A 115343-nucleotide genomic window follows, 5' to 3' on the forward strand; every position below is an offset into this window, starting at 1 on the left:
TGGAAGTCGTTCACCCAAGAGAATGCCCAACCAAACAAGGTGCTGTCTGCCAGTGCCATCAAGCTTTGGTTGATGATGCCCGAGTTTGGCGAGTACATATTGAAGAAGATAAGCGATGCCGCTACCGTAGATGTGATGAACGGTAGAAAGTAAGCCGATGTCAGCCAATGACGGAAACGGTCACCCAGTGACACCAAGATGTACGCCACAGGTAAAGCAACTAAGTGCTGAGCCACACCTGATGTGATCGCTAGCCAAAGCGTGTTTTTCAGTGAACGCCACAACCACGGGTCTGTCAGTGCGATGTGGTAGTTTTCGAACCCCACATAGTCCATTGCGCCCAAACCCTCGACTGGGTTCCACTCATGAAAAGAAAGAAAAATAGAAAACAGTAACGGAAAAATTCCGAACACTGAAAAGATGATCAAAAACGGCAACAGGAACCCATACGGTGTAAGCGCTTTCAAATTTAGACGAGAAAAAATGCTCTTACTTTCTGGAGTTTCCATAACCTTGCTCGCTGCATGATTCATAGTAACGACCTCTTACCCAGAAGGGGGACATGCCCCCTTCCTGCCTTAAGTATTGGCAAAAATTACAGATTACGTGTACGACGCTTGATCATGCGCTCTGCTTCTTTAAGCGCAGTCTTGATGTCCTTGCCTTCATCCAGCACTTCCATCAGTGCATTCTCTAGGATGATAGAACGAGCAACGTGATCACCTTTCGCTGGTGCCACTGGTTTGATGTTTTGCGCCACTTCAGCAAACAATAGACGCGCTTGCTGACCACCTAGGAATTCGATTTTCTCTTCGAACATTGGGTCATCGTAGGTGGTTGTGTTGGCAGGGAATGCGGCAATGGTTTCGAAGTGTTTAAGCTGAATATCACGCTTGGTTGTCATGTATTCGATCAGCTTCCACGCTTCATCTTGGTGTTTAGATTGGGTTGGAATCGATAAGAATGAGCCGCCCCAGCTTCCGTATATACCATCAGGAAGGTTAGACACGCCCCAGCTGCCTGCTGTTTCTGGCGCAATCCAGTTGTTTAGGTGACCAAGTAGCCAAGCACCAGAAAGCTGAGTCGCAAATGTGCCGTTACGGAAACCTTCATACCATTCGTTTGACCACGCAAGAATTCGACCGTCCAAACCTTTGTCGCGGATCTCTTTCGCCACTTCAAAAGCATGAACAAAGCGCTCAGAGGTCACAACAGGATTGCCATCTTTATCGAAGTACAGACCTTCACCTTCAGGAACGGTGGTAAAAATGATTGCTTGTGCCACATCCGCAGCAGAAGCGATCAACTGAACATTTTGCTGTTTAAGCTTTTCACCGGCGGCGATATAAGAATCCCAATCTTTGATCGCTTGATTGACATCGATACCTGCTTTTTCGAAAACATCTGTACGGTAGTACATCACGCCAGGACCTAGATCAACGGGCATGCCGTAAACATCACCATCCGCGCCTTTTCCCTGCGTCCACGCATATGCAGCAAAGCTTTCTGCGTATTTATCTGCCCCATACTTTTCAGACAGATTGACCAAACCACCCGACGCTACAAATGGGCCTATTTTTTCCACATCAACAACAATCACATCACCCGCACCAGAGCCCGTCGCCAAGTTGGTTGTTAACTTGGTATGGTGGTCACCATGGTTGTTCATTAGGTAATCCACCTTGATGCCTGTTTCTTTCTCGAAGTCTGGTAGCAACACTTTCAAGCTACTATCAAAATCAGGAAAGCCATCAAAGCGAATTTTGGTATCATCAGCCGCATTCACCGTTGCAACAACACCCAAAGCAGTAGTCATGGCAAGCGTCAAAGTTTTCAGTTTCATGTTATTGTCCTTAATTATCGTTTTATAGAGTATGGAGTTCCTTGACAGAACTTCTTGGCACTAAATTAGGTGACAGTTTGAAGTTCACATCTCGTTGGTTTTTATTGAGAATTTGAATCACTAGCCGGACAGCTTCCGCACTCATTTGCTCAATAGGAAAGTTAATGGTGGTTAAGGCAGGTGTAAGGTAACGCGCGAACAGGATGTCGTCGAAACCCACTAGTGAGATGCTATCTGGCACTGATATACCATCAGCTTTTAAAACCTCATAAGCCCCAAATGCCATGTGATCATTGCAAGCAAATACGGCTGTAAAAACGCTTTCACGTTTCAGCAATTTATGCATTGCCCTGCTCCCTGACTCTTCAGTAAAGCCGGCCTCGGACACCAACGCTTCGTCATACAAGATTTCCGCCTCTTCAAGAGCCTTGCGATAACCTTGTAGACGCCCCCGAGCGTCAGATCTGTCCAGAGGTCCGGTAATGCACGCTATGTTACGATGCCCCATTCGCAACAAATATTCAGTTGCCATTCGGCCACCAAATTCGTTATCGATCTCGATGCAGTTGTGCGCTATTTCTGGGATATAACGGTTCACCAGAACCACCGGAGTTCCTCGTTCACCTAGGTCGATCAAATAGTCGTCAGAAAGGCTTTGTGTATGCAAAATCATGGCATCCACTTGACGACTTAATAAAAACTCAACCGATTCACGCTGGCTTTGCTCAGTATTTGAACCTGCGGTTACCACAACGTGGTAGCCCATGCGGCGCAAACGTTCTTCAATACTATGCAAAATTCCTGAATAAAATGGCCCACCCAATTCAGGAACGATGATGCCAATACTGCCCGTACGGCTCGAAGCTAAAGCTTGCGCAATGGAATTCGGGCGATAACCCAGCGCTTGAATCGCTTTTTCGACTTTAAGCTTTTTGTCATGGTTCACGCGGCACGTACCATTGATGACTCTAGAAACGGTCGCTTGAGAAACACCTGCATATTCAGATACATCTTTAATTGTTGTCACAAGACACCTCATCTCAAGCCTCACACTGCAAGTTTCAATTGTTTCGAAACCGCTTTCATGAGCCGGATTATTGAGGATTCATAACTAGTTTAGCGTGAGTAATATCACACTGAATTTGAGGGTAAATTGAGTAATTTGATAAAAAATGAAGCGACTTACAGTTTTGCTCATGCTCATGAAACTGTTTCATAGCGACAGTTCGAGCAAGTTTTTGAGGAAATAAAAAGCCTCTGCTAAGGAGGGCCAAAAGAGTCAGAATGTATAGAAACATCATTACTATTTAGCTTTCGGCACAAGATGAGTAGTGGTAAAAAAGGTACAAAATCCATCAGATTTTGTACCTTATTGAAGTTAAACTTTGCTAACGTAGTTGGCTGTCTTTACTCGCTCGACAATTAAAAAGAGTTAAAGCCTTTTCACGAGCATCTTCTTTTTCCTGACACTCAATACATAGCTCGACGCCCGGTATGATTTTTCTTCGAGCACTTGGAATACGCTCACCACATTCCAAGCAAAATTCCGTGTCATTATGTTCTTGGTTTAAATGTGCACGAGCACGTTTGATTGCATCAATAACAGTGGCATCGATTTGATCTTGAACGCCACCATCTTTTGTAAATCCATTCGCCATCATGGCCTCCACATATAATGAATGACTGGACGCACATTATGGATTACAACTGATTAGGTGATAATAACCAAAAAATTGAATCACTATTACAATAGAGTAAAAATAATCATAGTTAACCTATAGGCTTACGCTTAGTGCTCTTCTCTCCAAGTCGCTGTCTGTTTGAATACACATTCGAGCAAACATCCATTTCAAGTAAAATATAGCGCCCCATTTTTTCTTTTTACATCATATTGATAACTCACTCGCATTGCCTTTCGGCAAAACTCCCATTGTTACTTGAACACCATAAACTAGCCTCAGCAGAATATTTGGGGGTTACGATGAAAAAATGGACATCACTAATACTGGCATCGACGCTAGTCGGTTGTGTGACGGTAGAAACAACTGATTCACCAGAAATTGTTTCCAATCCCAAAGAAAAAGCCGAAGCACGCATCGCCTTAGGTATGGGTTACCTAGAACAAGGTAATATGGTGAAGGCGAGAGAAAACCTTGAAAAAGCCTTAAAACATTACCCTGATTACTATCGAGCTCAACTCTCTCTGGCGCATTACTACGAAAAAGTTGGCGAAGATGAATCAGCGAACTCGCTATACAAAAAATCCTTAAGACAGAATCCCAGTAACGGTAATGTGCTGAACAACTACGGTACGTTCTTGTGCAAACAAGGGGAGTACGAACAAGCGGACCGCTACTTTAATCGCGCTATCGAGCAGCCTTATTACTACCTCATTTCTGCTAGCTATGAAAATGCAGCATTCTGCGCACTCAAAGCAGGAGAAACTGAGAAAGCCAAAAACTACTTTACTCGTACTCTCGATCACGATCCAAACCGTGTTCGCTCTATTCTTTATCTAGCGAGGTTGGAAATCGATGCGGGCAGTTACAAAGAGGCGCGAATTCGCTTAATGCAGTTCCATCAACGTTATGGCGTACAAAAAGCTTCACTCGGATTACTCGTGGAGTTGGAGCAAAAAGCAGGAAACGAAGCTTTGGAGAAAAAATATCGTAAGCAGTTGGCTGCTTTAAGTTAATCATCAACTCTTCTGAAGGAAGTCTTTAAGCGGTAATGTGGAAGCGGATAAATCCTTTAACGCATATTAACAAAGGGAGGACACATGTTCCTCCCTTTTCAACATATTAAGCAAGCTATTTATCAAGCTGGTATTGGACTGCAGATCTCAACTAAAAAGCCATTAATGTCATGTACATAAGCCGTTGTTTGCCCCCATGGCATTTCTTGTACGGGTTGAACAAGTTGGGCGCCCGCAGCTAAAGCTCGTTCCAGAGCTTCTGAAACATTTTCTGTTTCGAATGCAATTTCAAAAGTAGGTGCTGAGGCACATGGAGGTACGGCTCCTTTCCCCAGACTTTTCATCAGCTCAAGTGAACAAAAAGATAATGTAACTTCGCCAGTATCCAGCTCACCATAGTCGCCTTCTTCAAGGACCATTGCTCTTTTCAGTTGGAAAGCTTGCTCATAAAACTCTATCGTTTTTAAAACACTGTCTACATAGAGTATGGTGTATTTAAGTTTCATCTTGTTTTCACCTCCTGTTTGCCTGAACATTCAGTGTACTCAACTGGTTAAATATTTATTGAATCTTCACGACAAATTTGACATCAAATGAGGCTATTTTTTTCGTTTCGTGTAATGCGTCTGGCGACGCTTACGAACGCGTTGGGCACGTTGAATTTTGCGGTATTCGAGAAACAAAATACGGATGAAGCCAATAAGCCCCAGAATAAACAGGCCGGCAAATAAGAAAAGAAAACTGTCACAAATCCAAGCAGGTTCGCAAGGCATATAGATCTCAAATTCCATATGCCCTCCTTTATCAATTCCCTAATAACAAAAGCTTAGCACTTAACCTTTAACCACTGTTTGCGCTGCTCGGCGGTTTTGAACGTCCATGCCATAAATCGACTGATTTTTTGACCTTGACTCATCTCAACAACAACGGCTTCCACCGCACCACACTTCTCTAAGTTCTTACGAAGCCAGCGAACATTCTCTTTCTTTGAGATCAACGTCGTGAACCACAATACTTGCTCAGCAAACTGTTCACTTTCAAACGCCATGTTCTTAATGAAAGCCGCCTCACCACCCGGGCACCATAACTCAGCATTTTGACCACCGAAATTAAGACTGGTCGATTTTTCTTTCGACTGAGCCTGTCCACGCTTTGATTTATTTGCTTTTAAGTTGTTATTTTTTCGCAGCGTACCTTGCTGGGCTTCTTCCATTGACTTATGGAATGGTGGATTACATGTTGTTACATCGAAGAATTCGTCGGGTTGGATGATCCCTTTGAAAAAATGACGACTGTCGTTTTGCAATCGACACTCAACCTTGCCATTAAGTCCTTTGTTACTTGCAGCAATCGCATTTGCAGCTTTGATCGATTTAGGGTCAACATCGCTACCAACGTATTGCCAGCCATATTCTGTTGTCGCCACGATAGGATAAATGCAATTGGCACCGACACCGACATCTAGCGCTCGTAGTCGGTTATGCTTAATCCCTTTGCACTCTTTACTCACAAGCTCTGCTAAACGATGAATGTAATCTGCGCGTCCGGGAATCGGCGGACATAAATACCCTTGAGGGATATCCCAAAACTCAATGTCATAGTGATGGGTTAACAACGCCTTGTTCAATAATTTCACCGCCAAAGGATCTGAAAAGTTAATACTCTTTTCCCCTTTGGGATTTCGGATCACATGCTTACTCAGTTCAGGCAGCGCTTTGATTAACTCATCAAAATCGTAACGGCCAACATGTGGGTTGCGCGCATGTAGCCCTGCTTTTCCCTTCACTTGGGTAAACTTCATTGTCGATTTTGATGCAAGAGAAGCCCCGCCCTTTTTTGACTTTGCAGGCTTGGTTTTGGCGTTGTTGTTAGTATTCTTCATTATTTGTCTTTCGTTTCCAGATAAATCATAAACAAACGAGCATCGAGCTCAAGTTGGTGATAATCCGGCTCCATATGACAACAGAGCTGATAAAAGGCTTTGTTGTGTTCTTTCTCTTTCAGGTGTGCTAACTCATGCACCACTAGCATTCGTAACAATGGCTCAGGCGCATTGCGAAACATATTAGCGATACGAATTTCATTTTTGGCTTTAATTTTATTCCCATGAACACGGGATGCATAGGTGTGAAGCCCTAACGCATTATTGATCAGATGAATTTTCCCGTCGTACACCACTTTGCTCAGCGGCGCCGTTTTCTTCATATAGCGATTTTTGATCTCAATAGCATATTCAAACAGCGCTTTTTCACTTTTGATGGTGTGATTTTGCGGGTAGCGGTTTTCAAACCAAGCTTCAAGACGGCCACTGTCTACCAATTGCTCGACTTGAGAAACAATGTGCTCAGGGTAACCTTGAATGTATCGAATTGCAGGATGCATAGCGTGCGGGTGTCAGTTGAAAGGGCGTCAGTTTACCTGAATCACGCTTGCCATTCACTGTCTTTTCGTTACACTCCCCGGCTAAAAGCTAGAGGATCAACCAATGAAAAGACTGGTACTGTACGTAAAAGATAAATGTCCACACTGTAAAGATGCGCAGCGCTACTTGGACTCTAAAGGTTATAAATACCGTCTAACAAATGCGAAAATGCAACGTGGCCGCAAAGAATTAGATGCGATTGGAGCTCGCTCACTACCTGTATTGAAGATTGGTGATCGTTACATGGTTGGCTGGAATCCAAATAACTTTGAGAAGATATACAACGGAAAATAGGTTCTACACATAGCGTTTTACAAATTCGATAAACGTCCGATCTGCGATCGACAGATAACCGTCTTTTCTCCATGCTAAAGCAAGGTCAAAAACCACAGGGGTAGTAAATGGCACCCCTACTACATCCGGTTCATTGTTCGCCACCAAATCCAGCAAAGCTGTAATCGCAAATTCATGCTTCACAATACTTAAAATCATCGGCAACAAATTACTTTCAAAAGAGAGCTGTAAGTCACTGTTGTTTTGAACGGCCATCTGCTCTAAAAAGTCTCGGTGGAAATAACCGGGCTTAAACATCACCAGCTCTTGACCAAAAAAAGCCTTAAAGTCGACTGTATCTTGCTGAGCAAGCTCGTGCTCTTTGCCCACGACTGCAACCATCTCGGCAGACAATAAGTGATCCGATTCCAGATCGTCTGTGACATCATCACCAACGATAACCGCAATATCCAGTTCTCCCTCAAACAACATTTTCTTTAATGAACGCGTTCCGGCATCAACCAAAGTGAGCTTTAAGTTGGGGTAGCGCGACTTAAATGCCATTAATATTTCTGGAAAAAAGTAAGACCCCATCATACTTGGAGCCCCGAGCCGAACTTCTCCTTTTTCTAACCCTTTAAGCTCGTCCATCGCCAGTTTTGCATCGTCAATTTGTTGGATGATCCGCTTGGCATGCTCGTATAACAGCTCACCTTCATTAGTTAACGTGACTTTTCTGTCTTCGCGTTTGAATAACTCAAAGCCTAATAGCTGTTCAAATTTTTTAATCGATATGCTCAGCGCTGGCTGGGCAATATGCAGTGCTTTTGCAGCGTGGGTAAAGTTACAGTGTTCAGCGACTGCGACAAAGTGGTTGAGGTGTTTCGAGTCCATCTAACTAGATCAAAAATATATCATAATCATATTTTTAATATATTTTATATATCTCATGCTTGCTGATAATTTGATCACGTTCCTCACTTAAGGTGCTCCTATGATCGAATCCGGCTCTAAAGCCTACAAGAAAATTACGCTCACTTTAGCGCTGGGCTCATTTTTGGTCTTTTGTAATCTCTATCTTTTACAGCCTATGTTACCGCTGCTAGCAAAGCACTTTGTCGTGTCTGAAACTCAGATTAACTGGGTATTTGCTGCTACGACATTGACACTGGCGGTATCCCTTGTCCCTTGGGCGGTTTGCTCGGAAATATATGGACGCCGAAACGTCATGTTGATAGGGCTATATGCCTTGCCAGCAATTGGCTTGTGTATGTCGTTAACTGATTCGTTAATTATGCTGGTTTTATTTCGCGCATTACTTGGCCTTGCCTTAGCGGCTTTTGCCTCAGTCGCGGTAGCATATATGGCAGAAGAATTATCTGAAAAAGCATTCTCCCTCGCCATTGGTGGTTATATAGCGGCAAACTCATTGGGTGGGATTAGTGGTCGAATTGCTGGTGGAACGTTGGCTGACTTATTAAGTTGGGAAGCTGCCGTATTGATTATGGCTACTCTCACGTTGCTTGGTGCCGTGTGTCTACAGCTATTGCTGCCGAAACAAAAAAACTTTAAACCACAAAAAGGCATGCTGCGGTTCCACAATCGTGCACTAGTCAAGCATCTGCAAAACCAAAAGCTATGGTTTGCTATGTTGGTTGGCGGCCTTAACTTCGCACTCTTTGTCAACTTGTATACTGTCATGGGTTTTCGCCTCGTAAGCGCCCCCCACTCCCTACCAATCGCGCTAGCTTCACTCATTTTCCTTTGTTATTTAGCCGGTACTATAAGCTCTAAGCTATCCGGCTCATGGTTACTACGCCACGGAGCTGTTTCAGGCATGTTGTTTGGTAGCATCATTAGCATGATGGGAATGTGGTTGGCTTACATTGATCAACTTCCTTTTATGTTAGCTGGGCTCTTATTAATCAGCTTTGGCGCTTTTTTTACCCATACTCTGGCTTACGGATGGGTTAGCCGAAAAGCAGTTCAAGGCAAAGCCACCGCGACCGCTCTTTATTTGGTGCATTACTACATTGGTGGAAGCTTAGGTGGATTTTTCTTAATCTATTTGTGGCAACATGGCGGATGGGCTGAAGTCATTGCTGGAGGCATGATGTTATATTTGCTGATGTTTGGGCTCATCCTCAAGCTAAAACGAACTCACCAGCTCGACCAAATAAAAACACAGCCTGAAGCAATGTAATTTGTTATTCTCTGCTCAGATAACTATTTGAACACAGAAGCACAATGTCAAACACTCGCTCAACACAACATACAGAAACCATCGCTCAACAGGTCAATCAATGGCTAAATGATGTCGTCATTGGACTAAACCTATGTCCTTTTGCGGCAAAGCCTCAACGCAACAAACAGATTAAAATCTTTATTAGCCATGCCACTTCTGAAGAAGATTTACTACAAGATATCCTAGAGCAATTCCAAGAATTAGAAACGACCCCCGTCAGTGAACTTGAAACCACTCTTGTTGCCGTGCCAGACATGCTGCAAGACTTTTGGGATTACAATCTATTTATTGATTGGATTGAGGCGCTGATCCGCCAAGAAGGTTGGGAAGGCACTTTCCAACTCGCAACATTTCACCCTGATTACTGCTTTGCTGATGCAGACCCTGACGATGATGAAAACCTAACGAATCGTGCACCCTATCCAGTGTTTCATTTGATCCGAGAAGAGAGCATGGAGAAGGTACTCAAACATTACCCAAATCCTGAAGCAATTCCAGACACCAACATTGCTCGCGTACAGTCTCTAACGGCTGAAGAACGTAAAAAACTGTTTCCTTATTTATTTGTTTAACACCCTAAGTTCTATAAAGGCTCTTAGGAGCCTTTTATTTTGTCACTACCGGCTCTATCTGAAAGCACTTATACACCACACAATTTCTTCCTCGTTGCTTAGCTTGGTACATGCATTCATCCGCAATTAAGATAAGTTGGTCGATCAAGCTTCTATTTTCATCTTCACTGGTATTCATTGCAAAATCAAAATCTGCCGCACCAATTGAGATAGTAACTGGCTTATCGTCTAGTACGATTTTGTTCACGCATTGACATAATTCTTGTGTAAAGTGGTGCCGCTGTTCAATCGTTCCTCCCGGAATCCAAATCAAAAACTCTTCACCACCAAAACGAGCGGCAACACCTTGCTCAGTTAGCTGTTCATTAAGCAACATCGCAACCTGCTGCAAGATCTCATCACCTTTCTGGTGACCATAAGTATCATTAACTTTCTTAAAGTGGTCGATATCTGCGACGGCTAAGGTCCCCTTCCCACCATACGTCCTCATATGCTCAATATCGCGCTTGAGTGTTCTAAATATACTACGGCGATTCGGTAGCATGGTCAGTGAATCAAAATTGGCCTGGAACTCTAGCTTCTCATTGAGTTTCTTTAGCTCTCGCTCTTGGTTGCGGCGAATCAACTCTACCTCAATCCAAGACGCCATCAATTTAAGGATATCGAGGTCAAATTGGTCAAATTTTCCCGAGTAAGGTTTAGCAGAAGAAAAGTTCAGCGTTCCAAAAACTTCGTCATCTACAAATATTGGAATGCCGATATAGGATTCAAGACCAAAGGTTTTATAAGCTGGATGGCGGGCATAGTTTTCACTTTCTCCCATGTGTTCTATCGCAACAGGACCGTATGAGCGGCAAGTGATTTCACAGTAAGTATCATTAAAGTCAAATGAGTCACCGGGATTTAAGTCCACTTCTTCTGGCGTGACACAATTTAAAATCGTGTAGGTGTTACCTTCGATTTTCGAGAGTATTGCAATATCTAAGTTATATCCCTCTAACCCCATCATGAGCAATTGAGTAACTTGGATATCAAATCCTTTTTGGTAATCGTTCGTAATTTGGTACAACCCACGAATGACCCGTTCACTGTTGTTTGTTTGCATATTGTTTCCAGTGATTCACATTGTGATTGAACTCAGGCATCTCAATTCATGCCATCCTGTTATTGCTGCACGATATCCCTATCGTTATCCAACATTTTTTCACTCTCACATAGCGACACTAACGATGCTTTGTTAGTATTGCGCGATACTAATTAAAGGCGGACTAAGCTCATGCATTTATCAAAACTGACTCAAGAAACATTCGACCACCTTTACCGCGACATTACTGAATTTCGTAGTACTTTCGATTTACCTGTCGCTTCTCCTGAAAGCTTAGACGAAAAAGCCGATACTCTGCATACTTCTTTGATTATTGAAGAATTGACAGAGCTTGCTGAAGCAGATTGTAAGACTGAACAAGCTGACGCTATTGTCGATAGCGTGTACGTATTGATGGGCCGTCTCGTGCATCTCGGACACAGTAAAGTAGAAGATAATCAATCAATTAGCTATCTCATCGATTTGCTACTTAACGTTGCCGTAAACCGTGGCATTGACTTCCTACCATGTTGGGATGAAGTCCATTCAAGCAACATGAGCAAAGTATGTCGCAATGAGAAAGAATATGCGGACACCGAAGTTCACTATGCAGAACAAGGTATTAAGCTAATGGCGGTACAAAAAGGCGATTACATTATCGCGAAGTGTGCAGAAGATTTTGTATCAGAAGCAAAAACCATTCGCCAAGGAAAGGTATTGAAGTCGGTTTACTATCGTCCTGCTGATTTAGCAAAACTCGCTCAATAAGCACCTCCCTCGATCCAAGGCCGTGAGTATTAGAATTGCTTATGGTCTTGGGTATAACTATGCAAATACTCTCCTTCCATATAAATCAGAATTCCGCTATCGTGCTAACACAGAATAACGTATTTTATTAAAAATACGGCCTAACAAAGGCCACTCAGAACTAAAATACATGTGGTGTTATTTGTAATGATTTTTTCAGTAAGCTTGTGTTAGTTACAGTAAGGTTCAAGAATCTAATATATGGATATTTTCATAGCTAGACAGCCAATTTTTGATAGAGACAGTAATGTTTACGGTTATGAATTATTGTTTCGAGACGGAAATTCAAACTCATTCCCCGACATTTCATCGCAAGTCGCAACCGAAAGTGTCGTCAAAGTAGTGTCTTCAGACTACCTCAACCTCATTGCGCAAGAAAAATATGCATTTATCAACTTCTGCAATGAATCTCTCTCTACCGCCAATATTGAATGCTTAAACTCAAATAATGTCATTGTAGAAATTGTCGAAACCGTAGAGCCTAATTCAGAAAATTTACAAACTGTTATTGATGTCAAAGAGAAAGGTTATCGAGTCGCATTGGATGACTTTAGCTTTCATAACAGCTGGCAAAAGTTCCTTCCGCATATCGCTATGTTAAAAGTGGATATTAGGCAGGCCACGACCAAACGAATCAACATAGCCCTATCAATCAAAGAGCGCTATCCAGATTTATTATTGGTCGCAGAAAAGGTGGAAACTAAAAAGGAATACCTACGACTTCATGAACTTGGGTTTGACTTATTTCAAGGATATTTCTTTGCAAAGCCTGAAGTTATTAAGTCAGAGAAAGTTTCAAATAAAATTGCCAACCTACTGAATATAGTTGCAATATTATCTGAAGAAAATTACAAAACAGATGAGATAGAAGAACTATTTAAAAATGATGCGGTTCTAATTATTAATCTGCTTTCTTTTGTTAATTCAAGCTACTTCAATAAGCGCGGTAACATTACTTCAGTTAAAGGGGCTATCTCGTTCCTCGGTAAAGATGAACTTCTAAAGTTCGTGAGCGTGGCTCTATCGCGTAGTAGTGCGTCTAAACCAACGGAGTTATCTAACTTAGCCCTGATCCGAGCTAAATTCTGTGAACACATGGCGCTCAAACAACCCAAAAATCAATTAGCTAGTGCGACGGCTTTTTTAGTCGGGTTATTTTCTCTAGCAGACTCCATCTTAGATACGCCAATTAACGTAGTTATTGATCGACTGGCATTACCGAGAATAATGAAAGATGCCATCGTGACCAAAACAAACAATTACGGGAAACTACTGGAGACGGTACAACAATTGGAGGAAGCAAACTGGACCATGGCTGAGATGAGCTTGCGTGAATTAGGACTCACCATTGGTGATGCGGCGACCTGTTATAAAGAGTCCATAAAGTGGGTCGACTCCATTAACTACTAAGCAATAATTATTCATTTTTGAATATATCAACAGGCGTATTAATGGCCAGATTAAGCCAATGCACAGCAGTGCTTGGCTTAATCAAAAAGAAGCACAGCAGCACCATCTACAAATACGCGCCTGACGGGCGTTTTAAACACTTCGGTTAGTGTCGCTTCATTTAACACATCTTCACATACACCAACTTCTTTCAACACTCCTTTGTCTAACAAGAGCGCTTTGTCCGCATACTTCAAAGTACGATTTAAATCGTGGTTTGACATCACCACACTTAATCCCATCTCCGCAATACGATGGATAAGCTTATACAATAAGACTTCTTGGCCTATATCTAATGGCGCTGCTGGCTCATCCAATACTAATAATTTGGCGTATGGATTGAGCGCTGGCCACACTTGCAAACAAATCGCGGCCAAGCGGACACGTTGCCATTCACCACCCGATAAATAATGAATAGAACGATGCAGTTTATCTTGTAGTTCCAATAACGAGGTTAACTCTAGAACGGCTTGCTTGACCTTTTGTTCTTCAATATCACAATGAGCTGGAATAGATAGCGATAGGTATTGCACAACATCGAGATTAAAAGCTGGCCTACCCGATTGACTAAGAAACGCACGAACTTGAGCCAGTTGCTCAACAGATGCTTGCCCCACTTCACAACCATCAATGCTCGCCGAACCTTTGTGGTCGAGTAAGCCACATAGCGCACTCAATAGTGTACTTTTCCCGCTGCCATTCGGACCGATCACATGTAGAACTTCTCCAGCTTGCACGTCAAAGGAGAGCGGCAGCAAACGAGATCCAACGGACAGGCTATTAACGCGTATCATGATTTTTAATTAACATCCAAATAAAAATAGGAGCACCAATTGAAGTCGTTACCACTCCCAGCGGCAATTCCGCAGAATTTAACGCTGTACGGGCAACAATATCGGCAAACACAACCAAGGTTGCCCCAGCTAACGCAGACATTGGCAAAAGGTATTTGTTTTCTGTCCCTAAAGCTAAACGCAATAAATGAGGAACAACTAAACCAACAAACCCAATAACTCCACCTATCGCGACCGAGCCACCGACTAGAACAGAAACGGCCAGAATCAACTTCCAACGAATGGCATCAATATTTATACCCAACTGTTGAGCGTGCAATTCACCCATCATCAACTTATCGAGTACTTGTCCTTGCAGGCAAAGCCAAATAAAGAATGGCAGGATGATGAGTGTCAACCAATGTTGGTACCAACTGGCTCCTCCAATTCCCCCCATCAGCCAATACATTAACTGCCTTAAACTGAGTTCATCACTGAAATAAAACGCCCAAGTGACGACTGCGCCAGTAAGAATGCCGAGCGCCACCCCAACTAATAGCAAGCGTGTGGTACTCAAACGCATCATTTTTGCCATTGAGACCAACAACAAAGTAAACAACAATGCGCCAAAGACCGACGCCAACATAAAACCGACCGGTGTCGCCAACGTTGGAATAAAGAAAAGTACCAACACCATAAAGACGCTAGCCCCTCCTGAAATGCCTAATACGCCCGGCTCCGCCAACACGTTTCCCAGTAATACCTGCAATACGGCGCCTGACAACGCCAATGACGCACCAATCGCAATCGCTGCAAGTAATCGTGGCAAGCGCAGTTGTCCAATTAGCTGTTGTTCAAGGTCAGTCATGGATGAAAACAGGGAAACAAATACGTCTCCAACCATCAAATAAATGAGGCAAAATAGAATGAGAGTTGCAGACATAAACATGGCAAAACGCATCCAACGTTGATGCTTTCTTGCCAAAAGTTGAGAAAATTCCATAGCCAGAGAATGGTAAAATTGAATAGTTCAAGCGTAACACAGACTTGAGAAATGAACGGATAAAATAATGGCTTAACCTAAATGAAATAATGCTCAGGTAGGTTAAGCCATAACATTGTATGAGATATCAATCGTAAACGACTTGATCGTCCTCGTAGCGAATCTTCACCGGACAAACCATTAACGCCGCGCGTTGGCCAATGGTCACACGGCGATTAGGAAACACAATAGCCTCGCCTTCATTTTTTGCCATCAGTGGTTTGTCACCATCATGGCCAAAGACTTCACCATGCTTAAATGCCGTAAAGTTTTCAACTTCATCATCAAAAAGGAAATCAAAATCGTCGTGAACACGAACAATGGTACGGCTCACACGGTAGGTCACGGGTTTACGTGGTAAATGTTCTGCTTTCGAATCAGAAATCAAATCTCGCATGGCCAAATCACATGCGACTAATTTCTCCAGTTCATTTTCTCCAATGCGAGCAACCCGCCCCAACTCAACCGTCAGTGCTTGTGCTGCAAAGTTCTCCGCACTATACCAGCTAAAGGTACTGGATGGTGCATTAGAAAATAGAACCGCTTCAATATGGCTACTTTCAATAAACTCCATCAGAGCTTTTGAACGAACAGGATGGCGAGACTTAGGGCTTACCACAAAGGAATAGTGCTTTGACAAACGAATCGCGCAATGAAGATCCAGATGCCAGCGTGTTGATTCTTCTGTTCCTTCATAAAACTGAGAGACCAAAGACTTTAGATTAACAGCGATCTCAAGCTCTTTTGAAGGCGATTGAGGTTTCTCATCAAACAGTCGATTCAGATTCTGCTCTATAAATCGAGTGTGAGCATTTGTCGCCTCTGGATGAGCGATGATAAACAAACAACGATGCTTAATAGATTGGAAACCCGTTTGGATATCTTCGATGATTTTATCAACCAGCTCCATAGGGGCGGTTTCATCACCGTGGATACCGCAGGAAAATATGATGTTTTTCGATTCAGAGGTTAGATTGGCTGGAATCACCTCCAACACACCTCTTTGATGCAGTTTGAAGGTGGTGCCCGCTGCGACAGTGAGCCCACCTGCTGGCATCTCTTGTTGAAGATCTAGGCTGTCTAACAGAAAAGATTGGCGAAAGAGGGACTTCGTCATGCGCTACTCCTTTATTGCACAGCAGGTATGTTAATGAATTGTACAGACAATTTTTGTTGCTACGATCTCACTTATTGATAGAAATCGTGTGCTTCATCGTAATTATAAAAAATGAATCAGTGAATCTCATTATGTAAACCGACTTCACTTAAGCTGAAGTACTGTCACAGACAAGCCGAGCAACAGCTCGGCTTTATTTGCAAGAATATCACAAATTTATCTGAATTATCATTGATCTAGTAATGCTTCAAACTCATCAATTTTTGCTTTAACGGTATCAATACTTTGCTGCCAAAACTCACTGCCGGAAAGATCCATTCCTAGGTGTTTTTTCACCACATCTTCAGCCATCATTGAGCCAGTATCACGCAATAAATCCACATAATCCGCGTAAAAACGTTCTGCTTTCTCTGCTCTTTGGCTATAAACGCCAATGCTAAATAGATACCCAAAGAGATAGGGATAGTTGTAAAAGCTCACTTCGGAAATACTGAAATGTAACTTACTCGCCCAGAAATAAGGGTCGGGCTGAGACATAGATTCGCCATACCACGCTTTCCACGTGTTGCTCATCAATTGACATAGTTGTGAGGCATCCAAATCCCCCTGCTCTCTTTGTTCATAAAAAGCCTTTTCAAACTCGAATCGAACCGGGATGTTCACCATCAACGCATAACAAGAAGACAGTTCTTCCCATAGCATCTCCAGTTTTTCCTCTTTACTCTTCGCTTGATTAAGCATGTGATCACGCACAACATTTTCAGCGAAAATAGAAGCAGTTTCTGCCAACGTCATCGGATAGCGTGTTTGGCATATTGGCATATCACGCATCACCCAGTTGTGGAACGCATGACCGAGTTCGTGTGCTAAAGTGAGCAAGTCGGAACGGCTACCACCCCATGTCATAAAGACTAATGGAGAACGAGTCGCGGCAAACTTGGTGCAATAGGCTCCCAAGCGTCGATTTGGTGTTGGAGCAGCATCAATCCAACCTTTTTCAATCATCACATCAACAAAATCCGCCATGTCTTGGCTTACTTCTGCAAAAGCGGCTTTGATAAGCGCAATTGCTTCATCAAAATCGTACACCTTCGCTTCTTTGCCTGCAGACGGCATACCCGCTAAGTGATTCCACGGTTTCATTTCATCTAGCCCGTGCACTTTTGCCATGAGTTGACCCGCTTTCTGCCCAACATGACGATTTTCTTTGGTCGTACGAATCATCGCATCAAGAGTCGTCGCTTCTATCCGGCTTTCGTGCAAACTTGGGTCTAAGAAGTGAACTTTTTTCTTTGAAGAACGTTTTTGGTATTCCGTTAAACGCCAACCCGCAAGAGCGTTCAGCACTGAAGCAAATGTCTGTTCATGTGTTGCCATGGCTTTTTGAATACCACGCCATGTTGGCTCTTGTTGAGAAAATTCAGTCCCATAAAGCACGCTCGCCGCTTGTGAAAAACCAACGCTCTCAACAGTGCCATCTTGCTGTTCTACGTTGACTTGCAATACACCAGTTAAGTTATCATACATCCGTCCCCACGCATCGCGCCCATCGACCTGCATTGCTGATAACAATTGTTCTTCAGCAACGGTCAGTTGTGTTTCCGCTTGTTGACGTAAACATTCGATCTGAAAAGCTTGTCCCGAAACATCACCACTATCATGGTTAAGTATTTCTTCGATCACATCATCTTCTGCATGTGATAGCACGTCTTCAAACGGTGTGAATGATTGATTCAGTTCCGAAGAGAGTTTTGCAACGCGTCCAATCAATGCTTTTGCATCTTGTGCTGTTGCATCAACGGAGGCATGACAGTTCGCAAATGTATTAATGGTTGAAAGCAACTTGCCAGCAGCTTCTCTGGTGAGGATCGCATTTTGAATAACACCAACAGCACGCCTATTGCTGACTTGTTGGTTGAGTAATTGAATGCACTGTTTGATCAACGCTATGTCTTGTTCGATTTTTTCATCACACAGATCGTTGTAAGCAACAGTTAAATTCCAACTTGGCGCAGTCATGATTCGTCCTTATTCGATTGGCCTACCAACGGTAATCACCCGCTGATATGGCTTGTCACATTGAATGACTTGAAAATGGGTAAGAGACTGATACCCAATTTGTAATGAAGAATACAGCTGAGGATTCTTCCAGTCGAGCTGTAAGATTGAAGCTAGAATCATTCGGATAGTACCACCATGGCACACCACCAATGTATCTTCCTCGAAAGTACCCACTCTTTCCATCCAAGCGGTACTCACTCTGGTATAAAAATGTTGTAATGATTCGGCGTTTGGTAAGGTATTCTCAGCTGGATTTTGCCAAAAGTCCTCCAGCTGCGACCACTCAGATTGCAGTTCATCAAACGGTTTGCCATCAAAAGCACCAAAATCCATCTCCTGAAAACAAGGGACAATTTCGAGCTCTGCATTAACAGCTTTACTATATAAAGTTGCTAATTCTGCACACCGGCTTAAAGGAGACGAGATCACTTTACTCACACGGATCTCATGCTCAAGCAAATCACACAATTTACGCTGCGTCTCGAAAACGACGGGAACATCACTTCGGCCATTTAACGCTGGTGGACTATCGACCTTGGCATGGCGTAGCAAATAGATGTTAACAATATCGCTCATAGCGATCCTTTTAATGCCAAGGGCAATCCGGCTGCAACGAAGGTGACATCATCAGCGATTTTTGCAATGGCTTGGTTCATCCAACCTGCATTATCGACAAATAAACGCGTTTCTTCTCCCATGGGGATCACACCGAGCCCAACTTCATTAGACACCAACACCACATCTGCATGACATGCATTCAAAGCATTGGTTAACGCTTTCACTGCTTGTTCAATATCTTGCTCATCTTGGCGATGGTAAATCACGTTATTGAGCCACAACGTTAAACAATCAACCAAAACTAGGTCATGTTCAGTAAATTGGGTAAGTAAAGGCGGTAGTGCAAGCGGACATTCATGTTCTTGCCATTGATCATCTCGAGAGAATTGATGATGAGCAATACGACGGCGCATTTCATCGTCCATCGGCTGCGCGGTTGCAACATAGTGCCGGGCTTTCGAGTTTTGAGTTGCGCTTTTCACCACCAAGGATTCAGCAAAACTGGATTTACCTGAGCGTGCACCTCCCAACACTAGACGGATAGACATCTTACTACCTCGCTACTAACGCCAATATCACGACATAACATAACAACTCCATGATTTGTTGAGCCGCGCCCAGACAATCACCCGTAAATCCACCAATGCGACGCAGTAGCCATACTTTAAGTAAGTAACGGAACACGACACCAGTCAATAACAAGGCGAATGCAATAGAAAGTGGCAGTAATAAACTAACGAGTACACCTGTTATAACCAAGACCGTCAGCTCAAGAGAGCTTTGTCGGCTTGCGAGTGGTTTGCTTTTACTGTTTTCACTGTCACTCACGTATGGCATATCAAAAATTAAAGTCGCTGCAACAGCTCTGCTTAAGGTGTAAGCCGCTATCCAGATAACAAATAAGTCTGTCATTTTGGCAAGCTCACTCAGCAAGATGAACTTGGTCAACAGCGCCATCACCAGCGCTGCAGCACCATAAGTACCAATACGACTGTCTTTCATAATGGTCAAACGGCGTTCTAGCGTCATCCCACCACCAATGCCGTCTGCCATATCTGTCAGTCCATCTTCATGAAAGGCACCGGTTAGTAGCAAGCTGATGATCATTGTTAGAACAATGGCCGCATTTTCAGGTAATATCAATGCCAGCCCGGCATAGCATAGCGCACATATCAAACCAAGTATGACACCAACCAACGCGAAGTATCGTCCTGCTTGGTTCATTCGTTCTTCGCTGTAAGGGGTACGCTTAGGGATCGGTAAACGTGAGAAAAACCCCAGAGCAAGGAAGAAAAGATCCAACTGATAACGCACTTTGCTTTGCATTAAACCGTAACTCCAGCATCATCGAAGCTTGCCATGGTCGAGTAAAACTCCGCTGCTGCCTGAACTAATGGCAATGCTAAAACGGCCCCTGTACCTTCCCCTAACCTCAATCCAAGCTTAAGCAAAGGCTCCGCTTTCATTTCTTTGAGCATGAGTTGATGCCCAGATTCATCCGACTGATGGGCAAATATCATGAACTCACGACATGTTGGTTCAATAAAACAGGCAGCATACGCGGCAGCTGTCACGATGAAACCATCGACAATAACCGGTATTTTCTTCTCGTAGGCCGCTAAGAATGCGCCCACCATTTGAACAATTTCATAACCACCCACCTGTTCAAGGACGTCTAATACATCTGCATCTTCACACCTCGCAACACCTTGACTCACCAAGACCCGTTTTTTTGCTAACTGCTCTTGATTAATGCCGGTACCACGACCTACGCATTTGTCCACATTATTACGTGAAAGCGCTGCCAAAATGGCTGCTGCGCTGCTGGTATTTCCGATCCCCATTTCACCAAACATGACAATATTGCAGCCATCTGCCGTGACTTTTTCTACGATTTCTCGCCCGTATGAAAGCCCTAACGTCAATTGTTCTCGGCTCATCGCCGCTTCTTTTGCAAAGTTGTTCGTGCGAGCTCCCAAACGTTGAACCACAAAATTAGGGTTATCGCTTTCCACTGGAATCAGGATGCCACAGTCCACTATTTTCAAATCAACCTTGTTGCTACGACAAAAACAGTTGATGGCAGCCCCTCCTGCCAAGAAGTTTTGCACCATTTGCTGAGTAACCGCACTTGGCGCGATACTCACTCCCTCGTCGGCGATACCATGATCACCAGCGAAAACAATAGCGGTTGGCTTTTGGATGTTAATTTTAGTGACAACGTCACTAAGCACATTACTTTGAATTAGAGCTAACTGATGAGCCAGCTCTTCCAACTGACCTAATGCGCCTAGTGGTTTGGTTTTTTGATTAATGCGAGCCCAAATGGCTTCAGAATATATTTGATTTAACATGATGTAAGTTACTTAGGACGAGCGACAGAAAATGTGTTACTTAGCGAGGCATATTCACCGCCACCAAGACGTGACAATGGATTCACTTTTAAAGCGTCGATTTTTAATCGTTCAGATTCATTATCAATCACCGATGGATCAATATATACCTGCTCGATTTGAGCGAACACTAGACTTTGCGGTGTTTCACCAATTTCTTTGACTTCATATAGCTTGCAGCCAAATGCGATCGGCGCTTCCTTTAAGCGAGGCAGTTCAAAGCCGTCAAAGTCGACTAAATCCAAATTGTTTAACTCAACCTCAGAGACGCCATGCTCAAGCGTTGCCGATGTATTCGTGACCACATCTGCAGAATCAACCGTAGCAATATGAACAACTAAACGACCTGTTTCCAGCACATTTCTGGTGGTGTCTTTTACCTCTCCCGTCGGCTTCTTGCCTACCGAAAACATCAGTAACGGTGGGGTACTGGCGATGGGTGTGAAGTATGAAAACGGAGCCAAGTTATAATTGGAACCCGCGGATTCCGTCATAACCCACGCGATTGGGCGAGGAATCACTGTTTGAGTCATTAAATGATAAATTTGAGTTGGGGCTAAAGTACTCAAGTCAATTTTCATATTGCATCCCTTTTTGCAACGAGGTCGTCCATTTGTGGCAGTCTATCTTGAAATCAATGATTTAACTAGATAGTACACTTCCGCATTCTCAAAAAGGGTCAATGGCCTGCGGGCTATTGTGTATTTTGACAATATTTCTATCTGAAACTAATCTTATTTATGGGTTAACTCTGGCATAGAGAATGCATTATTCAGGTTGTTACTCATCTATCGTTTGAGAAAAGCAAGGAGACCGTTATGTTTGCCAATCAAAAAACGAGAAAATCGAAAAATCCTGGTCAAAATAAAAAGAACTCGAAAAAAATTCCCCTATCCTTAACTTAAACCCAAAGCGCAAATCGGCCTCTCATGAGGCCATTGTTGTTTCATGGCATTTTGACTTACCTTACATTTTATCTCTCAGATTTACCGCAATAGCAGACATTGACTTCAATCAAGCGTATGTTGAGTCCATGTTGCTTATGTGGATTTAAAAGTGGGAGGCAATATGTCAATTCATGACGACAATGCGACCGTCATCGTTGCAGGTGGCTCAGGTCTAGTAGGAAATGAACTCATGAAGATATTGCTTGATGACGATCCCATTGGTCATATCTATGCACTTGTCCGCAAGCCATTGCCGTACTTCCATCCAAAACTTGAACAAATCCAGCACTCTGATTTGCAAATTGTCGACTGGTCAGAAGAGAAAAAGGTACCCAAATTTGGCTTCATTTGCTTGGGGACAACCATAAAGCAAGCAGGTTCGAAGGCCGAGTTGGAACGCATCGATTACGAACTGGTTTGTAGTGTCGCGCAGGAAATGAAAGTGCTCGGCGTTAGTCACCTTGCTGTGGTATCAAGCTATGGAGCTTCTCTTCGCTCATTTTCACACTATCTTCGTACTAAAGGAAAAATGGAAGAAGCGCTGCGACAAATGGAGTTTGAACACTTAGTGTTTGTTCGCCCGGGCCCATTAAAAGGGCTTAGAGATGAACCTCGTACTGATGAAGCCATTGTTCAAGGTATATTAAAAGTGTTTTCTCCAGTGATGATTGGTCCTCTTGCCAAGCTCATTCCGATATCAGCTACCGATGTTGCTCGCTCAATGTTATTTAGCCTATTTCGTCACAGCTCACGTAAAGTAGAAACGTTAAACAGCGTTGACATGAAAAACATGCTTAATTTATACCAATAATCAGAACATTAATTTATCAAAAAGCACAATTAACCATCTAAATAACTAAACGCTCTTATTCATTCCATTCTTTTATTTTCCCCTACTCTTAGTTGGGGTTATCTTGCGCACATTACCTCTTCCATATGCATTAAGTACATTAATGCAATATCACAAAATTATAAGGAAAATGATATGTCAGTTGCAGTTATCGCTTCCTTAGCTGGGTTTGTTGGCATCCTCTTTATTCTGTTTTGGCAACAAAATAAAGGCCACACACTTTCCCGCTTGGTTCTCACTGGTTTAATCTTCGGCAGTGCTTTTGGTCTCGTTTTACAGTTCATTTTTGGTGAAGGCAGCCCTGTAATTAAAGAAACTCTTGAGTGGGTTAATATTGCTGGTCGCGGTTACGTTGGCCTACTGAAAATGGTCATCATGCCACTTGTTTTGGTATCGATGATTGCTGCGGTCGTTAAACTAGAAAAAGGAGGCTCTCTCGGTAAAATTTCTGGCCTGACGATTTCTGTTCTCTTAGTGACTACCGCAATTTCTGCCCTTGTCGGTATTACTGTGAGTCAAGCATTTGGTTTAAGCGCTGAAGGCTTAACAGAGGGGGCTCGTGAAACTGCTCGTATCGCAGTTTTAGAGAGTCGTGCAAGCCATGTTAGCGATTTGAGTATTCCTCAAATGTTAATTAGCTTCATTCCAACTAACCCGTTTGCCGATCTAACTGGTGCACGTTCAACGTCTATCATTGCAGTGGTTATTTTTGGTGTGCTCACTGGCATTGCGGCACGTAAAGTCATGATCGAAAAAGAAGAGCTCGAAGCACCAATTCGTACGTTTGTTGAAGCGATTCAATCGATTGTGATGCGCCTTGTAAAAATGATCATGGCTCTCACTCCATACGGCATCGCGGCATTGATGGCGAAAGTGGTCGCGACATCAAGTGCGAGTGACATCCTTAACCTGCTTGGTTTTATTGTCGCTTCATATGTCGCTATTATCATCATGTTTGTAATTCATGGGGTATTGGTGTCATTTGTTGGCGTCAATCCAAAAGAGTACTTCCAAAAAATCTGGCCTGTGTTGACTTTCGCATTCACTTCTCGTAGTTCAGCAGCGACTATCCCTTTGAATGTTGAAGCGCAGATAACAAAGTTAAATGTGCCACCAGCGATCGCCAACTTGTCTGCTTCATTTGGTGCGACAATTGGTCAAAATGGTTGTGCTGGTATTTACCCTGCGATGCTTGCAGTCATGGTAGCTCCAACTGTAGGCATTAACCCAATGGACATTAACTTCATTTTGTCTTTGGTTGCGATTATTACCATCAGTTCGTTTGGTATTGCTGGTGTCGGTGGCGGCGCAACGTTTGCGGCTCTGATCGTACTACCTGCAATGGGATTACCCGTCACCATTGTTGCGCTGCTTATCTCTATCGAACCACTGATCGATATGGCTCGCACTGCATTGAATGTATCTGGTGCAATGACAGCAGGTACGGTAGCCAGCCGTCTGCTCAAGCAGAAAACAACCGATCCAGCACTAGAGGCAAAGCAGGCTTAAACGCCCTCTTTTCAAATGGCCGACATAAGTCGGCCATTTTTTTAATCATTCAACGACATATCAGCGCTTGTTCATTGCTATGTCGATGTTGCAATGGTCTAATACCTAGGTAAATTTTTGATACTCGGTAACCAAACAATGCAGCAAGATCGCCAGCCTACCTTCTTCTTTTTTGACTATGAGACATGGGGAACCAGCCCAGCGAAAGATCGTCCAAGTCAGTTTGCAGGCGTACGCACCGATATGGATTTTAATATCATTGGTGAACCCTTGGTTATTTATTGCCAGCTTCCTTCTGATTACCTCCCATCCCCTGAAGCGGCACTAATTACCGGTATCACACCTCAAACCGCGATGCAAAACGGGCTGCCAGAGCCTGAGTTTATTGCCAAGATCCACGCTGAACTTGCCACACCTAATACCATTAACCTCGGTTACAACAGTATTCGCTTTGATGATGAAGTAACACGTTATACCTGCTACCGCAATTTTCTTGATCCGTATGCATGGAGCTGGCAAAACGGAAACTCGCGTTGGGACTTATTAGACGTAATGCGCGCGTGTCATGCACTTCGTCCGGAAGGCGTCGAATGGCCTGAAAATGATGAAGGTTATACCAGTTTTAAGTTGGAACACTTATCTGTTGCCAATGGTATCGAACACGAGAATGCGCACGATGCCATGGCTGATGTCATCGCGACCATAGAAATGGCGAAGAAGCTGAAAGCAGCCCAGCCAAAGCTATTCGATTACTTCCTCAACATGCGCCATAAACGCAAGCTGAATGAGTTAGTGGATATCGTACACATGACACCACTGATGCATGTCTCCGGGATGCTTGGTCGTGAATGCAATTACACCAGTTGGGTGGTTCCCGTTGCTTGGCACCCAACTAACCAAAATGCCGTCATTGTGGTCGATTTGGCAAAAGATCCAACACCATTACTTGAGCTTGACTCTGAGCAGCTGCAACAACGCCTATACACGAAACATGTTGATTTAGCCGCAAATGAGCTACCCGTCCCCATTAAGCTCGTGCACCTGAATAAATGCCCAATCCTTGCACCTGCAAAAACACTTACTGCTGAAAATGCAGAAATCATTGGGATTGATCGTGAGAAGTGTCTGCAGAACCTCGCCTTACTTCGCCAGCACCCAGAGATCAGAGAAAAGCTGATCGGTTTGTATAACATCGAACGCGAATATGAAAAGAGTAACGACGTAGACACAATGCTCTACGATGGCTTTTTCTCTCCAGCCGATAAAGCCGCCATGGATATTATTCGCGAAACGGAAGTAAACAACCTAGCGGCATTAGACATCTCGTTTAATGATAAGCGTATTGAACCTCTATTATTCCGCTACCGCGCTCGACATTATCCATGGACGCTCAGTGAATCAGAACAACAGCGCTGGGCATCTCATAGCCGAGATTATTTCGAAAGTCGTATTGAAGATTACATGTTGAATCTGGAAAACTTAGTTCACGAATATGAAAGTGATCAAAAGAAGATCGCTATTTTAAAATCCGTTTATCAATACGTTGAGAAGCTTATTTCGTAATGTTCTGATACTTACTCTCAATCGTTTATACCTTGTTCAACAGAAGATATGGCTAAAACAATTTTACAGTATGCAGTGTCAATGGGTCTTATCCTACTCTGCTTACTGGCTGGAATTAACATTCAGCACTTACTCGATATTTCGATTCCCGGCAGTATTATTGGCATGCTGATCCTATTTGGGCTCATGGCTAGTGGTTTGGTTTCTGTTGACTGGGTCCGCCCTTCTGCCACCCTGTTCATCCGTTACATGATTTTGCTGTTTGTTCCTATCAGTGTTGGATTAATGGAACACTTTGACATGCTTATCGCCAATGCTTTGCCGATTTTAGCCAGTGCTGTCGGCGGCACCTTAATTGTTCTTGTTGTTTTAGGGTTGATGCTCGATAGATTACTGAAGAAGGGGAACAAATAATGTGGTTACCAGTCACGATCATTGTGTTCTTTTTTGCACGTTGGGTAAGTAGGAAATGTAACTCTCCGCTAATGAATCCATTGCTCATAAGTATTGCAATACTTATCCCCGTCTTGATGTACCTAAAAGTACCGTTTGAAAGCTACTACGCGGATAATGAGTGGATTAGCTTTCTACTCCAACCTGCTGTTGTTGCATTGGCTTACCCGCTGTACGAACAACTCCCACAGATTAAGTCTAATTGGCGAATCATCATGTTAGCGTGTGGCGTTGGCAGCATCATGTCAATGTTAACAGCCAGTATGATTGCCGTTTATATGCAGGCAGATATGTCACTGATCGCCAGCTTACTCGGAAAATCTGTCACGACTCCAATCGCGATGGAAGTCTCCAGCCACCTTGGCGGAGAGCCTGCCATAGCAGCCATTTTAGTGTTAATTGTCGGCCTGTTCGGAGCTATTCTTGCCTACCCAATATACAACATGCTAGGGATTACCCACCCTATCGCGAAAGGTTTAACCATGGGCACGGTTTCACACGCTCTTGGCACTGCAACATGTGCCGAAAAAGATGGCCAAGATGCTGCTTTTAGCTCACTCGCATTAGTTGTGTGTGGCGTCATCACTTCAATTCTGGCACCGACGTTCTTCACACTAGCACTGTGGATGGCAAGCTAAGTCATTCACCACCAAAATGGCTTAGCTCGTTTTTAGGTTCGATGCATATCACGATTGAATGGCATGTAATCGATAACATGTGTGACATCACTCTAACTATGAAATCATATATATCGTTACAGCAATTAATGTGACAAAAATCTCAGCAATGTTCTCTTGATGTCATAGAATGAGATCCAATGTAATCACAAGGACTCACTATGAATAGCCGCATCGAACAGGCATTAGCGGAAACACCAAAAGCGATTGCCAACTACCTTGGCCCGATTGTTTTAGCCGACGACTTTGACGCGACTTTGTCTACCGAACAGTTTTCTAAGTTACGTGAGCTTACTGGTTTAGACGACGCTGAAATGCGTGTTGCTCTTCTCCCCTTTGCTGCCGCCTACTCCTATGCGCCAATTTCTAATTTCTATGTTGGTGCAATCGTGCGTGGCCTCTCTGGTCGCCTTTATTTTGGTGCAAATGTTGAAATATCTGGCGCACAATTAGGCCAGACCGTTCATGCTGAACAATCTGCCATCAGCCATGCATGGATGAAAGGTGAAACTGGTATTTCAGACATCACCATCAACTTCAGCCCATGTGGTCATTGCCGTCAGTTTATGAACGAATTGACCACGGCAAAAGAGCTAGTCGTTCAATTACCACAGCGTGATGAAATGACATTACAAGAGTATTTACCTGAATCATTTGGTCCAGCCGACCTTGGTATTGAGTCGGGACTTATGTCTTCCGTTAATCATGGCAAAGAATCGGAAGAACAAGATGAGTTAGTGTCATTCGCCCTCGCGTCATTAAATAAGAGCCATGCTCCGTATACACATAACTTGAGTGGCGTCGCACTGAAATCACGTTACGGGAAAGTGTATTCCGGTGCTTACGCTGAGAATGCCGCCTTTAACCCAAGCTTACCTCCACTACAAGTCGCGATGATCCAATTGTTACTGGATGGCAAGCAGCTAACTGATATTGAATCAGCAGCGTTAGCAGAAATGGCAGACGGTAGCATCAGTCACCTAGCAGATACGCAAGCTACGCTGGAAGCGATTAATCCAGACATTCCCGTAAGCTATCTCGCTATATAAGTAAGAAGAAAGGCGCTGAATACAGCGCCTTTCTTTTATTTGAAGTGTTTCTATCACGCACGGATTAATCGTCGTAAAACGGCGTCGCATCCACTTCAAGATAGCTTGGAGAAATCGCACTCTCAATCTTCAGTTTTGAGTGTTTTAAGTCCACATACGCCACTTCGCAAAAACGCTGGTATTTTCGAGTGTAAAAACACTTTACTTCAGGCTTGAGCGGCTCAGACTCATTCGACGTCCATACAATACCCACTCGTCCATCGCTTAACTCAACGATAGAGCCAACCGGGTACATGCCTATGCAGTTTATAAATTTATACACAAGCTCTCGATCCAGATGGAAAGGCGTTAGGCTTAACAGGATTTTAAATGCAGCAGCAGAGCTCATTCCCAGTTTATAGCAACGATCAGCAGTCAACGCGTCATAGATATCAACAATACAGCTCATTCTGCCGTGCTGAGGGATTTGCTCCTCTTTTAAACCATTCGGATAGCCAGTCCCATCGAGTTTCTCGTGATGCATTAAACACACATCTCGACTCACATCGCTTAAACCTTGAATAGGAGAAATGAGATCTTTGGCAAACACTTGATGAAGTTTCATGTGCTCAAATTCATCTGGCGTGAGTTTTGCGGGCTTGTGTAGCACCTCGTCTTTCACTTTCACCTTGCCGACATCATGAATGATGCCCCCAATTGCCATTTGCTTCAGAGTTTCTTTGGGCATATCAAGGTGCTTACCGAAGGTCACCAATAAACATGCAACATTCACTGAGTGTTCGAGTAGGTAACTGTCTTTTTGTCTTAATGCAGAAACGCATTGCAGCGCATCTGAATCAACCAGCGCCGCTTCAATTAAATCGTCCGCCCAATCTTCTATTTCTGCAACTTCGACAATCTTGCCTTCAAAGGTATGATTCAGAAGTTTCTGAGCAAGATCCTTTGCTTCTTTAATTATTTTCTTGGCTTTTTTTTGCTGGCCAAAGCGGCTTCGTTTTACCCTTTTTGTCGGCGTATCTTCTGGTAAAGCGACTTCCGCTTCTGGTTCAACATCATTGATTGGCTTAAATGTTAAGCCTTTCGCAGACAATTGCTGATCAACCCACGCATATTTGATTCCGTTTTTCTTCAGTTGCTGGATTGCTTTGTCTGACGACACCCTACCAGCGTTGGCCAAGTTGACACGTTTACTATCTTCTAATGCAGTCACAAACATACCGACATTCAGGTCGGCAATTGCGATTTTTATTGATTGTTCTGGATCGTATTGCATGAATATAGCCGATTAATACTAAGGTTTAGTAAAGTGTAACAAATAATATCACTCTACTATTAATAGATTTACTAATTTAATCTGCTGCTTGATGCATAAGTCAACAATATCATCATTTGGTACCGCCACAATGTACAACAATTCACAAAAGTATCATTAAGTAATAACTAAATTAATTCATTTGTGATACAACAGTGGGTATTCGTGCACATTTTCAATAACCACAAAATATGCACGCCATTTAGGGTACGGTAAGAAAATGAAACACTTAACCTAATCTTAAATGCTTCAACAATACCTCTTGATCAAGTTCTCCATGCCAGTTTTCGTAATCTAACCCTTGTTCCAGTATATATTCTGTCACTAGGTTTCTAATCGCTTCTATTAGTGCGTCAGCATTCCATGGTTTTTCGAAATAGTGATTAATACCAGCACGGTTAATTGCATTAATCGTATCAGTGTGCGTCGCCTGCCCTGTGAGTAATATTTTCCTCGTTGCAGGAAAACGCACGTCTTGGCTAATTTCCGTCAGCAGTTCGACTCCAGTTTTACCCGGCATGACATGATCAGAAACAACCACTGCGATGTGCTCACCTTCTGCATCGAGATCATCCATAAGTTCCAGCACTTCATCAGCTGATTCACAATCTTCGATATTTAACCAACTAAGCAACGGCTCTAGATCTTGCAGCACTGCACTGAGCACTTCACGCTGGTCGTCGACACAAATTACATTAAGCTTCTCCATATCGTTCCTCTATTGGTAACTTAATTCTGAAAATAGTGTGTGTATCATCGCTCTTCACCACAATGCTTCCACCATACCCTGATACAATCCGCCTCACGATCGATAGACCCAAACCCAAGCCAAACGATAACCCTCCTTTTTTGGTTGTAAAGTTGGGCTGGAAGATCTTTCTTCGAGTGGCTTCGTCGATTTCGGGCCCATTATTTGCAATGGTAATCAACAATCTTGATTTGCTGACCCGAGTTCGAATATCTATTTCAGGATTGGGGGTTTCACACATCGCATCACACGCGTTTTTAATAATGTTGACCCATATTTGGACTAACTCAGTTTGGGAGCCAACAAATGCAGGAAGCTCTGCAGGACGAAAACGAACAGCGACTCGCCTGAGATCACTTTGAAGCAAAGCTAACGCCTTTTGTAGCGTGTCGTTAATGCTAAGCGATTCATCTTGATTTACGTCCGTTCGCCCCAGTTGTTTCACTGATTTTACGATGCCAACGGTGTGCTTTGATGCTAAACGCAAATCATGTAGATCACGTCCCATCTGCCAGTATCGAATGGTATCTTCCGGCTGATTCAACCAGCGAGAAGAGACCTCTCCTTCGGGCAAGGCTTTCGCTAATGATTTAGCAACAGAACGAGAAAAACCGTATTCCTTTTCTAACATTCGGGCTCTCTTTCTAGCTTCTGATGAAGACATTTTTTGGCCTTGCATCAAGCCCACATCAAAAAATTCACTCGCCTCGGGGTGCACTTCTTCAAGCAGTTGCATTATGACGCTTTCCAGTCGCTCAGCTTTACTGTTGACCACCCCTATGGCGTTATTCAATTCATGAGCAATTCCCGCTGCGAGCTGCCCCAATGTCGTCATCTGTTCAGCAATACTAAGTTTCTGAAGTGCTCGCTCTTTTGCTAAAGCTTCTTGAGTAGCGCGGCGCTGGCGACGAGAAAGTTCATTGACGATTACCGGAGTAAATTGTGCTGTTAAAGGACCAAAATTTTTCGGCTTGTAGGCTTGTGTATGTCGGTCAACCCACGCTAGTTCTAAGTCAGTTTTGGCGATCACAGTAGAAGACGCTGTCCATGTTCCGGAGAAAAAGCTATGAACGCCAATAAAAGCACCACTACTTGCTGAGAAGACTTTAGTTGGTGGTTCCGACAGCTCTTTAAAGTATCCTTCTAGTTCACCAGAAATCACATAAAACAACTTATCATTGTAACCGTCTTGCTCAATCAGCGTGGTGCCCGCTTGCACCGTGAGCTGGCGACTAGGATCGCTAAAATAACGCAGTTTTAGTGCTTGGAAATCTTCTGCATTCATCGTTTACCCGATATGTCCAACGGAGTGTAATACCCAAACCAATACGAAACTCAGTAACACACCGACCGCACCCAATACCACACCAACGCTAGCCATCTGATTACTCTGCACATGCCCCGTCGCATGGGCCAGTGCATTTGGTGGTGTACTGATAGGTAATGACATGCCGAGTGAGGCCGCAAAGGTCACCACTAGAATAAGCGTCACTTCGCCACCTAAAGGTGTTAATGACGTCATTGATGCACCTAATGCCGCCATGATCGGCATCAGTAAGTTTGCTGTCGCCGTATGGGACATGAAGTTAGCCATTAACAAACATAGGAAAGCTGCACCAAATAACACCAAGTAAGGAGAGAAATCACCAAATGGAATGCTGTGTACAACCAGTTTCGCTAGGCCTGTTTTGTCTAATGCTAGGCCTAAGGCAATACCACCAGAAACTAACCACAGGACATCCCAAGAGATTTTTTTGAGGTCTTCTTTATTGATGATCCCTGTAATAGAGAACACCGCAACAGGGATCAAAGCTACTGTATATGAATTCATACCGTGCGATGAGCCCATCAGCCACAGTAATATGGTTAAACCAAATGTGATATAGACCACTATCGCCTTTGGTGTTTTGAGAAACTTGCCTTTAATTGACAGCTCAATCCTTTGCTGCTCAGCTTTGTACAAGCTATTGATCAAAAACCACGCTAACGCCATCATCACAACGACAAAAGGCACACCAAATGCCATCCATTCACCAAAAGAGATATACGCATCACCCACTAAATACTTAAGAGCAATCGCATTTGGCGGTGTGCCAATTGGAGTTCCGATCCCCCCAATATTTGCCGCGACAGGAATACATAACGCAAACGCAATACGACCAGGGTCCTTTGGCCCAAACACAGCGATGACTGGAGTCAGAATTGACAACATCATTGCTGTGGTTGCGGTATTCGACATGAACATTGAGAAAATAGCGGTGATCAACATTAAGCCGAGCATGACAAATTTTGGGTCTTGACCAAACGGTTTGAGTAACACACGCGCTAAGTTGACATCTAAACGATACTTTGTGGCCGCCATCGCCAAAAAGAAGCCCCCTAAAAAAAGCATAATAATGGGGCTGGCAAAGGTTGCCATGATTTCGTTGTATTTCAACAGTTCACCAAAATGTGGCTGCCCTTCCTCAAGACGAAAAAGCACGATTCCCTTATTCGAGAGCATTAATAACTCAAGAACGATGATGACAACCGACGTGGCATAGATTGGGATCGGTTCAAACACCCAACATAAAGCTGCCAATAAGAATATGGCGATAACTCGTTGTTGAATAATGGTGATGCCCTCAAATGGAAATGCAGACAATGGCATCAACAGAACAATGAGAGGAATGATGATTGGGACAATATACTTACTAGACAAACGCATGATACGACAACTCTTCCTGAGACAGACATAAGACGATTGAACTGATTCGCAGTTCTGTCACCTACCCGGCATCTTCTCGCTACCTCAAAAGAGGGATATGGCGTTAGATCAATGAATTAGGTTTCACTATCAAATAGGTATAAAAAATGTGCTTTGCCTCTAAGTTTTCATGGCAATAAAAAATACATCCACCAATTGCGCAAACGTTTGCTTTTCAAAAAATTATCAGTATGATCCCGGCAACTCTCTTATTTCCATAACTTTTTTTGAGGTCTCCCATGTTTGGTTCTGCTACCCGTGAAAGTGCTACTCGCGTTTTGTTACTTGGCTCAGGTGAGCTGGGTAAAGAAGTAGCCATTGAATGTCAGCGTCTTGGCTTAGAAGTGATCGCATGTGACCGCTACGCTGATGCACCTGCAATGCAAGTCGCGCACCGCAGCCACGTGTTGGATATGCTCGACGGCGATGCACTGCAACGTATTATTGAGTTGGAAAAGCCCGATTATGTCGTTCCTGAAATTGAAGCGATCGCCACAGACAAGCTGGTAGAGCTAGAAAAAACTGGCCTAAACGTTGTCCCAACAGCAAAAGCCACTAAGCTGACAATGAACCGTGAAGGTATCCGCCGTTTAGCTGCCGAAGAACTCGAATTGACTACCTCTCCTTATCAATTTGCAGATAGCTATGAAGAATTTGTCGCCGCTGTTGCAGCCGTTGGTACACCATGTGTTTGTAAGCCCGTGATGAGCTCTTCTGGCAAAGGGCAAAGCGTTATTAAAACCCCAGAAGATATTGAAAAAGCATGGGAATACGCACAAGAAGGCGGCCGAACGGGTGCGGGTCGTGTGATCGTCGAAGGTTTTATCGACTTTGATTACGAAATTACGCTGCTCACTGTCCGTGCCGTTGATGGCGTTCATTTCTGTGCACCTATCGGCCATCGTCAAGAAGATGGGGATTATCGTGAATCTTGGCAGCCTCAAGCGATGTCTGATGTTGCATTGAAAGCCGCGGAATACACGGCAGAGAAAATCGTAAACGCATTAGGTGGCTACGGTATTTTTGGTGTAGAGCTGTTTGTCAAAGGCGATACCGTCATTTTTAATGAAGTATCACCTCGCCCACATGACACAGGCTTAGTCACTTTGATGTCACAAGACATGTCTGAATTCGCCCTTCACGTTCGCGCTTTCACGGGTATGCCGATTGCGGGTATCACTCAATTTGGCCCAGCGGCTTCCGCGGTGATCCTTGGTCAGGGTACCTCTTCCAACATTCGTTTCGAAGGCCTTGAGCAAGCTCTAACCTCACCAAACACTCAGCTCCGTTTATTTGGCAAACCAGATATTGATGGACGTCGACGCTTAGGGGTTGCAATCACTCGTAGAGATAGCATGGAGCAGGCTATTGAAGACGCTATTGATAGCGCAGGGAAAGTGAAAGTCCTCTACTAAAATCGCGACTAAATGAAAAACGCTTGCCAATGGCAAGCGTTTTATCTTTATTAAGCACTTTCGATTAAAAAGACTTCTTCCGCAAATCGGCTCAACCCTTTTTTAGCAATTTTAGGATGTGTTTCATCCGCATCATCACGAAACAGCTGTGTAATTTTATAACCACTAAACAAATTCTCTACCTCAGTTTTCGTGACTGAAAACGGAGGTCCCGCCATCTCCTCTTGCGGATAATCTAATGTTATCAGCAAAATCCGTCCACCTGGTTTAAGTAGCCTTTTCAGTCGCTCGACATACTCAAGGTGAATTTCTAGCGGTAAAGCAATTAAAGCAGCTCTATCATAGATGATATCAACCGGCTGCACTGGTGCAGTAAAATAATCACCGGTATAGATCGACAATTCATCAAACTGATACAGCTCATGTTGGTTCGCTACAGGTGTAACCGTCGGGGTATAAAAATGCTCGGCAAAAAACGCGCGCACTGCGATTTGGCTTAACTCTACACCTTGAACCTCATTATGCTTTGTCGCGAGCCACACGAGATCTTCTGATTTACCACATAAAGGAACAAAGACGGCGTCTTCTCGCTGTGGCTTAGTATGATGCCAATAGTTGATGAGCAGCGGATTCACATCGTCGAGGTGAAATCCAATTTGGTTGGCGGCCCACTTGTTATGCCAAAATTCGGGGTCTCTCATCGTTTTATTCTCGTATTTTTTGAATGACTTTACCCGGTCTAGCCTAAACCAATTCAACGCCGAGATGAAGCTGTCAAAATAATTCATCTTGGGTTCAGAATCGTTATTTATACTCTGTTACGACTTTACGATGAACCTTAAAAAAGAAAACCACTCTAATCCTATGTATTTGAGACGCGGTTCATAGTTTACGAATTGTTCTATTTTGAGGGATTGGAAGTCCATTTTTCAACCCCATAAAGAAAACAGAGACTCAGATTTGTTGGCAACGATTTCCTTTAAGTTTCCTTTTTTAAGCCACTACAAATCTAAGGAGAGTGAATGAGCTTATTCTTGCGTACTACGGCATTAATGCTTTTAGTATTGAGCCGAGCACCTGCATTCGCCGCTATTCCCATGGCGCCAAGTAGTGACGGCAACCGGGCAACCAATCAAAATGAAGTGTGTTCTAAGGCATTTAAACACAACCTCAGCGGCCTTTATGGCATTCAATCGATCAATTCAACGCCTCTACAGCCTTATTCGGACTTTGATGTTCTCTACAGCAAAGCGCATCAGGCTCAGTTTGAGTTAGAAACCATCTGTAAAAGTACGGCTCTATTGACCAACACCGATGCATACTTTGCGGGCGTAAAATCTTCTCATCGCGCTAAAGAAAAAATCGCCTTGGAGTTAGATAATAAACCAGAAAGAATTACTGACTTAGCGCGCGCAACGATTGTTGCTGATGATGTAGCAGGAGTAATGGAAGCGTACGAGGTTCTCAATCGAGAAACGACCATTGTGAAAGTCAAAAACCGTTTTAAGAAGCCTGCCGCATCTGGTTATCGCGATTTAAACGTATTAGTTCAGCTACCAAAAACTCAGCTGGTTGCAGAGGTTCAAATTCATTTGAAGGCCATTGCTGATGTAAAAAGTGGCCCTGAACATGAACTATATGAAAGGATCCAAAAGCTTGAACGCTCAGCTTCACTGCAAGAACGTGCGTTATCTGAGATTGAACTGGCACAGATTAAAAACATGCGCCGAGAGTCACGCGAACTGTATCAAAATGCATGGCAACCCTACATAACAACACATTTATCCGCCGCTTAGAAAACCAAACCATGATAATAAAACCAGCGTAAATCACGCTGGTTTTTTATTGCCCATGATCTTCATTCGCCCACTATAGTTAAGTTATCGTCGTAAAGTAGTGAGGCGAAAATGGTCAACAAACGCTTGTTAGTTGTTGTCACGTTAACATTTGGGTTTGCTCTAAGTAGCCATGCTCAAGTTGAATACGGTCCGTTACAAACTTATTCACAATCCCCTTTTCAAACCAATGCTTTATCCCCCCAGCTGCGCTCTGGGTTCTCATTACCTATTGATGCAAAAGAATTGTTTATTACCGGAACAATCGCCAGCATCTGGGCCGTCACAGAAACGTACGAGCTGGATTACTACCAAAACCAAATCGCACTGGGAGGGACATGGCAACTGAATGCGAAGTGGCAATTGGCACTTAATTATCGCTGGAACTACGCAGGTAATAACCATCTGGATGGATTAACCACCGCATTCCATGACGCCTTTGGCTTAGATCAAAATGGCCGCAAAGATGTGGACGAAAATCGCTTTGTGATCAGCATTCCTGAATACGACATTGACGAAGATAATTTTCGAGGTGAAACATTAAGTAATGCGCTCACGCTCTACGCTCAATACCAACTCATTGAAAAGGCTCATCATGGCGCATCACTTGGCTTATCTTGGTATTTCAACAATGCCGATCAAAGCATTCTGAGCACTAGCAAGTTTCAACAAGCCTTACAAATAAACTATGGCTATATAAGAAATCAACATCGCTTGGATGCCATTGTTAGTTTTACCTGCCGTCATTCTTCGGATGTTCTAGGCAGCTTTCCGACAAAAGAAACCACACTGTCAACAGGCTTAAGTTATCGATATCGATTTTGGCAAGATCACCAACTCATTGGTCAGTTGATGGTGTATGAAGGCATATCGGAAGGACGAGACGAGTTTTCAAAACCCGCGACGGAATTTACATTAGGTTACCGCTATCAGTTTGAGCACTCAGCAGTAGAACTCACAGCAACGGAAAACATGTTTAATGCAGACAACAGCACCGATATCGCGTTTTCTCTTGGATATCGGTACCGTTTCTAATGTCTACACCGCTAGCACACGAGCGACAGCAGCTTGGATCTGAGCATCACTTGCGTCACAAGGCAGGGTAAATGACACATATTGATCACCACGACCAAATGAGCGATCAACTTCTGCTAAGCAACGCATCTGGTGGCCATCCAAAATAAATGACAGTTCGATTTCTTTTTTATTGATGAAACCACTATTGCGGAATTCAATTTCTTGATAGCAGCCAGATTTAGATGAAAACGAGCCACCACGAAGGTATCCTTTTTCGACATCAGCTTTCACCATAGCAAACCCTGCCTGTTCAATTGCCGCTATGACTTTTGCAGCAACAGGAAGTGGTTTCACTTCAACAAAATCACGATCTTTAGGGTCGATGGCGAAATCAATATCTAAGGTTGTTTCCAACCAAACATGGCATTGGTTTTTAAGCGCATTTAACGCCGTAATCGGTGTTTCATCGTCTAACTTTAACTCAAAAGCAACTTGCTTATTCTCACCGGGTTGAATCACAAATGGTTGAGTTGCTTGTAATTGGCCGAGCAAAAAGTCTTGGTAGCTGCTGCCACTGTCAGATTCCACCTTCATTTCTGTACACAACTTAAGTTTGATCGCATCGACTTGCTGTTCAACGTCTCCACCTTGAATGTGCACATGGCCCTTCAATGTGTCGCCTTGATAAACGGACATGCTTTCCAAAATGGTATCAACCTTTGCTGCTCCTATCCCTAAAGACGCTTTCAATTTACCAAACATTGTGAATCCTTATACTTCCTTTTTAGTTCAATATCGATTTACACATCTATCATAGTGAATGCAAGAGATTTACTACCATCGCTTCATTTATGCCAATTTTCACTACTCAATTTGGCCCTGCCGCACAAAAGCTTTATTTAAACTTGCAAATTGTCTGCAACTTAACAAACATTTGTATAGTCAATTAAATCGAGAGACAGAATGAGTAACTCACCGCTTTATTTGCAAATTAAGCAGTATATTTCAAACAAAATTGAATCTGGTCAGTGGCCTATCGGTCATCGTATTACTACCGAATTAGAACTCACTAAGCAGTTTCAAGTAAGTCGCATGACGGTGAACAAAGCTATCCGAGATCTTGTTGCCGAAGGAAAATTGCAGCGCAGACCACGCGCTGGCACTTTTGTTTGTGCTCCAGACGATAAAGCCGAATCGCCTTTGCTTGATATACGTAATATTGCAGAAGAAGTAGCTCAACGAGGTAAGTCATATCACAGCCAAGTCGTTAAACATATGGCGATCAAAGCGAATGAAACAACAGCAATAAAGCTAGGTGTGATGTTAGGTAGCCAAGTGTTCTATAGTGAGATTATCCACTTCGAAGATAAGACCCCTATTCAGCTTGAACTACGTTGGGTAAACGCCGCTTACGCACCTGACTACATGAAGCAAGACTTTTCAACTACCACACCAAACCAATATCTTTCGCAAAATTGTCCGCTCAGCGCCATAGAACATACTGTGGAAGCAATTGTGGCTGATGAGCACGTCCGCACCTCACTTAAACTGTCAGCCAACGAACCATGTCTATTGCTTAACCGCCGTACATGGAGTGAAGATAAGCTTGTGAGCTCTGCATTGCTTTATCATCCCGGTACTCGATACAAATTAAGTTCTAAAGTCCTCCTACAGTAAAGCATATTCTTCTATTTATTGATCACATTTCCGCAACATTCACCTTGATCAATTAACGGCTCCATACCATTATTTGTATATACATTTAAGAGCCGAGACAATCATGAGTAAGCCCTACGATTTCGCATTAACCAACGCACGCCTAGTCACAATGGCAGACGGACAGCAAGGATATGCCGTGAGTGCGCCTCAAACCATTCTTGTCCGTGATGAAAAGATTGCTGATATCACAGTAGGTAATGTTGAAAATGCATTGGCTTCGTATGACTGTGAGCAACGCATTGTCACTCCCGGCTTCATTGACTGTCATACACACCTCATTTATGCAGGAAGCCGTGCAAATGAGTTTGAAATGCGCCTGCAAGGTATTCCTTATCAGGAAATCGCTCGTCAAGGAGGTGGAATTCTTTCTACCGTTAAAGCCACGCGATTAGCAACGCAGGATGAATTGGTTGAGCTTGCACTACCCAGATTAGATGGCCTTATCCGAAGTGGCGTCACCACCATTGAAGTCAAATCTGGGTATGGATTAAGTGTAAAAGATGAAATAAAGATGCTCAGAGCAGCAAAGGCATTGCAAGATCATCGTGCCATTCATATTTCAACCACGCTCTTAGCAGCACATGCCCTGCCACCAGAATATCAAGGCAAAGCCGATCGCTATATTGATCTGGTGTGTCATGAAATCATCCCGCAGGTTGCAGAAGAAAAGCTCGCCTGTAGCGTCGATGTATTTTGCGAATCGATTGGCTTCGATTTATCCCAAACCGAACGAGTTTTTCAAACAGCGATAGCCTATGGCTTAAATATCAAAGGTCATACTGAGCAGCTATCTAATCTCGGCGGCAGTGAACTCACCGCAAAATATGGCGGATTGTCGGTTGATCATATTGAATATTTAGATAACAAGGGTGTCCAAGCACTGAGCAATTCCAACACCGTTGCCACCCTGCTTCCCGGTGCGTTCTACTTCCTCAGAGAAACTCAACTACCTCCTATTGATGCGCTAAGGGAACATAACATTCCTATTGCACTGGCGACCGATCTCAATCCAGGCACCTCACCTTTTGCAGATTTGACTATGATGATGAATATGGGCTGCACATTATTTGGCCTTACCCCTGAAGAAACATTAAGGGGGGTAACATGCCACGCAGCGCAAGCCCTCGGTTTGGAGACATCCCGAGGAAGAATCCAACCCGGTTATGATGCAGACTTAGCCATTTGGAACGTTTCTCACCCAGCAGAACTTAGCTATCAGGTGGGTATCCCTCAGCTTTCTGCTCGGCTGGTGAAGGGAGAATTACGTCATGTCTAATTCCATCAATATCAATCAAGATTTTCATTGGCAAGGCCGTCACGACCCCGAAGATGGCAATGACGGAAAGCGCGTCCACCATGTAATTAAACAGCTTCGCTATCAAGAACTGCAACCTTACCGCAATGGCGTCAGTATACTTGGCTTTGCCTGTGACGCAGGTGTTGCCCGAAACAAAGGCCGTATTGGCGCAAAAAAAGCGCCAGATTTGATTCGGCGCGCATTGGCAAATATGGCATGGCACAACGATTCCACTCTAATTGATTTGGGTAACATCGTCTGTGAAGATGATTTACTTGAGAGTGGTCAATCAAGTTGTGCCGATGTGATTGCTCAGGCATTGCACTCAACCCCAGTGATTACATTGGGTGGTGGTCACGAAGTAGCTTGGGCCTCTTTTCAAGGGCTAGCCCGATATTTCAAATTCTTAAACCCTGCTAAGCCTCCAAAAATTGGCATCATTAATTTTGATGCCCACTTCGACTTACGTGCTTTTGAAAGCGCACACGCAGAAGTGAAACCCAGCTCGGGAACCCCTTTTAATCAGATTTACGATTTCTGCCAGAAGAATGAATGGCCGTTTCATTATGCCTGTCTCGGTGTAAGCCGAGCGAGCAATACTCAAGCGCTATTTAACCGAGCTGACGAGCTAAATGTTTGGTATGTGGAAGATAAAGATCTGGCGCATTTAAACCATATTTATCACCTCACGCAGCTACAACACTTTATCGACAACTGCGATTTTCTCTATCTCACCATAGATCTTGATGTCTTCCCTGCGGCCACTGCCCCCGGAGTCAGTGCTCCAGCAGCTCGTGGTGTAAGTATGGATACACTTGCCCCCTTTCTTGATCGCATTTTGCACTACAAAGACAAGCTGGTCATTGCTGATATTGCCGAATACAACCCAACTTATGATGTTGACAGCCAAACCGCACGACTCGCCGCTCGTTTGTGTTGGGACATCGCAAACGCCTTTGCAGAAAAGAAAACCTTATAACAATCCAATAAAACAGATACGTGAAACACAAGGAGTCTAAAATGACGGAACGCCAAGTAGAAGATAAACGTCTCGATACCGAACGCGTGATTCGTGCCCCTCATGGCAGTAAATTGAGAGCGAAATCTTGGCTAACAGAAGCACCTCTTCGCATGCTGATGAACAACCTCGATCCTGATGTTGCTGAACACCCACATTCACTTGTGGTGTATGGCGGCATTGGCCGTGCTGCCCGCAACTGGGAGTGCTATGACAAGATCGTCGAAGTGCTAGAAAGACTTGAAGACGACCAAACGCTACTTGTTCAGTCAGGAAAACCCGTTGGTGTATTCCCAACGCATGCAAACGCTCCTCGTGTTTTGATTGCAAACTCAAACCTTGTCCCTCATTGGGCGAATTGGGAGCACTTTAATGAGCTCGATAAGCAAGGCTTGATGATGTATGGCCAAATGACCGCTGGAAGCTGGATTTACATTGGCTCACAAGGCATCGTACAAGGCACCTATGAAACCTTTGTTGCCGTGGCTAAACAGCATTTCGACGGTGTTGCAAATGGCAAATGGATCCTGACTGGCGGACTTGGCGGTATGGGAGGAGCACAACCTCTTGCTGCAACCATGGCTGGCTTTTCAATGATCGCTGTTGAATGTGATGAAAGCCGTATCGATTACCGTCTACGTACAGGTTATGTAGATAAAAAAGCCACAACACTTGATGACGCACTTGCTATCATCAAAGCATCTGAGACACCTGTTTCGGTTGGATTGTTAGGTAATGCGGCTGATGTTTTCCCTGAGTTAGTAGAACGTAACATCATACCCGATGTCGTGACCGATCAAACCTCTGCGCATGATCCTTTAAACGGCTACCTACCCATTGGTTGGTCAATGGAACATGCTGCCCAAGTAAGATTGCAAGATGAAGCTAAGGTAATCAAAGCAGCAAAAGCCTCAATGGCGATCCAAGTACAAGCCATGCTTGACCTACAAGAACGCGGTGCAGCAACGCTAGACTACGGCAACAACATCCGACAAATGGCGCTAGAAGAAGGCGTGGAAAACGCATTTGATTTTCCAGGATTTGTACCAGCTTACATTCGACCTCTTTTTTGCGAGGGCATTGGGCCATTCCGCTGGGCAGCACTCTCTGGTGACCCTGAAGACATTTACAAAACCGACCAAAAAGTAAAAGAACTCATCCCTGACAACCCTCACCTACACAACTGGCTAGACATGGCTCGTGAACGTATCCAATTCCAAGGTCTGCCTGCACGTATTTGTTGGGTTGGCTTAAAAGATCGTGAACGTCTTGGTCAAGCATTTAATGAGATGGTCAAAAATGGTGAACTGAAAGCGCCCGTTGTGATCGGTCGTGATCACCTTGATTCAGGCTCCGTTGCTAGTCCTAACCGAGAAACTGAAGGCATGATGGATGGCTCTGATGCTGTATCTGATTGGCCATTATTAAATGCTTTGCTCAATACAGCTGGCGGTGCAACTTGGGTTTCTCTGCACCATGGCGGTGGTGTAGGTATGGGATTCTCACAACATTCAGGTATGGTGATTTGCTGTGATGGTAGCGATAATGCATCTCAACGTATTGCCCGTGTGCTACACAATGACCCAGCGACTGGTGTGATGCGCCACGCTGATGCAGGTTACGACATTGCTAAACAATGTGCTGCTGAACAACAACTTGATTTACCGATGCTCAATCAAGAACTGCAAAAGCTTAAGTGAAGGAGATGGCAATGTTGAACTTAACCTTAACCCCAGGCTCACTGGGTTTAAAGCACCTACGTCAAATTAGTCGTTCTCCTGTGAACTTGTCACTTGATGCTAGTGCTATTCCCGCCATCGAAGAGAGCACGCGTGTTGTTGAACAAGTCATCGCTGAAGAACGTACGGTTTACGGCATCAACACAGGCTTTGGCTTATTAGCGAATACTAAGATCGCACCAGAAGATTTAGAGGTTCTGCAAAAAAGCATCGTACTCTCGCACGCGGCGGGTATTGGTAAATTTATGTCAGATGAAACCGTTCGCTTAATGATGATTCTAAAAATCAACAGCTTAGCTCGCGGCTTTTCAGGCATTCGTCTACAAGTCATTCAAGCACTGATTGATCTCGTCAATTCACAGGTTTACCCATGCGTCCCTCAAAAAGGCTCCGTTGGCGCTTCAGGTGACTTAGCCCCTCTAGCCCATATGAGTACGGTTTTACTTGGTGAAGGTCAAGCTCGCCACAATGGTAAGGTAATTTCTGGTCTTGAAGCACTCAAAATTGCCGGTCTAGAACCGATCACACTCGCACCTAAAGAAGGCTTAGCGCTATTAAACGGGACTCAAGCCTCCACCGCCTTTGCTTTAGAGGGACTCTTCGCTGCAGAAGATCTGTTTGCTTCTGCAACCGTGTGTGGTGCGATGACGGTTGAAGCAGCGCTAGGCAGCAGGCGACCTTTTGACCCTCGCATTCATCGTGTACGAGGTCACCGTGGACAAATGGACTCTGCTGCGGCCTACCGTCATCTACTGGACAACACTAGTGAGATTGGAGAATCGCATACAAGCTGCGAGAAAGTACAAGACCCCTACTCGCTGCGCTGCCAACCTCAAGTAATGGGCGCTTGCTTACAGCAAATTCGCAATGCAGCGGACATTCTTGAAGTGGAAGCAAACTCTGTATCAGACAACCCTTTGGTTTTTGCAGATGATGGCGACATCATTTCTGGAGGTAATTTCCACGCTGAACCTGTCGCAATGGCCTCGGATAACTTGGCATTAGCAATTGCAGAAATTGGTAGCTTATCTGAGCGCCGCATGGCGTTACTTATTGATAGTGCTCTATCGAAACTCCCCCCATTCTTGGTTGATAACGGCGGCGTTAACTCGGGCTTTATGATTGCTCAGGTGACATCGGCAGCTCTTGCCAGTGAGAATAAAACACTTGCTCATCCAGCGTCTGTCGATAGCCTCCCGACTTCTGCCAACCAAGAAGATCATGTATCCATGGCAACCTTTGCGGGAAGAAGGTTACGTGATATGGGTGAAAATACACGTGGCATATTGGCCGTTGAATATTTAGCGGCGGCGCAAGGGTTAGACTTCCGAACACCAAATAAGTCCTCTACTCGTGTAGAAGAAGCGAAGCAAATCTTGCGTGAAAAAGTACCTTTTTATGATAAAGATCGCTACTTTGCTCCTGACATTGAGCAAGCCAATACACTGTTAAAATTAGCGGTGCACAACCACTTAATACCTACCAATATTTTGCCAAGCTTTTAGTTTAAAGGGTTCCCAACGGAACCCTTTTTCTTACCTATGTCAGAATTTTGCAATTGCTCCACTGGATGGACCATTAAACGATGGAACTCATATATAATTCATCGCAGTTTTGGCTATATAGCGTACATTATGTTTTTAACACCTTACTTTTCGAATCAAGAGCACCAATTTCAATTCACTCGCCAACAAGCAAGTCATTTTGCAAAAAAAGTAGCGGGTGACTTCAACCCTATCCACGACGAAGACAACAAACGCTTTTGTGTTCCTGGTGATTTATTGTTTGCAGTATTGCTAAGCAAAGAAGGCATCAGCCAAAAAATGCGCTTCGATTTTTCTGGCATGGTTGGCGATGGCATTGCATTGAACATCGAAAATAAGTGTGAAAAAGAAGCCGCTGTTGTTGATACCAATGGTAAAGAATACCTACACATGAAACGTGAGGGCGCAGTAAGCCACAACGCTGACTTTATCGAACATGTTGTTACAAAGTATGTGCAGTTTTCTGGCATGAACTTCCCACACATCATGGTTCCACTGATGGAAGAGCAGCAAATGATGATCAATTGTCAGCGTCCGTTAGTGATTTATGAAAGCATGGAAGTTGAATTTGAACGCCTAGATCTGACTCATCCAGAAGTCGAGTTCAGCGGTGCAACTTTTAACGTGGACGGAAAACGTGGTGTTGTTACCCTTAACTTTGAGTTTAAGGAAAACGGTGAAGTTGTTGGCAAAGGTATGAAGCGCATGGTTGCAAGTGGCCTGAAACCATATAACCAAGAGAATATCGATGATTTAGTAAACCGCTTTAATGAACGTAAAGACGGTTTCCTAGCGCAATTTGAAGCTGCTGCGTAAACACCATACTATTTGAGTCAAAGTACAAACTCTCTTTAATAAAGCCACCAATTTATTTGGTGGCTTTATCGTTTTTACTCTAAGCGATCTTTACCGGTCACACGCTGGCAAACTAAAAATCTAAACATAAGCAGCCATACTAGCCAAATAAAGTACTGCTATTTTGGGCCACGATCACCACCATATACGGCCAATCATCTACTTCTGAAAATTAACTATTAATAATTCTGGGCGCCACTACTTTCGATTACCATGAATAATACGGAATGAATAAACAATACAAGACTAACTAATTAATTTTAAACATAATAGTATCTTCTTAATCATATTAAATATCATGTATGAACAACCGACTATTATTTCTTATTAACAAACATTATTCCATTGCGTTCGCATTTGTTTGTTTCAATATGAATTAATATGTTCAATTTAATTATCGACTGTGTTTATTGTTTCTTTAGGGAAAAATGAAAGAAGTACTATATGAAAGCATTAAGATTAATTAACAATAATTATTGCTGAGCGTTCAAATTATTAAAAAACTGTAAACATTAAAAAACCCGCATAAGCGGGTTTTTATTCATGATTAATTTAATCGGCGTCGAGTTAAAAGCAATAAGCTCATTAAGTAGATTAGGCCAAGAGAACCACCGCCACCACTATCACCACCACTCTGTGAAGAAGAGTCTTCAGAACTCGTTGAAGAATTAAACGCTATATTTGTGAGAAAGACACCATCCTCACCTTGATCAATCGAGCCATCTTTTACGTATTCCAATTTCAATCGGTTGGAATCAGAATGGAAAGTAACAACAATCGGGGTTTCGTACTCACCACTTGTGGACTCCACTAAATTACCGTTGATATAGGCTTTGAAATAATCAACGTACTCAGTTGATACTTTCAGATCAAATGTCATCTCACCACTTGGAATTCCATCAATAAGAATCATAGATGTCTCGTTTGCACCAATATAACCAGAACGGATACCACTTGAGTACGGAAGCCATTCATGTTCGTTGCTGTAAACCCCGTCGTTTGGTACGTTTACTGCGTTGACTAGGGTTGATGAAGCTTGATTGGCCACTTCAAAAGCAAGTGTCAGGTATATGTCCTTATACCCATTTTGTTCATAAGAAACATATAAGCTTTCTTCATACGAACCATAGTTGCCCGGAGTAATCAGAACGGTCACATTACAAGTTTCGCCAGAGTTTAGTGTGCCTTTGACACTGCAAGTGTTGTTGGTTATTGAGCTAACTTGACTAACACTAAAATTGTATTCATTAAATGTAATCGGGTTATCAGAGTAGTTTGCTAACGTGTAAGTATGTGAGAATGCACTATGCGGTAGAATCCCGAGATCTTGGCTCGGTTTGTAACTTAAACTGGAAGTATTTCTCTCAATCCAATCAGTGTAGTAACTTAAATTTGTGTATACACCATACTTATTTGCTTCTCCGCAGCGTGCACTCCCCCAACTCACGATCCCCAGTTGAACCCCTGAACTTTTCACAACAATTGGACCACCACTGTCACCGCGGCAGGAATCATACCCTTCTTGAGGTAGTCCGGCACAAAAGCTAACGCTATCTTCACTGCTCGAAACACCATGAACCTCAAAGCATTTTTGTTGATCGACTAACTGAATATCCACTTGTTGTAATTGGTTTGGTCTTACATGAACCCCTTCCGGCTCTGTGGTTCCCCAACCTGCAACCGTCAACCATGTATCAGCTGGTGTATCATTTCGAGTGCTTGAAGTCGGTAAAGTTACTGGTGTTGCTTCATGAGACTCAAGCTCGCGGGAAAGCTCGACGATAGCAATATCATTATCTAACCAATATGATGAATAGCTCCCATGAACATAAATACTGTTTACACTAACGCGAGCCCCACCTGAATTTAGATCATCGGTATTTACCAACACTTCAATTTGCTGTGCATCAACGCCATCAACACAATGTGCCGCAGTCAAAATGTAGCGTTTACCAATAAAGCTACCGCCACAAAATTGCCCATCAAAGTTATTCTTGCCAGCTTCAACTAATGCCACCATATACGGCCAGTCATAGGATGAAGCCGGCGTTCCATCAATAATTCTTGGATCAACATCCGTCGCCAAAGCCAGACTCGGTACTGCTAAACAGCTCATAGCCATCAGCGTGGCTAGATTATTTCTCATGACAACCATTCCTTTGTTTGTAACATTCTGATTGGTAAATGTTATTCATCTAAATGGAGAGAAACAATCGAACGATAATAGTTTAGTGATATACAGATCAAGGCAAGGTTTTAAATGCGACGCAGTTCATATCGAGAGTGACATGTATTCCAAGTTAATTTGCAATAACGCCGTTAATATAAATAAAAACACCCGCATAAAGCGGGTGTTTTCCATTTTGTTTGTATTAGGCTTGACGACGTCGGAATAAAAGCCCTAGACCGAAAAGAGTCAATAAGCCAAACGAACCACCACCGCTATCAGATGGCGTTGCTTGGCTACTGTGTCGCATTGAGTGAATGGTAACTTTGTCGCTATTCATAGCATTTGAGCCATCTTTTACATAAAAGACTTCAAGCTTATTGCCGCTGACATTGCTTAAAGGCAATTCAAGTGTTTGTCTATCAACTCCCGTCATGCGCTTGATGAAACCACCATTTACAAAAATGAACGCATCATCATACCCAGGCTCACTTGAAACTGAAATGTCGACAGTTAAGCTACCTTGAGGAATTCCCGTAATAATTAGGGCTGATTCTTGGCGATCACCGATCGCCGCAGAACTCAACTCGCTCCCTTCTACTCGCCACTCAAAACCGTTACTAAAGACATTTGCCTTAGGTATGGAAACCGCATTCGCGAGTCCTGAAGAAGCGACTTGACGACCTTCAAAGTAAACTCTTGATTTGATTGGAGCCCAACCTTGGTCATTATTCATCACCAATTCAGCATGAGATTGTCCATAATCACTGATGGTGTAGTTAATTGTTACGGAGCAGCTAGAGCCTGATGCAATTGGTTGATCGCAGGTAGAAGAAACGATGCTTCCTCCTGTCACCGTTGGTGAGCTTAGGCTAATACTATTCCCTGTGTTATTTTCATAAACAAAACTATATTCATAACTACCCAGAGCCTGAACATCTGCCCAGTTAATTTGGTCATAGCTGAAACCACTGGTTTTTTCTGCAATCCAATCGGCAAAATGGCTCACGTTAGCATACACGCCATACTGACCTGCCACAGCACATCCATCACCCCAGCTAACGATACCTAACTGTTTGGTCACGCCACCATCATTCACAATGATCGGTCCACCACTGTCACCTTGACAAGAGTCTTTCCCGCCTTGTTCAAGGCCAGCACAAAATGCATTCACTTCAATCGAGGCATAATCATCACCCGCCCCTGTACATGCGTCTTGATTGATCAACTCAACATCAACTTGATGTAGTTTTGAAGGCCCATCGAAAGCCGGCGATGGGTCCATATCTCCCCACCCCATAACAGTGAGGGTTTGCCCTGGAGCAAGAGCGTCTCTCAACGTCGACTCCGCGAGAGTAACCGCAGTTCCACCTGCAACATCTCTTTCTAATTCGAGAATCGCAATATCATTTTGCAATGCGCTGCTTTCATCATAATCTTCATGCAAATAAATACGTTTAATTGCATATCGATCCGCATTTGTCGCAGACGCTAAATCTTGTTTACCGATGATCACTTCAATGTCTTGTGCCAAAGTATTGGTAAGACAGTGAGTGGCTGTCATTACATAACGCTCTCCGATATAACTCGCACCACAAAACTGGCCTTCTCCACCACTTTTACTCGCTTTAACTAACGCTGTTACAAACGGCCATTGGCCTGCCGGAGATTCCGTACCACCAATAATTCTTGGGGTTACATCTGACGCACTAGATGAAAAAGACAGACCCAAACAGCCTGCTGCCAACAAAACGGGAATTTTGTTTTCCATACATGGATTCCTTGTTAATAATAATTATTCCCGAAAATAATATTGACTCAATTTATAAAACACAATGTTATAGGAGGTAATTTCATTCATTTGAGTGATGTGAAACTCAATTATGTGACACTTATCATTAACTGGTCAGACCCACCGTCTAACCCTCTGTTTATATTGTAAATAAGCATGTCCAAATAATTGTTCAAGCATCCGCTCCTCCGGTTGAATCTGAAAGCGATTCATGTACAGAACAAAGAATACTGGGCCCAATAAACAGAGGACATTTTGCAACCAAATGGCAAAACCAATAAGCAAAATCACTAAGGCTAAATACATTGGGTTGCGCGTATAAGCGAAGATACCTGAATCAACAATTGCAGACGCTGTTTCAATTTTCACCGGATTAACCGTCGTCTTAGCTTTTCGAAATTCATACACACCAGACAAGCCAATAAACCCAGCTACAATTACTGCAATAAATAAAGCCCACCCTGCATACTGAACTGTTACATGCATGCTATAAAACTCCCGAGCAAGCCGATACATCAACACCAACATAACGACAAAAAGTGCCACTGGTGGCACTTTTAATTCTAGTACCTTCATATTCCCCCCCCTCCTGCAAAAAGCCCGGCAATTCGCCGGGCTATATTTTTAAACTAACTGAAGCAAAGCTTGCAACGGATGCTTGGTGACTAAGTTTTCAAAACGTTTGACTTGGCTTCGACATGAATATCCGGTGATCAAACAGCGCTCTTTTGGCAATTTGGCTAAGCTTGGTTGCCAACTCAAGCCATAGATCTCTTTTGACATCTCTAGCTTATCTACCTCGTGGCCAAACGTTCCTGCCATACCACAGCAGCCAACAGGGACAGTAACTAGTTTGGCACCAAAGTGAGAGAAAATCGCACCCCACTCTTTCTCAGCGTTGGGGAGCTTCGTCTTCTCAGTACAGTGAGCCAGTAGATACCATTCATCAGATTTAGGTTCTGTACTTTGTTCAAATTCACCCAACTTCGGCTCTAGCCATTCATGAACGGTTAAAACCTCAAAATCGCCGCGTTTATCACCGAGGATTTCTTGGTATTCATCGCGATAACACAAAACCAACGCAGGGTCGACGCCAACAAATGGAATGTTTAGGTCGGCGACCTGCTCAAGAAACATGGCTGTGGTCTGCGCATTTTTAGCGAAACGTTGCAAAAAGCCTTTAATATGTTGTGCCTTACCATTTGGCTTAAATGGCAATAGAACTGGTATTTTTCCAAGCTTAATAGCCAGTTTAGCAAAATCCTCGACCACGCTCGCATCATAGAAACTAGTAAAAGGGTCCTGAACAATCAATACCCGTTGTGCCTTGTCTTCTTTCGACATCGCGGCCAACGTCTGCAAATCAAACTCTTCAAGATCCGTGAGCCTTTGCTTTAACGTAGGGACTGACATCAATGGCGCATCAATGTAACCAACCGTTGATGCTGTCAATTGCTGAACCCATTTCTGCTTAAGCACGCCATTGACCACTTGGGGTGCTTTAGCCATCAATGGCAACATGGTTTCAATGTTAGCCACCAAATAATCCTTCATTGGTCGCTGGTATCTTGAGTAGTAAATATTTAGGAATCGAGAGCGGAAGCTCGGAACATCCACCTTAATCGGACACTGACTCGCACACGCTTTGCACGCCAAACAACCATTCATGGCTTCATACACTTCATGAGAAAAATCATATTCATGCCGTTTGTTGAGCGAGTTTCTCACTCGTTCTATTAACGTTTTGATGGAAGCGGTTGAATCTAGAACCTGTTTTTCTAAATCGAGAATATCGACGCCTTGCTCTGTCAGCTGGCGCAACCATTCACGAACAATACCGGCCCTTCCTTTTGGTGATTGGCGACGATCGGCCGTTACCTTCATAGAAGGACACATCGGCGATGAGGTGTCGTAGTTAAAGCACAGACCATTGCCATTACATTCCATTGCCTGCTTAAAACTGTCTCTAACCTGAACGTCTATTTGTCGATCAAAGTAACCACGTTTTGTATCTGACACTTTGACGAGTTCTGCATCACTGTTTAACGGCGTACAAATTTTACCCGGATTCATTTTATTGTGAGGGTCAAAGGCAGCTTTGACTCGTCGAAGCTCAGTAAATAGCTCTTGCCCAAAGAACTCAGGTCCATACTCAGAACGGAACCCTTTACCATGCTCACCCCACATCAGACCACCATATTTAGCGACAAGCTTGACCACTTCATCAGAAACTTCATGCATCAAACGTTCTTGCTTGGGATCACACAGATCCAACGCAGGCCTAACGTGAAGCACACCCGCATCCACATGCCCAAACATGCCATAATTAAGTGCTTTCGAATCAAGCAGCTGACGAAATTCAACGATAAAGTCCGCCAGATTTTCGGGAGGTACACACGTATCTTCCGCAAAAGCAACGGGCTTAGCACGGCCTTTAGCAGCACCAAGCAGACCAACCGCCTTCTTACGCATGTTGTAAATACGTCCAATTGAGGCTAAGTCACTGCAAACTTGATAACCAATAATCCCGGCCTCTCCCACCTGCATCATCGCATCTAATTTGTCGCAAAGCGCCTGCACTTGGCGATTGACTTCTGCTTCATCTTGCCCAGCATATTCAACCATATTGATGCCGAGCATTTCTTTGCCTTCGACATCCGTCAATAAGTCGCTCACCGTATGCCAAACAATATCTTGCTTAGCGAGATTGAGTACTTTTGAATCGATGGTTTCAACTGATAAGGCATCGGCCGCCACCATAAACGGCGCATTCCGTAAAGCAGCATCAAAGCTGTTGTATTTCACATTGACTAGCGTACGCAGTTTAGGAATGGGGGTGAGATTTAGCTTCGCTTCGGTGATAAAGGCAAGTGAGCCTTCAGCGCCACACAACACTCTTGTGATATCAAACGCATCGTCTTCGGTGATGGCATTTTTTAAGTCATAACCCGTTAAAAACCGATTTAATGGTGGAAACTTAGCCGTAATTTGCGCGCGCTTATCGCGACACACCTGTTCCGTCACTTTAAGGGCACGAAATGCGTACTCACCTTCTTCGGGTAAGCCATGACTCATATCGGATTCTAATATCGAACCATCCGCAAAAACCGCTTGTAGCGATAAAACATGATCTGACGTTTTGCCATATTTCAAAGAACCCTGCCCCGAAGCATCAGTATTGATCATGCCGCCGAGCGTTGCTCGGTTGCTGGTTGATAAATCCGGAGAGAAGAAAAAACCATAGGGCCTTACGGCATCATTGAGCTGATCTTTCACCACACCAGTTTGGACTCGGACCCAACCTTCGTCTGGGTTAACTTCCAGTACCTTGTTCATATGACGAGAAAGATCAACCACCACACCTTTGGTCAAAGACTGTCCGTTTGTTCCAGTACCACCACCTCGCGGTGAAAACGTGACTCGCTCATAAGCCGTGGCCGTGCTCAATTTGCCAATTAAAGCCACATCTTGCGTCGATTTAGGATGAACAACCGCTTGAGGAAGTTGTTGGTATACACTGTTGTCTGTTGCAACAGCTAAACGGCTAGAATATTGAGTTTCAATGTCGCCAGTAAAACCTGCATTGCGCAGCGCTTCCAAAAAATTTTGTACTACTGGGTCGACATCAGAATGGATATGAAGTCTTGGTAACATTTGCTTCCTGCCCTCTACTGCGCTGATCCGATCAGCTCAGGGTTCCTATTATTTAATAATCTTTTTGAATTTCGTCACTTTACAACATTTAAAAGGGTGATCAAAACAGAATCTCAGTGACAGAATGGAACTTCTCGCATTTCTTTCCCACACTTAAATATCATCAATTAGAGAAATAAGTGTGTTTTTATGAGTGATAACAAAATGAAGAAAAATAAAGTCGTAACTACTGAAGATATACTGCTTAAGCTTTGCCAATCTGTCTCAACCGTATTGAATTCTGCCACTGATTCAAATATTACCTATTCTGCCATGGTGCAGAAGATCACCAAAACCAGCTTGAAACCTGACTTTGGTTGCTTTGTTCTGTTTGATGGTGGCTTCTCTGGTCTTGTCGTAATTAACTTCACTTCCAAAGCCGCTCTTGAGGTTTACACCAACTATATGCGCAACATGGGTATGCCAGAAGAAGAGCTCGCGGTCTTACATACCTCAGATGAAGTTGGTGATGTACTTGGTGAGTTGATGAATCAAATCGTCGGTGATTTTACCAATAAAGTGCGCAAGCAACTGCAAACACACATCACTCAAAATCAACCTAAGATGTTGTCCCTAAACAAACAGGTAAACTTGTCGGTTGATACTAATCTTGATAGACCACAAGCGCGAAGAGTGACCTTCTCGACTGAAGGTAATAACATTTTCTATCTTGAACTTGCGATGGATAAAACGGAATTTATTCAATTGGAAGAATTCGATGAAGCTCAGGATGAATGTCCTGATAGCATCTTTGAACAAACCCAGCAGCAGATGCAGTCTAAGAAGGAAACAAAGGCAGCTGCCAATGAAGGTGCATCCAATGACCTCCTAGATGAGCTAGGCATCTAACCTTTTGAAACGGACGGTACTGTTCATTCAGTGCCGTTTTTCCCGCTTATTTATTTCAACTTTATTTCAGAACACGTTAAAATAGTCGACTTTGCAAAATTAAAGAGCCTTGCTGTCGTCGATGGATAAACAAAAAGCCCTCAAGAAAATCGCTAAATGTCTTGAACTTGGTAACTCAGCAAATGTAAACGAAGCCGCTAACGCTATTAAGATGGCCCACCGTTTGATGTTGAAATATGGCCTCGATAAAGACGACATCGAATTCATCAAAATGGGCAAAACGCAGTCTTCTCATCTCCTACCTACCAGTATTAGTTCATTGCTGCTACGCATTATCCGTGGCATTAATACTAAGTTTGGTGTTGAGGCGGTATTGCTCAATCACAAAGGCCTTAAGCGTGTTGAGTTTATCGGTGAAGCTGACAGAGCCATCTTTGCGGCATTCGCTTTTGACATCATTTATCGTGAAATGAATGAACAAACAGGTAAATTTCGCAACAGCTTTGCCGGAACTGGCACATCAAGCACCGAAGTGTCCCGTAGAGTAAACTCATTCGTATCAGGTTGGGTAGAAGGTGCATTAGAAAAGCTCCCTATAATTACACCAGATGAAGAGTCCGCAAAAAAGATCGATAGCTATATCGACAAAGAGTTCCAAAACATCGACCGTGAAACTTTTAAACAACAGTTAAAAGAAGCGATGAAAAACATCACGGAAGATTATGAAGTAGGGTTAAAAAAGGGCCGTACTGTGTCCGTAAACCGTCCTATAAACGGTGCTCAAGCACCAAAAATGCTACGCTAAACAAGCCACTTTAGTTCTACTAGGTAAATATTCAGTCAAAAAATAGGTCTTAAGTTTGACATGGATGCCTCAAAAAGGTTTATTTGGCGCAATTTCGAGAACACATGGAGAACATTCTGTGAAAAAGATTACTTTAGCTCTTGCTGTCGCTATTGCTCTTTCGGGTTGTCAAGCAACACAACGTCAAAACGCAACGACAGGTGAAACGGAAACAAACTCAGCGACTAAAGGCGCGATCATTGGTGCACTGACTGGTGTGGCCGTTGGCCTTGCGACGGGTGATGATGCCAAAGAGCGTCGTAAGCATGCTCTAATCGGTGCTGCGGGTGGTGCTGCCGTTGGTGGCGGTGTGGGTTACTACTTCGACCAACAAGAAGCGGCTTTACGTCAAGAGCTACTCAACTCAGGCGTACAAGTAGAGCGTGTTGGTGAAAACCAACTTATCCTTCGTATGGAAAATGGCATTGGTTTCCAAACAGCGTCATACCAACTTGATTCAAGCATTCACAACACGCTTCGCGGTGTTGCACGCATTCTGGTTGAATACCCTGACACTAGCCTTGTGATTGAAGGTCATACCGATAGCACTGGTAGCGACACTACAAACCAAGTTCTATCAGAACGCAGAGCCGAGTCTGTACGCACATACTTAGTGCAGCAAGGTGTTGCAGCTGGTCGTGCCATCGCTCGTGGTAACGGCGAGCGCTACCCACGCTGTACAAACGACACAACATCTGGCCGTGCATGTAACCGTCGTGTAGAAATTCAAATTCTTCCGCTAAAATAATACTATTCAGAGTTAGCCTTCGGGCTAACTCTATCTTCCAGCTGACGTGTCATTCATATACTAGGGATTGGTATTCTTTTGAGAAGATTGACTCTTTTACTCACCATTCTTTCTAACTTCGCCTTTGCCTCATCTGTAGATGAGTTACTCCCTCTTGCTGAAAAAAACGACGCAGTTGCTCAATACGAATTGGCGGAATTATACCGTTTCGGCGAAAGTACAGCGCGCTCTTACCAAGAAGCATTTTACTGGTACCAACAAGCTGCTGAGCAAAGTCATGAGCTCGCAACCTTCGAACTTGCAAACCTATACTTTAAAGGGCTTGGAACAGAAGTCGATCAGACCGCTGGCCTTTATTGGTTAACAACATTAGCAGGCCAAGGGAACCGAAAGGCCCAAGTTGCAATTGCCACCATTTACGAAAATAGTAAAACTACACCTCACGCTCTTGAGATGGCAGAATTATGGTACCAAGTTGCAGCACCATATGATGAGCAAGCAGAAGCAGCTTATGCACGAATTTTAGAGCGGAAGTTCAACCAAAGGCGAGCAAAGCAAATTGCAGAGATAGACCAATTAGACGAAGCGTATGCTGAGCTAGATGTTAATGCTTCTTCATCTGCATCACCTATGCTCACAAATAGCTCGGCTCTTATTGGTCTAGCATGCTCGTTATTATTGACGCTCGCTCTATCGTTGCTGCTTTGGCGCAAAAACAACAAATTGCAACAGCGCTTACACTTTGCGTCTAACCAACCTGACTCTCAATCAGAACAACTAGAAACGAAGATAAAAGAGCAAACAGCGACCATTCGCCAACAAAAAAGACAGCTGGAAACACTTTTTCATCAATTTAAAAAGCTTCAGTCATCCAAGCCAGCAACTAATCAGCCCTCACCTGAGCACAACAAGCTTTCCCTTGCCTGTGCCATGTTTGGTTTTAAAGCCAACCGACTTCCTGATGAAAAAGCGATCAAAACACGCTTTAAGCAGTTATCAAAAATTTATCACCCCGATTTAAAAGGAAGTGAAGAAGAAATGAAACGGCTCAACAACGCACTGAAAATCATCCTGCATCACGTTAACAAATAGTTACAAGATTACACCTTTAGCAATAACATCAGTCACAGACTTTAATTTTTATTAAGTTAGCGCAATCGATCCCCCTCCCACTACAGGTAACAAACAGTTAACTTAAGCACGTTAGTTATGTCATACTTTGTGTCGAAAATAACGCCTGAACGAACAAAGGTGAGAACATATGTTTACCATTGAAGGCATTTGCGATTGGTGTAATAAACCAAGCCTGTTAAAAAAGCATGACTATGTTGATGGAAAAAGCCATCACTCCTGCAAAGAGTGTAATGATTTAGCTACTTTAGACGTAAGGCAATTTAATATTGCAGAGATCCAATTCAGAGAGCGTCAAGCACAAGCAACACTCTGAATAATCACCATGAAAAAAGCGCCTCATTGGCGCTTTTTGTATTTATAAATAGTTTTAGAGATAGAGACACTAAGCCGAAAACAAGCTTGCCTCATCATCATTGGTTGTTTTTCAACGCTTCTAGACGTTCTGCCTCTTCTTTGATCATTCGCTCAAGGATATGTGCATTCTCCATCACCCTTTGCTGCCCAATCGCGGCTCCCTTAGTGGTTAAGATCGGTGTCATCTTGATTGATTTCTTACCTGTCGGTGTATTCAAAAACGCGATCAGTTCTTTCAATTCTTGCTCGGTATAAACACTCATATACAGCTCGGCAAAGCTGTCTTTTAAGCTATCGCCGCTCATGTATGTATTAAAAAATTCGCGCATCGTACTTTCAAATGGCTTCAACTGAGGCTGGCTTTGCAACTGAACTTGCAGCATAGAGTCGATAGTCTCACTCATTAACTGATTCAGTTCCATCGCCTCAATAAGTTGGTAGGCGGCTTCTTTGTGTGGATTTGCTAATGATTGACTGGAAAAAACCATTAACGCAACTATCAGAGTCTTTTTCAAAAAATTCATGTCCCCTCCTCGATTTGGAAACAAACAAAAGTTAAAGGCGTTCAGTTGCACCTAATTTCTTAAAGAAGTCAGACATATCAACCGTGGCTAAATCTTTATATTCGCCGGCATCATAAAAACGCCCTTTGCATGTTGGGCAGCTCTCAAACCAGATATGAGGTTGCTTCGGATCAACCAAACGTAGCATTTGGTTATTCGGGCATACGGGGCAATCGATGCGATCGATAACATTAAATGCCTGCCCAATAGCTTCATCGCCAATATCAACCGTGTCAGCGAGAGGTTTCATTGCTTCAACTTCATAAATATCAATCCAAAGCCCCTTACACTCGGTGCATCGCTCTACATCACCTAAAGGAGTCTGCAATTGCTCAAAGTCAGAGCTACATTTTGGACATTTCATTCAACACCTCACCTAGCAGATTAACGTTATATAAATACAAAAATAAATTCACCAACAAAATACTACGACACACAATTTATGAGGTTAAGCCACCCATTAAAAAACTTTTCACCATGTCGCATATCCGGCCTGCATAGCCTTGTTACTAGGCTTTATATCAAGCTACGCATATTGCCTTATTTTAATTATGGTTATTCCGTATGAGATTCCACAACTTGTCCTTAATCACACTTACACTACTACTTTTGAACTAACCTCAAACTATATTGGGATAAATATAAGCACTAAGGCTAGGGATCAGGGAGTATCTGCAATGGAAGCCACACATATTCATACACAAGAGTCTTTCTCGGTTGATTTAAAGCACGCATTAATTTGGGTTGCTCGCGCGCTTGATTACGTAGGTATAGACGATGCCAATCATGGCCATCGGGTCGCCTACATTGCTTATGAGTGTGCAAAACAATTAGGGTGGGAAAAGAAGAAACAAGAGTTCTGCTTTATGGCAGGATTACTCCATGACTGCGGTGTTTCTCAGTCCGCCGAGCATAAAAACTTAGTTAGCACAATGACCCCCAATGATGTTCAACGCCATTGTCGCATTGGGTATCAGTCCCTTATCGAATGTGAGTTACTAATCCCCTTTGCTAACATCGTTCTTTATCATCACACACCTTGGGCTGAACTAGAGTCCATAGATATCCCACTTTTTGAAAAAGATATCGCCGCGCTTATCTTTCTCGCAGACCGATTAGATTTCTTGAGAGCGCGTTTCCTAGCCGACCAAGATAGCGACCTTATCATCCTGAAAAAAAATGAAATCACAGGAATGTTAAATGAACAAAAAGGAAAATTATTCCGGCCTGACTTGATTGAAGCTCTAGCAGTGTTAATTCAAAAAGATGGGTTTTGGTATTCAATGGTACCTGAGCACATAGAAAATATTCCTGTTTGGTTCAATCATTTAGATTGGTTACAAACAGATCTATCCTTACCCAAATTAGTCGACTTAGGGCGATTCATTGCAGGTATTGTGGATGCAAAAAGCCCTTTCACCTATCAACACTCACTTAAAGTCGCTGAGTTGTCTGAATATCTTGCAAGTAAAATGCACCTTCCCAGAAAAACCGCCAAAATGCTTTATGTTTCAGGCTTGGTTCATGATATTGGAAAACTCAGAACGCCAGACGAAATTCTTCATAAGCCAGGAAAGCTAACCATGGAAGAGTATGCTCACATCAAAAAGCATACTATTGATACTGAAATAGCACTCAGAATGGTCTTCCCAGACTCAAAAATTGGTGATTGGGCTGTAAGTCATCATGAACGTCTCGATGGTAGTGGTTATCCATATAATAAAACTGAGGCTGAATTGGATTTACCTTCACGTATCATCGCCATTGCCGATATTTTCCAAGCATTATCACAACAACGTCCGTACCGAGAGCGGCTCAACATCCCGGAAATCAATGCCATCATGCAACCCATGATAGATCGAAAGGTGCTGGATCCAGAGGTATATCAATGCCTAAAAGACAACATGAATGAGTGCTTTCATATTTCAGTTTCCGAAGAAGTTCTGATGTAACAGCATCGATATCTGCTATCTGCCGGTGGTGAGAATTCCTTTCTCTCCACCAGCAATTTGCTTAAGGAGTTGCGCTATGTATAGCCAAGTCATCGAAAAAATAAGCAACCTCAATAAACTATCAATTGTTGTTTTATTGACAATCATCGCCCTGCCATTGATGGTTTTCACTTTTTTGAGTCAAGCTTGGGGATGGCTCGTGTACCTTGTTCTCTACCATATTTTTATGGTTATGCTTCTCACAAATCTTGGTACGACATTCCACCAAATACGCGCTTCTGCCCGAGATCTCTCAGAGGGTGACTTAACGGTTCGTATTCCCGTAGAGAATGCGCTTGGAACGCCTTTGTTCCAAACATTTAATCGTATCGGAGAAGACATTTCCCGAACCATTAATGCACTGGGTAAATCAACAAAAAAACTGCAAGAAGTTGCCGATACCGTTCAGACTGACTCAGAACAATCCAAGGTGGGAGCTCTCGGGCAGAAAAAAGACGTTGACCGCGCCAGTACGATTATTGATGAACTGTCAGAGATTACGCAGCAAGTGACAAACTTCTGTGATTCTTCAGCGTCTTTAACAAAAGAAGTGAAGCAAGTGGCGGATAAAGGCACCAAAGATATGCTATCGCTAGAGCGTGCGTTGGACAACGCTAACCAACAAATCGATACGTCAAACCAACACTTTCAAGCCTTGGTTGAAGAAACGGACCAGATCAGCCAAGTGATGGAAACCATCAGTGGTATTGCCGAGCAAACAAATTTATTGGCCCTTAATGCTGCGATTGAAAGTGCCCGAGCCGGAGAACAAGGCCGTGGCTTTGCGGTCGTTGCCGATGAAGTACGTAACCTTGCCATGAGGACACAAGAAGCCACTGAGGAAATAAGAAGTAAAATCGGTAACCTACAAACAAAAACTCAAGATGTGCAGCAAACCATGCAAGAAAACAAAACCAGCATGGAACACTCTTTAGGTATCGCCTCAGAAGCAGAAGATACGTTTAAATCTTTAAACCAACAAATCAGTGAAGTGCACCATTACAGCCAACAGATCGCTCAATCTTCTGAGCAACAATCAGTTCAAACCAAAGCGCTGGTCAATTGCTTGCATGAGATCGCCCTAGAGTCAGAGAACAACGTAAAGTCCACGCAGGAAACCTTAATCGCCAGTATCACAGTGCGTAATTTATCTGGAGAAATCGATTCCTTGTTACATCGCTTCGCCATTAGCGACCACCAGATACAACAAGAAGAACAACGTAGAGACAAGCTGATTGAGTGGAGTGACCAGCTCGATATCGGACTGGATGAAATTAACCGACAACATCAAACGCTCGTTCACCTCATTAACGAACTCTACCACCTATTACGTAACAATTACGGCCTCCCTTCCATTAAGCGTGTTGTCCAAGGCTTGATTGATTACACTGCGAATCACTTCAAATATGAAGAAACATTGTTTGAGCAAGTGGAGTATGCACGTACACAACAGCATATTGATAAACACAATGAACTGGTCGCACAAGTTTTAGAGTTTCAAAAACGTGTTGAACGTGGAGAAGATATCGGTGATGAGCTGATGCAGTTTCTCAAGAATTGGCTCAGCCAACATATTATGAAAGAAGATAAGGCATACGCCCAGAGCTTCCATGACGGTGGAGTTGATTAGCTTACTGTCCAGTGGATGTAAACCAATGAAGCCGCCTTTCTGGCGGCTTCATTGTCTGTGATAACTATGGTTTAAGTGCCATCACTTTAGTGATGTCATCAGCACTGTGGCGTTCAGGAACCTGTTCCCACTCTTCACCCCAACTGCGGTTAACGATTCTACCACGTTGTACCCCTTCTCTTGCTGCGACTTCATTCGCCCAACGTTGCAAATGTACGTAACTTTCAACATCGAGGAATTCCGCTGCATTGTAGAGTCGACCTAACACTAAATTGCCATACCAAGGCCAAATAGCGATATCTGCGATACTGTACTCATCGCCAGCAATATATTTCGTTTTCGCTAATTGTTTATCTAAAACATCAAGCTGACGCTTAGTTTCCATCGAAAAACGATTAATCGGGTACTCGAATTTTTCTGGCGCGTACGCATAAAAATGGCCAAAACCACCCCCTAAATATGGTGCAGAGCCTTGGAGCCAGAACAACCAATTTAAAACTTGAGTCCGAGCAAGAGTTTCTTGAGGTAATAAATGGCCAAACTTCTCTGCCAAATAAACCAGAATCGAGCCTGACTCAAATACGCGTACCGGTGTTTCACCAGAACCGTCCACTAATGCCGGGATTTTTGAGTTTGGGTTTACATCAACAAAACCAGAACCAAACTGATCCCCTTCGCCAATTCGGATTAAATGCGCATCATATTCAGCTTCTTTCACACCAAGCGCCAAAAGTTCTTCTAACATGATGGTGATCTTCTGACCGTTTGGCGTCCCCATCGAATAAAGCTGTATTGGGTGCTCACCAACAGGTAATACTTTCTCGTGTCGCGCACCAGAATCCGGACGGTTAATGCTGGCCCATTCTCCGCCGTTCTCATTGTCCATCGTCCACACTTTCGGTGGGATATATTCGTTTGTCATTATTATTCCTTATTTATACCCAAGCTGAATACACTGTAGACTACCCTGTGATAGAACAGAAAATCTATATGCTTTCTCTCATTGTGGCAGTTTTTTCCGTCGCGACTTTAAAAATCCCAATCTTCATCTTCGGTAGCAACCGCCTGACCAATCACATAAGAAGAACCAGAGCCAGAGAAAAAGTCATGATTTTCATCCGCATTGGGTGATAAAGCAGACATAATCGCAGGGTTTACCTGACAAACCTCATCAGGAAACAGCGATTCAAAGCCAAGGTTCATCAATGCTTTATTGGCGTTGTAATGCAGAAATTGCTTTACTTCCTCCGTTAATCCAACTGGATCATACAATGTTTCCGTGTATTCACTTTCAACAGCATACAAATCAAACAGCAGTGAAAAGGCGTAATTTTTCAATTCAATCTGCTCCGATTCACTTAGCTGTTTATAACCTTGTTGGAATTTATAGCCAATGTAGTAACCATGCACCGCTTCATCACGAATAATGAGTCGAATTAAATCTGCTGTATTCGTCAGTTTTGCGCGACTCGACCAGTGCATAGGTAAATAGAACCCGGAATAGAAAAGAAAACTTTCAAGAAAGACACTAGCGATTTTTTTCTTTAGTGGCGAATCATCTACGCGGTATTCCCGCAAGATAAGTTGTGCTTTCTTTTGCAGATGAACGTTTTCTTCTGACCAGCGAAAGGCATCATTGATCTGCGGCGTCGTACACAATGTAGAAAACACCGAAGAGTAACTGCGTGCATGAACGGCTTCCATGAAGGCAATATTGGTTAATACAGCTTCTTCATGCGGCGTTACCGCATCAGGCATCAGCGATGGCGCTCCAACAGTATTTTGAATCGTATCTAACAACGTTAAGCCGGTAAAAACACGAATAGTCAGTTCTTGTTCTTGCTCGGTTAATTGCTGCCAGCTGGGTATGTCGTTGGACAGCGGTACTTTTTCCGGCAGCCAGAAGTTCACGGTCAAACGGTTCCAGATTTCAAGGTCTTTGTCATCTTGCAAACGATTCCAATTGACCGCCTGTACTAATTTAGGTGCTTGTGTATTTAACATATGCGTTCCTTATAAGCTGCAGGAAACACAGCCTTCAACTTGTGTACCTTCCAAGGCTTTTTGGCGTAATCGAATGTAATAAATGGTTTTAATACCCTTCTTCCATGCGTAAATCTGCGCCTTGTTGATATCACGAGTGGTGGCGGTATCTGAGAAAAACAATGTTAGGGATAACCCTTGATCCACATGTTGCGTCGCCACCGCATAGGTGTCGATAATCGCTTCAGGACCAATTTCATAAGCATCACGGTAATACGCCATGTTTTCATTCGTCATGTAAGGGGCGGGATAGTACACGCGTCCAATTTGGCCTTCTTTTCGGATCTCTATTTTTGAAGTAATCGGATGAATGGAAGATGTGGCATTGTTGATGTAACTGATCGACCCCGTCGGCGGAATGGCTTGTAAGTTTCGGTTATATAATCCGTACTGCATGACGGACGCTTGCAATTCTGCCCATTGGGTTTGGCTTGGGATATCAAACTGAAATTGCTCTAACAGCATTTGTACCTTTGGCGTTTTCGCAACAATCACATTATCGATATAGCGTTGGAAAAACTCCCCTGTGGCGTATTTCGATGCTTCAAATCCGATAAAGGTTTGTGCTCGCTCTATGGCCAGCTGATTTGAAGCGCTTAAACAGTGATAAAGCACGGTTGCAAAATATACATTGGTAAAATCAAGCGCCTCATCACTGCCATAATGGATCTGTTCACGGGCAAGAAAACCATGCAAGTTCATTTGGCCAAGTCCAACCGCGTGGCTTTCATCGTTCCCTCGCCGCACCGAAGGAACACTATCAATGGCACTCATTTCAGATACCGCATTTAACGCGTAGATAGCACTCGTAACCGACTTAGCGACATTTTTCCCATCCATCACTTTAGCAATATTCAATGAACCGAGATTGCATGAAATATCGGCACCAAGATGGTTAAAGCTTAAGTCATCGTTAAACTCAGACGCCTCGTTTATTTGCAAGATCTCCGAGCATAAGTTCGACATAGAAATTCGGCCTTTTATCGGATTCATTCGATTGACCGTATCTTCAAACATGAGATAGGGATAACCAGACTCAAATTGGATTTCAGCAATGGTTTGAAAAAACTGACGAGCGTTTATTTTTGTTTTGTGGATCCGAGCATCATCCACCAGCTCCGCATATCGATCCGTAACAGAAATTTCTGAAAATGGGACACCATAAACTCTTTCTACGTCATACGGTGAGAATAGATACATGTCCTTATTTTGCTTAGCCAGTTCAAACGTAATATCAGGAACTACGATGCCAAGGCTAAGTGTCTTAATGCGAATTTTTTCATCTGCATTTTCACGCTTGGTATCGAGAAAACGAAGTATATCTGGGTGGTGAGCATGCAAATATACCGCCCCCGCCCCTTGCCTCGCGCCAAGCTGGTTTGCATAAGAAAAACTGTCTTCTAACAGCTTCATCACAGGAATAACTCCTGAGGACTGGTTTTCAATGCCTTTAATTGGCGCACCATGCTCTCGCAAGTTGGTCAGCATTAATGCCACGCCACCGCCGCGTCGTGAAAGTTGAAGTGACGAGTTCACAGCACGACCAATACTTTCCATGTTGTCTTCTACACGTAATAGAAAACACGAAATAAGTTCACCACGGCTTTTCTTTCCCGCATTCGTAAACGTTGGCGTTGCTGGTTGAAAACGTCCGGAGATCATCTCCTCCATCAACAGCAATGCTTTATCTTCGTCACCTCTTGCTAAAAGCAAAGCCGTCATCACGACGCGATCTTCAAATCGCTCCAAATAACGTTTTCCATCCCGAGTTTTTAACGCATACGAAGCAAAAAATTTATAAGCCCCCATAAAGGTTGGGAAGCGGAATTTAAAGTCATACGCTTTTTGCCAAATAGCTTGCTTGAATTCCCAACGGTATTGTTCCAACACGTCAGCTTCGTAATAGTTTTCCTCTACTAAGTAAGTCAGCTTTTCTCGCAAATGGTGAAAGAAAACCGTATTTTGATTGATGTGTTGTAAGAAGTATTGACGAACCGATTGGCGGTCTGCATCAAACTGGACGTTACCTTGTGCATCGAGCAAATTTAGCATTGCATTCAGTGCGTGATAATCGAGTTGATTGTGTGTCTCTGTCATAGGGTTGACCAAAGTTTTCTCAAGCCATGGCGCACTCGGGTTACATCACTATCACATCCTGCCAGTTCAAAACGATACAAGATCGGCACCTGACATTTTTTGGCGATAATATCGCCTGAGTACGCGTAAAATTTTCCGAAATTACGATTGCCAGAGGCAATAACGCCTCGTAACAACTTTCGATTTTTTTCCAGATTCAGTAGTTTGATCACTGGTTTAGGCACAGCCCCTCGCCCATAACCATCGGCGTACGTCGGGCAAATAAGCACAAATGGCGCAGTAATGTCAGGGGTTGGATCATTGGGTTCTATCGGCAAACGGATAGCGGGTAACTCAAGTTTCTCAATAAAACGTTGCGTGTTACCCGACTGACTGGAAAAGTAAACCAACTGGCTCATAACGTGTTGATCATATCCGGACGAAAACCAGACCAATGACGCTCACCCACTACCACTACAGGTACTTCCCGATAACCCAGAGCTTGTACCTTTTCTAGTGCATGCGAGTCTTGAGTCAAATCGATGCTTTTGTAACGAATATTCTTTGCAGCCATCGCTTTTTGCGTGGCGACACACTGAACACAAGCCGGTTTTGAGTAAATGATAACGTCCATTTTTCGCTCCTATTAAAATATTACTGCAATTCTCATTTGCGAATCATTATCATTCTTACATGGCATATTTAGTATTTACAAGATCTATTTTCACAACATGTAGTGCCACAGACGCAGATTAGCCATAATTATAATAGGGTTGAATACCAGATGATAATCATTATCATTAGCATAACTTGATGGTTATGAGGATTTTCGGCTCATGGAAAATCAACACAATGCTATAGGTGAGTACTCCCCAAACAGTGAAAAGTGGCGTGGTATTACACTGACAATTTCTGCCGCAAAACGTATCCAATTCCTTTCATCAAATGGACAGATCTTGCGTCTCTCAACCAAAATTTCAGGCTGTACTGGTTACACATATGTCTTAGAGCAGCGAGAAGGTCCTGAAGAAGGAGACCTTGCGTTCGAGTCCTGTGGTGGCACCTTATTTGTCCCGGTGTCTTCAATGCCACTCCTCGATGGAACCAAAGTCGATTACGTCCGCAATGGCTTAAACGAAATCTTTGTTTATCACAACCCAAACGTGAAAAACGAGTGTGGGTGTGGCGAAAGTTTCGGAGTTTAATGAATGAGTGATACCAATCAGTACGCAGAACTTGAGCAAACTTTCTCTCAGAAGTACAAAGAAGGCTTCTATACGGATGTTGCGTCTGACACCTTAGAAAAAGGCATTAACGAAACAGTCATCCGAGCGATTTCAGCCAAACGAAACGAGCCAGATTGGATGTTGGAATTTAGGCTGCAAGCTTACCAACAATGGTTGACGATGACCGAGCCGCGCTGGTTAAAAGCCGACTACCCCGAACTCGATTACCAAGATTACAGCTATTATTCAGCACCAAGTTGTGAGGCGTGTAATGACAAGCCAAGTGATGATGGGACAAACAACTATCTGACCGAAGAAGTAGAACATGCCTTTGATCAACTAGGAGTTCCCGTGCGTGAAGGAAACAATGTTGCCGTTGATGCTATTTTTGATTCCGTCTCCGTCACCACAACATATCGTAATGAGCTAAGCCAACATGGAATTATTTTTTGCTCCTTCAGTGATGCTATCCATGAACATCCTGATCTGGTACGGCAATATTTAGGTACAGTCGTCCCACCTGAAGATAATTTTTTTGCAGCGCTTAATGCGGCGGTTGCCTCTGATGGCACCTTCGTCTATATCCCACCTGGCGTACGCTGCCCGAGAGAATTATCAACTTATTTTCGTATCAATCAGGCTAAAACAGGCCAGTTCGAACGAACAATTTTGATTGCAGATGAAGGGTCTTATGTCAGTTATATCGAAGGATGTTCCGCACCGGTTCGTGACAGTTACCAACTTCACGCCGCCGTTGTGGAAGTCATCATACACAAAGATGCAGAAGTAAAGTATTCAACGGTTCAGAATTGGTTTTCCGGGGAAAACGGCGGTCAGGGTGGCATTTTAAACTTCGTGACCAAGCGTGCACTTTGCCAAGGTGACAACAGCAAGATGTCTTGGACGCAGTCGGAGACTGGTTCAGCCATCACATGGAAATACCCTAGCGTTATTTTAAAAGGCGACAATGCTATCGGTGAGTTTTTCTCCGTTGCGTTAACAAACGGACAGCAGCGCGCCGATACTGGGACGAAAATGATCCATATTGGTAAAAACACCCGATCTACGATCATTTCTAAAGGTATCTCTGCTGGGCAAAGTGAAAATAGTTATCGTGGGTTGGTGAAGATACTTCCTACCGCCATCGGGGCTAGAAATTTCACTCAATGCGACTCCATGTTAATTGGTGCTCAATGTGGTGCTCACACTTTCCCATCAGTTGAAGTCGGTCATCCGAGTGCTCAAGTTGAGCATGAAGCGACAACCTCTCGTATTGGTGAAGATCAGCTCTTTTATTGCGTCCAACGAGGGATCGCTGAAGACGATGCTATCTCAATGATTGTCAATGGATTTTGTAAAGATGTTTTCTCAGAACTTCCACTCGAATTTGCCGTTGATGCTCAAAAACTTCTCTCTATCAGTCTCGAACACAGTGTTGGTTAATCAGTTATGTTAGAAATTAAGAATTTACACGTTCAAGTAGAAGACAACGCTATTTTAAAAGGCATCGACCTTGCCATACGTCCCGGTGAAGTACACGCCATCATGGGACCAAACGGCTCCGGTAAGAGTACACTTTCATCCACTCTTGCGGGCAAAGAAGATTACGAAACGACGTCGGGGGAAATCACTTTTAATCATAAAAATTTGCTTGAACTTGACCCCGCAGAGCGAGCTGGCGAAGGGGTTTTCCTCGCATTTCAATACCCTGTTGAAATTCCCGGCGTCAGTAACAAGCTTTTTTTGCAAACGGCGGTCAACGCAATCCGTGAATACCGCCAGCTACCTGAGCTTGATCGTTTTGAATTTGAAGATTTGGTGGAGGAAAAAGTCAGCCTGCTAAAAATGCCGAAGGATCTGCTTGAACGCTCTGTTAATGAAGGGTTTTCGGGTGGAGAGAAAAAACGGAATGACATTTTACAGATGGCTTTATTGGAACCCAGACTTTGCATACTCGATGAAACTGACTCCGGACTTGATATCGACGCACTAAAAGCCGTGTCAGATGGGGTTAATGCCTTACGCAATCAAGAGCGAGCTTTTATTGTTGTCACTCACTACCAACGGATTCTTGATTACATCAAACCCGATTATGTCCATGTCATGGCTGATGGAAAAATCGTCAAATCCGGTGATCACACGCTGGCGAAAGAACTTGAGGAAAAAGGTTATGGCTGGATTATCGGTGAATAACGAACTGCATAAATTTCTTCCCTGTGTGCCAAATTCACTCTGGCATAAAGCACATTGGAACGCAGCGCTGGCTTTCGGCTTTCCAACAAATAAAGAGGAAGATTGGAAATACACCTCTCTCGACGCATTTAAAGCGCTTAAGCTTACGTTACCAAAAGAAACATACTTCCATGATGAACATGTTGCTGCATTGTGCGCCAAACATTGGCAGCAAGATGGTTATCGACTCGTCATTGTGAACGGTAAGCTTAGTATCCGTTTGTCTGACTGGATCCCCAAAGTCGATGTTCACTCTGTCGAGAAACATTTTGATGATTTGGCTTTCGCTCACGAACAAGCCATTCGCGCTGAAATATTCCAGACCTTAACCAATGCGACAGCGCAAGGTGGGTTAATTATCACAATCCCTGACAATGTCCAACTTGATAAACCCATTCATATTCTGCACTACCACAGTGGCAGTATCGGGGAAGTAAGTTCAGTTCGTCATCATCTCACTTTGGGCCAGCTCTCTTCCTGCCAAATCATTGAACATCATATCTCTCATCCGAACGCATGCGGGGTGACATTGTCACGCCTTACCAGCGACATCGGCAATAATGCACACTTTGAGCATGTAAAACTCATAGAAGAAGGCGAAGAACAACATCACTTTGGACATAATGATATTCGAGTAGGCCGTGATGCAACGGCGTCTAGCCATGTCTTTATGTTGAGTGGCAAACTCATTCGTCACCATACAAGCTCATTGCTTTCAGCACCCGGTAGCCACATACAAATGAACAGCCTAGCCCTACCCTCAAATGATGACCAGTTCGACAGCCGTACTTACCTTCACCACCATGCTGCACATTGCAGTAGCCAACAATTACATAAAGTCATTGCCAGAGATGAGGCAAGCGGTGTTTTTGACGGCATGATCTACGTCAGCCCCGATGCACTTAAAACCGATGGGCAAATGGACAACCATAATTTATTGCTAAGTGATCACGCTCGGATAAACAGTCGACCAAAGTTAGAAATCTATGCTGATGACGTTAAATGCAGCCACGGTGCGACAACAGGACAAATCGATCCACAGCAAATCTTCTACTTACAGGCCAGAGGAATTCATAAAGCGCAGGCTGAAAAAATCATCACGCATGCATTTGCTATCGACGTGTGTGAAAAAATTTCTCACGTCGGTGTTAGGCAATATCTCTCCAACCTTGTAAATAAAAAATTGGAGGCGTGATGAGCCCAAACAACTGGCGACGTGATTTTCCAACTCTAAGTCAAGAAGTGTACGGCTTGCCCTTGGTGTATTTAGATAGTGCCGCAACCGCACAGACACCAAACCAAGTAATAGAGCGGATGCAACGTTTCTACCAATATGAATATGCCAATGTTCATCGCGGAGTACATGCTCTTAGTGCCAATGCCACCACAATGATGGAACACAGCCGAGCAGTCATTGCTGCATTTCTTAATGCCCCAGCCACTGAGAATTTGGTTTTTACGAAGGGCACCACAGAGGCCATAAATTTAATTGCCCACAGCTTTCTATTTAGCCAATGCCAACCCGGTGATGAAATCATCATCACTGAGATGGAGCATCACTCAAATATTGTGCCTTGGCAGATCATCGCCAACCAATTGAGCATCCATATAAAAGTTTGGCCTGTGACGACCAATGGCGAACTCGACTTAGATCAGCTTCGCACGTTATTCACCTCGCGAACAAAACTGTTAACTATGGCCCATGTGTCGAACGTTCTTGGGAGCATCAATGACGTTAAAAACGCAACAGAGTTAGCCCACCAGCATGATATCGCTGTCTTCATTGATGGTGCGCAAGCCGTCGTCCACCAACAAGTGGATGTTCAGGAGATCGGCTGTGATTTCTACGCATTTTCTGGCCATAAGCTATACGGCCCTACTGGGGTTGGAGTTCTGTATATCGGAGGCAAATGGCTAAATACACTGCCTCCATGGGAAGGTGGCGGTGCGATGATCGATGATGTTCAATTGCCCGGTGGTACCACGTTTCTACAAGCGCCTTGGCGATTCGAGGCAGGAACGCCCAATATTGCGGGCATCCTCGGTCTAGAAGCGGCCATTCATTATCTCAACGGCATAGGGTTTGAACCCATCTCATCTCATGATCAATCCATCACTGACTATGCCGTCGACACCCTTTCAAAGGTGGAATCATTAGTCATTTATGGTAACCCAAGGCACCGGACCGGGATGGTTTCTTTTAACCTTGGTCACTATCATCCATTTGATGTTGGCAGTTTCCTTGATCGCTATGGCATTGCAATACGAACAGGCCATCTTTGTTCTCAACCATTAATGAGAGCACTTGGGACATCGGCGGTGTGTCGTGCTTCTTTCGGACTCTACACCACTCAACAAGACGTTGACTTACTGGCCGATAAGCTCAAACACATTAAGCAATTATTAGGATAAACCATGACGCCCGATAAACTGGTCAAAAACTTTCAACGCTGTAAAAACTGGGAAGAGCGTTACTTGTATTTAATAGAGTTAGGGGAACGATATTGCCAATTACCTGAAGCACTTTGTATCAATGACAACAAGGTTAAAGGATGCCAAAGTGAGGTGTGGGTATCCATTCAAGTCAATGAAAACACCATCAGCCTAGCAGCAAATAGTGATGCAGCCATAGTCAGAGGGCTACTCGCGCTAGTGGTTATTGCGTATAACGATCAGACAATTGAAGAAGCGAGACAATTTGACATCAATGTCTGGTTTGAACAATTGGCATTGATGCAACATCTTACCCCGACACGAGCTCTTGGTTTAACAGCAATAATTAGGCAAATCCAACATCAGATAGTCTAATACACCTCGATGGTTACTTTTTATCCTGGCAATACAATCAACCCTAAAGGTTCCAGTAGTTGCTCTTGTTGCCAGGAACAGATTTTTACGCCGGTTAAATCAATTTTCCTTGGGTCCAACCCTTCAAGCTCTGAATGACTCAAGTCACACCCTTGCAGGTGAAAGTCACCCCAACTATCTGAAGAAAACACACTGCGGCTAAGATCTGAGTTTTTAAACGAGGCACCTTGTAAATTTGCCCCAATCCAACGGTTTTCAAATAGCTCACACCCTTCTATACACTGCCGTTCAAAGTTGGTGTAAGACAGATTACAACACGTAATATAAGCAGAACAAAAATATGCGTGATGGCTGATTTGATTCACAAACTGGGCTTTAAGAAAGCTTGCGCCTTTTAAGTCACACTCTCTAAACTCGATACCGAAGCAATTCGCTCCGGAAAAGTTCGCCATCGACAACTGACATCCCTTGAAACTCGCGTCACGTAAATCGGTATATTGAAAATGACATCCCTCGATGCTTCCTGAGTTGACAAAAGAACAGTTGATAAATTGGGCATCTCGTAAGTTTGCTCGGCTAAAATCACAACAATAAAAACGACATTGAATAAAACATACGCCTTCTAAATCTTGGTGGGAAAAATCTTCTTTCTCATAGGTCTGCTTGTCGGTCTTCACATCGTCCTCCTTAAATGAACGAGCACAGACTACCTTCCAGCCATCAAACAAACAAGAAATATAACCCACGCAAAATCAATAAGTTAAAACCACCCAAAATCCTTAATTTAAGGCATCAAACAAAGCCATAAAGAGCTATAAAACTTCAACCACGAACGCGGCCACACAAAAATTAGTTTGCCGCAACACAAGGCGATTTAGCGAGCCAAACCGTCACATCTACCATAGCAACTGTTCTTATGGATACCAGTTACTTTCTCCCGTTTTTTAAAAAGTGCGCCCAATCTTTCCGATTGTTATTTATCGCACACGCAACAGCGCTAGAAACATCGTAACCAACGCGATGAAACGCCACATGCCACGTTCCTTGTTTGGTTTGTTCCAATATGGCGTAGCTGGCCATTGAAGAGTAGTTTTCCATTGAGTGTAAGTATGGTTCATCGTCAGTATAAGCCTGCAGCCCAACACTGCCCGGGTTAATCACCAGCTGCCCACTAGACAGTTCAACGCAGCGAGGAATATGCGTGTGGCCACAAAGAATAATTGGCGCTTTGTTTCCCGCCAAGCGGCGTAAAATTTCGTCATCACTTCTCAGTACCGGAAAGCCCTTTTGTGTCTCTTCCAGTAAGTATTCAAGATCGTCTGTTGGTGAGCCATGGCACGCGTATATCTCATCAGTAATATTGCAATCAAATGGAAGACCTTTCATCCATTCAAGCGGGGCTTGTCCTAAGTCTTCAAGAATGAATTGCAAGGTCGGATTCGCCGCAATATCTTTCTGTGTAGACTGATAGATCTGCCGATCTTGATTGCCAGAAATGGTGAGCGCATTCAGCTCAAGCAGACGCTCATACGTTTTACGCGGAGCGATTGGCCCATATAGGATATCGCCAAGGTTAACGAAGTCGGTAACTCCCAGTTGAAATGCGTGTTGAATAACCGCTTCTAAAGCAAAGATATTACTGTGAATGTCTGAAACGACGGCAAACTTGTGCATGACTCCTCCATGAGTGATAACAATTGGTGAATTAAAGGACGAGCGCTAACTCCTGAACCTTGAATGCGCTTTTAGTGATTGCTTAATCGATTGGGTAAACTTTCTCAAAGCGTTCTAACACTAGATCTGAGGTTTCATCAAACTGCCCACCAATTTCAGCGGCGTATTGGGTAAAGAACTTAATATGGGCCTCGCGCCACCACTCATAAGTTCCATCTCCTTCCCCTTCTGCCTCAGCAAATTCTCGACTCACTTGGTTAAACGGACAAATGCTGACCTCAACCAGCTTTACGATGCATATTGGTTCTTGCTGCCAGTTCAAGACCACAGTTAAACGACCAACCTCTGGAAAGGGGTCATTCTCAATGGTGTAGCCCTGCTTTAAACTGCATGATGCACGTTTGATGCCCTCATTGACCAAGCGAGCACATTCATTCGCGTTATATTCATCCGCACAAAAATATTCCGCAATTACCTGAGGCACCGCACTTCGCTCTTGTTCTGGTAATAATGAGAGGTATTTATCAAGATAGGCTTGCTGTTTATGATTCATTTTCTTCCTTAAAGTGACTGTATCTAAACTGAAATTTCAATCATTGCTGCGTACTCAGTATTCCATTGTCTCGACATTTTTCAAAGAGCAACACTCCACTCCTTCAAGAGCGAAATTTTATAAACGGAAACACAATCGTCATCTTTCTCTCCTTTTTCTGTCATTTTTTGCCATCAACATACGTTGCCATCAACAACAAACTCAATTGCAGGATAAAAAAATGAGTAAGGAAACCTTTGACGCTACACGTTACAACCGAAGCAATAACAAGCCTTTTGAAGAAGTTTTAGAAGCGAGCTTATCTAGACGAAATGTGCTTAAAGGCGGTCTTGGTATGAGTGCTATGACGGCATTTGGTACTTTTGGCCTCTCTGGTTGCCAAGTTGAAGTACCAGGGAATGGTGGTACCGATTCTGGCACAAATAAATCCAGTGCGGTTTTAAACTTTGAATCTATTTCAGGTTCATTAACGGATGCTGTCAGCGTTCCCCCTGGTTACACTGCGCAAGTACTGGTCCCTTGGGGAACACCGCTTTCCTCTCAGGGTGTGAAGTGGAAAGCCGATGGTACGAATACCGCAGAAGAGCAAGCTCAGGCGCTAGGTATGCATCATGATGGTATGCATTTTTTCCCACTGGATAACGATCCAAATGATGGGCTGCTTTGCATCAACCATGAGTATATTGATATTAATGCGCTTCACCCGTCTGGCCCAACCGTATCTGCGGGTTCAAGAACGGTTGTTGACGAAGTACGTAAAGAGATTAACGCACATGGCGTGAGTGTAGTTCGTATTCGTTTAGAAGATGGGATGTGGCAGCTAGTCGATACCGATCCACTTAATCGTCGATATACTGGTTCAACAGTCATGGATATTGCAGGGCCACTCGCCCATACCGAAGCACTTAAAACACGCTTTTCACCAGATGGCAGCCAAGCTCGTGGTACGCTAAATAACTGCGGTAACGGCTACACGCCATGGGGTACGTATCTAACTTGCGAAGAGAACTGGCCGGGCTATTTTGTTAACACAGGAACCCAAACTGAAGATCAGCAACGAATTGGGGTCGATGATGAAAAAACCCGTTACTTGTGGGAAACATTAGCAGGGCACAGTGAAGAACGTTTAGACGAATTTAACCGCTTTAACGTCACACCAAATGGTGCAACAGCCATCGATGACTACCGAAACGAAGCCAATGGCCATGGCTATATTGTAGAAATCGACCCATATACGGCTAACTCAAGAGCTAAGAAGCGAACAGCACTTGGTCGATTCCGACACGAAGGATGTGCCTTCGGCAAACTAACAGCAGGTAAACCCGTCGTGTTCTATTCGGGTCACGACTCTCGTTTTGAATATCTCTATAAGTTTGTGTCGGAACAAAATTGGGACGAAGCGGATGAAAGTCCAACAAACCGATTAAGTACTGGTGACAAATACATGGACAATGGCACACTCTATGTTGCCAGATTTAATGACGATGGTTCAGGAAACTGGTTACCACTTACTCTAGAAAGTGCAACAACCTCAGGTGGCACGCTTGCCGATTCATTTGGCTCGATTGCCGATATCATTTTAAACACAGCTGGTGCAGCGGACCTTGTTGGCGCAACGCCAATGGATCGCCCTGAGTGGTGCACAGTAGATCCATTTACCGGCACGGTGTACCTCACACTCACCAATAACACAAAACGTACTGAGGAAAATCCAGCTAACCCTCGACTTAAAAATAAATTTGGCCACGTGATTCGTTGGGATGAGCGGGAAACCGACACCGAGTTTGATTGGGATATTTTTGTCTTTGGTTCGCCCGCAAATGGGGATGAGGAAACAAACCGCTCTGGGCTTACAGAACTCAATCAGTTTGCCAGCCCGGATGGCCTTGCTTTTGATAAGCGGGGAATTTTGTGGATTCAAACTGACAACGGCGCTTCAGAAGTGACCAACTACACCAATGATCAAATGCTTGCTGTTGTTCCTTCGACGATGGTGGATACCGAAGGTAACGCCGATGTCATTAATGCTGAAAACCAAACTGATCTTCGCCGTTTCTTCGTTGGGCCAAATGGCTGTGAGGTAACAGGCTTTGCCATCAGCCCAGATTACAAGTCACTCTTTATCAACGTTCAACATCCGGGGAACTGGCCGTACAGTGATAATGCGGCAGAAGCCACACCAACCGGCACGACAGTTCGACCAAGAGCCGCTACCGTTGTGATCCGTCGTGATGACGGTGGAGAGATTGGCGTTTAACACCTACTAATATCCTATTACTAAGCCCACGAATGAGTGGGCTTTTCGCTCCATCAGCTACTCATTACTTTTTATTCACACCTGATATTCAATAAGTCCCATCATCATTACAAATCACGTGTTCTATTGTGCTCACTTGTTTTAGCTGAACAAAAAGTTGGTGTGATTTTTGTCTATTGCTAAGCTTTATTGGTAGAGAACACTTGCTTATGTATTGATTTCCAATACCAAACTGAGGGCATTATGTTGTGAAATACCTAATTTTATTACTCAGTGTCATCGCGTTAATCCAAACCTCTACGGTACATGCAGAGACTTCCGATGCCTCTTCCTATTATCCAAAAGGAGCTGCGTGTGTGATCAGAGATGATTCTGGACAAGTACTATTTGTCCAGAATTATCTTTCCGATACACTGTCTCTACCCGGCGGCTTCATTCAAAACGGCGAAGACTATCGTAGAGCGGCAGAGCGCGAAACGTTCGAAGAAACAGGACTGAAGGTGAATGTTGGCAGCCAGCTTGCGATTAACGACTACCGAGTTATCTATGCCTGCCAGACCGAGACTCAACACTCATATTTCTACCCCAACCTCAGCCAATATTATTATGGGAATGTCGTTCCGGTATTTAACGCACCACATTACGCTAAAGAGATCCGGCAGGTTTTTCTGCTTCCACTAACAATAAAAGTACTTTCTGCATACCAATATCCTGATGACGTCGATTTGCTCATTCAGTGGTTAAAACAAACGCCAACGTCAAACTTCACTCAGCAACAAAACCAAACGGTTGAGCCAAATTCTCTCATTCAAACTCAGCTCTCTTGGATATCAGAGCTACAATCTCTAGCGCAAAACTTTGCCTTAATTAAGTCTGTATTGCACATATCTGTTTGGCTTAGTGACACTGTCATTGTCTTTATCACGCTCGCCATCGTGTTTGTCACTCTGCCATTAAAATACAGTGCAACCATGACGTTTGCGCTGGTCCTTAGCTCCTATTCTGCCAATCTACTCACCCTTTTATTTGAAGTACCAAGACCTTTTTATGTGGTGCCTTCATTACAAAATGCCGTCGCTGTTGGCTATGGCTTCCCAAGTATTAAACTGGCCATTTCCTCGGCAATGGTTGGTATGTTGCTAAGCTGGTTAAATCACAATGGGCGTTGCAGTAAAATTGCCGCGATCATGAGTTGGCTTGTTGTGGTCATATTTGCAAGCCTTGCGATGGTATGGCTTGGTATACACTACCCAGCAGATGTCGTCGCTGGTTCAATATTAGGCGGTCTAGCCACGGTCATTTCTACGCTGCTATTTAATATGAATAATCATCACAACGAGCCAATTATTGAGTCTCGTAGATTGTGGCTTTTTATGTTGTTCGTGTGCTTGTACGGCGTCTACGAAATGATTCAACCTTTTTATACTTACTTATGGTTTGCGGTTCTTGGCATACTCAGTTCACTGATTCTTAGCCAATTTGCACCGAGTATTACCGAGGAAGAATTACATATTCACTGGCCTCGTGTGTTGATATCGTTCCTAGGGCTTGCCGCACTAATCGCAATCCCCCCAGTGATTACCAGTCCAACTGATTCAGCTGCATTCATTCTGCTCTCACATGCTTTTACCATATGGCTCTGTATTATTTGGCTGTTGGTCGCTTCGCCAGTATTGGCGAACCTTTTAAAAAGGTCACCTTAGAAGAAGCTTATCGGCAAATAGAAGTCGAGCTCAAATTGCTCAGATTCATTGAGAAAGTGATTGTCGATATAACGCACGTACGCAGGTGTAGGCTGTTGCTTAAAGCCAGAATTAGGAAGCCAACGTTCTAATATCTGGCTGATCTGAGGCAGCAGCTCACCATATACTCCTGTTAGGCGAAAGACGGCATGGAGCCCACCGGGAATAGTCAGCTGGTTAACCATGCTCCTAACTTTAAGTGGGCGATCAATTTCAATACAAGCGACATAACGACAGCGTTCTAACTCAACCCAAGCGGGATTAGAGTGGTGTAACCCATATTGTATCGACCAATCTCTCCCCTCTGCATTTGCCCACGCTTTAAGGATTTGCCACGCATTTCGAATCGAGCGATTGTATCCTGTATGTCGGACATACGCGGCAAAACGCGGCGGAACTTCAATGATTTTTGGGGAAGGCAATTCCCGCTCCGCAACCCGAAGGTACCCTTGTGCCACTTCAGGATCATTTAAATACGGTTTGCGGGAAACTTGTAGATCATGCTTTCGCCACTCACCCGGCGACATGCTAAACGTTGCTTTGAAGGCTCGACTAAATGACGAGAGAGAACTAAAGCCACATTTGTTTGCTATTTCCAATACGGGTGATCGCGTATCAAACATCAGTTGATTGGCTGCATATTCCATTCGAGTTCTTCGAATATACTGGTGAATGGATTCACCGACTACTTTCTTGAACACTCGATGGAAATGCTGTTCAGAGTATGCAGCAACGCTTGCCAACTCACTGGCTGACAACTCTTGACTGATGTCTTGGTGAATTCGATAAAGAACATCATTAATTCTAGATATATGCTGTTGACTCATCCACTTCAATCACATAAACGGACATATTTAAAAGCATAAATGGACAAACAATTTTTGACAACTCTTTGTACTATAAAGCGATAAAAAGGCAGTTTCAGAAGAATCGCCTACCCAATCAATCACGCCTGAGCACAACATGGAAATAGCCAAATCATTACAACAAATTAAATCTTCATACATTCGAGAAATACTTGCTGCTGCAAATGATCCAAATGTTATCTCTCTTGCTGGTGGGCTACCTGATGCGCAAACATTTCCTATTGAGTTAATGAAGCCCACTTTAGCGTCGCTCTCTGACTTGCCTGAAGTTTTCCAATATGGGGGAACACAAGGTTACCCACCGTTACTACAGCACTTGCGCCTGCGTTTTCAGTTAACCCAAGCTCATGACGTCATGGTCACTACTGGCTCACAACAAGGGCTCGATCTTATTGCCCGAGCTTACATAAACCCAGGCGATAAGGTTGTGATGGAAGCTCCGAGTTATCTTGGTGCAATGCAGGTGTTTGGTTTAGTTCAGGCTGACATTCTCACTGTAGAGCAAACAGAAGTAGGCCCAAATATCGAACAATTACAGGCATGTTTCGAGCAACATACTCCAAAGATGTTCTATGCGGTGCCAGATTTTCACAATCCAACCGGTGTTTGCTGGTCTCTTGAGACTCGTCAGCAAGTTGCCTCGCTCTGCCAACAATATAATGTTGCACTGATTGAAGATGCCCCCTACCGTGAGTTACGCTTTGCGGGTGACGCATTGCCATTAGTCTCAGATTTTTGTCCTCAACACTCCATTGTGCTGCGTTCATTTTCCAAGATTGCCTCACCTGGGCTCCGCATTGGTACGGTATCAGGTAAGAAAGACTACTTAGCTCCTTTAATTAAAATAAAACAAGGGGCTGATTTACACTCAAGCATTCCAATGCAGGCGTTACTTTTAGGGCTCTTAACTCACGAAAACTTCCCTCAGCATATGCAAGATATCTGCACGCTCTATAAAACGCGTTATCAGGTATTGTATTCAGAATTACGCGAAAAATTACCAGACGGTTGTCATCTGCAACCCATCAAAGGTGGGATGTTTGTTTGGCTGTCATTACCACCGTGTGACACATTTTCCCTCGCTCAAACCATGCTAGAAAATGGCGTCGCAGTCGTGCCAAGCCCTGTTTTTTATCCTAAAGAAAACGATGCCTCATCAGCACTTAGGCTTAACTTCACCAATGCCTCACCACAACAGCTAAAACAAGCAGTAATACGCTTGGTAACCGCACTCAATCAAGTCCTTAGTTAAGCAAAAGCCACCTCTATAAGGTGGCTTGGCAATTTTGGCTAAGAGTTGATGGGTTATTCCTCTCTCATCTGCCTTAAATTAACATTAAGTAAGGGAGCCGGCAGCTTTTCACTTGTTATGAATACATGCTCAGCTTTTTCATCAAAGGCTATCGCCTCTCCCTGTTTAAGTACAGGTAATGGAATACGTTCAGGCTGTGAGTTCAGCGTGCTTAACCAGTCTTGTTCTGGCGTATCTTTTTTAAAGATAAACGCATCACCATAGGTTAAAACCACAGCAGAAAGCCCATCTTCGGAAATATCCATACTGGTCGGTTTATTGGTATAGTTCGCCAAGTCAATCAAACGATAAGATTGCTTTTCTGGCTCTGGAAGTGGCGTGATTTCACCAAGACGTTTAGCCACCATCCGCCAACTACGTTCAAACGTTAACGGCAGTTCGTAAAGTATTTGAGACTCTGTTCGCTTACTCAATAATAAGATTTTGTTATTTACGCTATCGATAGCAACCGCTTCACAATCACGAGGTCTATCTTCAAACGTAAAAGAAGAAATCCACGCAGGCTCAACAGCAATGCGCCCTCCTAACTCAACCTTGGATAAGTCAGGTTCTTCAATCACATTAAAAAAGCTTAAGGGACGTTGACTACCGTTATCACCCACGTCTGCAATCACGATATACGACTTTCCGTTGTGCTCGAATGTCGCGAGATCTTCCCAGTCGTCATGAGCAACCTTAATCATTTCCAGCGTCGCAATGCGTTCGCCTTGTGCATTAATAGCAAACAACTGAGGGTAATTGCCGTTGTCATTATTTACCCAAATCACACCTGGATTACGCTTCGATAGTGCGATACCACTTAACTCTCCCATATTTTCTTGAGTAATATAATTGGCAGAAATATAGGGATACTTCGTGAGTTCATCTTCAAACTGAGAACATGAAGATATTGTCGTAACAATAGGAAACAGCAAAATGGCTTTGGTTAGCGTGCGGAAAAAGAAAGGCATTTTTTATAGTTGAGTTTGTATAATGTTTAAGTACTGCACTCTAGCAAATTGCAGCCATAGTACAACGAGAAAAACACTTTAAATTACACCTTAAATCTTCATTCCCAATATTGAAGTCCAATATCAAAGCTAATCCATTATGTTGAGCAATTTAAGAGATCTCATCCCATTTTTATTTTGCTAACATTCTGCAATAAATCTGGCTTTTCTCGCTTGGGCAAGCGTGCAACTTGTCTGCTCCATTAATTCGAAGAGTGTCATATTCGGTGTTGTTTGTATTAGGGCAATCAATTGCGCTTCTGTGGGTTCATCATTCGCTTTTACTTGACGTAAACCATCATCCACCTTAGTGATTAGAAATTGGCATGTATCAAGGTGCTCAGCTTTCACCTTACTAATCCATTCCTGAATCGATTCAATGTTTCCTGTCACTTGCCAGTTTCTTGAGCGGCGGATGCGTTTCAGCTCACAACCACTTTCTGAGGCCAATACCTTTACTACTTTCACATACGCCCCTCCAATTCGATGAACGAGCGAAGGTAACGATATAGTCAAGGACGCTGTTGAAAATCTACTCTGCTTATCACTCAAAGGAAGCTCTCTTTGGAAACATTCACTCACCCTATAATTAAAACGACATTTCAATTTTAAAATTAAATGATATATGATGCTTGCTCTTCTTAAAAAACAATAATTATTATGATTTCACTAGATCTTGCACAGTTGATTGGCCTGCTAAGCTTCATTTTGGGCGTTTGTACGTTTTATCAAAAAACGGATCGTACATTAAAGGTTATGATGCTAACACTCAACATCAACCATATGGTGCATTATATGCTGCTAGGTGCTCCGGTTGCAGCATTGAGCTCTTTTCTGTCTGGTCTAAGAACGTTCACTTCTATAAAAACGAACTCACTGTATATCGCGGGATTATTCATAGTCTTTGGCGTAACGATGGGGCTCTATATGGCAACAAGATGGACCGATATGTTAGCGATTATTGGGACAAGCATCGGTACTTACGCCCTGTTTCGGCTTGATGGAATAAAAATGCGCATTGCATTTCTTATTGGCGCTTGCTTTTGGTTGGCAAACAACCTCGTTTTAGGTTCTATCGGAGGCGTGCTGCTTGAAGTAACGATGATCGCTGTTAACCTCAGTACCATCTATAGACTGAGTAAAAATAAAATGAATCAAGTCTCTGAAGCTTAATATTTACTGCTTGAGCTTACTTAAAAAACCAGCAAACTCTTTGGCAGAAACTGGTTTGGAAAACAGATATCCTTGGAATTCATTACATCCTTCTAACCTTAGAATTTCCAGCTGCTCGTGAGTTTCCACCCCTTCAGCGACAACTTGTTTCTCTAAATTTCGCCCCATTTGAATGATCGTTCTCACTAACATCCGATCGGTTTTCTTTGTAACGCAATCATCAATAAAAGACTTATCAATTTTTAATACATCAATGGGTAATCGCTTTAAATAGTTTAGTGATGAATAGGCAACACCAAAATCATCAATGGCTATAGTAACACCCAGTTCTCGCAACTTCTGACATGTCTCAGCAACTAGTGTCTTCCTCTGCATTAAAGTAGATTCTGTAATCTCAATCTGCAACAAGTGAGGAGGTAATTGGATCTCAGAAATAACCGTTTTAACATATTGATATATATCATCATGAAGAAACTGAACAGTTGAAACATTTACAGAAATACATACATCGTGACCTTCTTTATGCCACTGATGAGCCTGCTGACAGGCCGTCTTAATCACCCAACGACCAATAGGAATAATCTGCGCTGTTTTTTCTGCAATCGCAATAAACTCCATCGGACTGATTACCCCCAAAAATGGATGAGTCCAGCGAATCAAAGCTTCCGCACCTAAGATCTTGTTCTGAATCACACAGACCTTGGGCTGGTACGCTAAAACAAACTGATTACTATTTATCGCGTCTTTCAGCTCTATTTCTATCTGATGCTGACGTATAGTTTCGTTGAGCAGTTCATCGTCATACCATTGCACCGTATTTGATCCAAACGTTTTTGCCTTGTAGAGGGCAATATCAGCATTTTTCCCCCATAGCCCTTTATTTCCTGAAGCGTCACTCAACACAGCAATGCCACTACTAAATGTTAAGGTATGAGAGGTATTTTCAACATCAAACATGCCATCATACTGCTCTCGTATAGATGCTAAGATACGATCAGTTTTAACCCTGATGTCATGAGAAGATTCTAGGAGAATGATAAATTCATCTCCCGCAAGTCGGTATAGCTTTCCTCGTCCATCAAGCAGGCTCTGCAGTTTTCTTGTGAACGATATAAGTAATGAATCTCCATTGCTATACCCTAGGCTATCATTCACATTCTTGAACTCATTTAAGCCAATTTGGATGACCGAATAGTCATTATCGCCGTCAGTATCTATCTCTTCTAAATCAGAATAGAAGGCTTTTCTATTGGGGATTTGGGTTAGGTGATCTGTAAACGCTGATTTTCTATAAAGCTTTGCTTGACGATAGTATTTTTGTTGAAAAAAACTCATTATGGTCGCGAACACCGTAATTGCGACAATCTCAATAGCGTCTTCAATAAATTCATCAAAATCTTCGCTAGGTAGTTCATACAAATAGCTAGCCACGAGTAAAAGGCAAGACATAATTGGCCAAAACGATCCGGGAAAGATGATGATGTAGCACAGAGGAAGGAAGATAAAGCTCTCTTCTATCGCATCCAGCTCTAGCGGCTCTATGTAGCCTCCAACTAAGAGAATAGCCATTGAAAAGCACGCCGAAAGAGATTTCAGTTTATGCTGCTTGGCAAAAAGAGCCATAAGCATACTGATGGGGAATAAAATATAGATCCAGCGTACAAGTACGTGTTCTGTAATCAAAGTATGGGTAATCAGTATGACTGCAATTAGAAAACCCAAATAAAGCAAAGAGCGTACACTTGATAAAACGTTATCTCCGCTCGATTTTTTCCCCATGCACACCCCAACAACATGCCGTACAGTTAAATGGATAGTAACAAATTTATCATACAGAACAAGTATAAGTTATAGATAAAATATTTTTATAAATTAATAAGTATAGGCCTATTTATGAGAGTCAATGCACATTAAAAAAGCCTCACTATCGTGAGGCTTTTTATACTGAATAATATTTAACGCTATAACCCAATCTGTTCAGAAAGAGCCTTTATCTGTTCTAAGTCCATTTGATGAACTCGAATCATCTGCTCAACTTGGCTTAATCTAGAGTTTGTTTCATCGAGTTTGTCACATGAATCTGATTTTGCATCCCAAGAGGTTCCCTCTAGGTAAACATCACACTCTTTTTTCAACGCCTTAATTTTAGGTAGAAGTGATTCTTGCTCTTTCTGCAATGATTCCAGTTCTTGTTTAACCTTAAGCTCTTTTTGAAACAACTCTCGGGAACGCTCAAACATCGTCGCTTGCATATCTGCTTGCCTGTTCAGCTTACTATTAGTCGTTGTGGCGCTTGCTAATTGCTTTTTCTGCTCTTCAAGGCTTGCTTCTAAAGATAAATTTACTTTTTCTAGCTCCTCAACCTGTTGCTGGAGCTTAGACAGTTCGTTTTGGTGCTTCTCGTTAGCCGTTTCAATCGCTTCTTGAAACTTTCGTTCAATTTCACTATCGACTTTCGCCGCTTTTTCTTCTACTTGTTGCACCAAGATTTGTTTGTTTTCCAGCAGCTCCTGATATTGGGACTCTAAACCTTGATAAGTCTTTTGCCATTGAGAAGCAGTGACAGAAGAACCAACCAAACCACCAAGTGCTAACCCTAAAGCACCCGCTATCGCAATATAAAGGTATGTTTTTTTATCACGCTGCTCGATAACGACAACATCATCTTCCATATCGGTTTGCTTATTCACCTAACACTCCCAACATTTTCAGTCAGCGTACTAATTCCGTTACCATTAGGGATACGGTGTACACAAGAAAACCAGATAATAGAGTAATCACCACCCATTTTTGTAGCTTTTCACTGGTGCGATACCGTATAAGCACAAACGCAAGCGCAATTAATACAGCAATGGCGATTAACCTGGTCATACCCACTCCTTTGTCTTTCTCCATAAACTTAAGCACAAATAATAGCTTAAGCCATCGAAGTTCCTCTTTATAGTTATACCATTAAATTGAAAGCCTTGGTCAGAAGTAAGTTGTTTTAATGAGTCTGTGTTGATTTATTGAGCAAACGCGACTTTTACTGATGACAAGGTTATTTGATTTCGTTAGTATCGCCGCTGCAAATTATCAAATTTAGATAATTGTTCCGATGAAGACTGCAGGAGAGTGGTTATTAACCAATTACTAACAATTGGTCAGATTAACCCGCCGAAGAAGTAAATCTTTCAGGTGCTTTATTCTGGTTATCCAGACCCAAAAGGGAAAAGCGAGGACTGTAGTTGGAGGAACCTCTGGAGAGAACCGTTAAATCGGTCGCCGAAGGAGCAAGCTTTGCGCAAGCAGAGTGAAACTCTCAGGCAAAAGGACAGAGGAGTGGAAAGTACTAACCCAGCTATTTGGTTTCATCACCTTGGCTTCGTGCGATCTTTGATCCGCACCCTTTCCCTCTTCTCCTTAAAAAGCGTTATTACTTAAGGGGAAATCATGGATAACCTTCAATCAATTTTAAAAACTATCGACAATTTTGTCTGGGGCCCGCCACTGCTGATTCTGCTTGTGGGTACTGGTGTTTATTTCACGTTTCGACTTGGATTACTTCAATTTCGTCACCTTCCAACAGCATTGAAAATGGTATTTAGCAAAGAAGACACCCAAAAACAGGGTGACGTTTCTAGTTTTGCTGCACTTTGTACCGCGCTTTCTGCCACCATCGGAACTGGAAACATTGTTGGTGTTGCTACAGCTATCAAACTTGGAGGACCAGGTGCCCTATTCTGGATGTGGCTTGCTGCCCTTTTTGGTATGGCGACGAAATATGCTGAATGCCTATTAGCCGTAAAATATCGAAAAGTGGATGATAAAGGACAAATGGTTGGCGGGCCGATGTACTACCTTCAATACGGTGTAGGTTCCAAAGCTTTAGCCATTATGTTTGCAGTATTTGCGCTTGGTGTTGCCTGCTTCGGTATCGGCACATTCCCTCAAGTGAATGCTATTTTAGATGCCTCAGAGATCTCATTTGGCGTTTCTCGCGAAATCTCGGCTGTGGTCTTAACCATATTAGTTGCATTTGTAACACTTGGTGGTATTCAATCAATCGCTAAGGTAGCAGGTAAAGTTGTTCCCGTAATGGCTGTAATCTACGTCGTTGCCTGTATGAGCGTTATCATTATGAATGCCGACCAACTTTTGAGTGCAATTGAACTGGTATTGGTTTCTGCTTTTACATCAACGGCAGCAACTGGTGGCTTCTTGGGTGCCAGTATTATGCTTGCTATCCAATCAGGCATTGCTCGTGGCGTGTTCTCTAATGAATCCGGACTGGGCAGTGCCCCTATGGCGGCAGCGGCCGCTAAAACTGACTCTTGTGTAAAACAAGGGCTGATTTCGATGACAGGTACGTTTTTCGATACCATTATCATATGCACAATGACAGGGTTAGCGTTAATCCTAACTGGTGCGTGGCAAAGTGATTTCGCTGGTGCAGCAATGACAACTCATGCTTTTGCCACTGGGTTAAACTCACAAACCTTCGGGCCTATGCTGGTTTCTATCGGTTTAATGTTCTTTGCTTTCACGACGATTTTAGGCTGGAACTACTATGGCGAACGCTGTGTTGTGTTCTTACTGGGAACAAAAGCAGTCCTACCTTATAAAGTTATTTTCCTTTGCCTAGTTGCGTCAGGTGCATTCCTTCACTTAGATATGATTTGGATAATTGCTGATATCGTCAATGGGTTAATGGCGATTCCAAACCTGATTGGTCTAATTGCATTGCGTCACGTTGTCGTAGAAGAAACTAGACGCTTTTTCTCACCTGCTTCATTAGCTCAAAATATGAAGACAGTAAAAGCGTAAACAAAATCCAGAAAAGAAATAAAGCCAGAGTCATACTCTGGCTTTATTTTTATTGGCATCAAATAACATTTAGTCTTGGAAAGATTTATTCTTTCCCTCACCAGCATAGAATTGGCCTCTTTAGCGTCATTGATAACTGGTTGATTACTTGAGCCACCATATAGAATTTAAATTACATGAAAAATCTAATAAAACTAATTTAGAGAACTAAAATGTTCTTATTCCGTACTAAAGAATGTAAAGTTTTTTCTCAAAAGAGCTTATAGTTTATTGATCGCTTGATCATTCATGCTGAATTCAAATTTAGCGTCTTGGTCGATTGTTTGAGGCAAGCTAATTTTAATAACAGGAATAGCAATACCAGTAACCTCATAAAAATCCTTTTGATATGACTGAGCTTCTAAACGCCCTGCATCTCCAGAACGATGTGTATAAAAGAAGCTCTGAATAGGTAGACTGCTACCAATGCCTTGCGGCCATGTTTTGATTCGGATTTCATTTTGAAGTGCAAAGCTCTCATCTCCTAGCAAGTGCATTGCTCTGATACCTTCATAAAAATTGGATGCCGAATTTCGAACGCCCTCTTTTATGTTGAAGCCACACTGAGTTTGTCTTTTATTCACCCCTTGTAAATTATAGGTTTGGGCATACCACTGCTCAGCGGTAAATACGCCCTGCTCATCACAAGAAAGGCTCGTTTCCGGATATGGCCTGTTTTTCCCACATCCCGAATCTTCACGTTGGTTGGTTGCAGCATCAACCGGATAGAAACATAGATAGTCGAGATCAACCTTGTCTCTTGGCCCACCAAATACTTGGTACACGGTGTAGCCACTTTTATAATTATAAGCGAGTCGACGGTATTTCGAATCCGTTCTCAAATAAGAAAAGGAAACACCCCCGCTTCTTTCTGAGTTTGGACTTGGGTTCCATATATAATAATCCCCTGGTACACCACCTCGAAAAGTAATCCCTGAACATAAAAATGCCGGCCTTCCTCGCCCGCCGCAATGTTGGTTGGTTTCATAATAATCTTTACTTAAAGCAGCAACGAGTGAGTCACCCTGACGTTGACTAATAAGATCTTGAGCAAAAACGGTAGCAGGTAGCAGCCATAAAAAAGAGATTATTATATTATTTGCTAATTTAGACATTGTTATTTCCTAAGCAATTACAGCGTATTAAAATCATAAAAATAAATATGACTTAATAAGTTTACTCACTGAATTAACAATAGGAAAACAGGTTTAATTTATACTGTTATTAATTTAATTAATACTTTCTAAAAGTAAACATTGATTAGCAAAAAACCAATTTATAAGTACCAATTAAAACATTAAACCAAAGTTTTAATTAGCACACTATATATACAAATCAAAAAACATTTTCTTACATGTTAAGGCGGTTTATTTTTCTGTAAGAAGCTTAACTCCTAGCAACACCAATACGGTTCCGGTCGTCCCTTCCATCCATTTGATGAAATTTGTATTGTTTAAAAGTGTTTTTGCATAGCTTATCGCACCAGAAAGCCCACATTGCCACACCATTGCGATCACAAAGTGAATGCCTGCCATTAAAAACGACTGACTAATTGGAGAATATTGAGAATCGATAAATTGTGGAAGAAAAGCTAAGTAAAACACTGCTGTTTTGGGGTTAAGGACATTAGATAAGAACCCTTCACGAAATGCCCGGCGTTTATTGAGTGATAATCTCTCCTCACGATCGACAATATGAGAATGATGTTGTTGGAAGACAGCTTTTAAACTCACTAAACCAAGCCAGATCAAATACCCTGCCCCAACCATTTTTACTAACGAGAATAATTCCGCCGATTGCGCCAATATTGCTGAAATACCAATTGCAGAAAACGTAGCATGAATAAACAAACCGCAGCAAATGCCCAAACTGGTTACCCAGCCATCCGCAATGCCCCCTCGTGATGTATTTCGTATCACCAGCGCCGTATCCAAGCCCGGAGTAAGCGTTAGGATAGTAATCGCAATAAGAAAGGCCTCAAAGTTTGCAATGAACATACATTCCCTGTGTAAAACATCAATGACAAAGCCAAAGTACCGTCATATCAAAAAAATGCCAACAAAAATCATTCTCATGACTTGGGCACAGAACACTTAATTGATAGACTTTCTACTCTTTTCTCTCGACGTCACGGATGGCAACCCCATGAGTGCATTCAAAAAACTAGTACAACATTCTCAAAAGATTTCTCACTTCAATCACCTTGCCGCCATTTGTGGCTGGGATCAGGCGGCAGTAATGCCTGCTGGTGGTAACCAAGCGCGATCAGAGGCAATAGCTGAGCTTTCTGTTCATATTCATAGCCTATTAACACAACCTCAACTTGCTGATTGGTTCGAACAAGCAGAAAGTGAGTCGTTATCCACTCAAGATAAAGCATCACTACGTGAACTAAAACGTCAGTGGCAGCAAGCTAACGTATTACCTGAAGAGCTCGTACAAGCAAAATCATTAGCAGGCTCTAAATGTGAACACGCTTGGCGTACTCAACGTGCTGAAAACGATTGGCAGGGTTTCGAAAAGAACTGGGCTGAAGTTGTTAAGCTCTCCCAAGAAGAAGCTCAAATCCGAGCAGATGCAACGGGTTTGACTCCCTACGATTCAATGCTCGACATCTATGAGCCAGGCACAAACTCAACGTCCTTAGATTTGTTGTTTGACGATGTAAAAAGCTGGCTACCGGATCTCATCGATACTGTGCTCGAAAAGCAGAAATCTGAAACTTATCTTGCGCCTTCTGGGTTATTTGCCACACAAGAACAAAAAAACCTAGGTCTGGACGTAATGAAACTACTCCAGTTTGACTTCAACCACGGCCGTTTAGACGAAAGTGTTCATCCTTTCTGCGGCGGAGTTCCAACGGATGTGCGAATTACAACCCGCTACGACGAAAATGAGTTTGTTCAATCATTGATGGGCATTGTCCATGAAACGGGCCATGCTCGTTATGAACAAGGCTTACCTAAATCTCTTGCAGGCACACCTGCCGGAGAAGCGCGCTCAATGGGTATTCACGAATCACAATCATTGTTCTTTGAGATGCAAGTAGGTCGTAGTGATACTTTTATTGAACATTTATCCCGTTTGGCAGGACAACATTTTGTTGGTCATGAACCAAAGCTGTTCTCCCAAGATAACTTTCAAAAGCTCTACACACGTGTCCAAAAAGACTTCATTCGCGTTGATGCCGATGAACTCACCTATCCTGCTCACGTCATTTTACGCTACGAGATAGAGCGTGATTTGATTAATGGAAAAATCAAACACACCGATGTCCCTGAGCTATGGGATACAAAAATGCAGCAATACCTTGGCTTATCGACTCAAGGTAATTTCAAGAATGGTTGTATGCAGGATATTCACTGGACGGATGGTGCATTTGGTTACTTCCCAAGCTACACGTTAGGCGCAATGTACGCGGCTCAATTTATGGGCGCGATGAAGCAAACGGTTGATGTAGATGGTGCAATTCACTCTGGTGATTTAACGCCTATATTTACTTGGTTATCCGATAATATATGGAGCAAAGGCAGTGTATTCGCCACTGATGAGTTGGTGAAACAGGCAACAGGTGAAACATTGAATGCACAGCATTTTCAAAACCATCTGAGAAATCGCTATTTATAAACAAGAAAAGCAGAAGGTTTCCTTCTGCTTTTCTTTAAAACTCAATAGGATCTCATCAAATACCCCGCCCTTAAATCATTCCTTTTATTTATACGTACAGGCTCATTAATTACCTTAAGTTACTCAACTACTCACAAAGAGATCTATTCTGTACATAAGAAATAAGAAAAAACAAACTTTAGTTTAACCAAAAGGTTAAAAAAGCCATAAATTACCACAGAAATTTTACGGATAAGACGCTATATTTAACACAACAAACATTGCGATATTCAGCTACTTAGAATACATTACAGCATTTAATAAACTATAAGCATTTATAAAGGGAGTTTATAAATTATGCCAAAGCGTTTTACATGGACTTTACCTTTACTCTCTTTTTCCGTTATTGGTCAAACTTTGGTTGATTTAAAACCAACAGTACCGTTACCAAGCATCAGTAATAAAACACCAATAACTTTAGTCGCAGAAAAAGGGTTTTGGACCGATTATCTCAATGACAATATCGTCGCTGATTTTACGAAAGCGACAGGGGTACCCGTTGACGTCCGCTCAGTATCACTAGGGGAAATGTATCAATTACAAACCAGCTCAATGCAAAATGGGCAAGGCTTATTTGACGTTGTCACTATCGAAGCCGGCTGGGCAAAAGAGTGGGCATCCAACGGTTATACCGTACCTATTCGTGAGCTTGTGCAAAACTATGACCCACAGGCCGAAAAATACCTTTCAACCCTGACAAACAATTACTACCCAGCATTGCAAAGTATTCTGTCTTATAAGAATGAAATTCACAGCTTGCCTTATAATTCTTATGTTATGGGGAACCACTTTCGTCGTGACCTATTTAAACACCCACAAGAGAAAGCAAACTTTAAGAAGAAATACGGTTACGAACTGACCCCACCACAAACCTTCCAACAATTAAGAGATACCGCTGAGTTTTTTACCCGCCCTAAAGGTACTCAACTTGCAGGAAAAACATTGCAGCATGATTTCTATGGCGTAGCGTTAATGTCTGGGAATAAGCCTCATATCAATGATGAGTTGTCGTCAATTTTATGGGGAATGGGCGGAAAATGGTTTGTTCCTGAATATCAGGGAAATGATATTCAAGGTTTCCATGCCCGCTCACAATCCGAGCAAGCTAAGGCAGCCGCAAGCTACTACGTTGACCTAATGCAATATGCGATTCCTGCCGACGAAAACTTCGCCTTTTTTGAAACAGCGCAAGCCTTAAATCAAGGTAAGGTGGCGATGAGTCCATTTTCTTACAACAACCTATGGGCGATTTCAGGAAAAGTTAATCAAAATCTACCTGATGCAGAATTGGGTATTTCTACAGTTGCGGGGGGCAAGCCATATCATGGTGCTTATTCTTTTGCCGTAAGTTATGACAGCAAAAACCCAGAAGCGGCATATTGGTTATTACGTTATGTCAGTAGCTTCGAAAGCCAGTTAGCTTACGCAAAGGGGGGCGGTAATCCTTGTCGATTGGACGTTGTCCGTTATCTCATGGATAGTTTAGAGAAGAACTCCCCTCAATGGCAGGCTCTCGCGTCCAGTGAACTGTCTGATCAAAGCTGGAAAGATCAAATAAACCGATATGGGCACTTTACCAGTACCGCTATGGGTTCTATTTATCCTAAGCTAATGGAAGCCGCTTATAGCATAGCAAGTGGCAATAATATTGATGCCACACTCCAAGCATTGACAACTCAGATTACGACATTACAGAACCTGTACGGCGAAGAGGCGATGTTGGCGGAGTGAAGGACTACGAATATCGCTCAATCAAAAAGCAACTGTACCTGTCCATTAGCGTCATAGGTATATTGACATTACTGACCGTTATGGTTGCTAACAACACCGCCCAACAATTGAGCGATTCGTATCAACGCGCTGCGATTCAGTTTGTACCACTGAAGGAACAGGTTAGCCGGCTCCAATCCAGCAGCGCCAACCTTAAATCAGAGCTTTTTGCCCTAAAGTCTGAGCAGAGAAGCATTAACACCCCGGTTCATATCCAGCGTCTTAAATACTCTTGGCAGCAAATTCGTGAACTGAACACTCAACTGCTCACCTCTCCTCTTTTAGCACAACGTCGAGATGAGCTTGAAAGTGTGAATGACCGTATTCGCCAATACATTATCCATACCGATCACCTTGCTCAACTGTTCATCGCTCGAGCACAAATAAACAGTCATAAGCAAAGGGTGATACCAAGAGTACTGGCGCTTCTTGAGACAACAAAAAGTAAGCTTCTACCCAAGCTTTTGGAGCTCAATCAAGATCTCGAAAAAAGCATCTCTTTAGACGGGCACGCATTCGCAACTACACATTCTCATCGCCATATTGAGGCAGAAAATACCATCGAAAGTGTTAGGACATTCCTCAATGTATACACAAGAGCTTTTCTGTTATCGGAGTTGATGGTGCAAGCCTCAACATCAGAAAACGTGAATGAACTGAACAGACTTAAACGTGAAGTCTTCCAGTTGAGTAACAGCATCGAAGAGCATGTATCTCAATTAGAAAATAAAGAGATTAGGAAAACTTCGAGGGAATGGTTGTCTGATGCAAAAGCTCTTTATTCCGGCGCTATCTCCGTTTTCAACAATCAGTTAGCATATATTCGAACCGAGAAGGTTATAGAAACGCTCATTTCTCAGCAAGCGACAACCGCGGATGATCTTCTGGTCACTGGAGAACAAATTCGCGTTTATTTGCAAGACGTACTTGCTAAGGAAGCTGAAGTTGCAGAACGTAAACTTGAGCACAAAAAGCGAGTGCTCTGGGGTATCGCGATTTTCGGCATCATTCTCAGCCTTTCAATTGCCTATTTCTTTATTCAAAGACATGTTGTTGCACGCGTCACCAATATTCGAACCAATATCATCGAACTCTCTTACGGAAATACAGCCCTTGATATTGAGCGCCAATATCGAGATGAGCTGGGTGACATGGAGGAAGCTCTAGTGTTACTTCAAGGATATGTAAAACAAGTGCAAACCATGGCCAAGACCGATCCGTTAACCAAGCTCAACAATCGAAACCAGTTTACTAGCACGTTAAATCAATCCATTAATGAATGTAAGAATAAAACACAACCAATCGCATTGATGATCTTAGATATCGATTTCTTCAAGCAATATAACGACCTCTATGGCCACCCTGCGGGAGATCGAGTTATCGTGAAAATTGCAGATATTCTCACCACTCATTGCACTCGAAAAGGGGATTTTGTGGCGCGAATCGGTGGTGAAGAATTTGCAGTGATATTGCCCTATACAGGAAAAACCCAAGTTGAAGTAATTGCAGAGCGAATCATGGAGTCTGTTGCTCAGCTAAAAGAGATTCACCAAGGTTCTACTGTTTCTAAATATGTTACCTTATCAATTGGTGTGAAGGTCGTTAATGCATTGGAAGATATCGACTCAGAAACCGCCTATATCCAAGCGGATCAGGCACTTTACCAAGCGAAGGAAACTCGAAACAGCATAAACATCGTGTAATAGGTTGCACACACCGCCTTTCCTACAAGCAACATACTCGTACAAAAAAGAGTGCCGCAACACTCTTTTATATGTCACGTTAGTGGCGAGTTCTATAAACCTATAGGTTCATGATTTTTTCAAACTCTTCTTTTGAGTACTTTTTCTCCGTACTCTTAGTTAAATCTGTCATCATTTTATAGCGGATCTCTGTTGCCATGGTTAAGGTACGTTGAAGCTGACCGTAGGAATAATCTGCTGCCATATCAAGCGCAGCCTGCTTGTCTTGTTGATATAACGATTTTAGTGTCATATCTAAGTTACTCACTTGCTGATACAGCTTGCTTTCTTCTTTATCCCATGTCGCTTTTAGCATTGGCAGGTATTTATCTGGATCTGCTGCTGCTAATGACGTTAGGCTGCGGAATTGCCAATAAGCAGAATCATCCGTGTAAGTATCGGAGCCAACCGTATAGGCGGTAGGATAAGTATCTAATGAGCTATACAGTGGAATCAGCACCGATTCAGGAAGCACGCCAAAACTTTGCCAGATCAAACCTTGCAGTTCACGCGGCATTTCTGGTCGCAGTTGGATAATATGCGATTCCAATTGACGCTCGACACGAATTGGGCGTTGGCCCTCTTTTTCGAGCTCCGTTCCTTTGTATGTGGCACTGAGTAGTTCTGCCACATCATTAACGGTCACTTTCTCATCCGGTTTCAAGAACAGTGGATACTGCTCTTGGCGGGATGCTTGCTTGTGGCTAGCCGAAAGCATCTTTTGTCCTAACCATTCACGATCAATATTGTAGACATCTCCAACAACACCGAATGCTTTTGCAAAATTGAATGAAGCAGGGTCTACAGCATCTAACAGTTTATTCTGCTTAACAAAGTCCACGATTTTCGGTGAATGCAGCACATCCGCACTACCAAGATCAACGCCATGAACACGAAGGCCATTGGCAATCATTGCATAGCTATCATCAGGTACTTTTACCGCAATCCAATGATGCCCAGAACCTATTTCCATCAACCATGCTTCGTTAGGATCAGCAATGTATAAGCTGTTTCCCTCTCCTGCACCAAATTCTTCAATATAGCGACCAAGCAACTCTACCCCCTGCTTCGCCGTTTTGACTTGTGGCAAAATAAGTGAAGGAATGACCGCTTCGATCACACCTTTTTTGACTAAAGGATCTGCCTTTTGGGCTTTATCATTCACTTCCGCGCTGGTCGTCGCTGAGATTGCGACATTAAACTCGTTAATCCCACGCTCTTCATAATACTTACCGGCACTGTCTACCGTATTCGCGTCCCAATCAGGGATTGCTGAGTAAGCATAAAATTCGGCAGGCATTGGCACCACCAACCCATTACCCAGCGTCCAATTGCCCGGCTCATTTTTCTGGGCAGGCCTGAAAGCTAAGTACTTATTCCAGTTGTTGATTCCAAAGTCCTCATTACGAGCAATCATGATACTGCCATCAGCGGTTGCTCCTTTACCAATAATAATGCCGGTACACGCAACAGCGCTACCACTAATCAGTGCAGCGACAGCCGCTGAAACAATTGTCACGGACCATGTTTTCATTCGTTGATCTCCATAAGGTGGTTTGCATAGCTATTCGGGAAAGTTGGTGTATTTGCTTACTCAGTCTTTCTTTTTATCCATTTAGTCATGCAGTGTATATCCCTTGAAAAACAATTAACTAACCATAGATCACACTATAATTTATAAAAAACACAGAAATATAAATAACAAAATGCGCAATATCACAGTGAATCACAAGGAAATGAATAATGGAAAATTTGTGAGAAATTTATGAGATTTTCATGAGATGGCTGTCATTTCTGTTTGTCATGATTAACCCGTCAGAACAACAAGCCTGAAGATAAAGGAAGACATCATGATCAAGAAAAAGACTCAACTCGGATTGATAGCTGCAGCACTCGCTACTGTTTGCTCGCCTACTTTTGCTGCTCAGTTAGATATCACTTTAACTAACGCCACCAAAGGGATCTACTTTACGCCGATCATTGCCGCAGCTCATGACTCTGGTACTCAAATGTTCCGCACCGGAATAGCAGCAACACCAGAATTGCAGGCAATGGCAGAAGGTGGTGATATTTCCGGGCTTGCAACATTGTTAGGCAATGCGGGTGCAACTCTCGTAGAAAACCCAGCTAGTGGTATTTTGAATCCAGCAGCTCAAACGCAGTTTTCAATTGATACAGGAAGTCACCAATACCTTTCTCTTTCCGCCATGTTGTTGCCAACAAACGATGGTTTCGTGGGCTTAGATAGCTGGAAAATCCCTTCAGCACCGGGCACATATACACTCACACTCAACAGTTACGATGCAGGCACAGAAGCGAATGACGAACTTGCGTCAAGTATGCCAAATCCACCATTTATCACCTTCGGTTCAGGTGGCTCAGGAGTTGAAACCTCAATCACAAATAACACCGTTCACATCCACCCTGGAAACTTAGGGGATGCAGATGCAAATGGTGGACTTAGCGATCTTGATAATAGTGCTCATCGCTGGTTAAACCCTGTCGCTACTGTGACTATTGTCGTCAATTAAGGAGGCACTATGAAAGGCAAACTCCTTTTCATTGCCGGTGCTGTTGGCTTGCTCGCAGGCTGTCCGGATACAAGTAATAATAAAAATCAAAATTACACCATCACAGTGAAGAATGTTATGGCCAATCAGCCTCTTTCTCCTTTGGCTGTGCTATCTCATAACAACCAGTTTTCACTCTTTACTGTCGGAGAAAGCGCTTCCACCGAATTGGAATACCTTGCCGAAGGTGGTAGCAATGCAGAGCTTCTGGCGCTGTCTTCGAGTAGCCGAAACGTTCATCGTAGCGCCTCTGGTAATGGTGTGATTGTCCCCGGTGGTACAGACTCTGTGACCATCAAGGTTAATCCACATCGTGGGGGTTACCTGTCTGTTGCGTCTATGCTGGTCAATACGAATGATGCTTTTGTTGCTAAAAATGCTTTTGATATCAAAAGTCTTTCGGTTGGAGAAAGCTACCAAATGACCATGAACGTTTGGGATGCTGGTACAGAAGGTAACGACGAGTCTGCGGCAACCATTCCCGGTCCAGCGGGCGGAGGTGAAGGTTTTAACGCTGCACGTAATGATGACGATGCCGTCACTTTCCATCCCGGAGTCGTGAGTCAGGATGACGGATTGATTGGTTCTGCTCTTTCTGCAAACCACCGTTTTCTTAACCCAGGCGCCGTCATCACAATAACGCGTAACAATTAAGCTTTAAGTTTGTAGATCGCTGGCCAGGCCCTCTCGCTCTTTATCTGTCCGTGATATTGAGGTCGGTGATCTACTTTTTTCTTAATACTCTTGCTTCTCTATTCTCAAAGAGGAGTGAAAGAAACTGGCTTTATGTCCGGTCGATTGGTTGATGCATCCTCAAAAGGAATAGATTCATGCAGCAAACCAACGCATTGACTGCCGCCCACATATTGTTAGTTGAAGATGACGACGATTTAGCCGAATTGATGCAGTTGCATTTAAAGTTTCAGGGTCACACAGTGACGCGCAAAGAACACCTCAAGCATGCAATTGCCAGTTACGAAAAAGAAAAGTTCGATTTACTTGTGCTTGATAGAGGCTTACCAGATGGCGACGGCATCGACATCTGCCATTACTTAAGAGATAGGAATGACTGGACACCAGTTTTAATGCTGACAGCACGAGATAGTGAAATCGATAAAGTGGATGGACTGGAGGCTGGCGTGGATGATTACATCACCAAACCCTTTAGCGTTTTAGAATTTCAGGCCCGAGTGCGTAACGTGTTAAGGCGAATCCAAAGTCGTGATCTGGCTAAAACCAAGCCAACTTCCGACTCGCAACTGTTGTTTGGAACACTCAGTATTGACCCAACACATCACCATGTAGCGTTAGACAACCAATCCGTTCACCTTACCGCCAACGAATTTGCCTTGCTCCATTTTATGGCGAAGCGACCCGGTCGAGTTTATAGCAAAGATGAACTATTAAGCCATGTTTGGCAAACAGACCATTCAGGCTATCACCATACTGTGTGTAGCACAGTGAATCGGCTGAGAAACAAGCTAAAAAGCTCAGAGATTGAGCATCATTATATTCAAACCGTATGGGGCGTTGGCTACAAGTTCCAACCAGCATAAAAAGATGAGTTTTAAGACACGTTTATTTGTTTTTACCTGCTTATGGTTTTGCCTATCATCGGTGTTAATCGCCATGACTTATAACTGGCAAAAAGAAACCATTGAGCAACGTGCTCAACAGAGCCTACACAAAGAACTGGCCATTCATATGCGTGACGATAATACGTTAATGATTGGCACTAACTACAACCCTGACGCCTTAAAGTCTATCTTCCATACTCTGATGTTGATTGGCCCAGACTTTGAGATCTATTTTTTGGATGCTCAAGGTAAGATCACGACTCACGCAGCCCCTGAAGATGCCGTACTGAGTCCAAGCGTGGATCTGATTCCTATTCGACGTTTCCTATTAGATGACCCTTTCCCGATACTGGGAGACGATCCCCGCAATCCCGGTGAACAAAAAGTCTTTTCCGTCGCTGCTATCGAAGAGTTCGGTTCTGTGATTGGTTATTTGTATGTTGTCATTGGCAGCAGCAAGCACAACGCCATTTTACAAGCGGAAGTTGATACGCCGTATGTTGCACTCATCATACTGTTTTTGGTCTCAATCATTGGCTTTGCGGGTACAGTTTATTGGTTAGTACAACGTAACTTATTACGCCCAATAGAGCACGTAACACGTAAATTGCAGCAGCAAGCGGATCAAGACTTTCGCCTATCACCCGATTTCACACGGCAGGTACCGGAGCTGGTACCCATCGCTCACCAATATCATCTGATGGCAAAACACATCCAACAACAGTTTCTGCAGGCAGAATACCAGAGCAATCAACAAACAGAATCCTTGTTGCAACTGAGCCATGATCTAAAAACACCGCTTTCTAGTATTCTTGGTTACCTTGAAACGTGGCGGCTACAGCAAGATACGCCCGATCCGCTGATCGAAGTGGCTTACAGAAACAGTGAAAAGCTCTCTGCGCATTTAAATCAGTTGCTCCAATCGGCAAAACGACCAACAAAATCTCTGTCATATCGTTATGAACGAGTTGATCTTTGCCATGTATTGCACGATGTTCAAGAAACGTTTGAAGGCCAGTTTCGCCGCAGAAACCTCACACTAGATACTAAAATAGATACTGGGTTGATCACCATAGGCGATCGCATGTTGCTTGAACGTGCGCTACACAACTTACTTGAAAACGCACTGCGGCATAGCCCAACGGAGTCGATTGTTACGCTAACGGTCAGTTTGAAAGACAAAGACAACATCGAATTCGAACTGACCAACCCAGTTTGGCAGGATGCTCCGAGTGGGTCACTGGGCATTGGTAGCCGGATTGTTCAATCGATTTTAATGCTTCACCACAGTTACCTACAAACCTCGGCGAATAAGACACAATACCACCAGCGTTTTGTATTGCGTGCTGCACCATAATCGTTAAAAAATGAAGCAATAATTGGCTTAGTTAAACATCTATTACGCCTCGCCAACCATTTTGATTGGCGAGTTGCTTCAATACTGCTAACTCTTGTTTTGTCTGCTCTTCCAACCACAATCGAATATCTTCGATGACATCACTTTGAGTACGTGCATGACAGTAGTAACGCCAGTCACTGTGTTGTATTTCTACCGCTTTTGGGCATTGTAAATACTCTCGCTTCAGCTCGGGTAAGATCAGTAATAAGTCCGTCACTGTCACTCCTTGTCCTGACAAGCACGCACTCAGGGCTAATTCCAAGCTGTAAAAACTGGTATTTCGGTTTGCTTTAGTAGAAGAATGTTTTGCGGTCTTAAGCCATACATTCCAATCATGGTGATCAAGCGAAGAATGAACTCTGGGTTTATTCAGAATGGCCTCTAATGAAGTGTCATTCCCTAAGAGCTTCTCTGCCCCGACGGGTGCCATGTACTCTTCACGCATAAAGGTAATGTCAGGCTTGTTTTTATAGCGTTCCTTTAACCGAGTGGTAAAAATCAGCAAATCGTAATCGGGGCTGTTTACACTCTCTTCTTCATCAAACGTAGGCACAATGGCAATTTCATAGTCAGGGTAACGTTCATTCAACAAATGAACTTTTGGTAATAACGCTCGAGTGGCATAACTCAACGCAGCCTTAATCACTATTCTTTTGCTCTTGGGACCACGCCAAGATTCAATGAGAGCATCGAGGGACTGATAATTTTTTTGTAGCGCATGGAAGAGAGCTAACCCTTCCTCTGTCAGCTCAATAGCACGATGTTTTCGTACCACTAGAGATGTCTTGAGCTCATCCTCCAACTGTTTTACCTGACGGCTAACGGCACTTTGCGTAACATTGAGTTCATCAGCGGCGAAGGTAAAGCTTATCTTACGTGCAACCGCTTCAAACACTTTCAACGCATTGTGAGAGTAAGGAAGATTTGAGTAAGGTACCATCATTCAATTCACATGAGTTTAAGGAATGCCAGATTGGCATAAAAGTCAATTGAACACCAGAGCAATACCCCTTAACGTTGCCGAATAATTCTTATGAGGCTGCTATGAAGAAAATCTTATCACTGGCATTTCCACTGATCATGTCACAGTTAATCGCAATGGCACTTGTTCTCACCGATGTGTGGATGATGTCTCGCCTTAGTGTCGCAGATCTTGCTGCTGGTGGTTTAGGCGCCTCGATTTACTCTTTTGTCTTCATCATCGCAGGAAGCACCGTTGGTTGTGTTGCAAACTTAATTGCGATTGCTTACGGGCAACGGTTGTCACGTCCTGAATACGGTAACCAACAAATACGGCTGGCAGTAAAAGGAGCCATATTACTTTCTGTAGCGCTGACAGTGGTTCTCACATTCGGGTTTGAATTTGCACCGCAGTTACTCAAACTGGCCCATCAGCCTGACGAAGTCATCACACTAGCCATGCAATATGTTGATGCGTTGAAATGGACCATGCTCCCTGCTCTGCTCATGTTGGTCTTGCGCGGATTAACCAGCGTATTGGGCGATGTAAGATCAATCATGGTCATGTCTGCAGTAACTATCCTTCTTAACGTACCTTTAAGCTACATTTTAGCCTTCAACATGGGATTTGGGTTAACAGGCCTTGGGGCCGGAACTGCTCTGGCTACGCTACTGGTGACAATCGGTTATGGTATATGGATCTTCCGCCGTCCTGAATATCAAAAATTTGCGCCATGGTTACAACTTGATGAGTACTCGTTGTCACTCATGAACCCATTACTTGCAATGGGCTTTCCCATTGCACTGGCTGCACTGTTAGAACATGGACTTATTTATGGCGGAACTTTGATGGCTGGAGCCATCAGCATCACCGCATTAGCGCTACACCAAATACTCTTACAATGCCTGAGCTTTACCTGGAACATTAACTTTGGCTTCTCTCAGGCAGCAGCAATATTAGTCGGGCAAGATTTTGGGGCCAATGATATGGCAGGGATCAAACGAACGGCGATGCGCAGTTTTACGCTAGTTAGCGGTATTAGTATCGTACTTGCTGGCGCTTTTATGTTGTGGCCAGAGTACATCGCACTATTTTTCGGCTTAGATGCAAGTACCTCTGTATTACTTGAATCTGTGTTATGGGTGGTCGCATTATCTTTTATCGTCGATGCTTGGCAGCTACTCGCGATTAATCTGCTGCGTGGTATGAAGATTGTGATTGGCCCAACCGTGATCACTGCCATTGGTTATTGGGGTTTTGGCCTCCCCGCAGCGTGGTGGTTCATGGAGCGTCATGAGCTAGCAGGTATTTGGGGTGGCATTGGTGTTGGTTTGGCAGCAACAGGTATCCTCTTACTCATTATGTTAGTGCAACGTCTAAGAGCTCCCAGCTCACCTTTACTTCAACACTCCGAAGCTTAATCATTCAAACAGTAAAAAGCGCCTTAGAAATCAAGGCGCTTTTTTTATTCTTCCCTTCTAAACCAATCGTGAAATCAGCTATAAAACCATCTGCATAAACACAAATCACAATATCTTTTTAATTATGATGAAGATCTGGTTTTGTATTTTTAAAACGTCGTTTCTATTTAAATTATAAAATAAATCCATATTATTAGAACGGTAAATCAATTACACCCTTACTAACAATAAATGGAATGCATGGATATGAAACATAGAACCAATCTGTCCCTGATTAGCGCTTCTGTATTGGCTGCGTTAGCATCAGGCTCTGTGATGGCAAACAATGCCGATCCTAATGATGTATTAAATGAAAGTGCGGCCGCAGTTGATCTTGCAACTGAAGCAAAGCAAGCGTTTTATGACAGTTCAACATCCAACCTACACTCTTTCTTATACATTCGAGATCGTGAACAGAAAAACGCTGACGGTGTTTGGGAACCAAACATTGAAAACCAAACGCTACAACTCGCGTGGGATTATAAATCAGGCTACTTCAAAGACACCGTTGGTTTAGATATTTGGGCAAATACTAATATTCAGCTGGGTAATACCACTGGTATGTCTGAAATCCTGTACTACGACCACTCATGTGAAAACAACCCAGCTTACGATGGCAAAGGGTGTGAGAAATCATACGCAGCCCTTTCTGTTGCTGCACTAAAAGCAAAATTCGGTGATGACGACATCGGCCTTGCACTTCGCGGTGGTTACACGCGCATTAACATTGGTACCATTCGCTCTAGCTGGGGTCTTAACCCACATGCGTATCGTGGCCTTGAAGCAAAAGCTCACTTTGGTGACCTAGTTGTCGGTTATGCAATTGCGGATCAGTTTAAAAATGACTGGCGCAAAGAATTCCTACCAATGACAACAAAATGGCACCAAAACCAAAAGTCAGGCGTTGATACAACAAACACGATCATCGATCATATCCAAACAGTTGGTGCAATCTACAAGTTTGATAACGGTCAAGTGGACCTAGGTTACGGCATTGGTAAAGACTACCGCCAAAACTGGCAAGCACTTGGTAAGTACAACTTTGATCTAGGCGCAGCAAAGCTTGATCTTTCTGCTTTCTACCACGGCTCAGTGGCTGAAGAAACCGCTCTTACCGACGTTACAGATGCAAAAGCGCAAAGCTACTTAGCGCTAGGTGCAAAAGTGAAACATGGCGGCTTTACATGGATTGCAGGCGTAAGCAGCACGGATACTGACGGCCAAGAGCTCAACTACAACTTCCGCTTAACGCCATGGGCAAACTCCGACAACCGTAACTTCCAGCAAACAACATCTCAGCTAGATGATTACAACACTGATGGTACACGCGCGGTTAAACTTGCGTTGAACTATAACTTTGCTGATTGGGATCTACCTGAGCTAACGGCTGGTATTGGTGGTAACTACGGTACTAACGTACGCTCAAGCAAAACTGAAAAGGAGTACAACGGTACCATGCGTTCTTTTGACTGGAACGTTGGCTACAAATTCCTTGACGGTTCTCTAGAAGGTCTAAACATTCGCGCCTATCGCGGTAAGTTCCGTGGTGATGACATTGTTCATAAAGCCGACCGTAACGACCTGAAACTGCTTATTTCATACAGTGTTAAGCTAAAATAATCTTGCCATCTTAGATACTGTCATTTTTGCCCGGCTTCATCAGCCGGGCTTTTTTGTATCAGTTAGAGATAAAGTGAATACTGCTCAATATCTACTATCCATGATGCGCAGTCATAAAAAAACCTGCTGATATCAGCAGGTTTTTATGTTCATTCGATCGTGAATCATTAACCGTGTGGGTATGCCTTGCAACCCAGCTTGGCTGAGATTCTTGCCGCCGCCGCGTGCAGTTCCGCAATGTACTCTGTTTTCTTCTCTTCTGTAAAGCGAATGGTCGGCAGAGACACACTCATACCCGCCACCACGTTATTAAAGCGATCATAAACTGGGACAGCTAGGCATCTCAGACCAACTTCTTGCTCTTCGTTATCTTCACCATAGCCCGCTTCACGAACAGTAACTAGCTCATCAATAAGTGACGCTACCGTCTCATGCGTACGCTCTGTTGATTTAGTAAACTCTACATCTTGAAGAATACGTTTTACTTCCTCTTCTTCACGCTCAGCCAGCAACACTTTACCAATCGCAGTTGAATAAAGCGGGTTACGACGGCCTACACGCGACTGCATGCGTAAGTTGTACTTGGAGTCAATTTTGTGGATATAAATGATGTGGTCGCCATCCAGCGCGCCTAAGTGCAATGCTTCCATTGTTAGATCAGAAATGCGGCGCATTTCGATGTCAGCAAGGTCAACCAAATCAACGTACTCTAAGGCAGTAGAACCTAGTTCAAATAGCTTCAGTGTTAAGGAGTAGTTTTCACTTTCCCCTTCCTGAGCAACGTAGCCTAGAGTTTTCATGGTCTGCAAAAAGCGATAAACCGTACTCTTTGACATCATCAGGCGCTGAGCCAGTTCACTAATACCAATGTCTTTTTGAGTACTAAGGGCTTGTAAGATTCCAAATGTTTTAAGTACAGAAGAGACGGATTCAGGTTGTTTCCCGTTAGTCATTATTATTTACCTATATCATATTGCAGCACGGTTTGGTGTTGTTGTGTTTGACTCGACTAAAGCACATAAAAAAATATTATGTGCTTATTATTCCAAACCGTGCCCGAAATTTCTGTCAACATATATTTCATACAATTTAAAATAATGTTCTACAAAAAAAAAGAGGTAATATTCATTTTTTTCGTTCGCCATCTCATAAATAGTGAGTGGTGTGATAACAACCAGTTGAATATTTAAAACTTTGAGAGAAAAGGAATTTACTGTTTGACTTTCACAATCAGCACGCCATTCGATTGTAAGATACTTAATACGCTATTAATTTTCGATTAAAAATAAGAATGTATTAGACGCTATTCTGTTTAATTTGCAAGCATTAACAAATACTAAAACTAAAGAACTAGAAATGATAATTACCGGAAATATATGAGATTTATTCTCAAATACATCGTCACATTTTTATTGAATAAAATAAGCCTCCTATTAAATAGGAGGCTTGTGTTGTCATTCGCCCCATTATTATGGCGCTATGCAATCTTTTTTATTGCGTCCTCCGGGGGCAGTTCTGCTACCGGTACGGCTGAGATCAACTCTTTGGTGTACTCTTGCTGAGGCTGATAGATAACCTGTTCCACATCACCTTGTTCAACAATATGACCATGCTGAAGCACCAACACTCGGTCACAGAAGTACTTCACAGTTGCAATGTCATGTGTGATCAAAATAAAGGATGTTCCATAAGTGTTTTGGAACTCAATCAACAAATCCAACACCTGAGAGCGCAACGATACATCCAGCGCTGCTGTCGCTTCGTCCGCAATCACTACCTTAGGAATGGTGACCAAAGCACGTGCAATAACGATACGCTGGCGCTGACCACCCGAGAAGGCGTGAGGATAACGACTTGAAAACTCAGGCGGTAATCCAACCCACTTCATGATATTACGCACGCGATCTTCACGCTCTTTGGCGCTCATTTCAGTACGAAGTTTGGTGAGTGGCTCTTCGATAATATCAAACACCGTCATTCGTGGGTTGAGTGATGACCACGGGTCTTGAAATATCAAACGTAAATCAGCAAACAGCGGATCGCGTTTTTGACGTTTGTAATCAGAAAGCTCCAACTCGATACCAGATTGTTTGTCCATGTATTGGATTGAACCTTCTGACGCAGGAGACATACCTAGAATCGCACGGCCCAATGTACTTTTACCTGAGCCCGACTCCCCAACAATACCCAAAGATTCCCCTGGATAAAGCACAAGGTTGGCGTTATCTACAGCCGTCATAAACTGCTTTTTCTGGAACATTTTTGCTGGTTTTTCAAAAACCTTAGTAACGCCATGCAAGTTAAGAATTGGACGCACTGCACCTTGTTTTTCCAACTCAAATGGCACTTTCACTTTCGATGGTTTTTCTAACGCACGCGTCGCTTCCATAAGCTTACGTGTGTATGGATGTTTAGGTGCTTCAAATATCTGACGTACATCGCCACATTCCACCAGCACGCCCTTCTCCATCACAGCAACGCGATCAGAGATTTGTGCAACCACACCTAAGTCATGGGTAATAAACAGAATCGCCATTCCGCATTGACGTTGCAACGCAGCAAACAGATCTAAAATCTCAGCTTGAGTTGTCACATCGAGTGCTGTTGTTGGCTCGTCAGCAATTAGAATATCGGGATTGGAAGCGATCGCCATGGCAATCACAACTCGTTGACGCTGGCCTCCCGAAAGTTCAAACGAATATTTATTGATTAAACTTTCTGGCTCTGGCATCTGTACCTGATGCAATAACTCCACAGCACGCTGATGAGCGCCATCCTTAGTGATGTCAGGATCCACCAAACACAGTACTTCTTTAATTTGGTCTCCAACCGTATGCACTGGGCTCAAAGCCGCCATTGGCTCCTGAGAAACCAGTGAAATGTTAAAGCAACGGATTGAACGCATTTCCTGACTACGCGGGTCAATTTGCGCAATATCGACAATTTGTCCTGTTTCATCTTGATAAAGGATCTCGCCTGAATCAATGCGGCCCGGTTTCTCAAGAAGCTGCATGATCGCTGAAGACGTTACCGACTTACCTGACCCTGACTCACCAATGACAGAGAGGGTTTCACCACGGAAAAGATCAAAACTCACCCCTTTTACTGCATGGAAATGCTCCGTGCTGGTCGGGAAGCTCACATTGAGATCTTTAACTTGTAGAATTTTATTGTTCATTATTTTGCTCCCTGATCATGGTATGGGTCACAAGCATCACGCAGACCATCGCCAACAAAGTTCATTGCCAGAATCACTACAACGACAGCCACGGCTGGGATAAGTAGCCAAGAGGCTTCAGCCAATGCTCGAATGTTCTGTGCTTCTTGCAGTAAGACACCCCAACTTACCATTGGCGCTTGCAAGCCCAAGCCTAAGAAGCTCAGTGCCGTTTCGCCCAGAATCATGGCTGGAATCGCAAGCGTTACAACCGCAATAATGTGGCTCAGGAAGTTAGGCACCATATAACGACGGATAATTTCAAACGGACTATTGCCGTCAAGCCATGCTGCAGCCACATATTCTTCGCTGCGCAATGACATAAAGCGGCTTCGCACTACCCTTGCCATGTCCGGCCATGAAACAAGGCCAAGAATAATAGTGATCAGGAAATATTTTGTTAGAGAACTCCACTCCGCAGGCAGTGATGCCGAGAGCGCCATCCACAATGGCAATGTCGGGATAGACTTCATGAACTCGATACTACGCTGAATGAAGTTATCAACAGCACCACCGAAGTAACCAGAAATACCACCAATCACAATCCCTAAAACAAAGGTGGTAAATACCCCCATAAGACCTACAGACAATGAGATACGTGCGCCGTAAATAAGACGAGATAACATGTCACGCCCCATCCGATCCGAACCAAGAACAAAGAATGGCTGTTTCGGGTTATCTGGCGTAATGAATTTACGATTCATTGGGATAAAACCAAGTAACTCGTACGTTTCTGTCTTACCAAAAAATGAGAAGTAAACTTTCTTGCTTTCATCAAGCGTATAGTGACGCTTTAACGTGCGCGGATCCGTTTTACTCTTGTAAAAATCAAGATGTGGAGCCCAGCGCCAACCCTCTTCGGTGGATTCAAATAAACTCACCGCTTGCGGTGGAGCATAGGTATAACGACGCCAGTTATCGCTTGGATCGAATGGTGCAAAAAACTCAGCGAAAATGGCAATGAAGTAAATCCACACTAAGAACCACATGCTGTACCAAGCGAGTTTATGCTGACGTAGCTTGAGGCCAATTAATTGCCACTGGGTTGCCGTTGTTAGATCCAGTTGCTTTTTCTTACGACTGAACAGCCGATCAAATACATTTAATGTTGAAGCGGTCATGACTTAAAACTCCTTCGCTACGCCTACTCGAACTCGTGGGTCAACCCAGTAGAGCAGCAGGTCTGAAATCAAGGTACCGATAATGGTAAGAATCGACATAATCAGCAGAACATCGCCTGCGACATACATATCTTGAGCTCGCAAAGCAGACAGCATCAGTGGCCCAAGTGTTGGAATGTTCATAACCTGACTCACGATAATATCTGCACCAAGCAGTGCTGGGAGCATCCAACCAATGGTTGAAACAATCGGCAAGATAGCGATTCGAACCGGATACTTCATGATCAACTTAGCTTCAGTCTGCCCTTTTGCTCGAGCTGTTTTCACATACGGCTTTTTAAGCTCATCAAGCAAGTTGGCACGCATAATACGAATGATCCCTGCCATACCAGCCGTGCCCACAACCAAAATGTAAATCCAACTACGAGAAGCAGCATCCATGAACTTTGCCCATGACATTGGCTGGTCCAGAAACTCTTCGGAATAAAGGCCGGACACCATAGTGTCAAAACTGTAGTAACCGATAAGTAGCGCTAGGATTGCAATAACGAAGTTAGGGGTTGCCATGCCAATGAAACCAAAGATGGTTGCGATGTAATCACCCCACGAATATTGACGTAGTGCCGAGTACATACCAATTGGAATTGCCACGAGGAACTGGAATAAGAACACCGCACCCGCTAACGCGACCGTTGGCCAAATACGTGGCTCAATGGTGTCCCATACGGGTTGGTTGTTGGTTAGAGAGATGCCCAGATCGCCAGTCATCAAGCCTAGCATCCAGTCAAAGTAGCGCTCTAGAAGTGGTTTATCCAAACCATACATCTCACGCAAGGTAAAAATCATCTGTGGGTCAACGGTTTGGCCCATTGATTGTAATTCTGCAATTTTTGAAGACGCGAAATCGCCCGGAGGCAAATCGATGACCGCAAAAATCACAATAGATACGGCGAAAACTGTCACCAACATGGACAACAACCGCTTACCTATAAACAGAAAAAAACTGCTCATTTTTGTTCCTTAATTCCAATCCTGCTTAGGAATAATCGCTCTTTAAAATTTGAGTTACTGAATGTGGTTTTCTGCTCTTGATGGGGAACCAATGAAACAGATTTAATACTCAGTCACTCTATTCATTTTTATTAGAACGCATGCGAGTTTATTTTTAAAACGCTTTTTCATTTTTATGATGACACGATCGACATAAATGCGCTGAAGCGTGATCAAGACCAAACTATTCATCTTGAAAACACATCGGGTTTCATTCATTTATTGATGATATTAAAAGTTCTTGTTACCAGAGATAGTTTTAAAGCAGTCACCTATCAGCTGGCATAAAAAAAGCCCCGCCAAAGTGGCGGGGCTTGAATTTGAGGTTAAAGGTTTACTGTTGCTTCCAAATCTGGCTCATTCGCATTGGTCCAGGCGTTGGGAATGTCCATGACTGAGGCATGTTTTCAGGTATATTGCGTAGTTTATTGTTGACCACAACACCCACTGGTAACGCTTCTACCGTACCAATTACATAGAAATTCTCTTGTGCAATATCGATAATTTCTTTCATGTATTTAAACTGCATTTCTTGCGAAGAGTTCTGTTCCACTTTCTTCCAAAGATCCAGCTGTTTCTTCACATGCGCTGGTGGTTCAACGGCAAACTCATTGTCCGGTTCATTCGCCCATAGGTAATAACCTAGACCCCATGTTGATTCAGGACTAAACGGCATATAGTGACGCGCTTCATCAATAATACCTGCACCACCATCACCAACAATTGGGATCATGTCAAAATCATTGGTTAAGCGAAGGTTGATAACGTGGTTGATTTCCAACACACGGATATCAAGGAAGATACCCACGTCTTTCCATTGATTTTTCACCAACTCAAGCGAATCAGCTAATACGCCTTTGTCGTTAACTTTCGACATTGCTTCAATGCGCAGACGCTCACCATTTTTCAGTAGTCGGTAACCTTCTTTGTCACGCTTAGTTAAACCAAGTGAGTCTAACAACTTGTTTGCTTTGTCTTGATCAAATTCCGTGTACTGCGTGGCCATTTCTTCATCATAGAATGGCGAAATCTCTAATGGCGCAGCTTGATAAGGCCCTACCGCACCGGAGAAAACCGTTTCGCTGATTTCTTCACGGTCAATCGCATGAGACAACGCAATACGGAAGTCTTTATTACTAAACAGTTCACGTTTTAGCGGGTCTTTTGCTGTCTGGTTCAGTGCAATAGCCAGCTCGGTACTGCGTGTATTAGGACGAAACTCGTAGGTGTAACCGCTCTTCTTCTCGTTTTCGATCAATAGTGAACGGTAGTTTGGTTTACCAATGTGACGGTGCTGATAATCAGCCTCACCATTCGCTGCACGCAGAACCATCTCTTCTTGGTCTTCACTGTAACGCCAGCGAACGCTATCTAAGTAAGGTAGCTGATTCCCTTTTGTATCCACTTGCCAGTAATACGGGTTACGCTCAAACTCAGCAAAGCTGGCATTTGGTCCTGGTGGTGTTTTCACTTTCCATGCCGTCAATACTGGACGGTCAACATTGTTGTAGTGCTCGATAAAGTAATGCGCTTCACAACGTGTTGAAGAATACTGACGCCAAGAGTCAAAACCTGCTGCTTTCGCGTTTTCTTCTGCTTTCGGATTGTATTTCGGAAGGAATTGAGAACAGTAGTGTTTCGGAAACGCTGTAAAGCTTTCACTATCCACCGTCGCTAAGCTGCGAATAAACAAGCCATTTGGCTTCGCCAGCGTAATTTTTACTGTATGCTTATCAATCACTTCCGCTTTCGCCGCTTCGTGCGTTGGCAGTGCTAACGGGCGGTTACCGGCATGGCCCGGGTCGCCAATCACGTCATTGATGTAATAAGCAATATCTTCTGCTGTAAACGGTGCACCGTCAGACCATTTAACACCTTTACGTAAGTTAATGGTGAATTCCGTATTTTCAGCATTTGCCGTAAAGCCAGTGGCTAGGTTCGGTACAACCTTAGAGTAGTGAACATCAAAATTGAATAGGTTGTCATACGCAATCGTACGGATTCGGTGACCATTATCGACCACTTTACCCACAAGATTCAGCGTGCCACCATATTGGCCAACGGACTCAAATGGCTCAACAACTAGCGGGTTTTCAGGCAAACGCTCCGCCACAGGAGGCAACTGTCCTGCTTCTACTTGCTGTTTCAAAGCAGGCGCTTCACTGTACGTATTTGCCCATGCGGAAAAAGATACCGATGCGGCCACCGCAAGCGCTACCTTGCCTAGTAGAGGTAAGTTTTTGTTATTGTTCATCAGTCACTCCCTGATGTGATTCATGAGATTTAGGGTTAAATTTTGTTAATTAGCCGGAAGTTTTCCAGCATGCACTTCCACCAGCAATACCGTTTCACCGGCGACAACGCGCCCAGTCACAGCGGGAACACTTGCATGGGGATGTATTAAATTGGTGTTCGGTGCACAAGGAAAAACGCACGTATCCGCTTTTCCTTCTAGCATTATCAGTTCACTAAATAATTCGTCAGACTCCACTCTCGCAGCCCTTGGTTGTTGGTGGCTAAACCAAGCATTCCAACAATTCACTGCATAGCCCGTCATCACAAAATCCAATGCTTGATCAGCTTTTATTTGATGAAGTCGGACTTCCGTGTCCTTGGTGAATCTTTGGGTTGTTTTCACTTCGCAACCATTAAAAGGCTGCCAAATGGAAACCAGGGCACCGTCAAAAGTGTAGCTATCGGTATTCTTGGTACGACTAAACCATTGCTGAGTTTCTGGATGGCGGAAGGCAAAAATGTTGTCTCCTGCCCAACCTTGGTCAATCCAGCGACAGCTTTCTACACAAAGCCCATGATCTGAGCTGTAAGCAAATTTGCCGTACTTGTCTTCACAATTTCGTAATTCATTCGCGCTAGCACCATTGGTGATCAAATAGCTGCCACCACGTCTAACCAGTTGATGATGTTGGCCAATCGCCATTGGAGTCATGCTGTCCGATAATGGCTTCAATTTGGCTTGCCAGAATGGATGATCTTCACTTAGGGCTAATGCATTGAACGCTTTCAACGCCAACATTGGTGATGCGTAACTGGTATAGAATTCACTCGTAAGCAAATTGGGATAAGCGTAACCCGGCAGTAATTGCGCATTGCTGTCCCAAATGGGTTGCTTAGCCCACCACTGCATGGTTTGCTGCCAACAAGTTCGTGCAAGTGCGATATCTGCATCACGATGGCCGCAGCGAGCAAGCTCAACCCAGAATGCGGCACCAGCAAAGCGATAATTTAATGATCGACCGTAGCAAAGAGGCTTACCGTCCTCGGCAAACCAGTATTGGTAGCTACGGGAAAACTCAACTGCACGATTTACTAGGCGCTGGCAAAGTTCTCCCTCACCTTTTCTCCAACGCGCATACATCAAGCCATAAAGTTGAAAAGCAAACGGGTTGTAATAATCGATAACGCCGCCACGCCCGTCTTGGTACCAACCATCGGCTAGATAAAGCTCGTCAACAAACGCGAGATCACGTTGCAGCACTTGTTGATCTGTCTTTGCACCAACCAGTTCTAATGCCGTCAGAATAAGAATACGAAACCAACGCCAGTTGTTCGGTGGTAGCTCTAGATCTTTTACCGTCAATAACCAGCGTGCTAATGCGTGTTTTTCGTTATCAGTTAACGGGTCCCAATAATATGCTTGGGCATCAATTATCGCCGTTGCGATAGACGCCATTTCCACCACTCTTTGATCGTAGTGGGTTGGCATTTGCCAATAGTGTTCGCTTTCAGGATCACATCCCTGAACAATCATTTCGCGAATTTGTTGCTGCACCGCGATGTCGCCAGCAGGGGCTAATCCCCACAATAAACGGCATACATGTTCAATCTTCGCAACAGGCTGCGGATAATGCGCGGCACTATTAAAGCGCGGGGTATCTTGAGCTGCCGACATCAATAGCGGGATCTGAAGTTCTGCTATGCGCTCCAGCATTGCCAATGTATTTGGCCGATCTGCAAATCCATACTCATTACTTGTTAGCTGTTTCAAACTCAGTGCCACAAGCCCGCTCTCTTAACAACAAATTCATCAATGAGTGAATTAGAACTCATAAGAATCAATTATTGAAACGCTTTTTTAGATTTATGATAAGAAGATCAAAACTACGTTTCATTTTTTAATTCAACAAGCACCCAGCTCACAATTTCAGACAGAAAGAAACAATATAATTAAAACGCAATTTCATTTTTATAGGATAAGGTATGAATCTGACTTTACTTCTGATGGATCAAACGCGTGCAGATATGCTCGGATGTTATGGACATGACATTGTCAACACACCCAATATGGATAAGATCGCCGCTGATGGTATGCGCTTCAATCAAGCATTTTGTGCATCGTCAGTCTGTACACCATCAAGAACGTCGCTTTTTACTGGAAAAATGCCATCGCATCACGGCGTCATGTGTAACTCAGACAAAGAAGGTGAGAAATGTGATGTCCCCGTCGAAGATGCAAATTTGATTTCAGAGTTCGAGGACCATCAGCATCTCTATATTGGCAAGTGGCACATTGGACATAAAAAATTACCCAGTGAGTATGGGTTTGTGGGTCACAACTTCGATGGTTATGCCTACCCCGGTAGCGGCGTTTATCAAAACCTTGCCTTTGATAGTGTTCCCCAAAATGGCAATCGTTACTTGGAGTGGCTTAATGAGAAGGGATTTGAAATCCCACACGTAACCGAGTGCACGTTTGGCAACAATCCTAATCTACAAATTCAAGAGTTTTACGCGCAACTCAATGCCCCTGTTGAAGCGTCTATCCCCTACTTTTTAGTCGATGAAGCGATCAGCCACATCAAACAGTGTCTTACTCAGCAACGTCCCTTTACGTTATGGCTCAATTTTTGGGGCCCACACACACCTTGCGTGATCCCTGAACCGTACTTTTCCATGTATCAACCTGAGCAGGTTACGTTGGATAAAAGCTTTTATGCGCCATTGAAAGGCAAGCCCGAGCATTACACCAATATCGCAAAAATGTGGGGCGTGTGGACATTGGATGAACAAGAATGGAAACAAATCATCTGTAAATACTGGGGTTACATCAGTCTAATTGACGATGCGATAGGCAAATTGATCGATTTTCTTGAGCAACAAAACCTTTATGACGAAATGTTTATGGTGGTCTCAGCTGATCATGGTGACGCCATGGGCGCACACCGTATGATTGAAAAAGGTGAGTTTATGTTCGATCAAACCTACCGCATTCCGCTAATCATTAAAGACCCCAAAAGCCCTTCTCCTAACTCAACAAACAATGAGCTCGTCTATCTACACGACGTCACGGCAACCTATGCGCACTTGGCATCAGGAAAAACACCCGAATCTTTTGACGGCCACTCACTATTGCCGCTGCTAAGAGACCAAGTGTACCAACCAAGAAAAGGAATTCTTGCCCAACAAAACGGGCATTTTACGCCATACCCTCAGCGAATGTGGCGCAATCAAGAATACAAATTGGTGTTCAACGCCAGTGGAAAGAGCGAACTGTATCACCTCACGCATGATCCTGAAGAAATGGAGAACCTGATTGACCACCCTGATTACCTCGACGTTAAGCAAACGCTATTAGCTGAGATGTATCAAGAAATGCAGCAATATCATGACCCACTATGCACTTGGTTCTATCGTATGATGGCGGTGATTTAACCCTATTAACAGGCGCTCTTAACCAGAGCGCCTGTTTAAAAACTTAGGGTAGAAAGCCGGTGAAATATTACGCCGGATGCAGTGGCCCATGGCATCGAGGTATGGGCGCAAGTAAGCAAAGAACTCGTAATATCCTTCACACAAATAATGTTTAGCCGTTAAAGAAAGCTCACCATTTGAATCGATCCGCTGCGCCGGACAAGCACCATGACACAGTGAGCGTTGGCTGCACCCTAAACAGTGGTGCTGGGTTCCAATAGGCTTGCGGTTCGAAAATTGCTGCTGAACCTTTGTTTCAATTAAGTCTGGATACTCTTGCTGGGTAAGATTGC

At 43.4% G+C, this 115343-nt stretch carries 105 protein-coding genes and 1 riboswitch (2 of these 106 cut by a window edge); of the genes, 49 read left to right on the forward strand and 56 right to left on the reverse strand.

Features of this window, described 5'->3' with window-relative positions; all coding sequences use genetic code 11:
* The 4 genes from ACQEXU_RS06330 to ACQEXU_RS06345 all read right to left on the reverse strand — a co-directional run.
* On the reverse strand, nucleotides 1-533 hold the 5' portion of the coding sequence (locus tag ACQEXU_RS06330; RefSeq protein WP_039840761.1) for a carbohydrate ABC transporter permease. 457 nt of this gene lie to the left of the window's left edge; the window shows 533 of its 990 coding nt (coding positions 1-533); its start codon is at nucleotides 531-533; its stop codon lies off the left edge, out of view.
* A 62-nt stretch (nucleotides 534-595) separates the two neighbouring features.
* Nucleotides 596-1843 (reverse strand): ABC transporter substrate-binding protein, encoded by a 1248-nt coding sequence (locus ACQEXU_RS06335; protein WP_427010115.1) that lies wholly within the window; start codon nucleotides 1841-1843, stop codon nucleotides 596-598.
* Nucleotides 1844-1865: 22 nt separating this feature from the next.
* Nucleotides 1866-2870, reverse strand: a complete 1005-nt coding sequence (locus ACQEXU_RS06340; RefSeq protein WP_427010116.1) for a LacI family DNA-binding transcriptional regulator — start codon at nucleotides 2868-2870, stop codon at nucleotides 1866-1868.
* A 361-nt stretch (nucleotides 2871-3231) separates the two neighbouring features.
* A complete protein-coding gene (locus ACQEXU_RS06345; RefSeq protein ID WP_427010117.1) occupies nucleotides 3232-3501 on the reverse strand; it encodes a DksA/TraR family C4-type zinc finger protein in 270 nt (89 codons plus the stop codon).
* A gap of 323 nt (nucleotides 3502-3824) precedes the next feature.
* Here ACQEXU_RS06345 and pilW point away from each other — a divergent pair, with 323 nt between their 5' ends.
* On the forward strand, nucleotides 3825-4538 hold the full coding sequence (pilW, locus tag ACQEXU_RS06350; RefSeq protein WP_427010118.1) for a type IV pilus biogenesis/stability protein PilW: 714 nt from the start codon (nucleotides 3825-3827) through the stop codon (nucleotides 4536-4538).
* A 122-nt stretch (nucleotides 4539-4660) separates the two neighbouring features.
* Here pilW and ACQEXU_RS06355 read toward each other — a convergent pair whose 3' ends face one another.
* The 4 genes from ACQEXU_RS06355 to ACQEXU_RS06370 all read right to left on the reverse strand — a co-directional run bounded on the left by ACQEXU_RS06355 (nucleotide 4661) and on the right by ACQEXU_RS06370 (nucleotide 6920).
* On the reverse strand, nucleotides 4661-5044 hold the full coding sequence (locus tag ACQEXU_RS06355; RefSeq protein WP_427010119.1) for a VOC family protein: 384 nt from the start codon (nucleotides 5042-5044) through the stop codon (nucleotides 4661-4663).
* Nucleotides 5045-5137: 93 nt separating this feature from the next.
* Nucleotides 5138-5329 carry a hypothetical protein gene (locus ACQEXU_RS06360; RefSeq protein ID WP_427010120.1) on the reverse strand — a complete coding sequence of 64 codons (192 nt, stop codon included), beginning with the start codon at nucleotides 5327-5329 and terminating at the stop codon, nucleotides 5138-5140.
* Between the two features lie 35 nt (nucleotides 5330-5364).
* Complete coding sequence (gene rlmF / locus ACQEXU_RS06365; RefSeq protein WP_427010121.1) at nucleotides 5365-6420, reverse strand: 23S rRNA (adenine(1618)-N(6))-methyltransferase RlmF; 1056 nt, start codon at nucleotides 6418-6420, stop codon at nucleotides 5365-5367.
* Nucleotides 6420-6920 (reverse strand): M48 family metallopeptidase, encoded by a 501-nt coding sequence (locus ACQEXU_RS06370; RefSeq protein WP_427010122.1) that lies wholly within the window; start codon nucleotides 6918-6920, stop codon nucleotides 6420-6422. Before ACQEXU_RS06370 ends, rlmF begins: the two co-directional genes overlap by 1 nt.
* A gap of 103 nt (nucleotides 6921-7023) precedes the next feature.
* Here ACQEXU_RS06370 and ACQEXU_RS06375 point away from each other — a divergent pair, with 103 nt between their 5' ends.
* On the forward strand, nucleotides 7024-7254 hold the full coding sequence (locus tag ACQEXU_RS06375; RefSeq protein ID WP_367988963.1) for a glutaredoxin family protein: 231 nt from the start codon (nucleotides 7024-7026) through the stop codon (nucleotides 7252-7254).
* 3 nt (nucleotides 7255-7257) lie between these two features.
* Here the strand turns inward: ACQEXU_RS06375 and ACQEXU_RS06380 are convergent, their stop codons facing one another.
* The gene (locus ACQEXU_RS06380; RefSeq protein WP_427010123.1) at nucleotides 7258-8127 is read right to left on the reverse strand and encodes a LysR family transcriptional regulator; all 870 of its coding nucleotides are present in this window, start codon (nucleotides 8125-8127) and stop codon (nucleotides 7258-7260) included.
* 100 nt (nucleotides 8128-8227) lie between these two features.
* Here ACQEXU_RS06380 and ACQEXU_RS06385 point away from each other — a divergent pair, with 100 nt between their 5' ends.
* Both ACQEXU_RS06385 and ACQEXU_RS06390 read left to right on the forward strand, forming a co-directional pair.
* Nucleotides 8228-9436, forward strand: coding sequence for an MFS transporter (locus tag ACQEXU_RS06385; RefSeq protein WP_427010124.1), 1209 nt, complete (start codon nucleotides 8228-8230; stop codon nucleotides 9434-9436).
* Nucleotides 9437-9480: 44 nt separating this feature from the next.
* Nucleotides 9481-10050, forward strand: coding sequence for a DUF1415 domain-containing protein (locus tag ACQEXU_RS06390; RefSeq protein WP_427010125.1), 570 nt, complete (start codon nucleotides 9481-9483; stop codon nucleotides 10048-10050).
* Between the two features lie 34 nt (nucleotides 10051-10084).
* On the opposite strand, the gene ACQEXU_RS06395 is transcribed toward ACQEXU_RS06390, so the two are convergent.
* On the reverse strand, nucleotides 10085-11155 hold the full coding sequence (locus ACQEXU_RS06395) for a sensor domain-containing diguanylate cyclase (protein ID WP_427010126.1): 1071 nt from the start codon (nucleotides 11153-11155) through the stop codon (nucleotides 10085-10087).
* Between the two features lie 171 nt (nucleotides 11156-11326).
* Here ACQEXU_RS06395 and ACQEXU_RS06400 point away from each other — a divergent pair, with 171 nt between their 5' ends.
* Nucleotides 11327-11902, forward strand: a complete 576-nt coding sequence (locus tag ACQEXU_RS06400; RefSeq protein ID WP_427010127.1) for a nucleoside triphosphate pyrophosphohydrolase family protein — start codon at nucleotides 11327-11329, stop codon at nucleotides 11900-11902.
* 240 nt (nucleotides 11903-12142) lie between these two features.
* Nucleotides 12143-13351, forward strand: coding sequence for an EAL and HDOD domain-containing protein (locus ACQEXU_RS06405; protein WP_427010128.1), 1209 nt, complete (start codon nucleotides 12143-12145; stop codon nucleotides 13349-13351).
* A gap of 77 nt (nucleotides 13352-13428) precedes the next feature.
* On the opposite strand, the gene btuD is transcribed toward ACQEXU_RS06405, so the two are convergent.
* From btuD to ACQEXU_RS06450, 9 genes are all read right to left on the reverse strand, one after another.
* A complete protein-coding gene (gene btuD / locus ACQEXU_RS06410; protein ID WP_427010129.1) occupies nucleotides 13429-14184 on the reverse strand; it encodes a vitamin B12 ABC transporter ATP-binding protein BtuD in 756 nt (251 codons plus the stop codon).
* Nucleotides 14171-15166: a vitamin B12 ABC transporter permease BtuC gene (btuC, locus tag ACQEXU_RS06415; RefSeq protein ID WP_367988955.1), complete on the reverse strand. Its 996-nt coding sequence runs from the start codon at nucleotides 15164-15166 to the stop codon at nucleotides 14171-14173. The genes btuD and btuC overlap by 14 nt, the downstream gene beginning before the upstream one ends.
* Before the next feature lie 127 nt (nucleotides 15167-15293).
* Complete coding sequence (locus tag ACQEXU_RS06420) at nucleotides 15294-16322, reverse strand: succinylglutamate desuccinylase (protein ID WP_427010130.1); 1029 nt, start codon at nucleotides 16320-16322, stop codon at nucleotides 15294-15296.
* Nucleotides 16323-16550: 228 nt separating this feature from the next.
* Entirely contained in the window at nucleotides 16551-18341 is a 1791-nt protein-coding gene (locus tag ACQEXU_RS06425; protein ID WP_427010131.1) for a M3 family oligoendopeptidase, read from the reverse strand.
* A gap of 9 nt (nucleotides 18342-18350) precedes the next feature.
* Nucleotides 18351-18959: a histidine phosphatase family protein gene (locus ACQEXU_RS06430; RefSeq protein ID WP_427010132.1), complete on the reverse strand. Its 609-nt coding sequence runs from the start codon at nucleotides 18957-18959 to the stop codon at nucleotides 18351-18353.
* Nucleotides 18956-19489: a bifunctional adenosylcobinamide kinase/adenosylcobinamide-phosphate guanylyltransferase gene (gene cobU / locus ACQEXU_RS06435; protein ID WP_427010133.1), complete on the reverse strand. Its 534-nt coding sequence runs from the start codon at nucleotides 19487-19489 to the stop codon at nucleotides 18956-18958. Before cobU ends, ACQEXU_RS06430 begins: the two co-directional genes overlap by 4 nt.
* A 4-nt stretch (nucleotides 19490-19493) precedes the next feature.
* Entirely contained in the window at nucleotides 19494-20267 is a 774-nt protein-coding gene (locus tag ACQEXU_RS06440) for an adenosylcobinamide-GDP ribazoletransferase (protein ID WP_427010134.1), read from the reverse strand.
* Nucleotides 20267-21295, reverse strand: coding sequence for a nicotinate-nucleotide--dimethylbenzimidazole phosphoribosyltransferase (gene cobT, locus ACQEXU_RS06445; RefSeq protein ID WP_427010135.1), 1029 nt, complete (start codon nucleotides 21293-21295; stop codon nucleotides 20267-20269). Before cobT ends, ACQEXU_RS06440 begins: the two co-directional genes overlap by 1 nt.
* A gap of 8 nt (nucleotides 21296-21303) precedes the next feature.
* Nucleotides 21304-21915 carry a flavin reductase family protein gene (locus ACQEXU_RS06450; protein ID WP_427010136.1) on the reverse strand — a complete coding sequence of 204 codons (612 nt, stop codon included), beginning with the start codon at nucleotides 21913-21915 and terminating at the stop codon, nucleotides 21304-21306.
* A 487-nt stretch (nucleotides 21916-22402) separates the two neighbouring features.
* On the opposite strand from ACQEXU_RS06450, the gene ACQEXU_RS06455 reads away from it, so the two are divergent.
* From ACQEXU_RS06455 to cdd, 6 genes are all read left to right on the forward strand, one after another.
* Nucleotides 22403-23092, forward strand: coding sequence for an NAD(P)H-binding protein (locus ACQEXU_RS06455; protein ID WP_427010137.1), 690 nt, complete (start codon nucleotides 22403-22405; stop codon nucleotides 23090-23092).
* A 174-nt stretch (nucleotides 23093-23266) separates the two neighbouring features.
* Nucleotides 23267-24640 carry an L-cystine transporter gene (locus ACQEXU_RS06460; protein WP_427010138.1) on the forward strand — a complete coding sequence of 458 codons (1374 nt, stop codon included), beginning with the start codon at nucleotides 23267-23269 and terminating at the stop codon, nucleotides 24638-24640.
* Nucleotides 24641-24778: 138 nt separating this feature from the next.
* On the forward strand, nucleotides 24779-26203 hold the full coding sequence (gene sbcB / locus ACQEXU_RS06465) for an exodeoxyribonuclease I (RefSeq protein ID WP_427010139.1): 1425 nt from the start codon (nucleotides 24779-24781) through the stop codon (nucleotides 26201-26203).
* 48 nt (nucleotides 26204-26251) lie between these two features.
* On the forward strand, nucleotides 26252-26617 hold the full coding sequence (locus tag ACQEXU_RS06470; protein ID WP_367988944.1) for a CidA/LrgA family protein: 366 nt from the start codon (nucleotides 26252-26254) through the stop codon (nucleotides 26615-26617).
* Complete coding sequence (locus ACQEXU_RS06475) at nucleotides 26617-27294, forward strand: CidB/LrgB family autolysis modulator (protein ID WP_367988943.1); 678 nt, start codon at nucleotides 26617-26619, stop codon at nucleotides 27292-27294. Before ACQEXU_RS06470 ends, ACQEXU_RS06475 begins: the two co-directional genes overlap by 1 nt.
* A 200-nt stretch (nucleotides 27295-27494) precedes the next feature.
* Nucleotides 27495-28382 (forward strand): cytidine deaminase, encoded by an 888-nt coding sequence (gene cdd, locus ACQEXU_RS06480; RefSeq protein WP_427010140.1) that lies wholly within the window; start codon nucleotides 27495-27497, stop codon nucleotides 28380-28382.
* A 64-nt stretch (nucleotides 28383-28446) separates the two neighbouring features.
* Here the strand turns inward: cdd and ACQEXU_RS06485 are convergent, their stop codons facing one another.
* From ACQEXU_RS06485 to ACQEXU_RS06500, 4 genes are all read right to left on the reverse strand, one after another.
* Nucleotides 28447-29655: an HD-GYP domain-containing protein gene (locus tag ACQEXU_RS06485; RefSeq protein WP_427010141.1), complete on the reverse strand. Its 1209-nt coding sequence runs from the start codon at nucleotides 29653-29655 to the stop codon at nucleotides 28447-28449.
* A gap of 268 nt (nucleotides 29656-29923) precedes the next feature.
* Nucleotides 29924-30403: a response regulator gene (locus ACQEXU_RS06490; protein WP_427010142.1), complete on the reverse strand. Its 480-nt coding sequence runs from the start codon at nucleotides 30401-30403 to the stop codon at nucleotides 29924-29926.
* Complete coding sequence (locus tag ACQEXU_RS06495) at nucleotides 30390-31727, reverse strand: ATP-binding protein (protein ID WP_427010143.1); 1338 nt, start codon at nucleotides 31725-31727, stop codon at nucleotides 30390-30392. Before ACQEXU_RS06495 ends, ACQEXU_RS06490 begins: the two co-directional genes overlap by 14 nt.
* Before the next feature lie 3 nt (nucleotides 31728-31730).
* Nucleotides 31731-33149, reverse strand: a complete 1419-nt coding sequence (locus ACQEXU_RS06500) for an SLC13 family permease (protein ID WP_427010144.1) — start codon at nucleotides 33147-33149, stop codon at nucleotides 31731-31733.
* A 278-nt stretch (nucleotides 33150-33427) separates the two neighbouring features.
* On the opposite strand from ACQEXU_RS06500, the gene purT reads away from it, so the two are divergent.
* Nucleotides 33428-34603: a formate-dependent phosphoribosylglycinamide formyltransferase gene (gene purT / locus ACQEXU_RS06505; protein ID WP_427010145.1), complete on the forward strand. Its 1176-nt coding sequence runs from the start codon at nucleotides 33428-33430 to the stop codon at nucleotides 34601-34603.
* A gap of 50 nt (nucleotides 34604-34653) precedes the next feature.
* Here purT and ACQEXU_RS06510 read toward each other — a convergent pair whose 3' ends face one another.
* Nucleotides 34654-35304 carry a thiopurine S-methyltransferase gene (locus ACQEXU_RS06510; protein WP_427010146.1) on the reverse strand — a complete coding sequence of 217 codons (651 nt, stop codon included), beginning with the start codon at nucleotides 35302-35304 and terminating at the stop codon, nucleotides 34654-34656.
* A gap of 321 nt (nucleotides 35305-35625) precedes the next feature.
* Between ACQEXU_RS06510 and ACQEXU_RS06515 the strand changes: the two genes are divergently transcribed.
* Complete coding sequence (locus ACQEXU_RS06515) at nucleotides 35626-36399, forward strand: phosphoribosylglycinamide formyltransferase (protein WP_427010147.1); 774 nt, start codon at nucleotides 35626-35628, stop codon at nucleotides 36397-36399.
* Nucleotides 36400-36510: 111 nt separating this feature from the next.
* Nucleotides 36511-37473 carry a DUF3187 family protein gene (locus tag ACQEXU_RS06520; protein WP_427010148.1) on the forward strand — a complete coding sequence of 321 codons (963 nt, stop codon included), beginning with the start codon at nucleotides 36511-36513 and terminating at the stop codon, nucleotides 37471-37473.
* A gap of 3 nt (nucleotides 37474-37476) precedes the next feature.
* Here ACQEXU_RS06520 and ACQEXU_RS06525 read toward each other — a convergent pair whose 3' ends face one another.
* On the reverse strand, nucleotides 37477-38217 hold the full coding sequence (locus ACQEXU_RS06525) for a sporulation protein (protein ID WP_427010149.1): 741 nt from the start codon (nucleotides 38215-38217) through the stop codon (nucleotides 37477-37479).
* 201 nt (nucleotides 38218-38418) lie between these two features.
* Between ACQEXU_RS06525 and hutC the strand changes: the two genes are divergently transcribed.
* The 6 genes from hutC to ACQEXU_RS06555 all read left to right on the forward strand — a co-directional run bounded on the left by hutC (nucleotide 38419) and on the right by ACQEXU_RS06555 (nucleotide 45588).
* Nucleotides 38419-39132 (forward strand): histidine utilization repressor, encoded by a 714-nt coding sequence (hutC, locus tag ACQEXU_RS06530; RefSeq protein WP_367988932.1) that lies wholly within the window; start codon nucleotides 38419-38421, stop codon nucleotides 39130-39132.
* A gap of 103 nt (nucleotides 39133-39235) precedes the next feature.
* A complete protein-coding gene (hutI, locus tag ACQEXU_RS06535) occupies nucleotides 39236-40450 on the forward strand; it encodes an imidazolonepropionase (RefSeq protein ID WP_427010150.1) in 1215 nt (404 codons plus the stop codon).
* A complete protein-coding gene (gene hutG, locus ACQEXU_RS06540; protein ID WP_427010151.1) occupies nucleotides 40443-41450 on the forward strand; it encodes a formimidoylglutamase in 1008 nt (335 codons plus the stop codon). The genes hutI and hutG overlap by 8 nt, the downstream gene beginning before the upstream one ends.
* Nucleotides 41451-41491: 41 nt before the next feature.
* Nucleotides 41492-43189 carry a urocanate hydratase gene (hutU, locus tag ACQEXU_RS06545; RefSeq protein ID WP_427010152.1) on the forward strand — a complete coding sequence of 566 codons (1698 nt, stop codon included), beginning with the start codon at nucleotides 41492-41494 and terminating at the stop codon, nucleotides 43187-43189.
* Nucleotides 43190-43200: 11 nt separating this feature from the next.
* Complete coding sequence (hutH, locus tag ACQEXU_RS06550) at nucleotides 43201-44733, forward strand: histidine ammonia-lyase (protein ID WP_427010153.1); 1533 nt, start codon at nucleotides 43201-43203, stop codon at nucleotides 44731-44733.
* 129 nt (nucleotides 44734-44862) lie between these two features.
* On the forward strand, nucleotides 44863-45588 hold the full coding sequence (locus ACQEXU_RS06555) for a DUF3581 domain-containing protein (RefSeq protein ID WP_427010154.1): 726 nt from the start codon (nucleotides 44863-44865) through the stop codon (nucleotides 45586-45588).
* Between the two features lie 586 nt (nucleotides 45589-46174).
* Here the strand turns inward: ACQEXU_RS06555 and ACQEXU_RS06560 are convergent.
* The 4 genes from ACQEXU_RS06560 to ydiJ form a co-directional block, all read right to left on the reverse strand.
* A complete protein-coding gene (locus tag ACQEXU_RS06560; RefSeq protein WP_427010155.1) occupies nucleotides 46175-47773 on the reverse strand; it encodes a S1 family peptidase in 1599 nt (532 codons plus the stop codon).
* Between the two features lie 226 nt (nucleotides 47774-47999).
* The gene (locus tag ACQEXU_RS06565) at nucleotides 48000-49565 is read right to left on the reverse strand and encodes a S1 family peptidase (protein ID WP_427010156.1); all 1566 of its coding nucleotides are present in this window, start codon (nucleotides 49563-49565) and stop codon (nucleotides 48000-48002) included.
* 135 nt (nucleotides 49566-49700) lie between these two features.
* Nucleotides 49701-50162, reverse strand: a complete 462-nt coding sequence (locus tag ACQEXU_RS06570) for a methyltransferase family protein (RefSeq protein WP_367988923.1) — start codon at nucleotides 50160-50162, stop codon at nucleotides 49701-49703.
* Between the two features lie 48 nt (nucleotides 50163-50210).
* Nucleotides 50211-53240 (reverse strand): D-2-hydroxyglutarate dehydrogenase YdiJ, encoded by a 3030-nt coding sequence (gene ydiJ / locus ACQEXU_RS06575; protein ID WP_427010157.1) that lies wholly within the window; start codon nucleotides 53238-53240, stop codon nucleotides 50211-50213.
* Between the two features lie 204 nt (nucleotides 53241-53444).
* Between ydiJ and ACQEXU_RS06580 the strand changes: the two genes are divergently transcribed.
* The 5 genes from ACQEXU_RS06580 (at nucleotide 53445) to ACQEXU_RS06600 (ending at nucleotide 57167) form a co-directional block, all read left to right on the forward strand.
* Nucleotides 53445-54128, forward strand: coding sequence for a DUF3334 family protein (locus tag ACQEXU_RS06580; RefSeq protein ID WP_367989169.1), 684 nt, complete (start codon nucleotides 53445-53447; stop codon nucleotides 54126-54128).
* A 121-nt stretch (nucleotides 54129-54249) separates the two neighbouring features.
* On the forward strand, nucleotides 54250-54933 hold the full coding sequence (locus ACQEXU_RS06585; RefSeq protein WP_367988921.1) for a DUF2786 domain-containing protein: 684 nt from the start codon (nucleotides 54250-54252) through the stop codon (nucleotides 54931-54933).
* Nucleotides 54934-55051: 118 nt separating this feature from the next.
* Nucleotides 55052-55720: an OmpA family protein gene (locus ACQEXU_RS06590; protein ID WP_427010158.1), complete on the forward strand. Its 669-nt coding sequence runs from the start codon at nucleotides 55052-55054 to the stop codon at nucleotides 55718-55720.
* A 78-nt stretch (nucleotides 55721-55798) separates the two neighbouring features.
* Nucleotides 55799-56812 carry a hypothetical protein gene (locus ACQEXU_RS06595; RefSeq protein WP_427010159.1) on the forward strand — a complete coding sequence of 338 codons (1014 nt, stop codon included), beginning with the start codon at nucleotides 55799-55801 and terminating at the stop codon, nucleotides 56810-56812.
* A gap of 169 nt (nucleotides 56813-56981) precedes the next feature.
* Nucleotides 56982-57167: a hypothetical protein gene (locus ACQEXU_RS06600; protein ID WP_367988918.1), complete on the forward strand. Its 186-nt coding sequence runs from the start codon at nucleotides 56982-56984 to the stop codon at nucleotides 57165-57167.
* Nucleotides 57168-57264: 97 nt separating this feature from the next.
* On the opposite strand, the gene ACQEXU_RS06605 is transcribed toward ACQEXU_RS06600, so the two are convergent.
* On the reverse strand, nucleotides 57265-57732 hold the full coding sequence (locus tag ACQEXU_RS06605; RefSeq protein WP_427010160.1) for a DUF2059 domain-containing protein: 468 nt from the start codon (nucleotides 57730-57732) through the stop codon (nucleotides 57265-57267).
* Nucleotides 57733-57763: 31 nt separating this feature from the next.
* Nucleotides 57764-58135: a zf-TFIIB domain-containing protein gene (locus ACQEXU_RS06610; protein WP_367988916.1), complete on the reverse strand. Its 372-nt coding sequence runs from the start codon at nucleotides 58133-58135 to the stop codon at nucleotides 57764-57766.
* 313 nt (nucleotides 58136-58448) lie between these two features.
* Here ACQEXU_RS06610 and ACQEXU_RS06615 point away from each other — a divergent pair, with 313 nt between their 5' ends.
* Both ACQEXU_RS06615 and ACQEXU_RS06620 read left to right on the forward strand, forming a co-directional pair.
* Entirely contained in the window at nucleotides 58449-59723 is a 1275-nt protein-coding gene (locus ACQEXU_RS06615; RefSeq protein WP_427010161.1) for an HD domain-containing phosphohydrolase, read from the forward strand.
* Nucleotides 59724-59799: 76 nt separating this feature from the next.
* On the forward strand, nucleotides 59800-61392 hold the full coding sequence (locus tag ACQEXU_RS06620) for a bacteriohemerythrin (RefSeq protein ID WP_427010162.1): 1593 nt from the start codon (nucleotides 59800-59802) through the stop codon (nucleotides 61390-61392).
* Nucleotides 61393-61456: 64 nt separating this feature from the next.
* On the opposite strand, the gene yghU is transcribed toward ACQEXU_RS06620, so the two are convergent.
* The 5 genes from yghU to nrdH form a co-directional block, all read right to left on the reverse strand.
* Complete coding sequence (gene yghU, locus ACQEXU_RS06625) at nucleotides 61457-62314, reverse strand: glutathione-dependent disulfide-bond oxidoreductase (RefSeq protein ID WP_367988912.1); 858 nt, start codon at nucleotides 62312-62314, stop codon at nucleotides 61457-61459.
* 107 nt (nucleotides 62315-62421) lie between these two features.
* Nucleotides 62422-63396: a class 1b ribonucleoside-diphosphate reductase subunit beta gene (gene nrdF, locus ACQEXU_RS06630; protein ID WP_427010163.1), complete on the reverse strand. Its 975-nt coding sequence runs from the start codon at nucleotides 63394-63396 to the stop codon at nucleotides 62422-62424.
* Nucleotides 63397-63405: 9 nt separating this feature from the next.
* Complete coding sequence (nrdE, locus tag ACQEXU_RS06635) at nucleotides 63406-65532, reverse strand: class 1b ribonucleoside-diphosphate reductase subunit alpha (protein WP_427010164.1); 2127 nt, start codon at nucleotides 65530-65532, stop codon at nucleotides 63406-63408.
* Nucleotides 65529-65930 carry a class Ib ribonucleoside-diphosphate reductase assembly flavoprotein NrdI gene (gene nrdI, locus ACQEXU_RS06640; RefSeq protein ID WP_427010165.1) on the reverse strand — a complete coding sequence of 134 codons (402 nt, stop codon included), beginning with the start codon at nucleotides 65928-65930 and terminating at the stop codon, nucleotides 65529-65531. Before nrdI ends, nrdE begins: the two co-directional genes overlap by 4 nt.
* Nucleotides 65927-66145: a glutaredoxin-like protein NrdH gene (gene nrdH / locus ACQEXU_RS06645; RefSeq protein ID WP_427010166.1), complete on the reverse strand. Its 219-nt coding sequence runs from the start codon at nucleotides 66143-66145 to the stop codon at nucleotides 65927-65929. The genes nrdI and nrdH overlap by 4 nt, the downstream gene beginning before the upstream one ends.
* 202 nt (nucleotides 66146-66347) lie before the next feature.
* Here nrdH and ACQEXU_RS06650 point away from each other — a divergent pair, with 202 nt between their 5' ends.
* Genes ACQEXU_RS06650 through sufE form a run of 6 tightly spaced genes read left to right on the forward strand, consistent with a single transcriptional unit; the run spans nucleotide 66348 to nucleotide 71777 of the window.
* On the forward strand, nucleotides 66348-66716 hold the full coding sequence (locus ACQEXU_RS06650; protein WP_427010167.1) for an iron-sulfur cluster assembly accessory protein: 369 nt from the start codon (nucleotides 66348-66350) through the stop codon (nucleotides 66714-66716).
* A gap of 3 nt (nucleotides 66717-66719) precedes the next feature.
* On the forward strand, nucleotides 66720-68180 hold the full coding sequence (gene sufB, locus ACQEXU_RS06655; protein WP_427010168.1) for a Fe-S cluster assembly protein SufB: 1461 nt from the start codon (nucleotides 66720-66722) through the stop codon (nucleotides 68178-68180).
* 6 nt (nucleotides 68181-68186) lie between these two features.
* On the forward strand, nucleotides 68187-68930 hold the full coding sequence (sufC, locus tag ACQEXU_RS06660) for a Fe-S cluster assembly ATPase SufC (RefSeq protein WP_427010169.1): 744 nt from the start codon (nucleotides 68187-68189) through the stop codon (nucleotides 68928-68930).
* Nucleotides 68908-70164: a Fe-S cluster assembly protein SufD gene (gene sufD / locus ACQEXU_RS06665; RefSeq protein ID WP_427010170.1), complete on the forward strand. Its 1257-nt coding sequence runs from the start codon at nucleotides 68908-68910 to the stop codon at nucleotides 70162-70164. The genes sufC and sufD overlap by 23 nt, the downstream gene beginning before the upstream one ends.
* Entirely contained in the window at nucleotides 70164-71381 is a 1218-nt protein-coding gene (locus tag ACQEXU_RS06670) for an aminotransferase class V-fold PLP-dependent enzyme (RefSeq protein ID WP_427010171.1), read from the forward strand. The genes sufD and ACQEXU_RS06670 overlap by 1 nt, the downstream gene beginning before the upstream one ends.
* A 3-nt stretch (nucleotides 71382-71384) precedes the next feature.
* Complete coding sequence (sufE, locus tag ACQEXU_RS06675; protein WP_367988902.1) at nucleotides 71385-71777, forward strand: cysteine desulfuration protein SufE; 393 nt, start codon at nucleotides 71385-71387, stop codon at nucleotides 71775-71777.
* Nucleotides 71778-71797: 20 nt separating this feature from the next.
* Here sufE and ACQEXU_RS06680 read toward each other — a convergent pair whose 3' ends face one another.
* The 3 genes from ACQEXU_RS06680 to ACQEXU_RS06690 form a co-directional block, all read right to left on the reverse strand.
* A complete protein-coding gene (locus ACQEXU_RS06680) occupies nucleotides 71798-72454 on the reverse strand; it encodes a Qnr family pentapeptide repeat protein (RefSeq protein ID WP_427010172.1) in 657 nt (218 codons plus the stop codon).
* Between the two features lie 250 nt (nucleotides 72455-72704).
* Nucleotides 72705-73451: a metallophosphoesterase family protein gene (locus ACQEXU_RS06685; protein WP_427010173.1), complete on the reverse strand. Its 747-nt coding sequence runs from the start codon at nucleotides 73449-73451 to the stop codon at nucleotides 72705-72707.
* 82 nt (nucleotides 73452-73533) lie between these two features.
* Nucleotides 73534-74004 (reverse strand): ASCH domain-containing protein, encoded by a 471-nt coding sequence (locus ACQEXU_RS06690; RefSeq protein WP_427010174.1) that lies wholly within the window; start codon nucleotides 74002-74004, stop codon nucleotides 73534-73536.
* A 220-nt stretch (nucleotides 74005-74224) separates the two neighbouring features.
* Between ACQEXU_RS06690 and ACQEXU_RS06695 the strand changes: the two genes are divergently transcribed.
* Entirely contained in the window at nucleotides 74225-76261 is a 2037-nt protein-coding gene (locus ACQEXU_RS06695; RefSeq protein ID WP_427010175.1) for a PhoX family protein, read from the forward strand.
* Between the two features lie 248 nt (nucleotides 76262-76509).
* A complete protein-coding gene (locus ACQEXU_RS06700) occupies nucleotides 76510-77964 on the forward strand; it encodes a bifunctional NUDIX hydrolase/phosphatase PAP2 family protein (protein ID WP_427010176.1) in 1455 nt (484 codons plus the stop codon).
* On the opposite strand, the gene ACQEXU_RS06705 is transcribed toward ACQEXU_RS06700, so the two are convergent.
* The gene (locus ACQEXU_RS06705; RefSeq protein ID WP_427010177.1) at nucleotides 77961-78830 is read right to left on the reverse strand and encodes an AraC family transcriptional regulator; all 870 of its coding nucleotides are present in this window, start codon (nucleotides 78828-78830) and stop codon (nucleotides 77961-77963) included. The genes ACQEXU_RS06700 and ACQEXU_RS06705 overlap by 4 nt on opposite strands.
* 136 nt (nucleotides 78831-78966) lie before the next feature.
* On the opposite strand from ACQEXU_RS06705, the gene ACQEXU_RS06710 reads away from it, so the two are divergent.
* A complete protein-coding gene (locus tag ACQEXU_RS06710; RefSeq protein WP_427010178.1) occupies nucleotides 78967-80121 on the forward strand; it encodes a PLP-dependent aminotransferase family protein in 1155 nt (384 codons plus the stop codon).
* 53 nt (nucleotides 80122-80174) lie between these two features.
* On the opposite strand, the gene ACQEXU_RS06715 is transcribed toward ACQEXU_RS06710, so the two are convergent.
* The gene (locus ACQEXU_RS06715) at nucleotides 80175-81131 is read right to left on the reverse strand and encodes a hypothetical protein (protein WP_427010179.1); all 957 of its coding nucleotides are present in this window, start codon (nucleotides 81129-81131) and stop codon (nucleotides 80175-80177) included.
* Between the two features lie 180 nt (nucleotides 81132-81311).
* Entirely contained in the window at nucleotides 81312-81722 is a 411-nt protein-coding gene (locus ACQEXU_RS06720) for a ribosome recycling factor family protein (RefSeq protein WP_427010180.1), read from the reverse strand.
* 108 nt (nucleotides 81723-81830) lie between these two features.
* Here ACQEXU_RS06720 and ACQEXU_RS06725 point away from each other — a divergent pair, with 108 nt between their 5' ends.
* Nucleotides 81831-82343 carry a YgjV family protein gene (locus tag ACQEXU_RS06725; protein WP_427010181.1) on the forward strand — a complete coding sequence of 171 codons (513 nt, stop codon included), beginning with the start codon at nucleotides 81831-81833 and terminating at the stop codon, nucleotides 82341-82343.
* Between the two features lie 3 nt (nucleotides 82344-82346).
* Here the strand turns inward: ACQEXU_RS06725 and ACQEXU_RS06730 are convergent, their stop codons facing one another.
* From ACQEXU_RS06730 to ACQEXU_RS06740, 3 genes are all read right to left on the reverse strand, one after another.
* A complete protein-coding gene (locus tag ACQEXU_RS06730) occupies nucleotides 82347-84122 on the reverse strand; it encodes a putative bifunctional diguanylate cyclase/phosphodiesterase (protein WP_427010182.1) in 1776 nt (591 codons plus the stop codon).
* Nucleotides 84123-84304: 182 nt separating this feature from the next.
* Nucleotides 84305-85033, reverse strand: coding sequence for a chromosome partitioning protein ParA (locus tag ACQEXU_RS06735; RefSeq protein ID WP_427010183.1), 729 nt, complete (start codon nucleotides 85031-85033; stop codon nucleotides 84305-84307).
* 22 nt (nucleotides 85034-85055) lie between these two features.
* Complete coding sequence (locus tag ACQEXU_RS06740) at nucleotides 85056-85214, reverse strand: hypothetical protein (RefSeq protein WP_367988889.1); 159 nt, start codon at nucleotides 85212-85214, stop codon at nucleotides 85056-85058.
* A gap of 358 nt (nucleotides 85215-85572) precedes the next feature.
* Nucleotides 85573-85670, forward strand: a riboswitch (glycine riboswitch).
* 105 nt (nucleotides 85671-85775) lie between these two features.
* On the opposite strand from ACQEXU_RS06740, the gene ACQEXU_RS06745 reads away from it, so the two are divergent.
* A complete protein-coding gene (locus ACQEXU_RS06745) occupies nucleotides 85776-87149 on the forward strand; it encodes an alanine/glycine:cation symporter family protein (RefSeq protein ID WP_427010184.1) in 1374 nt (457 codons plus the stop codon).
* A gap of 260 nt (nucleotides 87150-87409) precedes the next feature.
* Here ACQEXU_RS06745 and ACQEXU_RS06750 read toward each other — a convergent pair whose 3' ends face one another.
* Entirely contained in the window at nucleotides 87410-88303 is an 894-nt protein-coding gene (locus tag ACQEXU_RS06750) for a halovibrin HvnA (RefSeq protein ID WP_427010185.1), read from the reverse strand.
* Between the two features lie 252 nt (nucleotides 88304-88555).
* Complete coding sequence (locus ACQEXU_RS06755) at nucleotides 88556-89185, reverse strand: LysE family translocator (protein ID WP_427010186.1); 630 nt, start codon at nucleotides 89183-89185, stop codon at nucleotides 88556-88558.
* Nucleotides 89186-89333: 148 nt separating this feature from the next.
* On the opposite strand from ACQEXU_RS06755, the gene ACQEXU_RS06760 reads away from it, so the two are divergent.
* From ACQEXU_RS06760 to ACQEXU_RS06770, 3 genes are all read left to right on the forward strand, one after another.
* Complete coding sequence (locus ACQEXU_RS06760; protein WP_427010187.1) at nucleotides 89334-90815, forward strand: carboxypeptidase M32; 1482 nt, start codon at nucleotides 89334-89336, stop codon at nucleotides 90813-90815.
* 336 nt (nucleotides 90816-91151) lie between these two features.
* A complete protein-coding gene (locus tag ACQEXU_RS06765; protein WP_427010188.1) occupies nucleotides 91152-92585 on the forward strand; it encodes an ABC transporter substrate-binding protein in 1434 nt (477 codons plus the stop codon).
* Nucleotides 92582-94327: a diguanylate cyclase domain-containing protein gene (locus ACQEXU_RS06770; protein WP_427010189.1), complete on the forward strand. Its 1746-nt coding sequence runs from the start codon at nucleotides 92582-92584 to the stop codon at nucleotides 94325-94327. Before ACQEXU_RS06765 ends, ACQEXU_RS06770 begins: the two co-directional genes overlap by 4 nt.
* A gap of 100 nt (nucleotides 94328-94427) precedes the next feature.
* Here the strand turns inward: ACQEXU_RS06770 and ACQEXU_RS06775 are convergent, their stop codons facing one another.
* Nucleotides 94428-95900 carry a C69 family dipeptidase gene (locus tag ACQEXU_RS06775; RefSeq protein ID WP_427010190.1) on the reverse strand — a complete coding sequence of 491 codons (1473 nt, stop codon included), beginning with the start codon at nucleotides 95898-95900 and terminating at the stop codon, nucleotides 94428-94430.
* A 319-nt stretch (nucleotides 95901-96219) separates the two neighbouring features.
* On the opposite strand from ACQEXU_RS06775, the gene ACQEXU_RS06780 reads away from it, so the two are divergent.
* From ACQEXU_RS06780 to ACQEXU_RS06795, 4 genes are all read left to right on the forward strand, one after another.
* Nucleotides 96220-96897: a spondin domain-containing protein gene (locus ACQEXU_RS06780; RefSeq protein WP_427010334.1), complete on the forward strand. Its 678-nt coding sequence runs from the start codon at nucleotides 96220-96222 to the stop codon at nucleotides 96895-96897.
* 9 nt (nucleotides 96898-96906) lie between these two features.
* Nucleotides 96907-97590: a spondin domain-containing protein gene (locus tag ACQEXU_RS06785; protein WP_427010191.1), complete on the forward strand. Its 684-nt coding sequence runs from the start codon at nucleotides 96907-96909 to the stop codon at nucleotides 97588-97590.
* A gap of 176 nt (nucleotides 97591-97766) precedes the next feature.
* Nucleotides 97767-98492, forward strand: coding sequence for a response regulator transcription factor (locus tag ACQEXU_RS06790; protein WP_427010192.1), 726 nt, complete (start codon nucleotides 97767-97769; stop codon nucleotides 98490-98492).
* Between the two features lie 4 nt (nucleotides 98493-98496).
* Nucleotides 98497-99870, forward strand: coding sequence for a histidine kinase dimerization/phospho-acceptor domain-containing protein (locus tag ACQEXU_RS06795; protein WP_427010193.1), 1374 nt, complete (start codon nucleotides 98497-98499; stop codon nucleotides 99868-99870).
* A gap of 31 nt (nucleotides 99871-99901) precedes the next feature.
* Here ACQEXU_RS06795 and ACQEXU_RS06800 read toward each other — a convergent pair whose 3' ends face one another.
* On the reverse strand, nucleotides 99902-100852 hold the full coding sequence (locus ACQEXU_RS06800) for a LysR family transcriptional regulator (protein WP_427010335.1): 951 nt from the start codon (nucleotides 100850-100852) through the stop codon (nucleotides 99902-99904).
* Between the two features lie 104 nt (nucleotides 100853-100956).
* Between ACQEXU_RS06800 and ACQEXU_RS06805 the strand changes: the two genes are divergently transcribed.
* Together ACQEXU_RS06805 and ACQEXU_RS06810 are read left to right on the forward strand one after the other, a co-directional pair.
* Nucleotides 100957-102294: an MATE family efflux transporter gene (locus ACQEXU_RS06805; protein ID WP_427010194.1), complete on the forward strand. Its 1338-nt coding sequence runs from the start codon at nucleotides 100957-100959 to the stop codon at nucleotides 102292-102294.
* 231 nt (nucleotides 102295-102525) lie between these two features.
* Nucleotides 102526-103953, forward strand: coding sequence for an OprD family outer membrane porin (locus ACQEXU_RS06810; RefSeq protein ID WP_367988877.1), 1428 nt, complete (start codon nucleotides 102526-102528; stop codon nucleotides 103951-103953).
* A gap of 167 nt (nucleotides 103954-104120) precedes the next feature.
* On the opposite strand, the gene kdgR is transcribed toward ACQEXU_RS06810, so the two are convergent.
* The 6 genes from kdgR to ACQEXU_RS06840 all read right to left on the reverse strand — a co-directional run bounded on the left by kdgR (nucleotide 104121) and on the right by ACQEXU_RS06840 (nucleotide 113359).
* Nucleotides 104121-104906, reverse strand: a complete 786-nt coding sequence (gene kdgR / locus ACQEXU_RS06815; protein WP_427010195.1) for a DNA-binding transcriptional regulator KdgR — start codon at nucleotides 104904-104906, stop codon at nucleotides 104121-104123.
* Between the two features lie 524 nt (nucleotides 104907-105430).
* A complete protein-coding gene (locus ACQEXU_RS06820) occupies nucleotides 105431-107131 on the reverse strand; it encodes a dipeptide ABC transporter ATP-binding protein (RefSeq protein ID WP_427010196.1) in 1701 nt (566 codons plus the stop codon).
* Complete coding sequence (locus tag ACQEXU_RS06825) at nucleotides 107131-108291, reverse strand: ABC transporter permease (RefSeq protein WP_367988874.1); 1161 nt, start codon at nucleotides 108289-108291, stop codon at nucleotides 107131-107133. The genes ACQEXU_RS06820 and ACQEXU_RS06825 overlap by 1 nt, the downstream gene beginning before the upstream one ends.
* A gap of 3 nt (nucleotides 108292-108294) precedes the next feature.
* Nucleotides 108295-109302: an ABC transporter permease gene (locus ACQEXU_RS06830; protein ID WP_367988873.1), complete on the reverse strand. Its 1008-nt coding sequence runs from the start codon at nucleotides 109300-109302 to the stop codon at nucleotides 108295-108297.
* Between the two features lie 373 nt (nucleotides 109303-109675).
* Nucleotides 109676-111595, reverse strand: a complete 1920-nt coding sequence (locus ACQEXU_RS06835) for an ABC transporter substrate-binding protein (RefSeq protein WP_427010197.1) — start codon at nucleotides 111593-111595, stop codon at nucleotides 109676-109678.
* 45 nt (nucleotides 111596-111640) lie between these two features.
* Entirely contained in the window at nucleotides 111641-113359 is a 1719-nt protein-coding gene (locus ACQEXU_RS06840; RefSeq protein ID WP_427010198.1) for a DUF2264 domain-containing protein, read from the reverse strand.
* 200 nt (nucleotides 113360-113559) lie between these two features.
* Here ACQEXU_RS06840 and ACQEXU_RS06845 point away from each other — a divergent pair, with 200 nt between their 5' ends.
* Nucleotides 113560-115011, forward strand: a complete 1452-nt coding sequence (locus tag ACQEXU_RS06845) for a sulfatase-like hydrolase/transferase (protein ID WP_427010199.1) — start codon at nucleotides 113560-113562, stop codon at nucleotides 115009-115011.
* Between the two features lie 18 nt (nucleotides 115012-115029).
* Here the strand turns inward: ACQEXU_RS06845 and ACQEXU_RS06850 are convergent, their stop codons facing one another.
* Nucleotides 115030-115343: the final stretch of an anaerobic sulfatase maturase gene (locus tag ACQEXU_RS06850; protein WP_427010200.1), read on the reverse strand. It continues 898 nt past the right edge of the window; only the last 314 of its 1212 coding nucleotides appear in the window; its start codon lies beyond the right edge, outside the window — the gene reads right to left on this strand; its stop codon occupies nucleotides 115030-115032.

The sequence above is a fragment of the Vibrio sp. TRT 21S02 genome (genome assembly GCF_050113675.1).
Taxonomy (GTDB): Bacteria; Pseudomonadota; Gammaproteobacteria; order Enterobacterales; family Vibrionaceae; genus Vibrio.

Coding starts and splice junctions, on each gene's coding strand:
- ACQEXU_RS06335 (WP_427010115.1), bottom strand. CDS start 1,843: ATGAAACTGAAAACTTTGACGCTTGCCATGACTACTGCTTTGGGTGTT.
- ACQEXU_RS06345 (WP_427010117.1), bottom strand. CDS start 3,501: ATGGCGAATGGATTTACAAAAGATGGTGGCGTTCAAGATCAAATCGAT.
- pilW (WP_427010118.1), top strand. CDS start 3,825: ATGAAAAAATGGACATCACTAATACTGGCATCGACGCTAGTCGGTTGT.
- ACQEXU_RS06355 (WP_427010119.1), bottom strand. CDS start 5,044: ATGAAACTTAAATACACCATACTCTATGTAGACAGTGTTTTAAAAACG.
- ACQEXU_RS06360 (WP_427010120.1), bottom strand. CDS start 5,329: ATGGAATTTGAGATCTATATGCCTTGCGAACCTGCTTGGATTTGTGAC.
- rlmF (WP_427010121.1), bottom strand. CDS start 6,420: ATGAAGAATACTAACAACAACGCCAAAACCAAGCCTGCAAAGTCAAAA.
- ACQEXU_RS06370 (WP_427010122.1), bottom strand. CDS start 6,920: ATGCATCCTGCAATTCGATACATTCAAGGTTACCCTGAGCACATTGTT.
- ACQEXU_RS06375 (WP_367988963.1), top strand. CDS start 7,024: ATGAAAAGACTGGTACTGTACGTAAAAGATAAATGTCCACACTGTAAA.
- ACQEXU_RS06380 (WP_427010123.1), bottom strand. CDS start 8,127: ATGGACTCGAAACACCTCAACCACTTTGTCGCAGTCGCTGAACACTGT.
- ACQEXU_RS06385 (WP_427010124.1), top strand. CDS start 8,228: ATGATCGAATCCGGCTCTAAAGCCTACAAGAAAATTACGCTCACTTTA.
- ACQEXU_RS06390 (WP_427010125.1), top strand. CDS start 9,481: ATGTCAAACACTCGCTCAACACAACATACAGAAACCATCGCTCAACAG.
- ACQEXU_RS06395 (WP_427010126.1), bottom strand. CDS start 11,155: ATGCAAACAAACAACAGTGAACGGGTCATTCGTGGGTTGTACCAAATT.
- ACQEXU_RS06400 (WP_427010127.1), top strand. CDS start 11,327: ATGCATTTATCAAAACTGACTCAAGAAACATTCGACCACCTTTACCGC.
- ACQEXU_RS06405 (WP_427010128.1), top strand. CDS start 12,143: ATGGATATTTTCATAGCTAGACAGCCAATTTTTGATAGAGACAGTAAT.
- btuD (WP_427010129.1), bottom strand. CDS start 14,184: ATGATACGCGTTAATAGCCTGTCCGTTGGATCTCGTTTGCTGCCGCTC.
- btuC (WP_367988955.1), bottom strand. CDS start 15,166: ATGGAATTTTCTCAACTTTTGGCAAGAAAGCATCAACGTTGGATGCGT.
- ACQEXU_RS06420 (WP_427010130.1), bottom strand. CDS start 16,322: ATGACGAAGTCCCTCTTTCGCCAATCTTTTCTGTTAGACAGCCTAGAT.
- ACQEXU_RS06425 (WP_427010131.1), bottom strand. CDS start 18,341: ATGACTGCGCCAAGTTGGAATTTAACTGTTGCTTACAACGATCTGTGT.
- ACQEXU_RS06430 (WP_427010132.1), bottom strand. CDS start 18,959: ATGAGCGATATTGTTAACATCTATTTGCTACGCCATGCCAAGGTCGAT.
- cobU (WP_427010133.1), bottom strand. CDS start 19,489: ATGTCTATCCGTCTAGTGTTGGGAGGTGCACGCTCAGGTAAATCCAGT.
- ACQEXU_RS06440 (WP_427010134.1), bottom strand. CDS start 20,267: ATGCAAAGCAAAGTGCGTTATCAGTTGGATCTTTTCTTCCTTGCTCTG.
- cobT (WP_427010135.1), bottom strand. CDS start 21,295: ATGTTAAATCAAATATATTCTGAAGCCATTTGGGCTCGCATTAATCAA.
- ACQEXU_RS06450 (WP_427010136.1), bottom strand. CDS start 21,915: ATGAAAATTGACTTGAGTACTTTAGCCCCAACTCAAATTTATCATTTA.
- ACQEXU_RS06455 (WP_427010137.1), top strand. CDS start 22,403: ATGTCAATTCATGACGACAATGCGACCGTCATCGTTGCAGGTGGCTCA.
- ACQEXU_RS06460 (WP_427010138.1), top strand. CDS start 23,267: ATGTCAGTTGCAGTTATCGCTTCCTTAGCTGGGTTTGTTGGCATCCTC.
- sbcB (WP_427010139.1), top strand. CDS start 24,779: ATGCAGCAAGATCGCCAGCCTACCTTCTTCTTTTTTGACTATGAGACA.
- ACQEXU_RS06470 (WP_367988944.1), top strand. CDS start 26,252: ATGGCTAAAACAATTTTACAGTATGCAGTGTCAATGGGTCTTATCCTA.
- ACQEXU_RS06475 (WP_367988943.1), top strand. CDS start 26,617: ATGTGGTTACCAGTCACGATCATTGTGTTCTTTTTTGCACGTTGGGTA.
- cdd (WP_427010140.1), top strand. CDS start 27,495: ATGAATAGCCGCATCGAACAGGCATTAGCGGAAACACCAAAAGCGATT.
- ACQEXU_RS06485 (WP_427010141.1), bottom strand. CDS start 29,655: ATGCAATACGATCCAGAACAATCAATAAAAATCGCAATTGCCGACCTG.
- ACQEXU_RS06490 (WP_427010142.1), bottom strand. CDS start 30,403: ATGGAGAAGCTTAATGTAATTTGTGTCGACGACCAGCGTGAAGTGCTC.
- ACQEXU_RS06495 (WP_427010143.1), bottom strand. CDS start 31,727: ATGAATGCAGAAGATTTCCAAGCACTAAAACTGCGTTATTTTAGCGAT.
- ACQEXU_RS06500 (WP_427010144.1), bottom strand. CDS start 33,149: ATGCGTTTGTCTAGTAAGTATATTGTCCCAATCATCATTCCTCTCATT.
- purT (WP_427010145.1), top strand. CDS start 33,428: ATGTTTGGTTCTGCTACCCGTGAAAGTGCTACTCGCGTTTTGTTACTT.
- ACQEXU_RS06510 (WP_427010146.1), bottom strand. CDS start 35,304: ATGAGAGACCCCGAATTTTGGCATAACAAGTGGGCCGCCAACCAAATT.
- ACQEXU_RS06515 (WP_427010147.1), top strand. CDS start 35,626: ATGAGCTTATTCTTGCGTACTACGGCATTAATGCTTTTAGTATTGAGC.
- ACQEXU_RS06520 (WP_427010148.1), top strand. CDS start 36,511: ATGGTCAACAAACGCTTGTTAGTTGTTGTCACGTTAACATTTGGGTTT.
- ACQEXU_RS06525 (WP_427010149.1), bottom strand. CDS start 38,217: ATGTTTGGTAAATTGAAAGCGTCTTTAGGGATAGGAGCAGCAAAGGTT.
- hutC (WP_367988932.1), top strand. CDS start 38,419: ATGAGTAACTCACCGCTTTATTTGCAAATTAAGCAGTATATTTCAAAC.
- hutI (WP_427010150.1), top strand. CDS start 39,236: ATGAGTAAGCCCTACGATTTCGCATTAACCAACGCACGCCTAGTCACA.
- hutG (WP_427010151.1), top strand. CDS start 40,443: ATGTCTAATTCCATCAATATCAATCAAGATTTTCATTGGCAAGGCCGT.
- hutU (WP_427010152.1), top strand. CDS start 41,492: ATGACGGAACGCCAAGTAGAAGATAAACGTCTCGATACCGAACGCGTG.
- hutH (WP_427010153.1), top strand. CDS start 43,201: ATGTTGAACTTAACCTTAACCCCAGGCTCACTGGGTTTAAAGCACCTA.
- ACQEXU_RS06555 (WP_427010154.1), top strand. CDS start 44,863: ATGTTTTTAACACCTTACTTTTCGAATCAAGAGCACCAATTTCAATTC.
- ACQEXU_RS06560 (WP_427010155.1), bottom strand. CDS start 47,773: ATGAGAAATAATCTAGCCACGCTGATGGCTATGAGCTGTTTAGCAGTA.
- ACQEXU_RS06565 (WP_427010156.1), bottom strand. CDS start 49,565: ATGGAAAACAAAATTCCCGTTTTGTTGGCAGCAGGCTGTTTGGGTCTG.
- ACQEXU_RS06570 (WP_367988923.1), bottom strand. CDS start 50,162: ATGAAGGTACTAGAATTAAAAGTGCCACCAGTGGCACTTTTTGTCGTT.
- ydiJ (WP_427010157.1), bottom strand. CDS start 53,240: ATGTTACCAAGACTTCATATCCATTCTGATGTCGACCCAGTAGTACAA.
- ACQEXU_RS06580 (WP_367989169.1), top strand. CDS start 53,445: ATGAAGAAAAATAAAGTCGTAACTACTGAAGATATACTGCTTAAGCTT.
- ACQEXU_RS06585 (WP_367988921.1), top strand. CDS start 54,250: ATGGATAAACAAAAAGCCCTCAAGAAAATCGCTAAATGTCTTGAACTT.
- ACQEXU_RS06600 (WP_367988918.1), top strand. CDS start 56,982: ATGTTTACCATTGAAGGCATTTGCGATTGGTGTAATAAACCAAGCCTG.
- ACQEXU_RS06605 (WP_427010160.1), bottom strand. CDS start 57,732: ATGAATTTTTTGAAAAAGACTCTGATAGTTGCGTTAATGGTTTTTTCC.
- ACQEXU_RS06610 (WP_367988916.1), bottom strand. CDS start 58,135: ATGAAATGTCCAAAATGTAGCTCTGACTTTGAGCAATTGCAGACTCCT.
- ACQEXU_RS06615 (WP_427010161.1), top strand. CDS start 58,449: ATGGAAGCCACACATATTCATACACAAGAGTCTTTCTCGGTTGATTTA.
- ACQEXU_RS06620 (WP_427010162.1), top strand. CDS start 59,800: ATGTATAGCCAAGTCATCGAAAAAATAAGCAACCTCAATAAACTATCA.
- yghU (WP_367988912.1), bottom strand. CDS start 62,314: ATGACAAACGAATATATCCCACCGAAAGTGTGGACGATGGACAATGAG.
- nrdF (WP_427010163.1), bottom strand. CDS start 63,396: ATGTTAAATACACAAGCACCTAAATTAGTACAGGCGGTCAATTGGAAT.
- nrdE (WP_427010164.1), bottom strand. CDS start 65,532: ATGACAGAGACACACAATCAACTCGATTATCACGCACTGAATGCAATG.
- nrdI (WP_427010165.1), bottom strand. CDS start 65,930: ATGAGCCAGTTGGTTTACTTTTCCAGTCAGTCGGGTAACACGCAACGT.
- nrdH (WP_427010166.1), bottom strand. CDS start 66,145: ATGGACGTTATCATTTACTCAAAACCGGCTTGTGTTCAGTGTGTCGCC.
- ACQEXU_RS06650 (WP_427010167.1), top strand. CDS start 66,348: ATGGAAAATCAACACAATGCTATAGGTGAGTACTCCCCAAACAGTGAA.
- sufB (WP_427010168.1), top strand. CDS start 66,720: ATGAGTGATACCAATCAGTACGCAGAACTTGAGCAAACTTTCTCTCAG.
- sufC (WP_427010169.1), top strand. CDS start 68,187: ATGTTAGAAATTAAGAATTTACACGTTCAAGTAGAAGACAACGCTATT.
- sufD (WP_427010170.1), top strand. CDS start 68,908: ATGGCTGGATTATCGGTGAATAACGAACTGCATAAATTTCTTCCCTGT.
- ACQEXU_RS06670 (WP_427010171.1), top strand. CDS start 70,164: ATGAGCCCAAACAACTGGCGACGTGATTTTCCAACTCTAAGTCAAGAA.
- sufE (WP_367988902.1), top strand. CDS start 71,385: ATGACGCCCGATAAACTGGTCAAAAACTTTCAACGCTGTAAAAACTGG.
- ACQEXU_RS06685 (WP_427010173.1), bottom strand. CDS start 73,451: ATGCACAAGTTTGCCGTCGTTTCAGACATTCACAGTAATATCTTTGCT.
- ACQEXU_RS06690 (WP_427010174.1), bottom strand. CDS start 74,004: ATGAATCATAAACAGCAAGCCTATCTTGATAAATACCTCTCATTATTA.
- ACQEXU_RS06695 (WP_427010175.1), top strand. CDS start 74,225: ATGAGTAAGGAAACCTTTGACGCTACACGTTACAACCGAAGCAATAAC.
- ACQEXU_RS06705 (WP_427010177.1), bottom strand. CDS start 78,830: ATGAGTCAACAGCATATATCTAGAATTAATGATGTTCTTTATCGAATT.
- ACQEXU_RS06710 (WP_427010178.1), top strand. CDS start 78,967: ATGGAAATAGCCAAATCATTACAACAAATTAAATCTTCATACATTCGA.
- ACQEXU_RS06715 (WP_427010179.1), bottom strand. CDS start 81,131: ATGCCTTTCTTTTTCCGCACGCTAACCAAAGCCATTTTGCTGTTTCCT.
- ACQEXU_RS06725 (WP_427010181.1), top strand. CDS start 81,831: ATGATTTCACTAGATCTTGCACAGTTGATTGGCCTGCTAAGCTTCATT.
- ACQEXU_RS06730 (WP_427010182.1), bottom strand. CDS start 84,122: ATGGGGAAAAAATCGAGCGGAGATAACGTTTTATCAAGTGTACGCTCT.
- ACQEXU_RS06740 (WP_367988889.1), bottom strand. CDS start 85,214: ATGACCAGGTTAATCGCCATTGCTGTATTAATTGCGCTTGCGTTTGTG.
- ACQEXU_RS06745 (WP_427010184.1), top strand. CDS start 85,776: ATGGATAACCTTCAATCAATTTTAAAAACTATCGACAATTTTGTCTGG.
- ACQEXU_RS06750 (WP_427010185.1), bottom strand. CDS start 88,303: ATGTCTAAATTAGCAAATAATATAATAATCTCTTTTTTATGGCTGCTA.
- ACQEXU_RS06755 (WP_427010186.1), bottom strand. CDS start 89,185: ATGTTCATTGCAAACTTTGAGGCCTTTCTTATTGCGATTACTATCCTA.
- ACQEXU_RS06760 (WP_427010187.1), top strand. CDS start 89,334: ATGAGTGCATTCAAAAAACTAGTACAACATTCTCAAAAGATTTCTCAC.
- ACQEXU_RS06765 (WP_427010188.1), top strand. CDS start 91,152: ATGCCAAAGCGTTTTACATGGACTTTACCTTTACTCTCTTTTTCCGTT.
- ACQEXU_RS06775 (WP_427010190.1), bottom strand. CDS start 95,900: ATGAAAACATGGTCCGTGACAATTGTTTCAGCGGCTGTCGCTGCACTG.
- ACQEXU_RS06785 (WP_427010191.1), top strand. CDS start 96,907: ATGAAAGGCAAACTCCTTTTCATTGCCGGTGCTGTTGGCTTGCTCGCA.
- ACQEXU_RS06790 (WP_427010192.1), top strand. CDS start 97,767: ATGCAGCAAACCAACGCATTGACTGCCGCCCACATATTGTTAGTTGAA.
- ACQEXU_RS06795 (WP_427010193.1), top strand. CDS start 98,497: ATGAGTTTTAAGACACGTTTATTTGTTTTTACCTGCTTATGGTTTTGC.
- ACQEXU_RS06800 (WP_427010335.1), bottom strand. CDS start 100,852: ATGGTACCTTACTCAAATCTTCCTTACTCTCACAATGCGTTGAAAGTG.
- ACQEXU_RS06805 (WP_427010194.1), top strand. CDS start 100,957: ATGAAGAAAATCTTATCACTGGCATTTCCACTGATCATGTCACAGTTA.
- ACQEXU_RS06810 (WP_367988877.1), top strand. CDS start 102,526: ATGGAATGCATGGATATGAAACATAGAACCAATCTGTCCCTGATTAGC.
- kdgR (WP_427010195.1), bottom strand. CDS start 104,906: ATGACTAACGGGAAACAACCTGAATCCGTCTCTTCTGTACTTAAAACA.
- ACQEXU_RS06820 (WP_427010196.1), bottom strand. CDS start 107,131: ATGAACAATAAAATTCTACAAGTTAAAGATCTCAATGTGAGCTTCCCG.
- ACQEXU_RS06825 (WP_367988874.1), bottom strand. CDS start 108,291: ATGACCGCTTCAACATTAAATGTATTTGATCGGCTGTTCAGTCGTAAG.
- ACQEXU_RS06830 (WP_367988873.1), bottom strand. CDS start 109,302: ATGAGCAGTTTTTTTCTGTTTATAGGTAAGCGGTTGTTGTCCATGTTG.
- ACQEXU_RS06835 (WP_427010197.1), bottom strand. CDS start 111,595: ATGAACAATAACAAAAACTTACCTCTACTAGGCAAGGTAGCGCTTGCG.
- ACQEXU_RS06845 (WP_427010199.1), top strand. CDS start 113,560: ATGAATCTGACTTTACTTCTGATGGATCAAACGCGTGCAGATATGCTC.